The organism is Paenibacillus sp. JJ1683 (genome assembly GCF_053006485.1).
Window position 1 is genome coordinate 634,386 of sequence record NZ_CM129820.1, and the last position, 100,615, is coordinate 735,000.

At 45.7% G+C, this 100,615-nt stretch carries 90 protein-coding genes and 1 pseudogene (1 of these 91 running past the window's edge); 63 read left to right on the forward strand and 28 right to left on the reverse strand.

What is annotated here, in order from left to right:
- Window positions 1–1,072: the 3' portion of an NADH-dependent flavin oxidoreductase gene (locus tag ACUC6J_RS02865; RefSeq protein WP_016819487.1), read on the forward strand. The gene continues 53 nt to the left of window position 1, outside the view; the window shows 1,072 of its 1,125 coding nt (coding positions 54–1,125); its start codon lies beyond the left edge, outside the window; it ends in the stop codon at window positions 1,070–1,072.
- 109 nt (window positions 1,073–1,181) lie between these two features.
- Entirely contained in the window at window positions 1,182–1,769 is a 588-nt protein-coding gene (locus tag ACUC6J_RS02870) for a GNAT family N-acetyltransferase (RefSeq protein WP_447249719.1), read from the forward strand.
- Here the strand turns inward: ACUC6J_RS02870 and ACUC6J_RS02875 are convergent.
- Window positions 1,699–3,351 (reverse strand): response regulator, encoded by a 1,653-nt coding sequence (locus ACUC6J_RS02875; protein ID WP_447249720.1) that lies wholly within the window; start codon window positions 3,349–3,351, stop codon window positions 1,699–1,701. The genes ACUC6J_RS02870 and ACUC6J_RS02875 overlap by 71 nt on opposite strands.
- Before the next feature lie 7 nt (window positions 3,352–3,358).
- Window positions 3,359–5,173 carry a sensor histidine kinase gene (locus ACUC6J_RS02880; RefSeq protein WP_447249721.1) on the reverse strand — a complete coding sequence of 605 codons (1,815 nt, stop codon included), beginning with the start codon at window positions 5,171–5,173 and terminating at the stop codon, window positions 3,359–3,361.
- A 208-nt stretch (window positions 5,174–5,381) separates the two neighbouring features.
- Here ACUC6J_RS02880 and ACUC6J_RS02885 point away from each other — a divergent pair, with 208 nt between their 5' ends.
- Genes ACUC6J_RS02885 through ACUC6J_RS02895 form a run of 3 tightly spaced genes read left to right on the forward strand, consistent with a single transcriptional unit; the run spans window position 5,382 to window position 8,443 of the window.
- Entirely contained in the window at window positions 5,382–6,263 is an 882-nt protein-coding gene (locus tag ACUC6J_RS02885; RefSeq protein WP_025363899.1) for a carbohydrate ABC transporter permease, read from the forward strand.
- A complete protein-coding gene (locus ACUC6J_RS02890) occupies window positions 6,264–7,100 on the forward strand; it encodes a carbohydrate ABC transporter permease (protein WP_016819492.1) in 837 nt (278 codons plus the stop codon).
- Between the two features lie 47 nt (window positions 7,101–7,147).
- Window positions 7,148–8,443: an ABC transporter substrate-binding protein gene (locus ACUC6J_RS02895; RefSeq protein ID WP_447249722.1), complete on the forward strand. Its 1,296-nt coding sequence runs from the start codon at window positions 7,148–7,150 to the stop codon at window positions 8,441–8,443.
- Window positions 8,444–8,526: 83 nt separating this feature from the next.
- Here the strand turns inward: ACUC6J_RS02895 and ACUC6J_RS02900 are convergent, their stop codons facing one another.
- Window positions 8,527–9,066: a dihydrofolate reductase family protein gene (locus ACUC6J_RS02900; protein ID WP_025363900.1), complete on the reverse strand. Its 540-nt coding sequence runs from the start codon at window positions 9,064–9,066 to the stop codon at window positions 8,527–8,529.
- Between the two features lie 103 nt (window positions 9,067–9,169).
- On the opposite strand from ACUC6J_RS02900, the gene ACUC6J_RS02905 reads away from it, so the two are divergent.
- The 9 genes from ACUC6J_RS02905 to ACUC6J_RS02945 all read left to right on the forward strand — a co-directional run bounded on the left by ACUC6J_RS02905 (window position 9,170) and on the right by ACUC6J_RS02945 (window position 19,364).
- Window positions 9,170–10,114, forward strand: a complete 945-nt coding sequence (locus ACUC6J_RS02905) for a helix-turn-helix transcriptional regulator (RefSeq protein WP_039276688.1) — start codon at window positions 9,170–9,172, stop codon at window positions 10,112–10,114.
- A 141-nt stretch (window positions 10,115–10,255) separates the two neighbouring features.
- Window positions 10,256–13,381 (forward strand): DEAD/DEAH box helicase, encoded by a 3,126-nt coding sequence (locus tag ACUC6J_RS02910; protein ID WP_447249723.1) that lies wholly within the window; start codon window positions 10,256–10,258, stop codon window positions 13,379–13,381.
- A 20-nt stretch (window positions 13,382–13,401) separates the two neighbouring features.
- Window positions 13,402–14,127: a hypothetical protein gene (locus ACUC6J_RS02915; RefSeq protein ID WP_017428028.1), complete on the forward strand. Its 726-nt coding sequence runs from the start codon at window positions 13,402–13,404 to the stop codon at window positions 14,125–14,127.
- Window positions 14,128–14,278: 151 nt separating this feature from the next.
- Entirely contained in the window at window positions 14,279–15,184 is a 906-nt protein-coding gene (locus ACUC6J_RS02920; protein WP_107734792.1) for a M15 family metallopeptidase, read from the forward strand.
- Window positions 15,185–15,671: 487 nt separating this feature from the next.
- A complete protein-coding gene (locus tag ACUC6J_RS02925) occupies window positions 15,672–15,830 on the forward strand; it encodes a hypothetical protein (protein ID WP_225164838.1) in 159 nt (52 codons plus the stop codon).
- The gene (locus tag ACUC6J_RS02930) at window positions 15,830–16,168 is read left to right on the forward strand and encodes a hypothetical protein (RefSeq protein WP_430208697.1); all 339 of its coding nucleotides are present in this window, start codon (window positions 15,830–15,832) and stop codon (window positions 16,166–16,168) included. Before ACUC6J_RS02925 ends, ACUC6J_RS02930 begins: the two co-directional genes overlap by 1 nt.
- A 1-nt stretch (window position 16,169) precedes the next feature.
- A complete protein-coding gene (locus tag ACUC6J_RS02935) occupies window positions 16,170–17,603 on the forward strand; it encodes a glutathionylspermidine synthase family protein (protein ID WP_447249724.1) in 1,434 nt (477 codons plus the stop codon).
- A gap of 71 nt (window positions 17,604–17,674) precedes the next feature.
- Window positions 17,675–18,088, forward strand: a complete 414-nt coding sequence (locus ACUC6J_RS02940; RefSeq protein ID WP_031462776.1) for a DUF350 domain-containing protein — start codon at window positions 17,675–17,677, stop codon at window positions 18,086–18,088.
- A gap of 199 nt (window positions 18,089–18,287) precedes the next feature.
- Window positions 18,288–19,364, forward strand: a complete 1,077-nt coding sequence (locus ACUC6J_RS02945) for a Gfo/Idh/MocA family protein (RefSeq protein WP_447249725.1) — start codon at window positions 18,288–18,290, stop codon at window positions 19,362–19,364.
- Between the two features lie 7 nt (window positions 19,365–19,371).
- Here the strand turns inward: ACUC6J_RS02945 and ACUC6J_RS02950 are convergent, their stop codons facing one another.
- Window positions 19,372–20,841 carry an MFS transporter gene (locus ACUC6J_RS02950; RefSeq protein WP_447249726.1) on the reverse strand — a complete coding sequence of 490 codons (1,470 nt, stop codon included), beginning with the start codon at window positions 20,839–20,841 and terminating at the stop codon, window positions 19,372–19,374.
- 166 nt (window positions 20,842–21,007) lie between these two features.
- On the opposite strand from ACUC6J_RS02950, the gene ACUC6J_RS02955 reads away from it, so the two are divergent.
- Window positions 21,008–21,430 (forward strand): MarR family winged helix-turn-helix transcriptional regulator, encoded by a 423-nt coding sequence (locus ACUC6J_RS02955; protein ID WP_017428023.1) that lies wholly within the window; start codon window positions 21,008–21,010, stop codon window positions 21,428–21,430.
- Between the two features lie 156 nt (window positions 21,431–21,586).
- Here the strand turns inward: ACUC6J_RS02955 and ACUC6J_RS02960 are convergent, their stop codons facing one another.
- Window positions 21,587–22,165 carry a TetR/AcrR family transcriptional regulator gene (locus ACUC6J_RS02960; RefSeq protein WP_447249727.1) on the reverse strand — a complete coding sequence of 193 codons (579 nt, stop codon included), beginning with the start codon at window positions 22,163–22,165 and terminating at the stop codon, window positions 21,587–21,589.
- A 190-nt stretch (window positions 22,166–22,355) separates the two neighbouring features.
- On the opposite strand from ACUC6J_RS02960, the gene ACUC6J_RS02965 reads away from it, so the two are divergent.
- Complete coding sequence (locus tag ACUC6J_RS02965) at window positions 22,356–23,579, forward strand: MFS transporter (protein ID WP_038978250.1); 1,224 nt, start codon at window positions 22,356–22,358, stop codon at window positions 23,577–23,579.
- A gap of 14 nt (window positions 23,580–23,593) precedes the next feature.
- Here the strand turns inward: ACUC6J_RS02965 and ACUC6J_RS02970 are convergent, their stop codons facing one another.
- Both ACUC6J_RS02970 and ACUC6J_RS02975 read right to left on the reverse strand, forming a co-directional pair.
- The gene (locus tag ACUC6J_RS02970) at window positions 23,594–24,031 is read right to left on the reverse strand and encodes a DUF3995 domain-containing protein (RefSeq protein ID WP_107734797.1); all 438 of its coding nucleotides are present in this window, start codon (window positions 24,029–24,031) and stop codon (window positions 23,594–23,596) included.
- Window positions 24,032–24,044: 13 nt separating this feature from the next.
- Window positions 24,045–24,599, reverse strand: coding sequence for a TetR/AcrR family transcriptional regulator (locus ACUC6J_RS02975; protein WP_016819511.1), 555 nt, complete (start codon window positions 24,597–24,599; stop codon window positions 24,045–24,047).
- Window positions 24,600–25,147: 548 nt separating this feature from the next.
- On the opposite strand from ACUC6J_RS02975, the gene thrS reads away from it, so the two are divergent.
- Window positions 25,148–27,061 carry a threonine--tRNA ligase gene (thrS, locus tag ACUC6J_RS02980; RefSeq protein WP_016819512.1) on the forward strand — a complete coding sequence of 638 codons (1,914 nt, stop codon included), beginning with the start codon at window positions 25,148–25,150 and terminating at the stop codon, window positions 27,059–27,061.
- Window positions 27,062–27,216: 155 nt separating this feature from the next.
- Here the strand turns inward: thrS and ACUC6J_RS02985 are convergent, their stop codons facing one another.
- Window positions 27,217–28,017, reverse strand: a complete 801-nt coding sequence (locus ACUC6J_RS02985; RefSeq protein WP_016819513.1) for a GTP pyrophosphokinase — start codon at window positions 28,015–28,017, stop codon at window positions 27,217–27,219.
- Between the two features lie 277 nt (window positions 28,018–28,294).
- Between ACUC6J_RS02985 and ACUC6J_RS02990 the strand changes: the two genes are divergently transcribed.
- From ACUC6J_RS02990 to ACUC6J_RS03000, 3 genes are read left to right on the forward strand one after another with little or no spacing between them, the layout of a single operon-like run.
- Window positions 28,295–28,756, forward strand: coding sequence for an S-ribosylhomocysteine lyase (locus ACUC6J_RS02990; protein WP_013369209.1), 462 nt, complete (start codon window positions 28,295–28,297; stop codon window positions 28,754–28,756).
- Between the two features lie 5 nt (window positions 28,757–28,761).
- Window positions 28,762–29,532, forward strand: a complete 771-nt coding sequence (locus ACUC6J_RS02995; protein WP_107734798.1) for an SDR family NAD(P)-dependent oxidoreductase — start codon at window positions 28,762–28,764, stop codon at window positions 29,530–29,532.
- Between the two features lie 29 nt (window positions 29,533–29,561).
- Window positions 29,562–30,443, forward strand: coding sequence for a MetQ/NlpA family ABC transporter substrate-binding protein (locus ACUC6J_RS03000; RefSeq protein ID WP_013369211.1), 882 nt, complete (start codon window positions 29,562–29,564; stop codon window positions 30,441–30,443).
- Window positions 30,444–30,510: 67 nt separating this feature from the next.
- On the opposite strand, the gene ACUC6J_RS03005 is transcribed toward ACUC6J_RS03000, so the two are convergent.
- Window positions 30,511–31,350, reverse strand: a complete 840-nt coding sequence (locus ACUC6J_RS03005; RefSeq protein ID WP_447249728.1) for an AraC family transcriptional regulator — start codon at window positions 31,348–31,350, stop codon at window positions 30,511–30,513.
- A 239-nt stretch (window positions 31,351–31,589) separates the two neighbouring features.
- Here ACUC6J_RS03005 and ACUC6J_RS03010 point away from each other — a divergent pair, with 239 nt between their 5' ends.
- From ACUC6J_RS03010 to ACUC6J_RS03035, 6 genes are all read left to right on the forward strand, one after another.
- Window positions 31,590–33,773, forward strand: coding sequence for an alpha-galactosidase (locus tag ACUC6J_RS03010; protein WP_031462783.1), 2,184 nt, complete (start codon window positions 31,590–31,592; stop codon window positions 33,771–33,773).
- Between the two features lie 131 nt (window positions 33,774–33,904).
- Entirely contained in the window at window positions 33,905–35,686 is a 1,782-nt protein-coding gene (locus tag ACUC6J_RS03015; protein WP_031462784.1) for a sensor histidine kinase, read from the forward strand.
- Window positions 35,683–37,233: a response regulator transcription factor gene (locus tag ACUC6J_RS03020; RefSeq protein WP_447249729.1), complete on the forward strand. Its 1,551-nt coding sequence runs from the start codon at window positions 35,683–35,685 to the stop codon at window positions 37,231–37,233. The genes ACUC6J_RS03015 and ACUC6J_RS03020 overlap by 4 nt, the downstream gene beginning before the upstream one ends.
- A gap of 86 nt (window positions 37,234–37,319) precedes the next feature.
- Entirely contained in the window at window positions 37,320–38,276 is a 957-nt protein-coding gene (locus tag ACUC6J_RS03025; RefSeq protein ID WP_240753513.1) for an ABC transporter permease, read from the forward strand.
- Between the two features lie 14 nt (window positions 38,277–38,290).
- A complete protein-coding gene (locus tag ACUC6J_RS03030) occupies window positions 38,291–39,229 on the forward strand; it encodes a carbohydrate ABC transporter permease (RefSeq protein WP_016819521.1) in 939 nt (312 codons plus the stop codon).
- Between the two features lie 42 nt (window positions 39,230–39,271).
- A complete protein-coding gene (locus tag ACUC6J_RS03035; protein WP_016819522.1) occupies window positions 39,272–40,951 on the forward strand; it encodes an ABC transporter substrate-binding protein in 1,680 nt (559 codons plus the stop codon).
- 229 nt (window positions 40,952–41,180) lie between these two features.
- Here the strand turns inward: ACUC6J_RS03035 and ACUC6J_RS03040 are convergent, their stop codons facing one another.
- Window positions 41,181–43,151 carry a glycosyl hydrolase gene (locus ACUC6J_RS03040; RefSeq protein ID WP_447249730.1) on the reverse strand — a complete coding sequence of 657 codons (1,971 nt, stop codon included), beginning with the start codon at window positions 43,149–43,151 and terminating at the stop codon, window positions 41,181–41,183.
- A 444-nt stretch (window positions 43,152–43,595) separates the two neighbouring features.
- On the opposite strand from ACUC6J_RS03040, the gene ACUC6J_RS03045 reads away from it, so the two are divergent.
- Both ACUC6J_RS03045 and ACUC6J_RS03050 read left to right on the forward strand, forming a co-directional pair.
- Window positions 43,596–44,390 (forward strand): GNAT family N-acetyltransferase, encoded by a 795-nt coding sequence (locus tag ACUC6J_RS03045; protein ID WP_025363919.1) that lies wholly within the window; start codon window positions 43,596–43,598, stop codon window positions 44,388–44,390.
- Window positions 44,391–44,749: 359 nt separating this feature from the next.
- On the forward strand, window positions 44,750–46,084 hold the full coding sequence (locus ACUC6J_RS03050; protein WP_025363920.1) for an SMI1/KNR4 family protein: 1,335 nt from the start codon (window positions 44,750–44,752) through the stop codon (window positions 46,082–46,084).
- Between the two features lie 113 nt (window positions 46,085–46,197).
- Here the strand turns inward: ACUC6J_RS03050 and ACUC6J_RS03055 are convergent, their stop codons facing one another.
- Window positions 46,198–46,959: an SDR family oxidoreductase gene (locus ACUC6J_RS03055; RefSeq protein ID WP_025363921.1), complete on the reverse strand. Its 762-nt coding sequence runs from the start codon at window positions 46,957–46,959 to the stop codon at window positions 46,198–46,200.
- Window positions 46,960–47,170: 211 nt separating this feature from the next.
- Window positions 47,171–49,603: a UvrD-helicase domain-containing protein gene (locus ACUC6J_RS03060; protein WP_447249731.1), complete on the reverse strand. Its 2,433-nt coding sequence runs from the start codon at window positions 49,601–49,603 to the stop codon at window positions 47,171–47,173.
- A 311-nt stretch (window positions 49,604–49,914) separates the two neighbouring features.
- On the opposite strand from ACUC6J_RS03060, the gene ACUC6J_RS03065 reads away from it, so the two are divergent.
- Both ACUC6J_RS03065 and ACUC6J_RS03070 read left to right on the forward strand, forming a co-directional pair.
- Window positions 49,915–50,760: a zinc-ribbon domain-containing protein gene (locus ACUC6J_RS03065; RefSeq protein WP_447249732.1), complete on the forward strand. Its 846-nt coding sequence runs from the start codon at window positions 49,915–49,917 to the stop codon at window positions 50,758–50,760.
- Window positions 50,761–50,825: 65 nt separating this feature from the next.
- Window positions 50,826–51,614: a TrmB family transcriptional regulator gene (locus ACUC6J_RS03070; protein WP_164965269.1), complete on the forward strand. Its 789-nt coding sequence runs from the start codon at window positions 50,826–50,828 to the stop codon at window positions 51,612–51,614.
- A gap of 9 nt (window positions 51,615–51,623) precedes the next feature.
- On the opposite strand, the gene ACUC6J_RS03075 is transcribed toward ACUC6J_RS03070, so the two are convergent.
- Window positions 51,624–52,256: an NUDIX hydrolase gene (locus tag ACUC6J_RS03075; protein WP_016819531.1), complete on the reverse strand. Its 633-nt coding sequence runs from the start codon at window positions 52,254–52,256 to the stop codon at window positions 51,624–51,626.
- Between the two features lie 173 nt (window positions 52,257–52,429).
- On the opposite strand from ACUC6J_RS03075, the gene ACUC6J_RS03080 reads away from it, so the two are divergent.
- Window positions 52,430–52,723: a hypothetical protein gene (locus tag ACUC6J_RS03080; RefSeq protein ID WP_016819532.1), complete on the forward strand. Its 294-nt coding sequence runs from the start codon at window positions 52,430–52,432 to the stop codon at window positions 52,721–52,723.
- Window positions 52,724–52,799: 76 nt separating this feature from the next.
- Window positions 52,800–53,501, forward strand: coding sequence for a histidine phosphatase family protein (locus ACUC6J_RS03085; RefSeq protein ID WP_016819533.1), 702 nt, complete (start codon window positions 52,800–52,802; stop codon window positions 53,499–53,501).
- Between the two features lie 84 nt (window positions 53,502–53,585).
- Here ACUC6J_RS03085 and mscL read toward each other — a convergent pair whose 3' ends face one another.
- Window positions 53,586–54,080 carry a large conductance mechanosensitive channel protein MscL gene (gene mscL, locus ACUC6J_RS03090; RefSeq protein ID WP_447249733.1) on the reverse strand — a complete coding sequence of 165 codons (495 nt, stop codon included), beginning with the start codon at window positions 54,078–54,080 and terminating at the stop codon, window positions 53,586–53,588.
- Between the two features lie 150 nt (window positions 54,081–54,230).
- Between mscL and ACUC6J_RS03095 the strand changes: the two genes are divergently transcribed.
- Both ACUC6J_RS03095 and ACUC6J_RS03100 read left to right on the forward strand, forming a co-directional pair.
- The gene (locus ACUC6J_RS03095; protein WP_016819535.1) at window positions 54,231–54,674 is read left to right on the forward strand and encodes a carboxymuconolactone decarboxylase family protein; all 444 of its coding nucleotides are present in this window, start codon (window positions 54,231–54,233) and stop codon (window positions 54,672–54,674) included.
- A gap of 17 nt (window positions 54,675–54,691) precedes the next feature.
- On the forward strand, window positions 54,692–55,648 hold the full coding sequence (locus ACUC6J_RS03100; RefSeq protein WP_447249734.1) for a sigma-70 family RNA polymerase sigma factor: 957 nt from the start codon (window positions 54,692–54,694) through the stop codon (window positions 55,646–55,648).
- 57 nt (window positions 55,649–55,705) lie between these two features.
- On the opposite strand, the gene ACUC6J_RS03105 is transcribed toward ACUC6J_RS03100, so the two are convergent.
- The 5 genes from ACUC6J_RS03105 to ACUC6J_RS03125 all read right to left on the reverse strand — a co-directional run bounded on the left by ACUC6J_RS03105 (window position 55,706) and on the right by ACUC6J_RS03125 (window position 59,858).
- A complete protein-coding gene (locus ACUC6J_RS03105) occupies window positions 55,706–56,044 on the reverse strand; it encodes a DUF4870 domain-containing protein (RefSeq protein WP_025363928.1) in 339 nt (112 codons plus the stop codon).
- A 141-nt stretch (window positions 56,045–56,185) separates the two neighbouring features.
- Entirely contained in the window at window positions 56,186–56,869 is a 684-nt protein-coding gene (locus ACUC6J_RS03110; protein WP_290403612.1) for an MOSC domain-containing protein, read from the reverse strand.
- Between the two features lie 444 nt (window positions 56,870–57,313).
- Window positions 57,314–57,595: a hypothetical protein gene (locus ACUC6J_RS03115; protein ID WP_016819539.1), complete on the reverse strand. Its 282-nt coding sequence runs from the start codon at window positions 57,593–57,595 to the stop codon at window positions 57,314–57,316.
- A gap of 30 nt (window positions 57,596–57,625) precedes the next feature.
- A complete protein-coding gene (locus ACUC6J_RS03120; protein ID WP_102998364.1) occupies window positions 57,626–58,777 on the reverse strand; it encodes an MGDG synthase family glycosyltransferase in 1,152 nt (383 codons plus the stop codon).
- A 43-nt stretch (window positions 58,778–58,820) separates the two neighbouring features.
- Entirely contained in the window at window positions 58,821–59,858 is a 1,038-nt protein-coding gene (locus ACUC6J_RS03125; RefSeq protein ID WP_447249735.1) for a serine hydrolase domain-containing protein, read from the reverse strand.
- 363 nt (window positions 59,859–60,221) lie between these two features.
- Between ACUC6J_RS03125 and ACUC6J_RS03130 the strand changes: the two genes are divergently transcribed.
- The 3 genes from ACUC6J_RS03130 to ACUC6J_RS03140 all read left to right on the forward strand — a co-directional run bounded on the left by ACUC6J_RS03130 (window position 60,222) and on the right by ACUC6J_RS03140 (window position 61,992).
- Window positions 60,222–60,410, forward strand: coding sequence for a hypothetical protein (locus ACUC6J_RS03130; protein ID WP_007428354.1), 189 nt, complete (start codon window positions 60,222–60,224; stop codon window positions 60,408–60,410).
- 105 nt (window positions 60,411–60,515) lie between these two features.
- The gene (gene map / locus ACUC6J_RS03135) at window positions 60,516–61,298 is read left to right on the forward strand and encodes a type I methionyl aminopeptidase (RefSeq protein ID WP_016819542.1); all 783 of its coding nucleotides are present in this window, start codon (window positions 60,516–60,518) and stop codon (window positions 61,296–61,298) included.
- 184 nt (window positions 61,299–61,482) lie between these two features.
- Window positions 61,483–61,992 (forward strand): GNAT family N-acetyltransferase, encoded by a 510-nt coding sequence (locus tag ACUC6J_RS03140; protein WP_017428004.1) that lies wholly within the window; start codon window positions 61,483–61,485, stop codon window positions 61,990–61,992.
- Here ACUC6J_RS03140 and ACUC6J_RS03145 read toward each other — a convergent pair.
- Both ACUC6J_RS03145 and ACUC6J_RS03150 read right to left on the reverse strand, forming a co-directional pair.
- Window positions 61,984–63,249 carry a DUF438 domain-containing protein gene (locus ACUC6J_RS03145; RefSeq protein WP_447249736.1) on the reverse strand — a complete coding sequence of 422 codons (1,266 nt, stop codon included), beginning with the start codon at window positions 63,247–63,249 and terminating at the stop codon, window positions 61,984–61,986. The genes ACUC6J_RS03140 and ACUC6J_RS03145 overlap by 9 nt on opposite strands.
- A gap of 14 nt (window positions 63,250–63,263) precedes the next feature.
- The gene (locus tag ACUC6J_RS03150; protein WP_017428003.1) at window positions 63,264–63,491 is read right to left on the reverse strand and encodes a DUF1858 domain-containing protein; all 228 of its coding nucleotides are present in this window, start codon (window positions 63,489–63,491) and stop codon (window positions 63,264–63,266) included.
- Between the two features lie 238 nt (window positions 63,492–63,729).
- Here ACUC6J_RS03150 and ACUC6J_RS03155 point away from each other — a divergent pair, with 238 nt between their 5' ends.
- The 5 genes from ACUC6J_RS03155 to ACUC6J_RS03175 are packed head-to-tail and all read left to right on the forward strand — an operon-like array spanning window position 63,730 to window position 68,075.
- Window positions 63,730–64,449 carry a hypothetical protein gene (locus ACUC6J_RS03155; RefSeq protein ID WP_016819546.1) on the forward strand — a complete coding sequence of 240 codons (720 nt, stop codon included), beginning with the start codon at window positions 63,730–63,732 and terminating at the stop codon, window positions 64,447–64,449.
- A 42-nt stretch (window positions 64,450–64,491) separates the two neighbouring features.
- Window positions 64,492–64,893 carry a GntR family transcriptional regulator gene (locus ACUC6J_RS03160; RefSeq protein WP_025363932.1) on the forward strand — a complete coding sequence of 134 codons (402 nt, stop codon included), beginning with the start codon at window positions 64,492–64,494 and terminating at the stop codon, window positions 64,891–64,893.
- A gap of 5 nt (window positions 64,894–64,898) precedes the next feature.
- Window positions 64,899–65,864, forward strand: coding sequence for an ABC transporter ATP-binding protein (locus ACUC6J_RS03165; RefSeq protein ID WP_174821134.1), 966 nt, complete (start codon window positions 64,899–64,901; stop codon window positions 65,862–65,864).
- Window positions 65,861–66,763, forward strand: coding sequence for an ABC transporter ATP-binding protein (locus tag ACUC6J_RS03170; RefSeq protein WP_447249737.1), 903 nt, complete (start codon window positions 65,861–65,863; stop codon window positions 66,761–66,763). The genes ACUC6J_RS03165 and ACUC6J_RS03170 overlap by 4 nt, the downstream gene beginning before the upstream one ends.
- Complete coding sequence (locus ACUC6J_RS03175; protein ID WP_447249738.1) at window positions 66,756–68,075, forward strand: ABC transporter permease; 1,320 nt, start codon at window positions 66,756–66,758, stop codon at window positions 68,073–68,075. The genes ACUC6J_RS03170 and ACUC6J_RS03175 overlap by 8 nt, the downstream gene beginning before the upstream one ends.
- A 222-nt stretch (window positions 68,076–68,297) precedes the next feature.
- Here the strand turns inward: ACUC6J_RS03175 and ACUC6J_RS03180 are convergent, their stop codons facing one another.
- Both ACUC6J_RS03180 and ACUC6J_RS03185 read right to left on the reverse strand, forming a co-directional pair.
- Window positions 68,298–68,879, reverse strand: coding sequence for a TetR/AcrR family transcriptional regulator (locus ACUC6J_RS03180; protein WP_016819551.1), 582 nt, complete (start codon window positions 68,877–68,879; stop codon window positions 68,298–68,300).
- A 93-nt stretch (window positions 68,880–68,972) separates the two neighbouring features.
- Window positions 68,973–69,983: a fumarylacetoacetate hydrolase family protein gene (locus ACUC6J_RS03185; protein WP_025363934.1), complete on the reverse strand. Its 1,011-nt coding sequence runs from the start codon at window positions 69,981–69,983 to the stop codon at window positions 68,973–68,975.
- 165 nt (window positions 69,984–70,148) lie between these two features.
- Here ACUC6J_RS03185 and ACUC6J_RS03190 point away from each other — a divergent pair, with 165 nt between their 5' ends.
- The 3 genes from ACUC6J_RS03190 (at window position 70,149) to ACUC6J_RS03200 (ending at window position 73,181) form a co-directional block, all read left to right on the forward strand.
- Window positions 70,149–71,171 (forward strand): MBL fold metallo-hydrolase, encoded by a 1,023-nt coding sequence (locus tag ACUC6J_RS03190; RefSeq protein WP_025363935.1) that lies wholly within the window; start codon window positions 70,149–70,151, stop codon window positions 71,169–71,171.
- Window positions 71,172–71,334: 163 nt separating this feature from the next.
- Complete coding sequence (locus tag ACUC6J_RS03195; RefSeq protein WP_180361598.1) at window positions 71,335–71,541, forward strand: hypothetical protein; 207 nt, start codon at window positions 71,335–71,337, stop codon at window positions 71,539–71,541.
- An 821-nt stretch (window positions 71,542–72,362) separates the two neighbouring features.
- A complete protein-coding gene (locus ACUC6J_RS03200; protein ID WP_016819554.1) occupies window positions 72,363–73,181 on the forward strand; it encodes an alpha/beta fold hydrolase in 819 nt (272 codons plus the stop codon).
- Between the two features lie 260 nt (window positions 73,182–73,441).
- On the opposite strand, the gene ACUC6J_RS03205 is transcribed toward ACUC6J_RS03200, so the two are convergent.
- Complete coding sequence (locus tag ACUC6J_RS03205; protein ID WP_016819555.1) at window positions 73,442–74,656, reverse strand: ROK family protein; 1,215 nt, start codon at window positions 74,654–74,656, stop codon at window positions 73,442–73,444.
- A gap of 364 nt (window positions 74,657–75,020) precedes the next feature.
- Between ACUC6J_RS03205 and ACUC6J_RS03210 the strand changes: the two genes are divergently transcribed.
- From ACUC6J_RS03210 to ACUC6J_RS03240, 7 genes and pseudogenes are all read left to right on the forward strand, one after another.
- Complete coding sequence (locus tag ACUC6J_RS03210; protein ID WP_090891004.1) at window positions 75,021–75,839, forward strand: purine-nucleoside phosphorylase; 819 nt, start codon at window positions 75,021–75,023, stop codon at window positions 75,837–75,839.
- 37 nt (window positions 75,840–75,876) lie between these two features.
- Entirely contained in the window at window positions 75,877–76,788 is a 912-nt protein-coding gene (locus ACUC6J_RS03215; RefSeq protein WP_016819557.1) for an EamA family transporter, read from the forward strand.
- Window positions 76,789–76,834: 46 nt separating this feature from the next.
- Entirely contained in the window at window positions 76,835–77,296 is a 462-nt protein-coding gene (locus ACUC6J_RS03220) for a nucleoside deaminase (protein ID WP_090891003.1), read from the forward strand.
- A gap of 154 nt (window positions 77,297–77,450) precedes the next feature.
- Window positions 77,451–78,641 (forward strand): phosphopentomutase, encoded by a 1,191-nt coding sequence (deoB, locus tag ACUC6J_RS03225; protein ID WP_045245034.1) that lies wholly within the window; start codon window positions 77,451–77,453, stop codon window positions 78,639–78,641.
- A 328-nt stretch (window positions 78,642–78,969) separates the two neighbouring features.
- Window positions 78,970–80,226: a nucleoside permease gene (locus ACUC6J_RS03230; RefSeq protein WP_039276723.1), complete on the forward strand. Its 1,257-nt coding sequence runs from the start codon at window positions 78,970–78,972 to the stop codon at window positions 80,224–80,226.
- A 409-nt stretch (window positions 80,227–80,635) separates the two neighbouring features.
- The gene (locus ACUC6J_RS03235) at window positions 80,636–81,616 is read left to right on the forward strand and encodes an aldo/keto reductase (protein WP_039276725.1); all 981 of its coding nucleotides are present in this window, start codon (window positions 80,636–80,638) and stop codon (window positions 81,614–81,616) included.
- Window positions 81,617–81,704: 88 nt separating this feature from the next.
- Window positions 81,705–82,233, forward strand: a pseudogene (locus tag ACUC6J_RS03240) (aldo/keto reductase).
- A 39-nt stretch (window positions 82,234–82,272) separates the two neighbouring features.
- Here ACUC6J_RS03240 and ACUC6J_RS03245 read toward each other — a convergent pair.
- Entirely contained in the window at window positions 82,273–82,707 is a 435-nt protein-coding gene (locus ACUC6J_RS03245; RefSeq protein ID WP_016819563.1) for a MerR family transcriptional regulator, read from the reverse strand.
- 253 nt (window positions 82,708–82,960) lie between these two features.
- Between ACUC6J_RS03245 and ACUC6J_RS03250 the strand changes: the two genes are divergently transcribed.
- The 4 genes from ACUC6J_RS03250 to ACUC6J_RS03265 all read left to right on the forward strand — a co-directional run bounded on the left by ACUC6J_RS03250 (window position 82,961) and on the right by ACUC6J_RS03265 (window position 86,812).
- Entirely contained in the window at window positions 82,961–83,971 is a 1,011-nt protein-coding gene (locus ACUC6J_RS03250; RefSeq protein WP_447249739.1) for a quinone oxidoreductase family protein, read from the forward strand.
- Window positions 83,972–84,622: 651 nt separating this feature from the next.
- Entirely contained in the window at window positions 84,623–85,132 is a 510-nt protein-coding gene (locus tag ACUC6J_RS03255) for a hypothetical protein (protein WP_447249740.1), read from the forward strand.
- Window positions 85,133–85,517: 385 nt separating this feature from the next.
- A complete protein-coding gene (locus ACUC6J_RS03260) occupies window positions 85,518–86,252 on the forward strand; it encodes an SDR family NAD(P)-dependent oxidoreductase (protein WP_277510632.1) in 735 nt (244 codons plus the stop codon).
- A 131-nt stretch (window positions 86,253–86,383) separates the two neighbouring features.
- Window positions 86,384–86,812, forward strand: a complete 429-nt coding sequence (locus ACUC6J_RS03265; RefSeq protein WP_017427986.1) for a MarR family winged helix-turn-helix transcriptional regulator — start codon at window positions 86,384–86,386, stop codon at window positions 86,810–86,812.
- Window positions 86,813–86,881: 69 nt separating this feature from the next.
- Here ACUC6J_RS03265 and ACUC6J_RS03270 read toward each other — a convergent pair whose 3' ends face one another.
- Window positions 86,882–87,856, reverse strand: coding sequence for a bile acid:sodium symporter family protein (locus ACUC6J_RS03270; protein WP_016819568.1), 975 nt, complete (start codon window positions 87,854–87,856; stop codon window positions 86,882–86,884).
- Between the two features lie 84 nt (window positions 87,857–87,940).
- On the reverse strand, window positions 87,941–88,822 hold the full coding sequence (locus tag ACUC6J_RS03275) for a helix-turn-helix domain-containing protein (RefSeq protein WP_447249741.1): 882 nt from the start codon (window positions 88,820–88,822) through the stop codon (window positions 87,941–87,943).
- Window positions 88,823–89,071: 249 nt separating this feature from the next.
- On the opposite strand from ACUC6J_RS03275, the gene ACUC6J_RS03280 reads away from it, so the two are divergent.
- Together ACUC6J_RS03280 and ACUC6J_RS03285 are read left to right on the forward strand one after the other, a co-directional pair.
- A complete protein-coding gene (locus ACUC6J_RS03280) occupies window positions 89,072–90,358 on the forward strand; it encodes a cellulase-like family protein (protein WP_447250278.1) in 1,287 nt (428 codons plus the stop codon).
- Between the two features lie 76 nt (window positions 90,359–90,434).
- Entirely contained in the window at window positions 90,435–92,792 is a 2,358-nt protein-coding gene (locus tag ACUC6J_RS03285) for a beta-galactosidase (protein ID WP_447249742.1), read from the forward strand.
- Window positions 92,793–92,909: 117 nt separating this feature from the next.
- On the opposite strand, the gene ACUC6J_RS03290 is transcribed toward ACUC6J_RS03285, so the two are convergent.
- Window positions 92,910–93,893, reverse strand: a complete 984-nt coding sequence (locus ACUC6J_RS03290) for a glycoside hydrolase family 5 protein (protein ID WP_447249743.1) — start codon at window positions 93,891–93,893, stop codon at window positions 92,910–92,912.
- Window positions 93,894–94,388: 495 nt separating this feature from the next.
- On the opposite strand from ACUC6J_RS03290, the gene ACUC6J_RS03295 reads away from it, so the two are divergent.
- The 5 genes from ACUC6J_RS03295 to ACUC6J_RS03315 all read left to right on the forward strand — a co-directional run bounded on the left by ACUC6J_RS03295 (window position 94,389) and on the right by ACUC6J_RS03315 (window position 100,524).
- Window positions 94,389–94,952, forward strand: coding sequence for a 5' nucleotidase, NT5C type (locus ACUC6J_RS03295; RefSeq protein WP_447249744.1), 564 nt, complete (start codon window positions 94,389–94,391; stop codon window positions 94,950–94,952).
- Window positions 94,953–95,078: 126 nt separating this feature from the next.
- A complete protein-coding gene (locus ACUC6J_RS03300) occupies window positions 95,079–95,873 on the forward strand; it encodes a Nif3-like dinuclear metal center hexameric protein (protein ID WP_447249745.1) in 795 nt (264 codons plus the stop codon).
- An 81-nt stretch (window positions 95,874–95,954) separates the two neighbouring features.
- Entirely contained in the window at window positions 95,955–98,297 is a 2,343-nt protein-coding gene (locus ACUC6J_RS03305) for a glycoside hydrolase family 2 TIM barrel-domain containing protein (RefSeq protein ID WP_447249746.1), read from the forward strand.
- Between the two features lie 156 nt (window positions 98,298–98,453).
- On the forward strand, window positions 98,454–99,119 hold the full coding sequence (locus tag ACUC6J_RS03310) for an ArsR/SmtB family transcription factor (RefSeq protein WP_016819577.1): 666 nt from the start codon (window positions 98,454–98,456) through the stop codon (window positions 99,117–99,119).
- A gap of 121 nt (window positions 99,120–99,240) precedes the next feature.
- Window positions 99,241–100,524 (forward strand): MFS transporter, encoded by a 1,284-nt coding sequence (locus ACUC6J_RS03315; RefSeq protein ID WP_447249747.1) that lies wholly within the window; start codon window positions 99,241–99,243, stop codon window positions 100,522–100,524.
- Window positions 100,525–100,615 lie beyond the last annotated feature (91 nt).

Sequence of the window (100,615 nt, forward strand, 5' to 3'; positions counted from 1 at the left end):
TACATTGAAGAACCGCATTACGATGGCTCCTATGACTAACTTTGCTTCCCACGAAAATGGCGAAGTCAGTGACCAGGAACTGGCATACTACCGTGAACGCTCCGGTGGTGTGGGCGCGGTTATTACCGCTTGTGTGTATGTAACTCCAGATGGCAAAGGATTTGTTAATGAGTTTGGTGCGGACAAGGATGAAATGATTCCTAGCCTGCGTCGTCTGGCGGATACGATTCATCAGGAGGGCGCGAAAGCGATTCTGCAAATTTATCATGGTGGCCGCCTGTGCCCACCGGATCAGATTCCAGACGGACAACCGATCAGTGCAAGCGCAGTAGCTGAGGAAAAAGAAGGCGCACCTGTGCCGCGTGAAATGACATCTGACGATATCCACCGCGTCATCCGCGCCTATGGCGAAGCAACTCGCCGCGCGATTGAAGCAGGCTATGATGGTGTAGAGCTTCACGGAGCGAACGGTTACCTGGTGCAGCAATTCTTCTCTCCGCATTCCAACATTCGTACCGATGAATGGGGAGGAAGTCTTGAGAAACGCTTGACCTTTCCGCTGGCAATTGTTCACGAAGTGAAGAAAGTAATCACAGAGCATGCGAAGCGTCCATTTATCTTCGGATACCGCTTGTCTCCTGAGGAAGGACACACGCCAGGCATCACGCTGGATGATACGATGGTGCTTGTAGACCGTCTGGCGGATGAAGGGCTGGATTACCTTCACATTTCCGTAAATCATTTCTTCGGCGGTTCGTTCCGCGACCGTAGTGACGAACGTTCACGTACGGTTCTGATTCATGAGAAGGTTGGGAACCGTGTACCAGTCATGGGAGTGGGTTCCCTGAATACACCAGACGAGGCGCTTGCAGCACTGGAGACAGGTGTACCGCTTGTTTCACTGGGACGTCCGTTGCTGATGGAGCCGCAATGGGTTCAGAAAGTGCAGAACGGCACAGAGGATACCATTCGCACGACATTGTCCAAGCAAGCCCAGCAGGAGCTGGTCATTCCTGACTACTTGTGGGGTGCGCTGACGACTATACCTGGCTGGATGCCTGTTACGGACTAAATTTTGAATAATAATACCCTAGGCTGCTTTTATGCGCCTGGGGTATTTTCTTGTCTCGTGACTGTGAATTACAATTACGTAGGAATAACACAGAGAGAAGGTAATGATAATGTTCCATGAAACGAATAGTGTGATTTCGATGAAGTCCACCCATCCAGGTCTACAGATTCGGCTTTTACAAGTAAAGGATGCAGAACGTTTATTAGAAATTAGACGCCAACATTTTGAGTTTTTCAAACCATTCGAGCCAGAACGACCTGAACATTACTTTACCCTGGAAGAACAGGTGCGTCTGATTTCCAACGGCTTGGAAGCTGCACAAGCTGGACAGGGATATACGTTTGGACTTTTTTTATCGAAAAATGATAAGCTGATCGGCAGAATGGAGCTGTCTGGTGTCGCTAGAGGTCCCTTCCAAAATGCCAATCTGGGCTACTTCGTAGATCCTGCATATCATGGACAAGGCTATGCTACCTCCGCAGTGAAGGATATTGTCCGCTACGCCCTGAATGAGTTGGAATTACACCGTATTCAAGCTGGAGTCATGCCAAGAAATTCGCCTTCCCATCGAGTGATGGAAAAGGCGGGATTTCGCCGCGAGGGGCTGGCTCTCAACTATTTGAAGATTAATGGTGTGTGGGAAGATCATGTGTTATATGCGATAACGGCTGAGGATTTGCAGAATGACGCCTTCTGAATTCGCCAGGCGTAACTCCCTCAAGTTTTTTGAACACCTTGCCAAAGTATTTCTCATCCTGATATCCGACCATACCGGCAATATGGTGAAGGCGCAGCTTGTCATTCAGCAGTAACAGCTTTGCCTTGCTCATCCGGATCTGGCACAAATAATCGGACAGATTAACCCCGTACTCCTGCTTGAATTTACGAGAAATGTATTCCCGGCTGAGGTAAAAGCGGCTCGCTATATCCTGTAGGGAAATATCCTCGTCATAGTGAGCATCCAGATAGCGGGCAATATCACGGATCGTCGGGTTGTTTGGGCTATGGCTTGGCGTAAGTGCCTGACCGGCTGCCAGCAATCGATTTTCGATCTGTTTTTTCCATAAAGGTAGGGAAAGCACCCCACGGTTGTCGACTGGCAGGGCAGGTATGGAGTTGGACTCATCTGTCAGCTCCTCGCCTTCGGCATCTCCAGGTCTGTCATTCAGCCAGCGAGCCAGCATCCAATCCAGCTCTTGATTCCAGCCAGCGAGCTGCTCTGCTGTAACCGAAGGCAGCACGGCTACGGCTGCCACCCAGTCGCCTACCGCTGTAGATACGCGACTGGCATTACAGCTGAGCGCACTAAGCCGTAGTTCCTCTTCCATTTCAGACAACTGGGGAAGACGAACGGTCTGCCGGGCCGGAGAACTCTCATGTATCCAGTCGGTGGCCTGCAACATATCCCGTTTCCAGAGCGCTTGCCGTGCTTCTTGGTAGGCTGTGGCTGCCCCCATCGGAAAGGTTCCGAAAGAACCAACCCCGATGTGCATATAGCAGCGCAGCGCCGTTCTAATCCCTGCGTGAATCTCCTGCAAGAGCACTGGCCAACGAGCCGGCTCGGCCCAATACAGCAGAATAATTTCGTCCGTACGCTCCAGATGACGGAATGCAATTCCGGTTTGAGAAGTACCCAGAAATTCGTTGCAAATGTTAATGAGGGAAAAGCCTAGAAGCGCGCGGCGCGTTTTATATTTGTCCAGTATATCGGCATCCAGTTGAGTGGTACTCATCACTGCTGCATTACAGATCTGAATAGCTGTGGGAAGACGCAGCTCCTCACGTAAGGGAGTGATGGATAGCGCCGTACCGGAAATGAGTTCGGTCAGGAGTTTATCAGCATAGTGCGGCCTCATCCGGTTGACCTCCATAGCCTGCATGGTCTGCCTGTTCCGGTCTTGCTCCGCTGTCCGCCAAGCTTGAGTGGCTTTACTGAGCGCCTCATTGATCTCTACCGGATCTACGGGCTTAAGGATATAGTCCATGCCTCCCCGGCGAATGGCCTGCCGAACCAATTCAAAATCATCATAGCCGCTGACCACCACGACTCTGGTAGCTGGAGAATTGGCTTGAATCCACTCCATCAAGGCTACTCCATCTTTACCAGGCATTCGCATATCTGTGAGTACCACAGGCGGGGAAAGTGCGGTAATAACCTCAATCGCCTGGTCGCCCGATTCAGCCTCAATCACCTCGCTCACACCGTAAGCTTCCCAATGTACAAGCATCCGAATGGCGTGACGTACATGCCTTTCATCATCCACAATTAGGACCTTCATTGACAGATCACTCTCCCTTAAAATGAATTTCTGTATGGGGCTCGGTGCGAATTTCAAGTGTGAAACGAACGCCATGAGGCAGAATATTGTCTACACACAGGGTATTAGAACCATCATCCGAGTGAAGCTGGATACGTAATAGAACATTACGAAGACCAATAGAGTTTTGCTCATCAGTGTCTGATTCTTCATGGGCTTTCAGCGGACGTTGCAGCATATGCTGAAGCTGCTCCAACTCGGTTGGTGGAATCGAAGCGCCGTTATTTTCTACTTCAATCCTCACAATGCCTTCCCGGATTCGGCAGGCTGTAATACGAATCTTACCGGTTCCCAGCCGGGGATCGGCACCGTGTTTAAAGTAGTTTTCCACCAACGGCTGGAGAATCATTTTAGGCACCCGATCATTCAGAACTTGATCATCCCATTGATAGGTGACTTCTAATTGCTCACCGAAGCGTTCCTTTTGCAAATCAAGATATTGTTTTACATGTTCAGCCTCTTCCTTGAGTGTAACAACCGTATGGTTCCGCATGTTATAGCGGAGCATTTTGGCAAGGGAAGAGAGCAGCGAATAGATTCGCGGCACCTCATGCTGTAGAGCCAGTGTTCCAATAGACTGTAGCGTATTATATAAAAAATGAGGATTAATCTGTGCCTGAAGCGCTTTCAATTGGTGTGTCTTGTTTGCCAGTTCCAGCTTGTATTCCTGCAAAATGAGGTTGTTGATGGTATCCATCATCTGTCTAAAACGACGCGAGAGCACTCCAATCTCATCGTTGCTCATGGCTCGGATGTCTACATCCAGCTGACCAGACTGAATCTGGTTTATGTAGCGAGTCAGCCGCTTAATCGGTTCCGTAATTTTTATTGAAATCCATAACGTGGCGACAATAACGAGCAGCAATGCTGCGCCTGTAATGACCGCATTGATCTGGGTCAGTTGGGTAGCTCGCATATAAAGCGTCCGATGAGGGATTTTCTTGACGAGTGTCCAGCCTGACAGGTTGGCATCCAGTTTGCCATATACGTGCAGTGCTGTATCATCTTCAATTACACCGTGCTCGTCTTCTTTAGAAATTCGCTTGAGTAGGCCAGATTCCTTCCAGTGTGTTCCAATGGATGATTCTTTTCCACTATAGATGATCGTTCCGTTCCGATCAATTAAAAACAGCTCCTCTGTATCTGCATCATACAATTGACGGCAAATACTGCGCAGTGCCTCCAGATCAACGTCTATAGCCAGTACCCCAAGCGTTTCTGAAGACGGAATGTTCCGAATCGCCCGGTGGAGTGTAAATACCTGCCGCTCTGTGCTGTGCTCCGCATAGGAAACCGCCGAAAAGCCGTACAAATGCTTTATATGCGAGGGTTGTATGAACAGTCCGGAAGGGCCGTAATGGATAGAACCGGTAAAGGGCTCCAGCCGGAACTCCCGTAAAGGAACCGTGCTGGTAATCAGCGTAGATTGCCCAGCCTCAAACGAATGCAAGTACACCTGGTCAATACCTGAGGAAGCATTCATCATCGTTTGCAGCGTGGTGTAAATCTCGGCAACGGCCCGGTAATCATCTGGAATTTTAGCCAGGTTGCGCAGAAAATGAGGGTCATTATAGACTCCGATCGATGCGCGATTTAATCCCTGTAAATAGTTATCCAGATTCGTAATTCCCTGAAAAATAAGCCGCTCATTTTCTTGGGTGGCCTGCTCCCGTAAGGATTGCTTGGTGAGGATGAAGGTCATGGTCATTGAAAGCAGCAACGGAATGGTGACCGCAATGAGTAGAAACCAGATTAGGCGAGAACGAATGCTATGAAATTTCATGCAGGTAAGCTCCTTTCACAATTCAAGGCAGGCCTGAGGTCAATATTTTCCCCCTTAATGGTTCACGATCTTGCGTGTTCTCCAGAGCACTAATTCGACATAATGAACATGTGAATCGCATATCCATACGGATTCAACGTCCACACTGCTTGCAAGGATGCCGTAGAGGAGCGTTCCAGACACCAAAGAGAACAAAGGGGGGATCGGTTTGAATCGCGCCAAGTCGTCGCAATGGCTCCAGCAATGGATTTTTGTAGGGCCATCGACGTTATTTTTCGTTATCATTATTGTAATCCCTTTCATGCTAGGAATGTACTATTCTTTTACAGAGTGGAATGGGGTAGCCAATCAGGCAAAGTGGGTCGGGCTGGATAATTTCAGTCACATTTTATTAAATGACGACAAATTCGGGACAGCGTTCTGGTTTACCGTCCGTTTTACGGTGATTGGAGTGGTGGCAGCCAATATCTTTGGTTTTCTGCTGGCGTATTTTCTAACCAAGCCGCTAAAAACAAAAAATGTGCTTCGAACTATTTTTTTCATGCCTAATGTGATCGGCGGTCTGTTGCTCGGTTTTATCTGGCAGTTTATTTTCGTCAAGGGATTTGCAGCGATCGGCGAGAGTACGGGGTTATCCTTCTTCAACCTGTCCTGGCTGGGAGATGAGATTACGGCCTTCTGGGGCATTGTGATCGTGTTTATCTGGCAAACAGCCGGATATTTAATGGTGATTTATATCTCTTCCCTGACCAATGTGCCCCGGGATATGCTGGAGGCAGCGGAGATTGACGGAGCGAGCCGGATGCAAATCTTGCGGTCGATTATACTGCCTTTGATCATGCCCGCCATTACGGTATGTCTCTTCCTGGCGATATCATGGTCGTTTAAAATGTTCGATCTCAACCTGTCATTGACGAAGGGTGGTCCTTTTGGTTCAACGGAGTCAGTGGCGCTCAATATATACAATGAAGCGTTTGTCAATAATCGTTATGGGTTGGGAACGGCTAAAGCACTTATTTTCTTTATCATTGTTGCTATCGTTACGAGCCTTCAGGTACGCCTGACAAAAAGCCGGGAGGTGGAATCGTAGATGGAAACAAACAATCGCTACCGCGTTGGAACCTGGGCGACTGAGTTGGTGATGATCCTCGTCGCATTGGTATTCCTCGTCCCGTTTTACTTTTTGTTCGTGAATTCGGTCAAAAGCTTTGGTGACCTGCTCACGGATTCTGCGGCCTGGCCACAAACATTTGTATGGAGCAACTATGCTAGAGCTTGGAGCATTACGCGTTTTCCTGAAGCGTTATGGAACTCATTCGTGGTTACGGTGGTCAGCAATCTGCTGCTCGTACTGATCAGCTCAATGGCTGCTTATCGAATGGTTCGGCATCCAACACGTTACAATCGGGTGCTGTTCAGCCTGTTCGTGGCCGCGATGGTCATTCCTTTTCAATCGGTGATGATCCCTTTGGTCAAGGTTGTAAGTACGCTGGATTTAATGAACAGTATTAGTGGTCTGGTAATCTGTTATCTGGGATTTGGGGCTCCTATGTCCATCTTTCTCTTTCACGGATTCGTCAAAGGTGTGCCAGTCGAGGTGGAAGAAGCAGCTACAGTAGACGGTTGCACGCCTTACGGGGTGTTTTTCCGGATTGTATATCCGTTGATGCTGCCCATGATGGTAACAGTTATTATTTTGAATACACTCTGGATTTGGAATGACTATCTACTGCCTTCTCTCGTGCTGCAAAAGGCTGAATTGCGCACCATTCCGATTGCAACCTATGCCTTTTTCGGACAATATACGAAGCAGTGGGATTTGGCATTACCTGCTCTGGTGCTGGGTATCTTGCCGGTCATCGCGTTCTTTCTGGCCATGCAAAAATATATTATACAAGGGATTATGGCAGGTTCGGTTAAAGGTTGAGTGTTGATTATGGTGCTATGAAACCTAGAATAGAAAGGAACATAAATATGAAAACGCATACTGTTAAAAAGAAAGCCCAAGCACTGATTTTGCTTTTTGCAGCTTTTGCTCTGGTTTTGGCGGGATGTAACAGCAGTGGGGGGCAAAATGCAAGCAATGAGGAAGTTAAGGAGAAAACCATTCACATTTTTCAGTTTAAAGTAGAGATTGCAGAAGCACTAAATCGCATGAAGGGGGAGTATGAAGCGACTCACCCGGGGATTAAGCTCGACATTCAGACCGTAGGTGGGGGTAGTGACTATGGGGCGGCGTTGAAGGCCAAGTTTGCTTCTGGTGAACAGCCGGATATTTTTAATGTCGGCGGATATCGTGAGCTGGATACGTGGATGGAATATTTGGAGGACCTATCCGACCAACCTTGGGTTGGTGATGTGGTCGATGTCGCCAAAGAACCGATGACCAAGGATGGCAAGCTGTACGGTCAGCCAATGAATCTGGAAGGATACGGCTTTATTTATAACAAGGATTTGTTCAAAAAGGCTGGAATCACCGAGCCTCCTAAAACGCTGTCTGAGCTGGAGGCTGCTGCGCAAAAGCTGCAAGCCGCAGGGATTACACCTTTCTCCAATGGATACCAGGAGTTTTGGGTGCTGGGCAATCATTTGCTGAACGTGGCATTTGCTAATCAGCCAGACCCGTCGGGCTTCGTCAAAGGACTGAATGATGGCACAGCCAAAATTCCGGGCAATGCTGTATTCGCCGAGTGGATCAAGCTGCTCGATCTGACGCTCAAGTATGGCAATTCGAAGCCGCTCACGACTGATTACAATACGCAGGTAACGAACTTTGCCACTGGCAAGGCTGCCATGATGCAGCAAGGGAACTGGACTCAGGTCCAAATTGACGGAATTAATCCGAAGCTGAATCTGGGTATTCTGCCTATGCCGATTGGTGAAGATGCAACAGCCGGAGATAAGCTGTTTGTAGGTGTCGCCAATAACTGGGTGGTTAATAAAAATTCGTCTGTCAAAGCTGAGGCCAAAGAGTTCTTAAATTGGATGGTGACATCCGAGCAAGGGAAAAAGTATATCACCAAGGAATTTAAGTTCATTCCAGCGTTCAAGAGCATCAAAGGAGAAGAGGCCGATATGGGCCAACTGGGTGCCGAAGTGGTGAAATACAGTCAGGAAAATAAACTGCTGGGCTGGTTCTTTAGCCGTTATCCTGAAGGAGCGCAGCAAGAATTCGGAAGTCAGATGCAAGCTTATGTGGCAGGTAAATCGGATGCTGGGAAGCTGTTCGAGGATTTCCAGAGAACATGGGATAATTTGAAGACCAAATAATTAAATAAAATACGCAGAAGAGCCTTCGTATGTCAGGGAGATTGCATGATCCTGAACATCCGAAGGCTTTTTTGTTAACATAATTATACATTATAATAAAGCAGTACAATATCCCCGCGGCGTTCTATTTCTTGGAGTTCAAATGTACTTGGCAGTGTTCCTTCTGGAAATAACGGTATTCCTTGTCCAAGCACTTTAGGAATGATCGCAATGATCGCCTTTTCCAGCAGTCCAGCCTGCATGAAGGCCTGAACTAACTGACCTCCACCTACTAGCCATACCAAACCTTCCGATTGTTTTTGCAGACGCGGAACTAGCTCAGACAGATCCTCGTCCGTAAATGTAACATGCGGTGCTTGCTCATGCTTCGCTAATGACCGGGTGAGTATATAACAAGGCTTGCCAGCATAGGGGAAATCATCGGAAAGCTTCAATACCTCTTCATACGTCAGCCTGCCCATCAGTACCGTACCTACAGTGTCGTAAAAGTCGGCATATCCATTGTCGCCACCATCCCCTTTGACATCAAACAGCCAGTCTACCGAGCCATCCGGCAGTGCAATATACCCGTCAAGACTCACGGCAATATACAATACGACTTTGTTGGATTTTATAGCATCCATGGTTCATCACTCCTTTCTATCACCTATGTTACAATCTATTTATGACATACTTTGTCGTAGTAAAATAATCGTTTAAACTTTATTTTTATTAGAGGAGTACCTGATGAACGAACGCAGAATCGCACTTATGAGGATACTGGATTCCCGAAAAAAATATACGGCACGTGAGCTGGCCGAGCGGTTTGGTGTCTCCGTCAGGACGATTCAAAGAGATCTCGACTATTTGCAGCAGACCGGGTTACCCCTGTATACCGAAACCGGACCTCATGGCGGCTATCGGGCACTTCCCAATCGACTTCTTCCTCCCCTTCATCTTGCTCGTGATGAGGCTTTTGGTCTTTTTCTCATGCTGCAGCTGCTGGAAAATATCCCGGACATCCCCTTCGGGTCGGTGCGGGAGCATTTATCCGAGCACTATTATGCCGAGCTTCCTCAGGATGTGCGGGATAGCATTGATCAATTCAAGGACTATATCGCTTTTCGGATGATGCCGACTCACGCAGAGTCACCCTACACCTCGCTCATTTTGGAGGCTGCGTTGAATAAACGCCGGGTGAACATGCTTTACCGCTCCGCTTCTGGGGACAAGTGGACGAAAGTATATCCGGTGGGGCTCTATTTTGATCACGGATATTGGTACATGCCTGCGCAAAGCAGAGATCGGATCATTTTGTACCGCTCAGACAGAGTGATGACAATGTCCATACTGGAAGACACCTTATCCGGCCTTCCCACCCTTAAGGAATGGTTGACTGCGGAGGATTCGCGTACGGGAATTCCGTCCAAAATAAAATTTACACCATTAGGTGCTCGGCTGGCGGAATCAGACCCCCTCTTCCAAAATGTTTCTCATGAGAAATCGCGGGGTCAGGAATGGTACGGACATATCCCGGTCGAAGAGTTTAAATATGTATCCAGACTTCTGTTAAAATACGGGCCGGAGGCCGAGGTTATATATCCGAAAGAGCTGCGTATGCAAGTCAAACGGCTGCTGCAAGACAGCCTGAATCCTTATCTGAAGGATGATGAGGCCGATCAGGAAGGATAAGTCTCTTAATTGTTAATTACATGAATATTTAAGGTTATTAACGTATGACTTTCCAATTATTTTTGTGATAAAGTTTTGAAAAGAGCCCGTTTTCGTATATGATGAAGAGTAATAATTCAAAAGGCTGGACGGGAGACAGATATGAATCAACCGCTTTATGGAATATGGCTCGGAGATGTGTTTTTTTGCTTTTCTGGTGAGACGTCGGAACCACGTATTGATGCGTGGAGCAGTGTGATCCGCAGGCTGACGCTGAAGGGAGACCTTCGGCCGTTTCGGCAGGCTGCGTTGCGTCTTGCCGAGGTGCGGATACCTAACAATGCTCGCGTGGAAACCGCGGGCAGAGGTGGCAAAAGACGTTCCATGCTGGGGCGTACGCTGGAGGGTCTGGCACTGGAACCTCGCGAGACGATGGCTCTGCTGACTCGCATGGACGAGAAGGGCTGTGCGGCTTCGGGCATTACGCTTGGCGAGGAAATGCAATATTGGCAAAAGGCTGCTTATTTTGCGCTAGAGCTGATGCAGCGGGGCGAAATCGTGCCATCACTTACAGAGGCGCGTCCCTCTGGACCGCGACGACGCGGTCCGGATGCGGCGGTAGGGGTGTGGATTCCTCGGCTTCGCGAAGAGGAGGACATCCGCCGCTTTCATGAGCTGGCAGCTGCGATGCCGGCTGTTTGTATGGCAGCTCCGGCCGTTTTTGCGGGCAAGGAGCCAGAAACACGTGAGGATGCAGCTGGAATGGTGCTGTATTCCTTCTTGTGTGCGGTCGTTCATGCAGAAACGACCGCGGTGCTGGCTGCGTCAGATCGTGAGCTGGGACGATATCGGGCAGATTATCGGCGCGGAGGATCACCGCTGGCGGAGCTGTGGTGGAACAGTCTGTTGACGGGTTCGCGTCAGGTTGCGATTCAGGGAACGCCTGCTGAGATGGAGGAGCTGGTTCTTCAGGCGTCCTCTCTTGAGGGAAGCACGATGCCTGTCACCGAACGGGAAGCCAAGGAACCCATTGAAGGGCAATTGCGTCTGTGCCTTCGTTTGGAGCCTTCTTTGGAAGAGAGTATCCAGGAATGGCGCATTACCTTTTGGGCAGAAAGCGATGCAGAGCCCGGATTACGACTGCCTGCTCTGGCATTGTGGGCATATCCTGAACGTGATCTGGTTCGCGGTGAAATTGTGTACCGTCAAGTGCAGGCGCAACTGCTGACGAGACTCGGACAGGCGGCTGAAGCGGCACCTATATTGCAGGAAGCATTAAACCGCCCTTATCCCGAGGGGTTGACCCTGGAGCCTGAGATGTTCTTCCGCTTCCTGACGGAAGCCGTACCTTCTTTACAAAAGAACGGTATTACTGTGCAAATGCCTTCACGCTGGAGCCGGGAGGGGCGAAGACGTGCAGGCTTGCGGCTTAAAATGCGCTCGACAGAGCAGGGGGCCAAGCCAGATGGTGTGATCGCCGATACATCGTCTGTTGGCATTAACCGCATGATTTCGTTTGATGCCGAGGCTGTGCTGGGGGATACGGCCTTGACGATGGAGGAACTGGAAAGCATCGTCGCGGCCAATTTGCCATACGTACGTCTCGGAGGGGAATGGATCGAGGTAGACCCCAAGGAAATTCGTCAGGTGCTGCGCTTTATCAAGCGTGGAGAAAACGGTGAAATGAGCTTGTCCGAATGGATGCATTTGGCTGCGGAAAATGAAAGTGCAGGCGAGGCCTCATGGAAGGGCTTGTCTATCTTTGGCGCGGAATCCGCCGGATTGCTTGCGTCGTTGGCTGAGGGAGGGGTACTCCGTTCCGTAGAGCCGCGTCCTGTGCCGAAGACGCTGCATGGTGCACTACGGCCGTATCAAGAGCGGGGTTTTCAATGGCTGGCTGCGATGCGCGGATTGGGCTTTGGTGTCTGCCTGGCGGACGACATGGGGCTGGGTAAAACGATTCAGGTTATTACCTGTCTGCTCGATGGTGGCATCGGAGCAGAGGATCAGCGTCCGGCGTTAATCATCTGTCCGACGTCCTTGCTTGGCAACTGGCAGCGGGAATTGAAGCGCTTTTCACCGGATTTGTCGCTTTATATTCACCATGGCAACCAGCGACTCCACGGGGAGCAGTTTCAGGAAAATGTACGCGAGTATGATATCGTCCTCACTACCTATCATTTGGCGGGCCGGGACGGCAGCGATTTATCTGCGGTCTACTGGTCTTCCATCGTGTTGGATGAGGCGCAATATATAAAAAATGCACGCACTAAGCAGGCACAAAGCGTCATGAAGTTGTCCGCACCACATCGGATTGCCATGACAGGTACTCCGGTAGAGAATCGCTTGAGCGAACTGTGGTCTATTTTCCAATTCCTGAATCCAGGGTATCTTGGTACAGCGTCTTCATTCCGCCAGCGGTACAGTCTGGCAGGAGAGGAACGGGGGTCCGCGTTGCGTGAGCTTCATCGTCTCGTCTCCCCGTTCATGCTGCGTCGGCTCAAAAGTGATCCGGATATCCGCAAGGATTTGCCAGAGAAGCTGGAGTTGAAGTCCTATTGCGTACTGACACCAGAGCAGGCCGGATTATACCGCGGTGTGGTGGATCAATTGTTGGGAACACTGGATGGACAAGTCGGTATGGCCCGCAAAGGGCTTGTCCTGTCGTCGCTGACCAAGTTGAAGCAAATCTGTGACCATCCGGGTTTAATTATTCCAGGCCGTGCTGACAGCAGTAAAGCCGAAAACTCGGGCAAAATGGAGCGACTGCTGGAATTGGTAGAAACCATTCGCGAGAACGATGAATCGGCGCTGATTTTCACCCAATATGTGTCGATGGGAGAACTACTGGTTTCCCGTTTGGCCAAAATTTTGGGAGAAGAGCCATATTTCCTGCATGGGGGACTGGCGAAAACCAGACGGGACGAAATGGTTCACAACTTCCAGCAGGGAAAAGGACCGAATATATTCGTACTTTCCTTGCGTGCAGGTGGCGTGGGTCTGAACCTGACGCGTGCCAGCCATGTCATTCACTATGATCGCTGGTGGAATCCTGCGGTGGAAAATCAGGCGACAGACCGGGTATTCCGTATTGGTCAAAGTCGCAATGTACAAGTGCACAAGTTGATTTGTCAGGGGACACTGGAGGAAAGAATCGATGAGCTGATCGAGAGCAAAAAGGCACTGTCCGAACAGGTTGTCGGCTCGGGTGAACATTGGCTCACCGAAATGTCTGATGATGAACTGCGTGGTCTGATTGCGTTGCAAAATGATGTATGGATCGAGTGAGCAGAGAAAGGATGAAGGCGATGACGAGACCGCGAGTGAAGCTGGACGTAACTGACGGTCGATGGATCGTGGGATTTGACGGAAATGGGCCGGAAGGTGAATCGACGGGTGTACCTTCCGCACAACCCGTCCAATGGACTGGCCCAGTGCCTGTACTGAACCTGGAAGAGCGAGGGGCATGGCTGGAGCAGCTAAAAGCGGAGCCTTTGGACATCTACCGTCTCCTGAAAGGAGAAGCCTGCCTGTCGCTGGATGAAATTGTTCAACTCGCAGCTGAGACCGCCGTTTCCAGCAGAGAGAATGGAGTGGGTGCAGTCGAAGACGTGAAGGAAGCTCTTCAGGCTGGACTGAAAAACGAGCCCCAACACTGTCCGGCGTTGATCGGAATGACGCCGGAAGAGCTGCTGGAGTACGTGTTTAGTGCTTGGGCTGGAGAGTTATCCCATGTGCAGAGAACCTCCCCCGCGCTTGAGCCTACCTCACGCGCGGAGGGCGGACGCAGCGGATCGGCAGCAATTAGCGAATGGATTGCAGAATCCGCAGCTGAAGGAGCATTGCATCGTCCCGGAGCAGGCTTTCATGCCATTGAAATCCATCTGCCACAGAAACTTGCTTTCAAGAAGGAAACTGATATTACGTCTTTGCTGCCGAGGTTACCCCGTGCTGAAGAAGCATTGAAACTCATACGTGAACGGGTAGCCGAGCGAGCTCGGGCTGCAATCCCGCAAAAACGTCATAATCCGTAACAATTCGGGGATATGCTTCCTTTTTCGAGACTGTTCACCTTCATTGGATAGGATAACAGCTTCGAAGTGTGTCCAAAGTTCAGTTACAATGGGGAAACGGAAAAGTTACTGCAAGTCATGTATCAATTGCAATATTGGAGGAGATACCAGCATGAAACGACATATACAACAGATGCGCACATCTCAGCGATGGACTAAAGCGCTTATTCCGGGGCTGATCCTGCCGGGTCTATTGCTAGCAGCGTGCCAGCAAGGAGGATCAGGTGGACAGGAAAGTGAGCCATTAAAATCGTCTACAGCGGTACAGGAGAATGTACAGCCTTCCACCCAGCCGGATGCGGGGAATGGCAGCGCTAGCGCTGGACAAGCCACCGCGGGTACTGGAAGCGGACAAGCTGACCCTGTAATGGCGTTGCGGAGCCAGAGTGCGCTGCAAGCTACGGTTAAGGAAGAGGATGGAACAGCGGTTGTTACCAATGCGACTTCAGATACAGTCGTTGTGAACAAAAAGCGCAGCTTGCCTGTGGGCTATGTCCCGGATGATCTGGTGGAGCCGCAGGTGCCTTTTTCCTTCGAGGGACCGCATGAGAAGCGGCATTTGCGTAAGGAAGCGGCAGAGGCACTGGAGAAGCTGTTCGACGGTGCGAAAAAGGACGGCATTGAGCTGCGTGCGGTATCGGGATACCGTTCCTATAAGCGTCAGGTGTCTATTTTCAACAACAATGTAAAGACAAAGGGGCAGGAATATGCCTCTAAAGTCAGCGCCGTACCAGGTACGAGTGAGCATCAGACGGGATTGTCCATTGACGTATCCAGCCCCAGCGTAGGCAATGAGCTGGAGCAATCCTTCGGTGCTTCTAAGGAAGGTGAATGGCTGGAACAACATGCACCGGAATACGGATTTATTATTCGTTATATGAAGGGTAAAGAAGATGTGACCGGCTATGTGTACGAGCCTTGGCATATCCGTTATGTGGGAGTAGACATTGCAGAGGATGTAGCCAAGCAGGGGCTGACACTTGAGGAGTATTTCGACGAAAGCAATATCAAACTATAACCGCTACAACCAAGCCGTAATCCTGGGGATTGCGGCTTTTTGTCGTATTTTTCTTCCAAATTGAACCTTTTCAAGGTAGAATCTCGTATAGTGAACGACGACAGATGCTTGGATTTATAGTAAACCTCATGACAGAAGCGTACAGGAAGGGAAGGGAATCATCATTTATTATTCATTAACGTATCGCGAATGGTCAGAAGACACTCAAAAGGAACTGCGCAGCCTGACACGGGAATCCGTATCGGGAGATGAGCTGTTCCTGCGCAAGCTTGTAGACGCTACGCGTCTCCATGACAAACTGTGGGCGCATATCTCGAATGAAAGTGAGGAGCATACGGATCATTCCGTCTATGTAACCGAATTTACGGGGGAACGTGCGAAGCCTTACGGCGCGTCGATCACAGACCTCGTCCTGGCTAGTGAGGGAGGCTACAGCTCCACATTCAGCGCCTTGTACTGGGTATGGCATGAGCCTGCGTTCCGCAGTATGGATCAACGGGAAGGCTCGGTATTTACCTTGGAGCTGGCCCAACGGCTACTGGATCACTATACGGTTTTGGGTGGCAAAACATACGAATTTATATATTCAGTATTGGACCCTCAGCTGAAAAAGGTGCATTTGTTTGTGAAGGAGGTCGATCTGTGATGGAGTATTCTTGGGAAACCATGAAATCCAAGCCCGGCTCTCGTGCACGGATGGCGGCCTTTGCCCTGATGTTGGCTGTCCCAGCCGCTCTGACGGGTTGCGGTGACGATGAGTATTATGACTGCGACGAGCTCCCCGTATCGGAGCAAACGGCCTGTCGGGATTCAGGCAGCAGCGGGTATTATTATGGTGGATCGACCTATTATAGCGGAGGCTCCTCATATCATAGCAGCCGTTCATCTTCCAGTTCTTATCGCAAGAGCTCGTCTTCATCTTCCAGCTCACACAGTGGTTTTGGCAGCAGCGGCTCACACAGCGGCTTTTTTTCTGGGGGTTAAGATGAGCATACGTACGATTCGGCAATTGCCTTATGAACATGACGAGCTTTTTCAGGGTGAAATCAGCCGTATGATTCCGTACCATCGCATGTACGGCAAGTCCTATTGCGTGCCGGCCTTAACGGTGTATCGGGAAAGCGAGCTGGCAGAGCTTCAGGCTGCTTCTGAGGCGGTACATCGTATTTATCGCAAGGTTCAGCAATTCATCCAGCGCTATATGCCGGATGAATACCTGGTGGAGCGGTTGGGAATTCATCCAGGCTTGCTGCGTGCTGCACGTATGGAGGTCGCGCCGGATGGGATCACCCGACAGGACTGGATTGTGGGGGAAGCGGGGATCAAGTGCATTGAGAATAACACCGATACCCCAACCGGGATTCCCGAGGTGGCTTATCTCGAAGGAAAGCTGCTGGAGGTGCTGCATAGTGAGGGAATGTCAAGGGATGACATTGCTCTACATGGACCCTCATCTGGAATGGATGAGGCGATTCAGTCTGCCTTGACGGAGCTCATTCATTTTTATAGCCGTAAGGGTTTGGGGGCAAAGGTACACTTCACTTGCTATGATTGGCATGTTGAGGATCAGACGAATACCAAATATATTATGCGTTTATGTGAACAAGCCGGGTTTGAAGTGGTTTATGCGCCATTGGAAGAGCTGGAAATTATCCCGAACGAAGGATTGTATCACCGGGGAGAGCAGATTCACATCCTCTATCGCCTGTATCCGCTGGAATACCTGATTGATGATCGGGAAGAGGACACGGGGCTTGAGGTGGGGCAGGCGTTAATGGATATGGTGGCAGACGGGAAAATAGGACTAATTAATCCGCCGCAGCATATCATTACCCAGAGCAAAGGGTTCACCGCAACCGTATGGTCACTGTACGAGCGCAATGAGCAGACACCAGCGTTCTGCGGTTTTCGTTTATTTGACGACCGGGAGCTGGAGTTCATACGAACCTACCTGCTACCTACATACTTTGAGCCATCCGTGTTTCTGCAAAATCAAGAGCCTTATGTCGCCAAAGGTATATGGGGACGAGAGGGTAAAGGGACGCATTTGATTGAGCAGCCTGAACCCGAGGAGAGACTGGAAGGCGTCTTGGGAGTGGTTGAAAATGTGAAGGCTGACCAGCCTGATCTGCTTCATCAAGTTGATGCTCCACTAACGCCTGAACAGGAGGAAGCCGCACATATTGCCGCTTATTACGAGGGACAGCCTAAGATTTATCAGCGGCTGTGGCCCATGCAGAGCGCAGAGGTGCAGACCGAGGAAGGGCTATTTCACGGCTACGTGCTGACAGGCATATTCGTGATCGGGGGGCGTTTTGCGGGGGTCCTGCCGCGAATCGGTGAAAAGGTAACAGGGGATATGGCCTATTATTGCGCTGCCGCCGTTGCCAACGAACCTTCTAATCCACCCGCTGTATAAGCTGAATTGCACAATGTACACTATTCGAACAGATCTGTTCCTATTCATAAGTATCATAAGGAGGAAAAAAATTGGACTCTCATATCAGTTTGGGCAACGCATTGGGCAATGTAGGTATCGGCCTGCTTATCTTGTTTGCCATCTTAATCGTAGGTTATTTTGTGTTCAGCTTGCTGACACGTTATAACGATAATAAGGAAATCGCACGCGGAAATGAAGCGGCAGGTATCTACATGGGGGCAAAGCTGCTAGGCCTGTGTATCATCGTGGGAATGGTGTCGTATAGCAGCCATTCATGGCTCGATATGCTGACCTGGTCGGCCGTAGGCATTGTAGTGCTGTGCCTGGTCTATGTGATTTTTGATCTGGTAACGCCGCGTACCAAGGTGTGCGAGGAAATTGCTAAAGGCAATGTGGCTCTGGCACAACTGCTACGCTCAATCATCATCGGGGTATCTTTTGTCGTAGGTACATTTTTGATGTAGTCGAAATGATGTAGTTAATATAGAGAAGAGGTACAAAGAATCTGCAAAACCGGACAACGGAGCTGCAGATTCTTTTTCTTACGGGGAATTGTATTCACTTGGTGGGGACTATTCTACAAAGGTAAGGGTGATACTGCATAGCAAAAAGAAATGTGCTCCAGATATCAAACCAAATTGCAAAGAAGGGAATTCTGAACATATGAGTACCTTTACCTCCCCAATCCTACCCATTCGGGTGGGGATCATCGGCTTGGGCTTGATCGCTGAATATCATATCAGATCATTACACAGCATGTCGGGGGTATCGATTGTGGCCGTTAGTGATGTAAATGCGAACCGCCTTCAAGTCATCGGAGAGCAATTGCAACTGCCTGCTTCCAAGCGGTACTCCCATTATGAAGCGTTGATCCGTGACCCAGGGGTAGATGCGATTCTGTCGCTGACACCCAATGATGTGCATTTTGACATTATTAGGATTGCGCTGGAAGAACACAAAGCTGTACTGGCAGAAAAACCATTGACGCTCACGTGGTCTGAGGCAGGTGAATTGAAAAAGCTGTATACTGCGAATCCAGTGCCTTTGCTGGTTCACTACAAGCATCGCTACGGAGCGGCCTTCCAATATGTCAAGCAACTGCTGGAAGAGCATAAGCTGGGTAAAATCTACAATATTCAATTCCGCTATCTAATGGATTCATTTTCACCGTATCGTCAGCATCCGTATACATGGCGACACAATTTAGCCAAGGCCGGCTCTGGAGTCGTGGGGGATACTGCCTCACATATTATTGATCTGGCCCGTTTTCTGATTGGTGAATTTAAAAGCGTCGCGGCGCTGCTACATATCATTACACCTGAGCGGCCCGATCCGGTCACGGGTCTGCCTGTAAAAGTGGATGTGGAAGATCTCGCCGCCTTTCATGGCATCATTGGCGATAATACCGTGGGTACCTTCATCACTCACAAAAATGCCATCGGCAAACGTCACGATATCGAAGTGGATATCTACGGCGAGCTCGGTACGCTGCACGCTAGTCTCAATAATCCGGAAAGTATTCGCATCGTGCTGCGTGACCTGGAACACCCGGATGCCGAATACGAAAATTGGGCTGTTCCACCAATCTATAATCATACAGCCGATGGCGATTTTGTTAAGCTGGCAAGGGGGGAGTTCGTGGACCGAGCCCCATTGTTCGATGACGGATACAAGAATCAGTGGGTACTTGAGAAAATACTGCAATCCTGGAGAGAGAACGGGCGTTTAGTAGAAGTGTAAGGAGGCCCTATCTCTTATCTTGTTGCGTTCTTGCCCGTTTAGCCCCAATCAGCCTCCAGCCTGTTAACAATGCCGACACAAGACAGATGGAGGCAGACGTCATAAAGACTACATGCATGCCTGACAGAAAAATTTCAGGATGACCCGGAACTAAGCCGGTGACCCGATAACCAGCCTCTTTACTCATAATATAAAAGAGAATGGATGTGGCCAGCGTGATCCCCACAACCATACCGACGTTGCGCACCAGCGAATTAACACTTCCGGCCGAGCCAAGCTGTGTACGGGGTACCTTGGACATTATCAGCGAGTTGTTCGGCGATTGGAATAAACCACTGCCAATACCCAGCATGGCAATCCACAGACCGACGAGCGGGATGGAGCTGCCTGCATGCAGCTGGGCTAATCCAATTTGGGCAACGACCATAACGACCAGCCCGGCGAAAGTGAGCAGTTCAGACCCGATTTTATCGGAAAGTGCACCGCTGAGCGGGGCTACAATAACCATAGAGATGGGGAACAACATCAGCAGAAATCCGGCATAAAAAGGCGACAAGTTCAGCATATTCTGCGCATAGAAAGGCGAAATGATGTTAAAGCAGAAGTTAGCGACAAACACCAGAAAAGCACACAAAATACTGAGCGAAAACAGCGGATTTTTGAATAGTGCGAGCTGTAACAGTGGCTGTGGACGACGCAATTCCAACCGAATGAATACAGCAAAAGCAACTACAGCCACCACCAGCGAAGCAATAATACGTGGGTCTCCATACCCAACCTGCTGTCCCAGCAGCAATCCGACGAACAAGGCGAGAATAAAAATAGCAAACACCAGGCTACCAGGAACGTCAATCTTCTCCTTCACCTTGATCAGATCCTTCGGTAGAAGCTTCCAGCCAAGAAAGACAGCGACCAGGCCTATCGGTACATTCACCCAGAAAATGTATTGCCAGCCCAGCGAGGAGACAATAATACCGCCCAAGCTCGGCCCGGCGATACTGCCCAGAGAAACGAAGGTTCCGATGAGGCCAAGCGCTTTGCCCCGTTCAGTGGACGGGAAGATATCTGTTACGATCCCTTGGCTGTTCGCCATGGTCATGGATGCCCCAATCGCCTGAATGATGCGGGAAATCAGCAATAGGGAGAGTGAAGAGCTAAGACCGCACAATAGGGAGCCGAGAATGAATATGATTGTGCCGATTTTGAATATTTTGATTTTACCGACCATATCCCCTAGCTTGCCGAAAAATAAAATAGCGGTACATATCGCCATTAAATAGGCGGTTGTCACCCATTCAATTTGTGCCACGGGTAAATGTAACGTGCGAGACAACACAGGAAGAGCAATATTAACAATGCTTCCATCCAAAGTGGACATAAACGTAAACAGATTTAAAACAATCAAAATCATCCAACGTTTCTTCTGAACTTCGATATTCTCTTGATAGGTTGCAGCAGTTGTAGCAGTTGAACTCATTATGAACACCTCTTTATCGTTGAAAGCCCTTTTTATTAGTTGCATGCGCAACTAAATGAACGGTTCTAGTGTACAGCAAATTAGTTGCGTGCGCAACAATAGTATTGTAAACTTTGTTTTGGTCCCAGCTGGGGATTGCCATTTTCAAGCCAATGAGGTGTATTTGATGAGGAAAAAACCGATTGGAAAGCTAATTTCCCACCTGTACCGTCGAAATCAAAAAATACTGTCCAAAAAACTGGCTCCTTATGGAATCGGCAGTGGGGGACAACACAGTTTCCTAAAGCTGATTTTGCAGCGGCCGGGCATTACACAGGAGCAGCTGACGAATGAACTTAAATTTGACAAGGCAACCACGACACGCTCTGTAAAACAATTAGAGGAATCAGGCTACATTGAACGTAAAACGGACCCCAATGATCGTCGTTCCCAACTTGTGTCTCCTACGGCCAAGGCGTTAGAATTCGCTCCTGTCTTACAAGGGATATTGGACGAGCTCAATGCCGGTCTTGCCCGCAATTTATCCGAAGAGGAAGAGGACCTTCTAATCGACTTACTGCAAAAGATTAGTACAGATCCTGACGAATAAATAAATCAGGAGTTAGCATAGAGGATCGGCGGGTAAAAGAAAAAGGAAAAAAGAAAAAAGCAGCCATTTTCAGAGAATACTCTGTGGTGGCTGCTTGGTGCAGTCTGAGGGTTTATTGCACGGGAGAACGGTCGCCGCTTATATGGCATTCGCAATTCAGTCCAAGCTAATCCCTTCGAACGCATTCATGACTAATTGTCGTACATAGGCATCGTCTAATGGATAACCAGTCACCAGCAATCGATAAAAAATCGGCCCATAAATGAGATCGATACATAATTCGACATCAAGATGCTCCTTCAATTCCCCGCGCTCTATTCCCCGCTCAATAAGATGCCTGGCCTCAAGTCGCCGAGGATGAAAATATCGGGTTCGGTATGCCTCTGCTAATCCTGAATCAAGTTGCCCTTCACCAATTAACTCCGTAATGATTTTACCTTCTCGACTTATTAAGAACCGCACTAAATTCGTAGCATGAATGAGAATATCGTCCAATACACGGCCTGTATCAGGTACAGGCAATCTTGCCATGGTAGCTGACAGGAAACCATCCATTACTACGGCAGCTTTGTTAGGCCACCATTTATAGATGGTGGCTTTGCTGACTTTCGCTCGCTCAGCAATTTTTTCTACTGTTACCGCTCCAAAGCCTTGTTCCAACAGTAGTTCATAGGAAGCGGTAAGGATAGATTTTTGCGACTCAACATTACGCGGACGTCCTCTTTTACTCTGCACTGGAATGCTCACCTTCTTACATAGATATAAGAAACATAAAAAAAGTAAACTATACGTTCAGTATATCAAATATCAGGCAAGAATAAAAAGTTGAATTTGCCTATTTACAAAACGAAACGTTCAGTATATTATTTGATTATCGAATTAACGAACTATACGTTCAGTATTTAAATTATTGAGGAGGATTATCATGCAAAGAGAACAACAAGCTGTAGAAGGCAACCGTATTTCAAATTGGATGATGTTTCTGTTGGCAGCAGCATGCGGCCTTATTGTTGCCAACCTTTACTATGCTCAAACTCTGGTAGGGCCTATTCATGTGGCGCTGGGTCTTTCTTCCACAACAGCGGGCTTCATTGTCACCTTAACTCAAATCGGTTATGTTGTGGGATTGCTGTTTATCGTACCGATTAGTGACATTATTGAAAATCGACGTCTAATGATCGTATCGCTCATCATTACAGTCTGTGCATTGCTCGTTGCTGCCTTCGCCCCCAATGCCACGTTGTTCCTTACTGCATCCTTGTTCATTGGGGTTGGATCTGTAGTTGCCCAAATACTGGTGCCGTATGCTACCTATTTAGCATCCGAAGAGCAGCGCGGCCGGGTTGTAGGGAATGTTATGAGCGGACTCCTGCTAGGGATTATGTTCGCACGTCCATTGGCAAGCTTCATAACCAGCATCTGGGGATGGCAAGCCGTATTTATTATGTCAGCCATTGTTTTGACGCTGTTGACGATTCTCCTGTCGAAAGCACTTCCGGAGCGCAAGCCTGTGCCTACGGTATCTTACAGTAAACTGATTTTCTCACTAGGTACTCTGTTCAAACAAACGCCTGCATTGCGCCGGCGTGCCCTGTATCAAGCCTGCTTATTTGGCGCCTTCAGCCTGTTTTGGACGGTTGTTCCTCTACGCTTGGCGGATGATTTCGGCATGTCTCAGCAAGGGATTGCACTGTTTGCTTTAGTAGGTGTAGGCGGCGCAATAGCTGCTCCGATTGCCGGGAGATTGGCTGACAAAGGCTGGAGCAAAGTATTAACCGGGCTAGCTATGGTCATTGCCGCCTTGTCCTTTTTGGTCATCTATATTTTTCAAAGTCATTCGACGGTTGCGCTCATACTTCTCTTTATTTCAGCCATTACACTGGATATGGCTGTATCGGGAAATCTTGTGCTTGGACAGCGTGTTATTTACTCCTTGGGAAGTGAAGCGAGAGGGCGTCTGAACGGATTATTCATGTCTATCTTTTTCATAGGTGGAGCGATTGGATCATCATTAGGTGGTTGGTCTTACGCATTAGGTGGTTGGAATTTAAGTGCTCTGATTGGAGTCATCTTGCCTGTGCTGGCTTTACTGTACTTTTTCACTGAGAAAGAAACGAGTGGAGACGTACGAAAGAAACAAAACGGGTAAAGATCATCTTTAGGCTATGCCGTACGCAAAAGCATGATCATTAAAATGGCTGTTCCCAAGAGAAAACAAAGGGGCGAGTAGAGCACGGTGTCCCATTTTGCAAAAACAGTTCCTTTTTTTCTCTTGAAGAACCCAACCCATTTGAAATCTCCTATTGAACGTAAAATAAATAAGCTCGACAACAAGCCTGCACCGTAGGAATAGAAGGAATAGAAGGAATGAAAAAACCGAAATGGTGCAACTCCCCCTAGCTGCAGGACGAACCAAGCGGCTAAAGCTAGTAAAAAGGCAACAATTGATGTCCCTATTTTGGAGGGTTTAAAGAGCAAATCCGTTCCCGTGCTTGGGATCGCTGCCTTAGCGCCTGTTTGTCCGCCGAATACCCAATATACATGCATGCCGCTCAGTATAAATAAAATTCCGCCAACTGCCCATGTAAGTAACTCCAACATCTGACTTCCCTCCTTAATTTGAAATCCACTCTGTCCAAATCATATGAATATGCTGTTGAATGGCTTCTTCACTTAACGTCTCTTGCTTGTGACGCTCATACCAACCCAAGTAGTAATGGTACAATATCCATGATCTCTGAAAGGCTTTTTCTGGCTGCATTCCCTTCTGGATTAAAAGCTCTTTCATAAACTCCATTCTCATCTGTTCAACTTCATCGAGTAAAGCACGGTAACTATCATCCTTCAATGACAGCCTGCGTAGATAAAACAGAAAATCTCCCCGTTTCGTCTTGCCGAACATCTGGGTTAGCACTTCTCGAATCCGCTCATCTGCGGCAGCATGGGTGATGGACGCGGCCATAACCTGTTGCGTCGTCTGTGCCTTCCATGTCTCTACAATCTGTCGAATATAGCTGCTGCGATTGTTAAAATACCAATAAAAACTGCTCTTACTGCACCCTAAAGCAGCGGCCATTTTTTCAACAACAAGTTGATCGATTCCACCCTGCTCAAAACGTTCCATTCCTTTTTGAATCCATTGTTCTTCTGTGACAATAATCTTAGGCATCTCTCGCGCTCTCTTTCTGTACGGTATCGTCTAGATAAAATGATTTTACAATGGTTTTAGTGGTGTGTAAATATAAGCCGATTCGTCTCCACAGCCAGATGATCAATAACGGGCATAAAATTACATAAACGCCCACTTGAAATACCTGTGAATTTGAACTATAATGCTGTAGCATATAGTAATATTCAAGGCATTGACCAAAGACATGATTTCCTTGAAGGGCCGTTCAGAGAGAAAAGCCAAGGCTGAGAGCTTTTCCGGCAACCGCATGTGAAGTTACCCCTTTGTAGCCGTGACGTTGAACGTGTAACTGTTTAAGCTGGCAGTGACATCAGTAAGCGCCCACCGATTTATCCCCGTTAACGGATACCAATGGAGGGCCACGCAGGTCGTGCATGAGCATGTTCCGATGAACATGAATGTACGTACAGCAGCGGGCCGAACTAGGGTGGAACCACGAGCTGAACGCACTCGTCCCTTGAGGGAGAGAGGCGTTTTTTTGCGTTCAATTTTGATATAGCACACAATTTGAAATGGGGGCTTTAATCGTGAGTATTCAAGTGAAATTGCCGGATGGAGCCGTACGCGAGTACGAGCAGGGTGTATCCATCGCCGACGTGGCGGGTTCGATCAGCTCCGGTCTGAAAAAGAATGCAGTAGCAGGTAAAGTGAACGGGAAGGCTGTCGATCTGAACACCGTTTTGGATCAGAACGTTGACCTTGAAATTATTACGCTGGACAGTGCGGACGGCCTGGAAATTTATCGTCACAGTACAGCGCATTTGCTGGCACAGGCGCTCAAACGCATTTACGGTGAGAAAAACGTGAAGCTGGGGATTGGTCCGGTCATCGACAGCGGCTTCTACTATGACATTGATATCGAAAACCCATTGTCCGTTGACGATCTGGCGAAGATCGAAAAGGAAATGACGAAGATCGCGCAGGAAAATCTGCCGATTACACGTCGTGTGGTCAGCCGTGAGGAAGCCACTCGCATTTTTGGTGAACTGGAAGATCCATTGAAGCTGGAACTGATCCGTGATTTGCCGGAAGAAGCGGAAATTACGATTTATGATCAAGGCGAATTTTTTGACCTGTGTCGTGGTCCGCATTTGCCATCAACTGGCCGTATCAAAGCGTTTAAACTGTTAAGTGTAGCGGGTGCATACTGGAGAGGCGATTCCAACAACAAGATGTTGCAACGTATCTACGGAACAGCTTTCCCGAAGAAAGCGCAACTGGATGAGCATCTGCACTTGCTGGAGGAAGCGAAAAAACGCGACCATCGCAAGCTGGGTAAGGAACTGGAACTGTTCATGTTCTCCGAAGAAGCACCTGGCATGCCGTTCTACCTGCCTAAAGGTATGGTTGTCCGTACTGCGCTGGAAGATTACTCCCGTGACATTCAACGTTTGCATGGCTATGAGGAAGTACGTACACCGCTGATGATGAACAACCGTCTGTGGGAACAATCAGGACACTATGACCATTACAAAGAAAACATGTACTTCTCCGAAGTAGACGAAACTACATTTGCTCTGAAACCGATGAACTGCCCGGGGCATATGCTTGTGTTTAAAAATGAACTTCATTCTTATCGCGACCTGCCGATTCGTATATCCGAATTTGGACAAGTGCATCGTCATGAGCTGTCCGGTGCGTTGAACGGTATGATGCGTGTTCGTACATTCTGTCAGGATGATGCGCATATTTTCGTGACACCAGAACAGATTGAAAAAGAGATTACAGACGTAATCAAGCTGATTAACGAAATGTACAGTGTGTTTGGCTTTGAATTCACAGTGGAATTGTCCACTCGTCCAGATGACTTTATGGGTGAGCCAGCGCTGTGGGATCAAGCGGAACAAGCTTTGCAAAACGTGCTGGAACATCTGGGCATGAACTACCGTATAAATGCGGGAGATGGAGCCTTTTATGGTCCGAAAATTGACTTCCACATTCTCGATGCGCTCAAACGCAGCTGGCAGTGCGGAACAATCCAATTGGACTTCCAAATGCCTGAGAAGTTCGACCTCACTTATGTGGGCGAGGACAACCAGAAGCACCGTCCAGTCGTTATTCACCGTGCCATCTACGGTTCGATTGACCGCTTCATGGGCATCCTGACTGAGCATTTTACAGGTGCATTCCCATTGTGGTTGGCTCCTGTTCATGCGAAGCTGTTGCCTGTATCCGAGAACTATATCGAGACTGCCAATGAGGTGCAGGAAGCGTTGCTGAAAGCGGGTCTGCGCGTCGAAGTGGATACTCGGAATGAGAAGCTTGGTTATAAAATCCGTGAAGCGCAATTGGAGAAGGTTCCATACATGTTCGTTATCGGGGAAAATGAAAAAACAACCGGTACTGTAGCTGTGCGTAAACGGGGCGAAGGCGATCTGGGATCATTCAGCATTGCGGACATCGTAGAGAAAATCAGCACAGAGATTCACGAGAAGCAGTAATATTGGATTAAAAAATATATAAAAGAGCCGTCAAAACCATGATCATAGTGGTTTTGACGGCTCTTTATTTATACATCATACATAAGTTCCTAAGCTCCAGCACGAGAGAGGGAACAGCCTCGATTGAATGCTTTAGTTATCCTGTGCCTGTATGCCTAGCACGTCTGCGACCGAGAAGTGGCGTGATCTGCGGGGAGGGAAAGTGCCTTCAAAGCTGACTCCTCGGCTCGTTTGACCGAGGCCTCTTCCACATCCTGTTCCTCGCTAAGCGATAAAATTTCGCCACGCAATTTGAGCATTTTCTGATCCAGTTCGTAGGTTGCACGTGCAGCTTCGGTCAACCCGTTAACCACGTGTTCGGGCACTTTCTTATCAAACTTATAGTACAAAATATGCTCCATACTGGCCCAGAAATCCATAGCCAATGTGCGCAATTGAATTTCGACCTTAATCCAGCGTGTGCCCTCAAACAGGATTAGCGGAATCTCCACAATGACATGTAGGCTCTGATAGCCGTTGGGCTTAGGATGGGCAATATAGTCCTTGACCTCTAGAATCCGAATGTCTTCCCGTGTGCGGAGGTGATCCATCAGACGATAGATATCTTTGACAAAAGCACATACCACGCGCATGCCTGCGATATCATGAATTTCACGCAATATATTGTCCAGGGTGACCTCATGCCCTTTGCGCCGAACCTTTTCCACAATGCTGTGGGGTTCTTTGATCCGGGTTTTAATGTGCTCAATCGGGCTAAAACCATCTATCAGTTTCCATTCCGTCTGGATCAGCTTAATTTTATTCTTTAACTCCTCCAGAGCGAGTTGATAAAGGACGGGAATCTTTCTCCATTCCTCTAGTTGCTTGGCGTCAACACTGTTCTGGTCCAGCTGTAGCTGAAATTCCTGCAAGGGCAAAGGGACAGCATTCAAGTGCTTCCAATCCGGTTCATTCACAGAGCATTCTCCTAAATGAGGCTTACGATGTCCTCGATCTATTTCGTAAAAATGGATTACCGTATATATTGTACACTATGTCAAAACGTACAGGCAAAGGAGAGACGGACAAAGAAATAAGAAATAAAATAATAATTATAGTGGTAAAACCGAGTAATCCGATGTATAATTGCAAAAATGCTGATTTAAAGCATTAAATTTTTTCGAAAATAGCACAAATGTTGAGTAGTCGTTATTAGATCAAAAATATAAATTACAGAAAATGAGGATGAGCAAAATGGCAAAAGTAGAAAGTTTTCAATTAGACCACACGATTGTAAAGGCTCCTTATGTAAGAGCAGCGGGAGTAGAGCATGATGAAAAAGGAAGCACGGTACAAAAGTATGACTTGAGATTTCTGCAACCGAATGAAGACGCACTGCCAACAGCTGCTGTACATACGCTGGAGCATTTATTGGCGACGTATCTGAGAGACGAAATCAAAGGCATTATTGATATTTCTCCTATGGGCTGCAGAACGGGATTCTACTTGATTTTATGGAATGAACACGAGCCTGAGGAAATTGCACTTGCTTTGGAAAAAACGTTGAAAAGAATTCTAGAAACGACAGAAGTCCCGGCTGTTACTGCTTTGGAATGCGGGAACTATAAGGACCATTCTCTTTTCTCCGCTCAGGAATATGTGAAGATTGTGTTGGAGGCTGGCATTAGTCGCGATCCTTTCAAAAGAGTATTTTAAAATCTATGATCTCAATAGACCTATCTCATCAGACAGCAGTAGTGACAGGCGGTAAGTCGGGTATAGGCAAGGGTATTGTAGAGCTTTTCATTCAAAGTGGAGCTAAAGTGATCTCCGCTGATATTTCTTATGAAGAGCCGTATAGAGTGATCAATTCACAGTTGGTTGAAACTCAATTGGACATATCCAAGCCGGATGATATCGAAAGATGGTGCGATCTGCTCATTAGCAAATCAGGAGTTCCTGACATATTGGTGAACTGCGCAGGTACTTCTACGATGGATTATGTCATTGATAGTGAGTTGGCTGATTGGGAGAAAGTATTTTCGATCAATTCAACCGGGCTGTATGTAGCGTCCAAACGGTTTGCCAAGGAAATGGTGGATGCGCGTAAACCGGGGCGAATTATCCAAATTGCTTCACAGGCTGGAAAAAATGGATATCGGGCTATGGGCGGATATTGTGCATCCAAACATGCGGTTCTCGGCTTGACCAAGGTGATGGCCATTGAGCTTGCTCCGCATCAAATTTTGGTGAATGCGGTTTGTCCAGGTATCGTAGAAACGCCGATGAAGCATCGTGAGCGGATTGAAGGGGGCGTCATTCGCGGAATGACCGCCCAGGAGATATATGAAGAAGATTGTTCGCAGGTACCATTGGGGAGAACCGCCGAGGTAGAGGATGTCGCCAATGTGGTGCTGTTTCTGGCAAGTCCGCTCTCCGCATATATGACAGGACAAGCGATTAATGTTACAGGTGGAATGACGATGCACTAGCATACTAGCATGATCTGGGGGAAAACAACATGAAGAAATCGTTCGTTTTACTATTAGGGATTAGTTTATTACTCGTAGCCGCAGGGTGCGGTAATAAAAGTACAGACAGTAATGGCTCCAGCTCCGCTTCCGGTGCGGAAACGCAAAAGGTAGTCATTGGCTCTATGGGGTCTGACGCGCAGATTTGGAAGCATATTGCCCAATCCCAGGCCGCCAAGGATGCCAAGCTGGATATTGAAGTAAAGGAAATTAACGGTGGAATCGAAACGAACAATGCGACTAGACAAGGCGATGTGGACGTGAATGCATTCCAATCGTGGGCATATCTAGTGAGCTATAACAAAGAGAGCAAAGCCGATTTGAAGGCGATAGCCACCACCTATCTGGAGCCGATGGGGATTTATTCGCAAAAGTTCAAAAGTATTGATGAAGTGACCGACGGAGCGTTGGTGGCTTTGGCGGACAATCCGGCGAATACAGCAAGAGGTTTGAAGCTGTTGGAAGCATCCGGTTTGATTAAACTTAAAGCTGACTTTAATGATGCTTTAGGTACAGTCAATGATATTACGAGTAACCCAAAAAACTTGAAATTTGAACTCATCGACGACAAAACTGGTCCACGCGTGATTCAAGATGTAGGCTTGGTGTTGATCGGGAACACGATTGCTTTAGAAGGCGGTCTGAATGTACTGAAGGATTCCTTGTTCCACGAAGAGATCAGTCAGGCAACAAAGAACAATATTAACGTTCTGGTAACTTCATCGGATAAGGCAAACGATAAGGGACTACAAAAATTAGCGGATCTCTATCATAACGAGGATACTCAAAAGTACATTAAGGATGAATTTGGCGGTACCAAAGTAGAGGTTAAAGAACCTGTTTCTTATTTGGAAGGACAAACTGCAAAATAAACATAAAAGAGGTCAGCCAGTTTTCTGGTTGACCTCTTTTATTCGTTAGAGGCTTCTACTGGTAATTTCAGTAGTCGTTTTGCATTTGAGCATGGGTTTCGGCTCGATAATGTTTGGGAGAGAATCCCTTTACCTTTTTAAAAATTTTTGAGAAGAGTAAAGGGTCATTATAGCCGACTGAACGGGAAATATCGCCTATCGAAAGTTCAGCGTTACCCATCATTTCACAAGCTTTGTTGATCCTGTAGCGAATCAGATAGTCCTGAATGCTTGTGTTTACTCGTTGTTTAAATAACGAACATAAATAACTCCGATTGAGTCCGATAAAATTTGCAATATGCTCAATGGTAATTTTCTGAGCATAATTCATTTCGATAAAATCCTTCACTTTTTCAACATAAATTTCCGCCCGACCTTCCTTTTGTCCAGAGAACGTTGCCGGACTGAACTCAATTAGCTCCGATAACATTGAGTAAAGCAGCCCGGCCAATCTGGTTTCCCGAGCTTTATGATACCCACTTGATTCGTTCATTTGCTGCAAATACTGATAAATCAAATGCTCTCCTTCAAAGTAGAGGATTGGGGACATCATCGTCAGGCCTGCCTGCTTGAGGAGTGTTTCTGCCAGTGCCCCGTTAAAACCAAACCAGCAATAAGACCAAGGATTTACTACATCGGCTTGATAATAAGTGATGACTTGCGGGCAGATTAGGAACCATTGTCCTTTCCGTAAGCGATAACTGAACCCACCGACCTCGAAGGTACCCTCCCCGTCCAAAATATAATGGAGCAGATAGTGATCTCTTATAGCAGGTCCAAAAAAGTGACCGGGTATGCATTCCTCTATGCCAAACTGAGTTAGATACAATTCAGAGTGCTGTTTACTACGTGGCAAATACTCAATCACGGTATATCTCCTTATGTAAATTATCAAGCATTATAACATAAATAGTGAGTACCATGCCATGTACTTCATATCTAAAATTAATATATGATTTCTATAGAACCTATTGCTATATCATTAAATCTTATCAAGCTTTACACCATATGGACTTAGTTGATGGCTGTTACAAAAGGGTTGTTCTAAGTGCCATTTTAGGTGTGGATCTCCGATGATTATTATCTAAGAGAGGGGTTATTTTCCCAATGGGTATCATTGTTCAAGAGCAACCGGGGCTGTTTCATTTGCAGTCGTCGGGCATGAGTTATATTATTCAGATTGTCGATGGATTTCCTGTGCATGTATACTGGGGAGACAGGTTGAAGCACCGTGAGCCCATGGCTGATCTATTGCTTCACACTCCCGCGACGGCTGGATTAGATCGGCTGCCGCAAGAATACCCGCAGTATGGGAGTGGAGACTTCCGTACACCGGCGTATCAAGTAGAGCTTGAGGATGGAACACGCATCACGGAGTTAAAGTACGATGGTTACCGGATCATTAAGGGAAAGCCATCTTTACCCGGGCTTCCGGCCGTTTATACCGAGAATGAAGCCGAAGCGGATACGTTGGAACTGGAATTAAAAGATGCCTTTTCAGGTCTTAAAGTGGTTCTTCTTTACACCGTCTTCGCGGATCGAAACGTAATCGCTCGTTCGGCTCGTCTAAGTAATGCGGGGGAACAAAATCTTCGACTCCTCCGCGCGCTAAGTGCCAGTGTCGATTTCGCGGGAAAAAGCGATTTAGAGTTCATGTATCTTTCGGGAGCATGGGCACGGGAAGGGAATATTACCCGCAAACCGATTCTTCAAGGTGAAACCCGAATTGATAGTAAAAGAGGCATGAGCAGCCATCAGCTTAATCCTTTTACTGCATTAGTCACGCAGGAGACCACGGAAAGCCAGGGTGAGGCATTCGGCTTTAGCCTTGTGTACAGCGGAGGCTTTGAGGCGGGAGCAGAATTAGATTCATTTGGCTCTACACGGTTTAGCATTGGCGTAAACTCGTTTGACTTTTCATGGTTACTGAATCCAGGGGAGAGCTTCCAAACGCCAGAAGCCGTTATGGTTTATTCCGGTCAAGGACTGGGAGAAATGTCGCGTACATATCATCGCTTGTATCGGACTCGGCTTTGCCGAGGGACATATAGGGATGAAGAACGCCCTATTCTGGTCAATAACTGGGAAGCTACCTATTTTGACTTCAATGCGGATAAGTTGGTATCGATAGCGAAAGAGGGGGCTGAGCTAGGCATCGAACTCTTTGTCCTGGATGACGGTTGGTTCGGAAAACGGGATTCTGACAATTCGTCTCTCGGTGATTGGTACGAAGATCGCCGGAAGCTGCCAGACGGACTGGCCGATGTCGCGAAACGCATCAATCAATTGGGGCTTAAATTCGGGCTCTGGTTCGAGCCGGAAATGATCTCTCCAGACAGCGAATTGTACCGCAAGCATCCAGACTGGTGTCTTCACGTTCCAGGACGGCGGCGTAGCGAAGCCAGATGGCAGCTGGTGCTGGACTATACTCGCAAGGAAGTGCGCGATTACATCTACGATTCGCTGGCTGCCATTTTCTCCAGTGCTCCAGTCTCTTACGTGAAGTGGGATATGAATCGCTGCCTGACGGAAATTGGTTCCGCTGATCTGCCGCCGGAACGCCAATCCGAGACTGCCCATCGCTATGTTCTTGGATTGTATGAGCTGTTAGAGCGCGTCACCACCGAATTTCCGCATATTCTTTTTGAGAGTTGCTCAAGTGGTGGAGGACGTTTTGATCCAGGCATGCTTTACTACATGCCTCAAGTCTGGACTAGTGATAATACCGATGCGGTGGAACGCCTGAAGATTCAATATGGAACTAGCCTTGTCTATCCTGTAAGCGCCATCGGAGCCCATGTGTCGGCCGTTCCGAACCATCAAGTTGGACGCATAACGCCCCTTGATTTTCGAGGTGATGTCGCCATGTCTGGAAATTTTGGATATGAGCTTGATCTCACGAAATTTACTGATGAGGAAAAAGAGACGGTTAAACGTCAAGTCACAGCATACAAGCAGATTCGTGGCTTAGTACAGAAGGGTGACTTGTATCGCTTAAAGAGTCCGTTTGAACATAACGAGTCGGCTTGGATGTTTGTTTCCGAAGACCAAGAGGATGCCGTCGTCTACTATTTCCAAGTGATGGCTGTCCCGAACGCGCCTTGGCGAGCTCTGCGCCTTGATGGACTAAATCCAGAGCTCGAATATGAAGTTCAGTCAGGAAATAGCGGGCAAAAGTCTATCCATGGGGGGGATAGGCTTATGAAGTTGGGCCTCCCTCTTGTCTACAGACAGAAAGACTATGAAAGTGGATGGTTCAGGCTTCGGGCCATAAGGTCCAGCAAGGCTTAGGGCTTAAAGGATCAGTACAACAGTACAATTGGCGAAAGATAGAAAACAATTGATTGAGTTATGCATGCCCCTTTTTATATGAAAAGGGGCATTTTGCGCGCAGCAGCCGTACTGATCGGGGAGGGCAAGCCATGTTTTTTATACGAATGATGAATGATATGAAACTAAGGAAGAAGATGACGCTTACATTCATTTCGGTAGCTGTTCTTCCCTTGCTGTTATGCGGCCTGTTTCTGACGGGGAAGCTTCGAGAGGCCGTCATTAAGGACGCTTTTATGCAAGTATCCAACAATGTCGAGCGGGTCCAAAATCGTACAGAAGAACTGATTAAAGTACCACTGGACATCTCGTATCGGCTAACCAATGATAACCGGATGAAAATGGTGGCTAGCCAGAAGTATGACAGCTACATTGAAGTCATTCAGGCTTACCGGGAGTATACAGGTATTCGTGACTACCTCCAATTGTACAAAGAGATATCCGGCATCCGAGTCTATGTCTCTAATCCTGGAGCATTGAACAACTGGGAATTTATTCAGCCGGACGAAAGAATCACAACCGCAGATTGGTACAAGGAGGCCATCGCACAGAAAGGATTGGCTGGCTGGAACTTAATCAAGGATGAGAGGGACGATGCCGATTATCTCAGCCTGATTCGTTCATTCGCAGTGAATTCACTAGGGCAAAAAGGAGTATTGGTCATCAATGTTAGTAAGCGCCAATTAAATTCAATCCTGAATCAGGAATCGTTCCCTACCTTGATCGTGGATAACCGGAATCAGATCGTCGCGTCCAATGAAGCAGAGTTGTTCGGAAAGAATCTATCTGAAATTCATGCCGACGAGAATATACTTTTCCAACAGGAAGGAAGTTACAACACACTCATTAACGGAAAAGCGTCAAAAGTGGTGATCGCAAATCTAACGCCACAGAACAGCTGGAATGGACTTCGCATTATTTCCGTTTTTTCCGTTTCCGAGATTACCCGAGATGCTAATCAAGTGATATGGCTCGGTGGAGTCGTGATCACGGCCAGCCTGATATTTGCAGCCTTACTTATCTATGCTTCTGCTTCGCTATTATCCAGAAGGATTCTCCGCTTGAGCAAGCATATGACCCAAGTAGGGGCGGGCTCATGGCAAACCTATCTCCATATCGACGGAAAAGATGAAGTTGGTCTACTATCGAGAGAATTTAACGCGCTCGTCAGTAACGTAAACCATTTGGTCCAGGAGGTTCAAGAAACGAATCGTCAGAAAAGTCTGGTGGAGCAAAGACAAAACGAGATCAAGTTCAAAATGCTGGCAAGCCAGATTAATCCGCATTTTCTCTTCAATTCTTTGGAGTCCATCAGAATGGAAGCCCACATTCGCAAACAGGACGATATCGCCAAAGCAGTATGGCAGTTGAGCGCGTTGTTACGCAGCAGTCTGGAGGCCGGTAACGACAAGATTCCGCTGCGTAAAGAGCTTGAGCGGGTGTGCTGTTATCTTGATCTTCAAAAGTTCCGGTATGAAGAGCGTTTGGAGTATCGCTTAACGATTGATCCGGATTTGGAGGAAATGTTGGTTCCACCTCTGATTATCCAACCATTGGTGGAAAATTCTATTGTACACGGTCTGGATAATCAAGCAGAAGGAGCTGTCATTGAAGTGAAAGTAAAGGAAATCCCAGAAGGGGTCCGAGTTATGGTATGTGACAACGGCGCCGGTTTCACAGGTGATCGTCTCGTCCTTGTACGAGAAGAGCTTGCTGCATCCGTACATGAGCAGGAGGTCCAGCGAATTGGATTGCGAAATGTAAACGATCGTCTTGTCTTATTGTATGGGACCTCTAGTGCCTTAAGCATTGAGAGCGAGCCGGGGAAAGGCACTTGTATTCAGTTTTTCATACCTGGGGGTGAATCCAAATGATTAAGGTAGTTATCGTTGACGATGAGCCGAAGCTTCGTCAAGGCCTTCAAACGCTGATTCCATGGGAGAGTCTTGGGTTTACCGTTACAGCTACGGCAGCCAATGGAAAAGAAGCATTGGAAGTCATCCAGGAAAAGTCCCCCGATGTCGTAATCGTCGATATCCGCATGCCGGTTATGGATGGCTTACAGTTGATTGAGCACTTGAGATCTGACGGTCATCATTTACATTTTATGATCCTCAGTGGATATGCCGACTTCGAGTATGCCAAGCAAGCGATCAAATACGGGGTGTGCGGCTATCTCCTTAAACCGGTGGACATTGGTGAAATGTCGGCCAGTTTAAAACAGATACGCGAGCGGATCGAAGAGGAGCGCCTTCAACGGGAGTGGCGTAAGAAGGAGGTTATAAATCGGGATTTATACCTGCACAGCCTGCTCGTCTCTCAAGATAAGACGGAAGATCCCACCAAGTTGAGAAGTAAGGCAGTAGAAGCAGACTTGTTGTGGACCCACTACGAAGTTGTGGTCGTGTATCCGCGCGTTTCCGAAGTGGACCGTTCCGATGTCGCATACCAGCTTTCAAATGGATTGAAGGCAACGATCGAGGGGCAGATGATGGGGCTTGTCACAGTAATCCCGCCGTATACGGTCCTTTTGCTCAACGAGCCGCTGCGTGGAAGACAACGACGCGAAACTCTGTACAACGAGATTCGTAACGCTGCGGATAAGGTCCGGTTCGCCGCTGCAACCGGAGGGGGAGTAACTGCTCCCGAAGATATTTGCAAATCTTTTTTAAAGGCCCAGGAAGCGGTAAAACGATCCTTTTTCAGCGAGAAGAACCGACTGCTAGATCCGTATCCTTTCTTTTCTCCTTCGCTGGCTTCCCCCGGATTGTCTGTCGATAAAGCTGAAGAAACGATGGAGGAATTCATCTTCCGCCTGTATTACAGTCTGGAAGTAGGAAACCAGAATGTCATACTACCATTGTTGAACGAGGTGGCAGCATTTTTTCTCCAACAGGGGCAAGATGAAAAGTCGATCAAAGAGTCGTTCTTCTTTCTATCCAATGCGATCATTCACAAGCTGACCGCGGGGTTCTGTATCGAGTTGAAAGAGACGGAGGAAGTTTCCCGTTTTTTGAATGGGATATACCAGCATGATCACCTAGATGACCTTTTGGAAGAGACCTACCGTTTCCTGCTAGCTTTGGCGAAAGACTCCGAACCTCGTGGAAAGGAGCAGGAATTCAAAAAAATGATCGACTTTATTCACAAGCATTATGCAGACAACCTGAGGCTGGAAGCGTTAGCCGGACTATTAAACTACAGTACCGCCTATTTGGGCCAGCTCTTTAAGAACAAGACAGGGGAGTACTTTAACACCTATCTGGACAGAGTCCGTATCCACAAGGCAAAGGAGCTACTGGATCAGGGAATGAAAGTTTACGAAGTCGCTGAAAGCGTGGGCTACACAAGCGTCAACTACTTTTATAGCAAATTCAAAAGGTACGAAGGCTGTTCACCGTCGGAATATAGAAATCCATAATTTGTGGATGATTTTTCCCGAAATCCGTTATCTGGGCTCTGACTCTCCTCTGTTTTATGATGGATTTTAAGAGAGGGGATGAGAAAATGAAAGCGGTAACAGAAAATTCGGAAAACGTATACAAAAAACCGAAGAGGAATGCTTGGAAGGTATTTAAAAGCCAAAGGTATCTTTACTACATGTCTATTCCGTTTGTTATTTGGGTCTTCGTCTTTCAGTATTTGCCGCTATGGGGCTGGACAATGGCATTTCAGAAATACAGACCCGGTTTGAGTTTTTTTGAACAGAAGTGGGTGGGCTTGGAGCATTTTCGTACTTTGTTCCAAGATGATCATTTCTACCAAGTACTGCGGAACACGTTGGCTATGAGTCTTATGGGACTGGTCGCTGGTTTTATTGTACCGGTTGTCTTTGCTCTATTGCTCAACGAGGTCCGCATACAAGTGATAAAACGATTTGTTCAGACCGTATCTTATCTGCCACACTTTGTTTCATGGGTGGTTGCTGCAGGCATCGTCACCAAAATGCTTTCAGCGGATGGCGGTGTCGTAAACGATATGCTCATGGGTCTAGGCATCATTGATCAGCCAGTCCAGTTTATGGCCCAAGGTAAATTATTTTGGTGGGTTGTAACTTTCGGAGACATCTGGAAGGAAACGGGTTGGAACGCCATTATTTATCTGGCTGCCATCGCCGGTATTGGTCCTGAATTATACGAGGCTGCGCGGGTGGACGGCGCTAGCCGATTCCAGCAAATGTGGCACATTACGCTGCCGGGAATCCGGCCGACCATTATCATTCTCCTAATTATGTCTATTGGCCATCTGCTCGGTACGGGATTCGAGAAACAATTTCTGCTGGGCAATCACCTGGTCATCGATTACTCTGAAGTACTTGATTTGTATGCGCTTAATTATGGTCTGGCGATGGGACGTTACTCTTTCGGAACGGCCATTAATATTTTCAATTCGGTGATCAGCCTAGTCCTATTGTTTGCGGCTAACGGAATCTTTAAGCGCTATACCAACGAGAGCATTATGTAAGGAGGAGAATGGACATGGAGGCTGTCAAAAGCACTACGCCGGTCGGCGGATTAAACAACAAGCTTCAGGCGAAATCGCCACAAGACCGAATCCTGGGGGTAGTTGTTTATCTTTTCATGATTGTGGTCACCGTTCTGACGATCTACCCGTTCTTAAATGTGCTGGCTATCTCTTTTAACGATTCGGTAGACACAATTAGAGGGGGAATCACCATCTGGCCAAGGCAATTTACGTTGAAGAATTACGATTTGATTTTCACCTATGAGGGGTTAATTACTGGATTCAAGATCTCCTTTCTGCGGACCATCATTGGCACCGTAGCGGGTTTGGTCAGCGGCTCGATGCTTGCCTATACACTTGCCCGAAGTGATTTTCAAGCTAGAAGGTTCATCTCCATCTTTCTTGCCGTCACTATGTATGTTTCCGGGGGATTAATTCCAGGTTTTATCCTGATGAAGGAACTGCATTTAATTGATACATTTGCCGTCTATATTTTACCAGGTCTTGTAAGTGCGTTTAACGTCTTCATTATTCGTTCCTTCATTGACGGTCTGCCTTATGCGTTACAGGAATCAGCCAAGCTGGATGGTGCCAACGATTTCACAATCTACTGGCGCGTTATACTTCCTCTTTGCAAACCGGCATTAGCGACCGTAGCGCTCTTCTTGGCGGTTGGGCAATGGAACTCTTGGTTCGATACTTATCTGTTTAATGGGTCCAATGAATCGTTGACGACCCTGCAATATGAATTGATGAAAATTTTGCAAAGTACGACAACAAGCGCAACCAATTCCCAGGACGCTGCCAATATGGCGGAGCGTATGGCACAGGTATCCCCGGAATCGGTTAAAATGGCAATTACCATCATTGTTACCGTGCCGATTCTTATCGTCTATCCTTTTTTACAAAAATATTTTGTTAAAGGTATGACGCTTGGAGCGGTAAAAAGCTAAAACGAAGCAGCAAACATTCATTATACAGGGAGGGTTCGCTCCATGAAGTCAAGAAAAAACAGAATGATCGTATCTTTCGTAATGTCACTGACTTTAGTGGCTACCCTAGCAGGGTGCAGCGGTAATAATCCGTCTGAGGCTACCAAGGCCGTAACTACAGGTGACATCACGCTTACTTATTTTTCGGAAGACTCCAGCACGAATTGGAATAATATGAAGGATGAAGTCGGCAAGGTCATCGCGGAAAAAACCGGAGTAACTCTAGATGCTGAATTCGCTGTCGGTGACCCGGTCCAAAAGATTTCCTTGATTGCAGCCACAGGAAACTATCCTGATTTAATCGCTGCTAAGGCGGATGTCGGCAAACTTGTCGATGCTGGCGCAATCATTGATTTGACGGATTTGATCGACAAGCATGCACCAAACATCAAAAAAATGCTAGGAGACAAGCTTGTTCGGGCGAAGTACAGTTTAGATGACCAATCCATCTATGTTATTCCGACCTGGTCCGCTGTCGAAGAAGAAAAAATCAAACCCGACGTAGGATTTAAACTCCAGCACCGTGTCGTCAAGGAAGCGGGATTCCCGGACATTCGTACAGTACAGGATTTCGAAAAAGTCATTAAGGACTATATAACCAAGCATCCGACGGACGAAAATGGCAACAAAAATATCGGACTGTCCCTAAATGCCGACGATTGGCATATGTACCAGGTAACCAACTCAGGCTTCCAAACGACCGGGGGACCAGACGACGGCGAATACTACATTGATCAAAAAACACACCAAGCGACTTATCATTTCCGCCGACCGGAAGAAAAGGAATATTTCCGTTGGTTAAATCACATGAATGCCATTGGATTGCTTGATTCGGAAAGCTTCGTGCAGAAGACCGATCAGTTTAAGGCAAAAGTGGCTTCTGGCCGCGTACTGGGTCTGGCCGATCCGGAATGGGACTATGGCGATGGACAAAATGCACTGAAGGCGGAAGGCAAATTCGACCAGACTTACGGTCATTACCCAGTCACCATGAGCAAGGAGTACAAGGATACCAACTTCTGGCTGCCTGGTTTTGATGGGGGATACGGAATTTCGATCTCAAGCAAGTGCAAGGACCCGGTACGCGCTATTAAATTCCTCGATTTTCTGGCATCGGAAGAGGGTCAAGTCCTGAATAACTGGGGAATTGAAGGCAAGCATTACACGGTTAAAGACGGCAAACGGACGATTATTCCGGCTGTACTTGAACGGATGAACAATGACAATGCGGCTTTCCAAAAAGAGTCCGGAATCGGTCTATATTGGAACTTGATGGTCCATTATGGTGATGGCATCAAGGACTCAACTGGCAACTATTTTACTCGTAGTTATCCGGAACTGCTGACGGCGACTTATAACAAGTCGGAGAAGGAAGTTCTGAAGGGCTATAAGATTGAGCACTGGAAGGATCTATTCCCGAAGGAAGATGAATTCCAACCGAGAGCATACGGAGCAGCTTACACGATGTCTCTTCCCAATGACGATCCGGCTGTTATTCTCGGAGCCAAGATGAAGGATATTACATGGAAACGAATTCCGGAAGCTGTCATGACCAAGCCGGAAAACTTCGACAAGGTTTGGGATGCCTATATGGCAGAACTGGAGAAAGCCGGAGTACAAGAAATGGAAGAATCTTTTACCAAGCATATCCAAGACCGAATTAAGCTGTGGTCCACTAACTAACTTGATTCACATAAAAGAACGGGGCCGTTTCCACTTTCCTACCGGAAAGGAGACGGTCCTTTTTCATAATGGTTTGCCATAGACGACTTTTGCTCAAGGCACAAACAAACAGCGGCTACCCCGGATATTTTAGAGGTGGCCGCTGTTTGTTTAAAGTAGACTACTTCGTTACTTCATGACGCTGACGGGACGGTATAGTTACGGATACGGTAATTCTCATAAAAGCGCCTTACTCCGCTTTATTTTTGGATAAAGTAAGCAGGTCTTGAGGAAGCTCATCCCTCGTGATCACGTAATCGCTGTTGAACACTTTTATGAGATGATCCAGGGAGTTATATTGTCCATTGCGGATGAAGTCGCCCGTCCACGTAGTGAAAAAGAGCCAATGCGCTGAATATGTTTGAAGCAATTCGGGATCGCTAATCGGGCCGTTTTCAGACAGACCAACCAGCTTCTTACCCTGCACGAGATTTACCAAACTGTCGTACTTGCCGATACTTGGGCTATAATTAGCCGCCTGGTTGTAGATATCCACACTTACAATATCGACGACATCGTCCCCTGGATACCAGTCGGGACTCTCGGAGTTCCATACCCAGATCAGGTTGTTCAGGTGATGGTAGTGTGTTAGGCGGTCGTACATGATACGGTACAGCTGCTTGGCGGAGTCTGGACCTTGGGCGCCCCACCAGAACCATTTGCCCTCCGCCTCGTGCAGCGGTCTCCACAGCACCGGAACGTGAGCGTCTTGGAGGCGTTTCAACTGAGCAGCAATGGCATCGATATCCCTTAGGATAAGCTGATACTCTTCCGACTCGGGATGACTAAGTGCATATTGAACGTCGAATGTAGTAGCGTCCGTGTAAAACCCGCGCCACCATTCTTTACCGGGAATATCATACAGTCCCTTAGGAGCATTCCAGTGCCATGCGAATGTGACAAGTCCACCTTCTTGGGCCCATTGAATTGCCTTTTCCACCTCAGTTGAGGTGGCGCCATGCTCGATGCGAGAGGGGGAATAATCCATCATGTCCATTGATAACATGGCAGGATACTTTCCAGTTTGGTCTTTAATCCACTGTGCATCCTCCAAAGTGTGCTGACCGGAAAGAATGTGGCTGCCGTAACTATCCACGAGATAACCCATGAGTGCCGTGGTTTCCGCAGTCGCATTCGGGTTTACTGGCTTTTTCTCAATTTGATGCAGTTTCGGGGGGGACACTGCTGATAGCTTGACGTAGTCGATATGATATTGGTCCGAGTCGACATTGAACTGTAAGATATTGTTTCCCGAATTCAGCATCAGTTTACCGCCGGATACCTCTGTGTAGCTTGCTGTTGTCGGCAGTGATATTTCGCTGTTCTGGCCGTTGACCACCAATTGGGTCTTTTTGTCTCCATTGGGGTTACTGTAACCGATTGCGAGATTGTAAAGCCCGCTTGAAGGTGCATTATAGGCAAAGGTTAACGAACCTGTGCTTTTGAAGGCGGCGTAACCGCTACCCGAATAGCCTGTATCAGCAGCTTCGATCTTGACCTCACCAGTAATGACTCCGTCTTCGGCTTCCATTTTGCTAATTGCAGCAGGCAGATTGGCGAATTCAACCTTCACGTATTCGATCCCGTAATATCCCCAGCCTCTTGCAAAAGTAAGCTCGTTTGTGCCGGCATTCAGCATGATCTTGGTTAATATTTTCTCGTTCACTGCCGCACCTTTCGGAGGAGCAGCCAGCGTTATGTTCTCAGACATTGTGCCATTGACCTCGATGCTGGTATCCTTGGAGCCAGTGCCCGCCGGAATGTAGTAGCCGAGGCTCAGTCTATAAAGACCTGCTGTGGGCACGTTCACTTTAAACGTGGCCGTCCCGTCGGACTTGCCGGAATTTGGGTCGTAGTCATAAAAGAAGGATACATAGCCATCGCCTTTATAAAGCGTATCGCCGGTATAGGGGGTATCCCGTTTTTCTACACCGTAACCTTGAAGAATTGCATCTTTGGAGCTGACGACGATAGAAGAGGAATTGTCGTTAGTGGATGAATCTTGACTTGCATTCATCAACGTTCGGTCTTCAACATCGGTGACCAAGTGAGTTGATTCTGCTTTAGCTAAGCTTGGAATTAAACCGAGAGATACCAACAAAAAGGATAAGAGAACAAAACTGAGAATACTGAAAAACCTTTTTTTCCATGGATCTGGCATATGACTCACTCCTTGAATTAGTAGTTGTTACCGCCTTAATTGACCTGCAAAACATATTTTGGAAAACGCTTTCATTAGTGCGTACATATGAAGTACACTTTGAAGTAATCGATGACAGGTGATTAAGGACTAGCTTGCACTTGTAAGCATTTTTTCTTCATTTGTATACGTTTTCAATATTTGGTATTCGTTTTTTGGCACCTCACCTCTCTTTAATTTCATCATAAATTAGAGGTGAGGCAGGAACCATACAATGAATTTCGGAGAAAATCATCCTTAAATTATGGATTTTTATACTCCGGTGGCAAGCAATCTTCATATATTCTTTGAGATGTATAACACAAGATTATTAAGGCTATATGGGGTAAGCGGGAAGGATAGTTTCAATTTGTGGTATCATGCCAATAAGAAGATTACCCACATGGAAATGAAAGGGACTAATACATGATTTCTCATCGACTGCTTACCTACGAAACTATTTATCAATTAACGGACCAGATTCATAGGGATCAACACTTGTTATTCTATAGCTATTTAACTCAACGTAAGGAGCAGGCTAAATTTGTTGGTCAATATGTAGATGACAAGCTGACAGGGGTCTTAGCATACTTTTGTGGGCTCTCCTTCCCTGCGTTTTCTTTCCACTGCATAAACCGAGAGAAACTTAACTTTTCAGCTCTTATTGCTTTTACAGAGGAACTCATTCAACTTAAGAAAAATACCGTTTGTGGTACAATCCTGTGTGATTGTGACCTACAACTTTTTCAGTCTCATGGGCTCATAACGGGTAACCCACAACGTTTCTTAACAATGAAGCATAGGGATCAATCGAAACTGCTCGATTCAAACGTGGCTGAGCTAGTTAAGGAAAATGACATTTCAGATATAGTGGATTTATTGCGAAATGGGGGCATGAAATTTTTTACGAGCAGCGAACTTGAACAATATCCTTTCCTTGGGATCAAGGAATGTGGCCATTTTATTGCCGCAGGCGGCTTCCACTTTTATGATTCTAAGCTTGTGGAGCTCGGGAACATATATACAAGCCCTGCTCACAGGGGGAAAGGACTAGCAAAGCACTTGACGAGCCAACTTACAAAACTGGGTAGAACACTATCATCAGATGTCTATCTGGGAGTAATGGAGGAGAACCAGGCTGCTGTACAACTTTACAAAGGATTAGGATATGAGGTTACGGCTGAGCAAACGATTGTTGATTTTAAACTATCTATTGATTGACGAACGAGGAGGGAGAAGGCCCTGGAACAGAATGATATTAATGTTCATCAACTGGCTGGCGAGATCCGTCAAATTTTACACAAGAGAATGGATAAACTAGGTATAGCATACGGCATCGTTAGCGAATTTAGTTATAATCCTGAGGAGCCACCATCTTGGATTATTAGTATCGAGGATTCTGAAATCGTACTCACCTCGGCCATCTTGTTCCAATATCTGAAACGGCATCAAAATTTGAAGGATGCGTTAACTCATTTTATGCGCGATCACTTTTCATACTTTAATTAAACAGTATCCACTGGATTATATAAAACTTACTTAAAGGTACATATCATATAGTCAACAGGAGGGTACAAAATATGTGGTTTGAGAAGAAAGAAACGCAACTGGATCGAATACAAAACAAACTGAATCAGACTATGAGCAAAGACGCAGACTTCTCGGTGTTTGGAGCATCCTCACATCAATATAAGGTTAATGAGAAACTTACAGCAAAAGAGCTGGCGGACTGGCAAGCCCACAATCAGGTCACACTTCCTGAGCCTTACGCCCAGTTTTTAACGAACGTCGGCAACGGAGGCGCCGGACCCTATTATGGAATTTATCCGATTGAAAAGACAACTTCCTATACCGAGCACCGGGCACTCCTTGCAAAATCCGTTTTGCATCCCGGGATGACCAAAGAGGAATGGAACAACCTGATTGAGCCCCTGACCAAGGATGAGGACATCCCCGACGAGGAATACGATGACGCCCGTAATAAGGTGCTGGGCGGCATGTTGTGCATAGGCACCCAAGGTTGCGAATACGACATATATATCGTACTTGAAGGGAAATACAGGGGGAGAATTGTGTACACCTCCGATTTTCATCCCGATCATCCCTTTTTCTTTGTCTATGAAGACAGCTTTCTGGACTGGTACGAACGCTGGCTGGATGAAATTATTCTGGATTATGATATTGGGTGGTTTGGCAGTCGAATGCCGGGTGATGAGAATGCGCTGATCCAGATTTATCAGAGCGCTCCAAACGAAGAAATCCAAGCAAAAGCGCTTGATGGAATGTTCAAATTTAAAGTAGTTTCTCAGCCAACCCTTGTTTTTTTGAAAAAAATTGCGGAGCAAAGCCCAAAAAATCGAGCCACAGCTGTTCGGCTAATCTGCAAAACTTCTTTTGACACGGGAAGAAAATATCTTCTGGAGCTATTGCAATCAGATGAACATGAGGATTTTCTGCAAGCTTTAATGATTCTGCACGCTTCCAGTAAAACAGTAAATTTAAAGGAATTTATTCCAGCGATTTTGCACAGTCTTGATAGGATTCACGACCCGGAAACGTTGCGTTATGCAGGATATATCCTGGAGGATTACGGTGCGATTACGCTCCAGAACTTTGCACCTTTCTTGTGTGACGCCGATCCGAAAATGCAAACCACTGCCATCTATGCCGCACGCAGTTGCGAAAACAAGCTGGGAAGCTGGCAGATCATTGAACAGATGTTGGTGGGCGACGACCCGCATGTTCTGAAAAACTCAATTTTATATTGGGGCGTTATTCCACATGAGAAGTTGCTGCCTTACTATCAGGCGGTATGGCCGGAATATAAAAGAAATCCGAATTTCAAAGAAAAATTTATCAGTTGTTTGCAAGAACTGCATTTGCCAGATGATTATTTTGACAAGGGCGAATCGTGAGAAATGAGATTTGGAAATGACGATGATAACGTGCTAGTCAATCTACTAGGTAAATCAATAAAAAGCGAATTGAAAAAAGGGCAATCCAGCAAAAGGACAGCCCCATAAGCGAGCTATTTTATTGAATTTTTCGTTGCCTTATACATATTTTCTACGTGTTCGTCTACTTCGTCTCGTGACATGCGTAAGCGAGGCACAGAGGTACCAAATCCGATTTCTATTTTTCCCTCTTCTAATCCTTTGAAAATTCCATCTGCGAAGGCATCTAACGGCTCTCCATGCGTATGCAACCCTGCTCCACCTAAATCTGTATTTACTGCTGGCGGGACAACTTCAATTACCTCTACAGACGTATCAGAAAGCTGGTGTCTTAGGCTGATTGTAAAGGAATGAAGTGCCGCTTTCGTTGCTGAATAAATCGGAGCAATCACAAACGGCGTAAAAGCTAACCCAGAAGTGACGTTAATGATAGTCGCCTCTTCTTTTGTTGCAAAATAGGGAGCGAACAACATGGATAGATGGAAGGGTGCTTCAATGTTAGTGGTGATTTCTTTACTGAAATAATCCCAATTGCTTTTTACATCCGTTTTTAGAACGTTAAAGCGTTGTTGGATACCGGCGTTGTTAACTAACACATTTACTTCTGGATAGTTGGCTGTTACCCAATCCGATAAAGCTATACGCTCGGATTCCATATTCAAATCACTTACATGAGTAATAAGACTAGGCAATTTCTCTTTCGCTTTTTGAAGTACATGTTCACGCCGTCCAGAAACAATGACTTTATTTCCAGCTTTTAAAAATCGTTCTGCAAAGGCAAATCCTATTCCAGTACTTCCACCGGTAATTAGTATTGTATTTCCTGAAAGTTTCATTATATGTTCTCCCCTTTTATTAGTTTTCGTTCTTGTTTCCTGAATGCGCTGTGCCTAAACTGTAACTTTAACTTAGATAAAATTATATATAAAAAAACGGCAGACTAGGATTTTATTCTCATATCCTAGTCTGCCGTTATTTATTTTATTTAGTCTGTCTAAAACTTATTTTCGCAAAGAACAGTTCCATCCGGCTATGTGCACCTCACATTTATCTGGCCGGGATGTTGCGCGTTCCCTCCGTCATCGGGGAGGAGCAAAGCGGACACACCGGCGGCGTGCCTGCACTGGCCCCCGTTGTGCGGCGTCCACCTACTGTGTCGCGCCGCATCCATGCCTTGCAGGCGGCGTCCGTGCATTTCCACACAGGCACATTGACGCGTGGCTCAGTCTGCGACTTAGCCGCCGCCGAAGCCGTACGTGCTGTAGGGGTTGCTGGGGCTAATCCCGGCCTGCTGCTCACACGGGTTGCCGTGTCAGACATTGGCGAACCACCGCCAGCCCGGCTGCCATACCCCGAAGTACCCTTCGGTTGGCCGAAGCTACTGCGGCGCGTTTCTGGCTTGGAGACTTCAGGGGTGACCCCATAGGCTTCAAGCAGAAAACGCGACACGGCGGCAGGCTTGCCGTGATTGGAGGCGGGGGAGGTGATATACAGCAGCTCCTTCGCCCGGGTAACGGCTACGTAAGCGAGGCGACGCTCTTCCTCCAGCGCAGCATCGTTATCCACGGCTGTTGCGGGGGCGGCGCCTGCCCGACGATCCTCTGGCAGCTCGCTGTGTAGAGCTGAGCTGTGCGGCAGGATGCCTTCGCTGGCCCCGATCCAATATACGCAAGGGAACTCTAGTCCCTTGGCTCGGTGGATCGTCATGAGCCGAACAGCATCGCTGTCTTCCTCTCTGCGCAGAGATTCCATCTGGCGGTGGCGCTCGGAAAGCTCGTCCGCAAAGTTGACGAATGCCTCTACCGTGTCAAAGCGCTTGGCTGCCGTTTCGAGCTCCTCCAGACTTTCTTGCATCGTTTCCTTATAATGTGTCCATGCGCCTGTATCTCCGCTTTCCAAATATTTGTCATAAAAGACGCGCCGCATTTCTTGAATAGCATAGGCAGGCTTCATGGTAGTGAGACTGCGAATCAATCGAATGCGTTCTTTCACCTGTTCACGCTGAAAATCACGTAGTCGATCCCAACGGCTGAGGTGGATTAGCGGGTATTTTTTAGCCTGCTGCTTCTCTTCACGCATAATCCATTCCATTCCGGCCTCACGAGAGACATACAGCGGTCCAAGGGTGCTTGGAATAGATTCCATTCGCCGGGGATTCAGCGACAAACGCAAGTGATCCATTAAGGGACGAATCAGAGATTGATCGTAAAATACGGCTCCCGCTCCGTACTGAATAAATGGGACATCCCGCATAATCAATTGCTCAAAAATAGATCGGCTTCCGCTGGCTGTCCGGTGCAAAATAGCGATATCCCGGTAGCGAAGCCGACCTTCCTCTACCTGCCCGAGTAGATGAGTAACAATATGTCCCGCCTCTTCCTCAGGCCCGGATGGGGTGGCAAACTGTGGCGGCAAGCCCTCACGCCCAGCAGCCGCAAGACGTTTGGAACGTCGATGAACATTTTTAGCGACGATGTTGGAACCCAGCCCCAAAATGCGCGCATCACTACGGTAATTAATATCAAGGGTGATGACCTTTGCATCTTTATAGACCTTGTCAAATTCCAGAATGGATTCCTGGCGGGCTCCGTTAAAGGTATAGATCGTCTGGTCATCATCTCCGACGACCATCAGATTGCGATGCCTCGCAGCCAATCGCTGCACCATTTCGTATTGTAGGGCATTCGTATCCTGGAATTCATCGACCATGATATAGGAAAAACGCCGTTGAAGCGGCTGAAGCACATCCGGGTCACGCAGGAGAACAGAGGCACGCAGCAGAATATCGTCAAAATCCATCTTATTGCGTTCCTGTTTCCACGCTTCATAGGCGAGCATGGCACGCTTGGCATCCGCTTCCTCGCGCATGGTTTCCGGCAACTCGTCTGCGCTACGACCTTCCGCTTTCCAGGCGGAGAGTGCGGACAGCAGGCTTTCCGGCTGGAAAGCCTCACTCAGTCCAAGCTGGCGTAGCATCATTTTCATAACGGTATGTTGGGCCTGCGTTTCACCGAACACTTCGTCTTGCACGCCGCGATGACGCAGCATCGCCAAAGCGAATGAGTGGAAGGTACGCGCCTGTACTGCGCGTGCAGCGGCAGGTCGCACACCGGGTAATCCCGCGATGCGCAGCTTCATTTCGGCAGCTGCTTTGCTGGTGAAGGTCACCAGCAGGATGGAAGATGCAGGGACATCCCGCATCGCCATAAGGTAGCCTGCACGGGCTGCCAGCACCGTGGTTTTGCCGCAGCCAGCCCCTGCCAGGGTGAGAAGGGGGCCTTTACCATGGCGTACAGCCTGAATCTGCGGGCGGTTCAGATGAATGCCCGCATTCTCTATAGCACGAAAATAGGCCGCGTCTTGGTCGGTGTCGGGTACCAGCGTTATACTGGTATCCATAGAAGCTCGACGTGCCTGAGGGCTCGTCGTTGAATAAGGAACCCCGATGGGTCGGGGGTAAAATGCAGGATTTGGGTTCATGATCCTGAAACCCCTTTCGTTCTTAAAATCTTCCATTTTCACAAATGGGGGTAGTTTTTGGTATGATAGAGTTCTAGTCAGCTTTAGATGATGATAAGAACAAGGCGATGGACTAAAATGATGCTGAATTCATGCGGATCTATAGCTGGAGCGTCAGAACGTTAATAGGTTGACGCCAATGCCTATAGCCTTCAAACAGGCAATATGACCGCATTCCATTATACAGGAGTTCGAGGCTTGCCAACAGAAAAAAACTTTGGGATATACGGACGGTACAGTGAAATCCGGCTGGATATGGGGAGGAAATAACGATGAAGCTGATTCAACGTATAAAGGAAGGCGCTAATCGCGCAACAGAAAAGGCGCAGCATGCTGTCGAGATTAGTAAGATCAATTCGCAAATTACAACAATTCAGCAGGAAATGGATGTACACTTTTTACGAATGGGTCAAATCTTTTACGAAGGTTACCGGGCATCCGATATGTCAGTGGCTGAAACCGAGATGACACAGTTGTCTACTGCTTGTGATGAGCTTCAGGATGAAATTGATGAGCTGCGTAGTAGAATTGCAGAATTGAAAAATGCCCATTTATGTACCTGTGGTGCAGTTGTGCCGCTGGATGCGAACTTTTGCCCCAAATGCGGGCGCAAGCTGAATGAAGGGCAGGCTGCCTCCAAGCAAGTAGCGGCCGTGCGGGAAGAGGTGCCGACAGACGCCTATTCGTTTGATCTGCGCAAGTCAGAGGCAGTGAAGGATGCTGCGCCTGCTTACACGGAGTATGCAGTAGATGAAGTCATCGATCGGCATGAACAGGATGAGCGGTATGAAACGCATGATCCAACGGAATTAGACCGCAATTACACAGTGTCTGATTTTACTCCGGAAGAAAAAGCTGCATTTGATGAAGAGTGGGAGCGTCGTCGTCAGGAAGAACTGGAGAAAGAACACCAGCGTCTTGAAGAACTGGAACGTGAGCGGGAGCGTCAAGAGGAGCTGGATGAGCGCATTCGATATTGGAAGGCCAACAATTCCGGGACCGAGAAGCCGGCAACACCGTCTACGCAAATACGCGAAAATGTAAAATGTCAAATCTGCACAGCGGAACTACCCAAAGGCTCCAAATGGTGCCCGCGCTGTGGAGCTGAACAGATTTGACGCAGCCGAACAGGCTGCCGCAGGACACAGACATAACGCCGGGCAGCATAGGGGGAACAGAACATATGGAGCGTTTGCTGCAACATCTGCGGAATCTGGGTTTTACGGAGATGGAAGCCAAGGTGATGGTCGAGCTTTCGAGACAAAATGCAGCGTCCGGCTATGAAGTGGCTAAGCGTTTGGGGGCATCGCGCTCCAACGTGTACGCAGCTTTGCAGCGTTTGGCCGGACAGGGATATCTCAGAGCGAGTGCAGGAGAACCTGTACGCTACAGCATGCTGCCGCCGGGTGAGCTGACCCGGATGATTGAAGGGCAGATGCGGGAATCCCTGCTGGCGGTGGAGAAGGAGATGCCACGAACAGAACCAGCCAAGCCGACCTTTTATAATGTGGAAGGTGACCGGAAGGTGCTGGAAAGCCTGACACGCGAGCTGGAACGGGCTAAGCATGAGATTGTGCTGGATTTGTGGCGTGAGGAAGTCGAACTGCTGCGGGAAGAGTTGAAAAAAGCCGAGAGTCGGGGTGTGCGACTCCTATGGTCCTGCGACAACGGAGAAAGCATGTTGGGGCCGTGGCTACCGCGTGCATCTGGTACAAACGGCCAGGAACCGTCAGGGCGCAAGTTTTCCTTTGTTATTGACCGGCGTTGGTGCATGCTGGGAATGCGGGGAGAGAATTGCCCGACACAGGCGCTTATTACCGAGCATCCGGTGATGACAGGTTTGCTGCTTGATCATTTTGCCCAGGATCTTATTTTGTATGAGCTGGAGCATGATATGGGCAGCGAGCTGTCGACCCGATATGGCTGGCGGTATGAAGGCATTGTCGGCAAATATATGTCAGCCGGAGAATAGGGTTAAGGATTACTGGGAGGGAAGTTCCATCAGAGCCCGGCATACAGATGTAATATAGCCCGCTTGATGAGGAACAAATTGATCCGGTGTAATCAGGCGGCGAGTTTTTTCCGGGTTCGGCCCCGACGTAATACCTTGGGCTTCGATAAATGGAATATGGCCTTCAAACAGGGCCAGTGCTTGCTCAAGGTCTGCTTCGTACAGTCCAGCTACTTCTTCCTGCTGGAGACAATAGGCTTCCAGGGGCTGGTTGGACAGCAGTCCAAACACCGAGCTGATCTCCCGATCCCAAAAAGAGGTGCCCTGTGCGGTACCTTTACTTTCATACCGAACGGTCATCAGCGGTGTTAAGGAGGTAAAGGGAACATGAATGCCCAGTTCTTCCTCCAGCTCGCGAGCTGCCTGGGACATATCTTCGCCTGAGGTCAAATGCCCTGCTGCTGTAATATCGTAGCATCCGGGGAAGGTGTCCTTTGTATCCTGACGCTGTTGGAATAACAAGCGGCGGCCTGTCGAAGTGTCTCGTGCCAGCCAGCAGTGAAAGGTATGGTGCCAGTATCCCTTGGCATGTGCTTCCTGTCGAGAGGCTGTGCCAAGGGGGTTGTCTTCATCGTCATAGATATCCAGAAGCTCGCTAGTCATCGTGGTTCCTCCTATAATCAGCAGAAAATCAAAGTCTTACTTTACAGTATAACGTGTTTTCCACCCTGACGATATGATGGTCGATGTGGAATGTGGAGTAGCTTTTGGGGTATGCTGGAAACATGGAGATTTGCGCCATAACATAGGTTTATGATTGAAAGGAGCGATTTTACATGGAATGTATTGTACATTTCCGAGTGATGCATCCAGAGGAGCCCAAAGAACTGCGCGGGCTGATTATGCTGGAAAGCGGAGGCAAGCCGGGGATTGACCAAATAACAGATATGTTCAAAAATATGGGCTATGATGTGCGTCCAGACAACCCGGAGGAATTGATTTTTAAACCAGTCGATGCCAGAGCGAACTATACATATATCCGGGTTATTGAGCTGGATACGGGTGAGGAAGTTTACCAAGAAGACAGAGATTTGCGCGCGATTTTGGAAAATTTGTTGAATAAACATTAATTAAAGATCAGGAGAGCTAACCAATGGAATGAGGTCAAGCGATCCTGTCGCCATTCTTAGGAACGGAGAACCAATGATGAGATTGTATATTATCCGACATGCAGACCCTGATTACCCTAACAACACTATCACGCCGGAGGGACATTTGGAAGCCAAGGCACTGGCCAAACGACTGTCCAGTCACGGATTGGACCGTATTTACGTCTCTCCGTTAGGGCGGGCTTTGGACACAATGCGCTACACCACCGACTCTCTCGGTATGACTTATGAAGTGGAGGACTGGACGCAGGAACTGGCTTTAAAGCTGGAGGATACTCCATACGGTCGTCTTTCCCATTGGGATTTGCCTGGTGAAGTGATTCGTTCCGGGTCGCCTCTGCCGACTCATGACTCTTGGAAGGAAATTTCCTATTATCAGGGGACGCAAAGTCCCGAAACCTTCGAGCGACTGAAGGTTCATTCTGATGAATTCCTGAAGCGGCAAGGCTTTGAGCGGGTGGAGGGCAGGTACCGAATTTTGAAGCATACCGAAGACAGGGTAGCCGTATTTTGTCATGGTGGCTTCGGGCTGACCTGGCTTGCACATCTGTTGGAACTACCTTTGGCTTTGGTCTGGTCCGGTTTTTGGATGCCGCCTAGCTCTGTAACCACCATCTTGTTTGATGAACGCTCCAAGGAATGGGCAGTTCCCCGTTGCATTGGCTTCGGTGATGTCTCCCATTTGTACGCAGAAGGTTTGCCAGTCAGACCTCGGGGTATTATTACCAACTTCAATTAATGGGATTTCTATACGATGCCAAAACGGCTTAAGACGAACCACCGTCTTAAGCCGTTTGTTGTATTCATAGGAGTGTAGGTTGAGTCAGCGTGATTCAACGAATCCCTCTAGCTTGGATGTGCAATGTGCACAGCGGGTAGCAGCTATAGGAATTTCGGACAGGCAATGTGGGCATTCCTTGATCGTTTTTTCCTGAGGAGGTTTTTCTTCCTCTTTGCGCTTCAGAATGTTAATCCCTTTGACCAGCATGAACACACAGAAGGCCACGATGAGGAAGTCCAGCAGGACATTAATAAACTGACCATAGGCAAGGACCGCAATTCCTGCTTCCTTGGCTTGTGCTAGGGTTTTGCGTGTACCGTCAGCATTTAGAGGATCGGCAGCTTGTAAAGCTACATATAAGTCTGGAAAATTCATGCCGCCCAGAAGTTTACCAATCGGAGGCATAATAATATCGTTCACCACAGAAGTGACAATCTTGCCAAACGCTCCACCAATGATAACGCCGACCGCGAGGTCAATCACGTTACCCCGTACAGCGAATTCTTTAAATTCTTTAATAAAACCTTTTCCGCTCATGTGATGTACACCTTCTTTACATAAAATCATTTATTTATAATACATGCTATGCCTACTGAGGGCAATTCCAAATTGATGTATTGCACTTTGTCACAAAACCACATGTTCATTTGTCTTCTATATGTAAACCAATAATGGAGGCGATATATCGTGAGTTTAAGATTTAATCACAGAGCAGTGAGTCCTAGTACATTCAAGGCAATGATGGAGATGGAAAAATATATTTCCGGCCGTTTTACAGACAAAGTATTGTACGAACTATTGAAAATTAGAGTATCCCAAATCAATGGCTGTTCCTATTGCCTTGATATGCATGCAAAGGATTTGCTAAAACTAGGCGATTATGCTGACCATATTTTGCAGCTTGCTTTATGGCGGGAGGTTCCTTTGTTCACGGAAAAAGAACGTGCTATGCTTGAATTAGCCGAAGCGGTCACTCATATCTCAGAGCAAGGGGTACCTACAGACTTGTATAATCGGGTCAGAGAACATTTTACAGAGGAAGAGTACGTAGATTTGATTACCGCAATTAATGTGATCAACAGCTGGAACCGGATTGCCATAGCGACCGGAATGTATCCAGGCAGTCTTTAATGAATGGGGGCTATGTTTTGTCTGGCAAAGAATACGGAATTGAACAAGAATCGGTGGATGTAAGTCTGGAGGAGCTGTATCAGAAATATCGCAAATATTCTTTTGCCATTGCTTATCGCATGCTTGGAACGGTGACGGATGCCGAGGATGTCGTTCAAGACTGCTTTGTCGAGCTGGAGCATAAGCCCCTGAATGACATACAGAACCCCAGAGCCTATGTAGCCAAAATGACGATGAATCGGTGCTTGAATCTGCTGAATTCTGCGCGCAAGCAAAGAGAGACGTATGTAGGACAGTGGCTGCCGGAGCCGCTGGGTGAGAGCGCGGATCTTCCTGCCGATTGGTTAGAACGTAAAGATATGATATCTTACGCATTTCTGGTTCTGCTGGAGCAACTAAAGCCGATAGAGCGGGCTGTTTTTGTGCTGAGAGAAGCTTTTCAGTATGATTATAAAGATATTGCGGAATTACTGGGCAAGTCCGAGAGCAATTGTCGTCAGTTGTTCAGTCGCTCCCGCCGTATTCTATCTTCCGGAGAATCTGCTCCTGAAGCTCCAAACAGTCCTAGTATAAATAACTCTTCCCGGGTAAAACTGCTGGAACGTTTTACAACTGCTTTTCTCGCCTACGATGTGACTGCTATGCTGGAACTACTGGCTGAACAACCTGTATTCGTGTCAGATGGTGGAGGTAATGTGCATACGGTGATGAGACCGATGGTTGTACGCAAAGGCGTTCTCGCACTGTTGACCTCTCGTCGGGTATTAACCGTTTTACGAGAAAGAGATGTGGTCCACACGGTCATCAATGGTGAGGTTCAGCTGGCATTTCTGAAAGACGGTGAAGTGAGAGAAACCTTGTGTCTCAGACTGGCACCGAACGGGGAGCATATTCAGAATTTTTATTTAATGGTTAATCCAGATAAGCTGAGACACATTCATATAATGACAGAAGAAGTAAGCGTAAAAGAATGAACTGCCCAAACGGAAAAACCTTGAATCCTTGTTTAGGATCAAGGTTTTTTTGCTGTTTTATAACTGCCGGGCTTGATGAAGAGCCAGATCGCCTATCCAGGGAAGCTTGAGCCACTTTCCTTGTCCCGCACGAATTAACAAGATAATCCACAAGGCAAGGCTTGCCAGCGTTAGCAGGGAAGCGAGCAAAGGACCGAGTAGCGGAATGAATCCGACTAGCACATGCCCGATCATGAGGGCTACAAAAAGAAGTATGGATTGCAGTGCGTGAAATAATACGAACCGGCTTTTCTTTTCCAGCATGACAAAGGCCAGCGCTCCAATAAATGCGAACAAATAGCACAGGACAGCTGCTATATTTTCATCCAGTCCTGTGGAAGACTTATAGACTGACATGTCAGGCATATCCTCCTTTATAAATGATTCAAGCTAAGTCTCCGTACTATACAAGCTATGAGGACAGGATTGAAGGATATGCCCGATCTCAGTAAAAAAATTCACTCTACACAAAACATACTAACTCATTGAACCACTTCCTTACGAATTGCCTGATAGTCTTTCCCGAGAATCCGTTTCTGTTCCCGCCAAACGTTTTAGTAACGTATTTCTCCAGTTTACGGACAATTCTTCCACTTCGAGAATTTGTTTAATACCCTCGATATGATCCTTCTCTTGATGCATAATTCGATTGGCGAATGAAACCGTAATTGCTTTCGGATGGCGATGAAGGAGGGATAGTCCGTCGGCTTTAGAGACAACTCCCTCTTCCAGAACGCGGAAGTAGAATCCCGTGTAGCCTGTTTGCTGTACCTTCAGGGGCATGTCGGGTACGCCGTACTTGAGGGACAACTTGTAGCAAGGCTGTCTCGGCTGGCTAACTTGAACGATAGCTTTGCCAAGCTTAAAGACGTCTCCAATGCAAACGTCGGATTCTAGCAAACCCTTTATCGTTAAATTTTCACCGAATGCGCCGTAATCGAGCGGACTCCGCAATTCATTTTCCCAGAACGGGTAGTGCTCGTAGGGATAGACGCATACAGCTTTCTCGTGCCCTCCGTGATGAACTAGATCGCCCTGCCCATCCCCTTCGAAGTTTAGATAAGATAAATACAGATATTCATCTGTGGCCGACTTGAATATCCCCGTAGAAACATCCTTCTGATTAAACCGGATCTGCTTGGGCATGCCGACATTAAGAGAAAGGATTTTAATAGATGCCATTCGGATCACCTCTACTCCAAATTTTGGTCAACGAGTTTCGCTAGATGCTTCTATATTCACGTTCCTGCATTCCTGTTCCGCTTTCATCACGTCCATGATGACACCGCCTTTTTACATTTCGGTAATTTCTCTTGTGACTCTGTTCGTCCCCATTTCCATTTTACACTTCTCCATGTGCTATTTGCGAATTAGAGAATGTGTATAAAAATACGAAAAAGGCTGAACGAAAAAGATTCGTTCAGCCTTTTAAACGGTTATACACATGTTTTGCACATGTTGTACGCACTTTATCCACCGCATAATAGTGTTTATCCACAAAAACAACGTGGTTTATACACAACTTGTGCACAAACTGTAGACAATATTACAATAATTCATAGTTTGCGCACAGTTTGTCCACAAACTATCAACATATTGGTAGTAATTGTGGATATACTTCCGTAATTATCGGTCACCAGTTTTTAAATGACGGCGCGGGTGTGTGATTTTACCCATTTTATTCTTGTCATCCTCTTTGGGGATAAGTCGTTCATCGGTACGTCCTTCGTGATGGTTCTCAAAGGCATATTCGGTCATTTTCCACTCAGAAGTACCCAAAACAACATCAGCGGGAAAGTGCTGGCCTCTGTGCAAATGCTGCTCATGTCCATCCTCATCCACATAAATACCATCCACTTCTACCTTTTCACCCGTTAGTGGGAGTAAATCCTTTCCTTTGTGTTCCATTGGTATCCCCTCCGTCTGGCTTATTCTTCGTTAATTTGTCCGGACGGAGGTTCTTTTATCCACAAGCTGCTGTAAAATATCCTCGGCAATCTGGTCTGCGGGATGAGGTTTGCGAAGTAACTCAATCGCCTGCTTCATTTCCTTAGCAAGAGAGGGAGTGGAGATCAGATCCAGACAATGTTGAATCAGTTCCTCCGTTGTGCGAGCAATGCGGGCAGCTCCTTTTTGCTGCAGATACAGAGCATTATTTAGTTCCTGACCGGGTACGGGTTTGAACACCAGGATAGGCAAACCCGATGCGATGCTTTCCGAGAGTGTGATACCGCCGGGCTTTGTAATCACCAGACTGCTTGCTCGCATAAGTGCTGGAACGTAGTCCACAAATCCGTAGGTGTAGATGTCGGGGTGGTCTGCATACAGCGCATCCAATTCTGCTTTCAGCTGCTGATTGCGTCCGCAGACGATCAGCAGTCGAAGCTGCGGCAGCTGGCTTAAATGATGACAGATATCCAGTATGCCGGATAACACACCATACGCACCTGCCATAATGAGCAGCGTAGTCGTCTCAGCCTGTAACGGTGGGATTACCTGTTGCTGATCAGGGGGTTCGTTGACAGATAGGCTATAAAAAGAAGCGTGAATCGGAATTCCAGTCGCGGTAATACGTTCGATAGGTATTCCCCGCTGTGCGGCCTCCTGCTGCAGATCTTCAGTGGCTACATAGTAGCGGTCAATATCGGGATGCAACCAGCGCCCATGCAGGTCAAAGTCTGTAACCACGTTGACAATAGGCAAATTCATTCCCATTTTGCGGCGTAACGCCGGGAGAGCGAGCTGCGGGAACGTATGGATCACGAGGTCCGGCAACTCCTTTTTCAGTGTGAGAGCAAGTTGACGCATTCCGAATGAATGCAACACATGGCCAAAGGCTGATTTAGCCTGCATACCGCGCGTGATGTTATAGACCCAGCCGTAAAGTTGTGGAATGGTTTTGAAACTTTGCATATATACAAATTTGGTCAGCCCATTCAACCATGGATGAGATTCAGCCATCAGGTCGAGTAGTTGTACCTCGCAGTGTCCGAGTCTTCGCAGACTATCCATGATTGCCCGAGCGGCCTGCACATGGCCTTCCCCGTAGCTGGCGTATAAAATTAGAATTTTCGGTGCTGAGACTTTCATGATTGTTTAGCCCCCTATATTCAATAAGCACATGTAGCTCATTTTAGGAACGTTCCAAGTTGAGGGAGGATACGGCTGGCAAGACGAAACGCTCTAGCAGTGTTCGTGGGTTTTTCCAACGGCTCACCTTGCTGTCTGCTGTAAATACCACGACTGCATTCGCTTCCGGTATCAGATATATTTGCTGTCCTCCATGTCCGTGTGCACACGCATAGTCAATGCCGTGGAGTCGTCCAGTCCACCATTGGAATCCGTAATCTCCGAATTCTGGATAGCCTTCAATCTGTCGCTGCGTCGCCTGATGCAGCCAATCGGCTGGAATCAATTCTCTTCCATTCCAGATGCCTTGATGAAGGCAGCAATCGCCGAATTTAGCCATGTCTCGCGACGTCAGATACAGTCCGATATGGCCCATGGTGTAACCCTCTGGATCTTGTGCCCAACCACTTCTCCCGAAACCTAACGGTTCGAATAAATGCTGGAGAGCGTACGTATAGGCGTCCATGCCACAGCAACGGGTCAGGAGCACGGACAGCAGATGTGAATCAACACTGCGATATTGGAATACCCCGATTTGATCCTCCTGTACAGGTAAGCGAAGGGCAAAGGACGGCCAGCTCTTGCTGCGATGAAAACGGTGGATAAAGGCTTCGCCGAGCTTTTTGCCCGTCTGCCAATACAAGCCTGACGTCATAGTCAACAAATGACAAATCGTAATCCGCTCTAGCAGTGTTTCCTTCCGCCGGGACAAATACTCAGGCAACAGCTTATGCACAGCCGTATCTGGTCCGGGCATATCCCCACGTGCCATAGCCATGCCGACGAGCGTGGAAGTGAAGCTTTTGGTCGCGGAACGCAAATCGTTCAGAGCGCTTGCTTCATGACCGTTGTAATAGCGCTCCCAGATCAGCTTGCCGTGGCGAAGCAGGAGAAAGCTGTGCATTTTCGGAAATTTAGCTCGGATTTCATGATCTGCCTGATCAAGTAGGGAGGCATCGATGCCTTCCTCTTCACAAGTTCCGAGGTTCAGCGCAGACAGACGGGCAACAGGTGCAGTGAACAGTGGAGCATAACGGCTCATCCCTTTCCCCCCTTTTTATGTTTATTTATTTTACCCCAAACACATACGCTCCAAAAGCCGATAAATAAGGTATACCTCTATGCAGCAGCTAATTGAGAACTCCAAATGCTATGAAGCGTAAAAGATAGGTAAAATCAATGTAAATTTACTGGAAAGCTGAAAGCTGTATCTGAATATGGTATAATGGGGTAGTGATTCAGCCAATAGAAAATCGGTTAATAATAGTGTCAGGTACATGCCTCGCGTAAGGCATTCCCGACCTAAGCTGCACTAGACATACTACTTCACTGCATAAGGACATCAATACTTTTCGGCATTCTCTTCAACGGAGCACTTATTTTCAACGTTTTGGGAGGGAGTTACATGGCAACGAAAGGTCACAATGAAGTTAAGGAAAGTCTGCGGGAAATGACTCGAATTTTCCGGCCTAAGGATCCCAAAAAATTTGTAAAGGAATATGTGCGAAAATACCGGATAACAGGAGGGTATGAGGAAGAGTTGACCATGGTGGTGGAAAACGAACTCGGCCGCATCAATTCTTCAGTATCTTAAAGGGTTCGCTTACCCGAACAACTAGAAACACGACTTTTATAAACCGTCTTTCCCTAGAGGAGACGGTTTTTTTGTGTCCGTCCTGCATACAATGGGATAGGTTTAGTGAATTTGTATGCTCAAAGGAGGCGGATTCCAATAGAAATAGCGATACGAACACCGGAGGAAATCGGCTACATCAGGGAGGCCGGGCGTATTTTGGCAGATTGCCATCGTGCGCTGGAAAGTCGTATTCTTCCGGGAATCACAACGCTTGAAATCGATGCTTGGGTGGAGCAATTTCTATGCAAGCGTGGAGCTACGCCTGAACAAAAGGGCTACAAGGGGTTCCCTTATGCGACCTGCGCTTCGGTCAATGAGGTGGTATGTCACGGCTTTCCCTCGGAGCGGGTGCTTCATGATGGGGATATTGTAACCATCGACATGGTGGTTAACAAGGACGGATGGCTTGCTGACCGGGGATGGACCTACGCAGTGGGTGACATCAGTCGTCCGGTAGCAAGGCTGTTGCGGCAGACCCATAAGGCGCTGATGCGCGGCATCGAGGTTGCCCGCCCCGGCCGGACATTAGGGGATATTGGGCATGCGGTCGAAAAAGCGGCAGGCTGGCGACGGTACGGTAACGTCAAATCTCTGATCGGGCATGGGATTGGCCGCCAAATACATGAACCGCCGGACGTTCTCCACTACGGTCGTGCTAGAACGGGATTGCCACTGCGCGAAGGGATGGTGATTACCATTGAGCCGGTATTTACCCTCGGACCCGAAGGCGCGGTGCTCTGGGGGGATGATGGTTGGACCATCAGCACAGCAGACGGCAGTTGGGGCGCTCAATATGAGCACACCATTGCGATTACAAAGAACGGTCCTTATATTTTGACCTCATAAAAGAGTATTGTGCCATAGGGAGTCCAATGTGCGGGTTGTGTGCATAAGACTCTCTTGGTAAGTTTTTTTAGGATGGCATATCCGCTTCACCAAACAATGAGCTACTTGTTATAGATCATAGATCGCGATTCGGATCGTCGGTATAATAGGAGGCATAATATTGGAAACTAGGAGTGGAACCCACATGATGATTAGGGAAGCGATGATATCAGATGCCGAAGACATCGCCAAGGTGCACGTAGACTGCTGGAGAACGACATACAAAGATATCATGCCTGCCGAGGTTCTGGAACGGCTCTCCTATGAGCAAAGAACAGAATTGTGGAATGCGAATCTATCTACTGAAGACGGTCATCTCGTATATGTGGCTGAAAATGAGAAGGGGGAAATGATCGGATTTGTGAGTGGAGGTCCAGAAAAGTCAGGGGAATATCCCCCGTACGGGGGAGAGATAACGGCTCTTTATGTTTTGAGTGAATACCATAGTTTAGGGCTCGGCAAGAGACTATTTCTGCGGTTGCTTCAACACTTTAATAGTATGGATATTCACTCTGTCATGGTGTGGGTGCTGGCAGATAATCCAGCGTGTACTTTTTACGAAAAGCTAGGGGCCAAGCCTGTAGTTGAACAGCATATTATTAATATGGGCGGCAAAAACCTGAACATGGTGGCTTATGGCTGGCTGCTATTCTGATAGAATACGCTTTTGTCCTTCCAAGGCGCGAATAGGCGCGATATTTTGCGTGAATTCCAGTGTTCCCAAATAGCGTCCTTCGGAATCACGAACGGCAAAATAACGGATGTAGACAAATTTGTCCTTGATTGGAATCCAAAAATCTTCAACATCCTTGCGTCCGGCCTTAAAATCTTCCAGCAGTTTCTCAACGACATGCACGCTTTGCGGCGGATGGCAATTTTGCACGGTACGACCAATGACGGCCTTAGTACGGGCAAAGATACGTTCTTTACCGTGAGAGAAATAGCGAACAACATCATTTTCATCGATAAAGGTCAGATCCACAGGCAGGTGATTCAACAGTAGCTCCAATTGTTGTACGGATACAATCCCTGTCTCGAATCGTATGAACCCTTGCGGAGTACCAGAAGTGGAAGTGTCTTCTGTTTGCTCAAGGGCTTCTACAGGTTCCTCTGCCCGTTCAGGTATCCATTCACGCTCAGGAGCGGTCAGGCAGAACCCGATTTCCTCGCTTTCCCGGGCTATTTTCAGCCATTCATCCTCGGTCAGCTTACTGAGTGCCATCGGCAGCAAAATATTCTCTTCCTTGAATATCATTTCATTCACTTCACTCATGATATGAGCAAGCGCCTTCCCAATCTGATCACGATCTCCGTTATATTCGGAAAGCAGCTTCTTCGCATCCTTGATTGCGGCGCGAATGCCGTCGTCCACCCCCCACATCACTTTGGTTGGACCAAAGATTCCATAGCGTTCTAGATAAGGAAATACTAGATTTTCTTTGCGGCTATAGTGTTTGTCGACATCCATCAGCAGACTTAAATCTTCAAGCAGCTTGTAAATAACCTTGGGGCTGTCGTCCTTTTGAAACTGCTCTGCATGGAGGGCCAGCTTAAAGTTGACCAGACGTTCGATCTCACGATTTTCCAGCTTGAAGGTGTGAACAGGATGTCCTGGTTGTTCCTCCGGTCCCGAAGGACGATGAATATCCTCAATAGAGCCCTTGAATATCGATGTATGAACGGAACAGAGACGTTGGACTTCCGACACCGGAATTCCCTCTTCGGTCATCAAGGCATGCTCCATCGCTGAAATTTCCGCCACGCTTACCCCACCAACAGCCTCTGTAAAACGCGCTTTAACTTCCTCCACGCTTTTCCCGGCATGTAGTTCTTTAATAATTTCCTTCAATGTTCGCTGACGCTCCGTTAATTCCTGTGCTGTATGTTCACGGTTGTTAATTAGCTCGCTCATGATCGTTAACCCCTTTATTTTTGAATGGTAAAACCATGTTGCATAAATGTCTGCTGCACAGTTTCCATACTTATTTTCTTCAACGCAATTCCCTTGGACAGTGTCATAAAACGTCCTGCGGTTTGGAGCATGCCGGGCTTGGCAATATCGTGAAAACCCAGTTCTACCATAATGTCCTTCACTTCAGGATAACGATTAACAAGGTTAAATATGGACTCATCCCAATGCAGTATTTTATCCATTTGTTCATCCCCTCAATTGAGAACGTTTTTCATTTACAGAGTAGCATAGGTCCAAACGAGCTATTGTGATTGTACGCACAATATTGTTCAGGTAGTTGACAACGGTAAATCTTGGTTTATATACTGTGTATAAAGATATATACAGTAATAACACTGAATACGGTGGTAACACCTTTGAAATGAAGAGCGAACGAAGTTGTTATTACACAAGCAGTGCAGAAGGGATCAGGATAAGAAAATGACAATCATGAAGCAGGCATGGATGATTACCCGTCAGGATTTTCGCAAGAATCCATATGCAGGACTATGGACGTTGCTGTTTATTGCGTATTTGGGATTTACCATGAGTTTTGCGGTAAGTGTGCAATGGGGTGAGCATGCAGCCTTGAGTCCAGTAGCTGATTTCATCATGCTGACGTTGATTCCGTTTTTAGGGTTCATTTATAACCGTCGAGCGTTCAAATATTTACAGGAAGATTCTTATACGCACATGCTAGCCTTTTTCCGCACCTTGCCTATACCGATGAAAGCGGTAATTATGAGTCGAATTCAACAGGCGGTGTTGGCGTTTGTTGCGAATAGTGTGATATTTTTTGCTCTTTTGTTTACATTGTCAGGTACGCTTCGGATATATGCCAGCACAGGATTCTTTGTATCGTTTGCTCTGACCTGGATAGGCTACGGAATGCTCATTCAAGCCATTTATATTCACTTGGAATTTTTGAAAAGAGGAAAAGAGTACTTCTGGCTATCTATTGTGATCATGCTAATGTGCGGGATGGTTACGATTATAGCTCGAGTATGTGGGGCCAACCTGGTATCGATAACGGCTTCTTATAGTAAGGAATGGTTGCTGTTGTCCCCGGTGATGTGGGGAGCATTGTTAGCAGGAGTTCTGGCTATGTCAGTGTCCTATCGGGTGACACAGCGTAAGCTCATGAAACGGAACTTAACTTAGTAGTATGTGTACAAAAATAACAAAAAAAGGGGGGGAAAGCAGGTGAATATTCCAGTGCAAATTGATGAGAATAGCGCGGAACCGCTGTATGCGCAGATTGAAAAGCAGCTTCGTTCACTCATTGTAACCGGACAGATTGCAGCGGGAACGCTGCTTCCCTCCATTCGTGAGTTTGCGGGGACGCTCCGTTGCAGTGTAATCACCGTCCGGCGAGTCTATCAGGATTTGGAGAACGAAGGCTTGCTTCGTACCCGGCAAGGAACGGGCACCTTCGTCGCTCTGGTCGAGGATGATATGCGCTCAGGTTACCGTCTTAAAGCGGTGACTGAGGCATTGGAAACGGCGATTGCCACAGGCATCGCTGTACAGATGAAAGAGCGGGAGTTATTGGAGCTTTTTGCAGAAATGGTGAAAAGAAGGTATGAAGTCCAGGTGAGGGAGTGACAGCCGTGAATAATCATGTGGGAGTTCCTACGGAAATACAGATGAAAGCACCAATTATTGAGATGAGCCAGGTCTATAAAACCCGGGGTGACCGGAAAATTGGACCGATTAATTTAACGGTTGAACCAGGATATGTGGTCGCTTTGGCTGGACATAACGGATCAGGGAAAAGCACATTGATTCATTTGCTGACTCAGCTTGTTCATCCGGATTCCGGTGAGATTCGTTGGTTCGGTCAAGCATACCCCGACGGCATGCCGGCAGATACACGACAATGGGTTGGGTATATACCGGAGCAGCCGGTTCGCGAGGAGGATCGACTAACTGCAGAAGCAGCAGCGGCTTTTAGAGCATTGTGGTATCCCGGCTGGGATGAAACACGTTTTCAGCGTCTAATGGACCGCTTTCAGGTTCCAGCACATACGAAATTATCGAGTATGTCCAAGGGACAGCGCCGGAAATTCGAACTGGCTGCTGCCTTGGCGCCGCACCCCCGTGTGTTGCTACTGGATGAGCCTTCATCGGGTCTAGACCCTTTTGCCTGGAAGATCATGCTGGAGGAACTGCGGGATTGTATGAAGAACGGTAAAACGACGATCATTATTGCTACCCATATCATGGACGAGATCAAGCGTTTGGCGGATTATATTGTCTTGATGCACGATGGCAGGCTGCTTGGCAAGCTGGAAAAAGACCATCTGCTCGAAAATGGCAAAGAAATGTGGTTTGAAGGTACACCAGAGGAGGCATCGGAGCTTCCGGGAGTTGTAGAGACGGAGAGTGATGGGAATTTACAGCGAATTATAACGCTGGCAGCTGGAGAGACCAGTGCCATATTGGAACAAGCGGGTATTCGCCCCATCCGTGTGCGCCGTCTGGAGCTGGATGATATTTTAGTACATTGGTCTGCGGGACAACTATCGGCGGATACAGAGACATTCATGAAGAAGGAAGGGGTAAAGCAATCATGAGCATGCTGCAATTGGAAAAGGTCGTGAAGCAATATGGGAATCATACGGCGGTAAACGGAATATCCCTGAATGTGAACGGTGGCGAGATTTACGGACTGCTGGGAGGCAATGGAGCAGGCAAAACGACAACGATGCGCATGGTGCTCGGCCTGATTTACCCTGACGGGGGAAGCATTCAATATGAAGGCAAGCCCTACAGCAAGGAGCTTCAGCGGACAATGGGCTATTTGCCCGAGGAGCGTGGACTGTACCCCAAGGTGAAGGTGAGCGAGCAGATTAATTACTTGGGCAGGCTGCGGGGAATGTCGGCCAAGGAGGCAGACAAAAGTCTACGCTACTGGCTAGAGCGCTTTGGAGTGCCGGAATATTACGACAAGCGGATTGAGGAGCTATCCAAGGGAAATCAGCAAAAAATGGGCTTTATTGCCGCGGTCGTGCATCGCCCGAAGCTGCTCATTTTGGATGAGGCCTTCAGTGGGCTGGACCCGGTGAACGTCGAATTGCTCAAGGATACGGTGAAGGAACTGCGGGATGAGGGTGCTGCGATTTTATTTTCAACCCACCGTATGGAGCATGTAGAGGAACTGTGCCGACATATTACGATTTTGCACCGCTCGAATACCGTAGTGCAGGGAAGTGTGCAAGAGATTAAGGGCCGTTACCCACGTGAAAAAGTTCGCCTCATCACTACAGGTGAAGTGAACGGACTGGAACAGCTGCCGGGCGTACGCCGTGTAGAGAATATGGATCGTGGCTGGATGCTGCATATTGAGCAGCCGGATGCGGCGAAGTTAATTTTGCAAACAGCGTTGGGACAAACGGATGTGGAGCATTTTGAGATCAAGGAACCTACGCTCAACGAAATTTTTATAAGAGAGGTGGGAGATTCCCATGAATAGACTGGGTACGGTGATCGGGTTTACGTTTCGTCAGAAGGCGAGGACCAAATCCTTTATCATTACGACACTGGTATTGGCCTTGCTCATTACGCTGGGCATGAATCTGCCGTATTTGATTTCTTTGTTTAAAGGAGAAGGGGCCGGAGGTTCCGGCACAACTGCAGCCGCACATCAACGCTTGGGTCTGATTGCCGGGAACCAGACAGAAGTGGCAAATCAGCTGGAGCGATTTACTAAGGAGCAGTCCAATCCGGCAGCCATCTGGGTACGTTATGACAGCGTACAAGCGCCGGCAATGCAGCAAGCCTTGAACAACGGAAAGCTGCAAGGTTACGTGCAGTTCACGGAGCCTGCCGCCAAGGGAGACACGTTTCCTAAAGTGGAATACGTCTCTGTAGAAAAAGAGCCATCTCCGGCTGTCATTACATTGGTGCAAACGGGACTTCAGGAAGCAAAGGTCAAGGCTATTATGGGCGACAAGTCGCTGACCAGCGACCAAATCCGTGAAATTAGTACACCTGTATTGGTGGATAGGAGGGAAGTAGACAGTCCGTCTGAGGCAGGGGGAGCTGCGGGGAAAGAGGAAAAAGCGACCTCCATGATTAACTATGGTTTGGTCTATGTATTGATGATTTTATTCTTCACCTCTTCCATGATGACGGGGAATATGATCGCCGCAGAGGTAACATCGGAAAAAAGCTCACGGATCATGGAGATTCTCATCACAAGCGTGTCGCCGTTGACCCAAATGTTTGGGAAGATTATTGGTATCTTCCTGGTAGGTCTGCTGCAAATTGTTGTTTTTGCAGCCGTTGTGTGTGCCAATCTTATGCTGCCGCATAATAATGTCATTCTTAGCTCGGCCGGGCTGGATTTGTCTCAACTGAATATTGCGGTGCTCGGCTATGGTCTCATATTTTACATTCTCGGCTACTTTCTGTACGCGGTATTGTTCGCCGCGGTGGGCTCCATTGTTAGCCGTACCGAAGAGTTGGGGCAGGCAATCATGCCGATTACCGTGCTGTCACTCGCAGCCTTTTACATCGGGATCTTCAATATTGCCGCACCTGATACGATTTTCATTAAGGTGGCCGGATACATTCCGTTCTTTTCTCCGACCGTCATGCTGCTACGCATCGGACTGGAACGGGCGAGTCTGCTGGAAATTTGGCTGTCACTAGCCATTCTAGTTGCTTCTATCCTATTATTTGGCTGGCTGGCCGCCAAGATCTACCGTACGGGTGTCTTAATGTATGGCAAACGACCTTCGTTCAAAGAGCTAAGAAAAGCGATGAAGGCTTACAAGATTTAATAAATTTAGGTGTAGGAGAACATTGTGAGTAACCATTATAGTTGAGACAAATGTAATTAATAAATGAGACTTTTTTGAATATATGTTTGAGACAAAGTGGGGGCCTTGATTCATCAGAAGTACCGATGGATCAAGGCTTTTCTACTTTATATGGTGATGATTAATAATTGGTGATGTTTTGAGAGGAGAAGTTAGATTTATCATTAAATAAATCAATAAAGCTTATGACTGAGACAAGATTCCTTTAACAAACAATGAGACACTGTGCTTGTAGAACTCTTCCTCGGTGACGAGTTGGGACTGATATTGCCGGTGAATCAGCTCGCTCATCTGAAATCCGTAGCACATCGAGAGGAAAGTCATGGCGGCAAGACGCTCATCCTGTCTGGCTATAACTTTTTTCTTCTGCAGGCGTTCAAAATATTCAACCAGCAAGGAGTGCAGCTTCACCGGCGGATCGGCCAGCACTCTGTCCAATTCGGGAAGCATTCCTTTGTCACGGATGCCAATCAAAATGATGTCCGCATTTCTATGGAAAAACAAGCGGTACTGCTGACTTACATTCAGCAGATCTACTTCCGGATTATCGGTCGCATCCTCTTTTAACAGCTTCTCAAATTGCGGGATATCCGAATGTCTTTCAATGATGGCTTCCAATATGCCTTGCTTGCTTCCAAATTGCCGGAAAATCGTAGATTCATTGACCTTAGCTTCCGTTGCAATGGCTTTGGTGCTTACTCCCCGATAGCCCTTCTTTTTGATGAGCCGTGTCGCGGCTTCAATGATTCTGTCTGAAGTTTGCATTGCATTTCTCCTTTTACATATGTTAAACCTATTCTACTACAAGATTTTGTATATGCAGCAGGGTCGGGGTTCATCATTTTCATAAACGTTTATTTAAGGCAAATCGCTTCTTTTTTCCCAGCGGCTTGGTTCAGTAATCTTGACATGATCAGGCACCAATTGCGTGAGCGAGCCTAATTTATCAAATGTAATCTGGATTCGGTCAGAGGGCAACAGCCATTGTTCGGTCTCGATTGCGCAGCAATCCGGTATCGTCCCCATTCCTATAATCGTGCCCGGGAGCGGCGTGAAAACTTTGAGAATCTCCTCCATCACTTTTGCAGGGTGTACAGAATACTCGGATGTGCTTCCCTTCCAGTGCAGTCTCTCCCCGATCCGTACATCCACATCCAGTGCCAGCGGGTTGCCGATTTCATCCGGCGTAGCCAGAAATGGTCCTATTCCTTTGCTGCGATCAAAATCTTTGCAGCGCGTCGGTCCAGTCAGCGCCAGGAAATCAGGCCACTGCACATCGCGAACAGTACTGTCGTTAAAAATAACATAACCTGCAATGCAGTTCCCCTTCCCTGTAACAAAGGCCAGCTCCGGCTCGATATCCAGGTAGGAAGAGTACGAAGGCCAATGTATCGTATCCCCATCGCCAATTAATGCGTTATGGTTACACTTGTAATAACTGAAAATTACTTTATTCGGATCTCGCTGGAATTTTTCAGCAATTTTTCGTTTAAGTTCTTCTCTTTCCGGTCCTGTGTATTCTCTTTGCAGCAGATTTACGCCAGCATTTCTCAGATGTCTTGGCGTCAGCCCGAAATCGATAAGCGCAGCCGGATGTGGAACCGGCGGCAGCAATTTTACCGCTGCAATCGGGCAGACTTCATTTTCATTGAATTGATGCGACAGTTCGACAGCATATTGCATCAATTCCTTAGCGGCATCATAACTTGCCGGCAAATAATGAAGATAGCTGTCCATACTTTCAAGACTGTCAACGAATGTTCCCTGCTTTTTCATGATTGCGGCAAAAGACACGACAAATTTCTCGTTAATTACAAGCCCAAATAAAGGTTCCTGAGATGTCTTGGTTTGAAAGGTTACTAGCTTCATGTTGCAGCGCCACCATCCATGTTGTTTGATGTTGTTCTGTTACTATCATATTGCATAACATAAATGCATGCAAGTGCTTGCTTGCATTTATGTTTTCGATTCTCTATATTAAAGACATAATCAGTGTGCTTTACCCCAAAAACATATACGCAAAGGAGAATTTCCATGAAGTATGGACGTATTATCCAAAAACCTCGCGTTAAATTTTTTGAAGTCGCAAATGGCGTCTTTGCCGGTATTTCGCCGTATCGCGGCATCAGTTGGGCCAATGCCGGGTTCATCAACAAGGGCGGAGGGCTGGTGTATGACACGTTCTTCGATTTGTTCCATGCGCGGGAAATGCGGGAGGCTTTTAAGGAAGTAAGCAACGGCGGCTCTCCCGCATATGTGGTGAATTCGCACTATAACAGTGACCATGCCTGGGGAAACAAAGTGTTTGAAGATGCTTGCATTATTATGCACAAGGAAGCGTCCAGAGAGCGTCTCACCGAAAATATCGCCTGGATGGATAGCGTCATCAGAAGAGGAAAGAATTCTCCGGAATCGACTTCGGGCGAACGGTTTTTTGCAGCGGAATTTGAAGGATTCGACCTGGAAGGCGTAGAATGGGTGCTCCCGAATATTGAGATAAAGGACGATATCAACATCCGTCTTGGCGATATGGAAATTATGATTTACAACGTAGCTCCGGCCCACTCTGACAGTGACTTGCTGCTGTGGATGCCAAAAGAAAAGGTGCTGTTCGCCGGCGATGTCGTGTTTAACGGTTGTACGGCATACAGCGAAGAGGGAACCCTCAATTGGGTTAAAGTGCTTGATCGCATTATTGATGAAATTAAACCCGAAATCGTTGTTCCAGGACATGGCGCCATCTGCGGCCTGGACTTCGTGAAGGAGCAAAGAGACTACCTCCTGAACCTGATTAGCGAGTTTAACAAGCATTACAATGACGAAATTGATACCTTGTCCCTGACCAAGCAAATTGATATTTCCCGCTTCCTTCATTGGATTCAGCCAGAACGGTTGTATGTTACAGTGGATATCCTATTGAAAAGCAAACGAGGGTTACCACCCCTTCCAATTTGGAACGAGGTGCCTGCTAAGCTGGAAGACATGAAAGCTTTTTTGGCCGGAAAATATGGCGATCAGATCAAGCCATGGGACCCTATGAGTGTTTGGCAAGAATAGCAAGTTGAAGCTAGCGTACGAAAAACAAAAAACGGCCTTGTCGCAAACGATGCGAACAGCGGCCGTTTTTTTTATTGTTCCACGGAATTAAAATCGGCGTTTAGAACCGATTATAAAGAAATGGAGATGGACTTATGACTAACTTAACTTTCGCAGCTCAATCATGGGAGAAAAAACAGAGAGTGGTAAGGCAAGGCAGTGTCTGAGCTTGGAAGTTTTCCACCCATTCGGATACGGGTCCCGGATTCGCCGCAGTACACACCGCAGCAGCCGAAGAGTTAAGGAGCAGTTTATAGAAGGACTTCGTGGTGTAGTGGAACGGATGAAACGTACTGAAATCACCTTGCGTCAGGCACCCGGATTTGAATAAAATCCTTCATCCCGGTTTCGATGCATTTAATGCTACAGAGTGGTTTTTACTAGTTAAAATGCAATACAGCATCATCTATTGCAGCTAGGGCGTTTGTAACATTTTTTAGAAAATAACGATGTATAAATTGCCAAGTAGAAGTGATGTAACAATGTTAAATGTAAATAAACAGCAGCAACGTCGCGGCTGGAATGGCGTTGTATCTGCTTTGAATGTTCTATATGTTGGGTTCGCGCAGCTCTGTCATGGCAAAGCCCCGCCCGAAGTGATTCTTCTAAATTCATATTTTTTACAAGAAAGCAATTCTAAAACCACGATAACATTGTCCCGCTGAAAGTCGCTATTTTAAGTTGAAATTAAACATTGAAAAAGCTTGTCGCTGGCAAGCTTTTTTTGATGTCTTTGAGCTAATAAAGATAATATGAAACCTATACAAGGTGGATGTATACTTATGCATTACAGTAATGAGGATATTCTCATTAATTATGATTTTTATGGCTTACATGAGTTGGATAGCGATAATTTTCTCACTAATTATGACACCGCACATTGTGAGTAACCATTATAGTTGAGACAAAGTAGGGACCTTGATTCGTCAGAAGCACTGATGAATCAAGGTCTTCCTACTTTATATGGTGATGAATAATAAAACAGCAATTTAGTTTAACCCCAGAAACAATTATGGCGAACAAGTGTTCTTTACATATATTATGTATGAGTATATAATCAAAACGAAACGGAGATCTGGTGTGCTAGATAAAGCAATGTAGATTTTTCTTTAGTATAAGCACATTATAAATATATCAATTGGAGGAGTCTGTATGCCATATTGTAAAGTCAAGAATGCCAATATATATTACGAGGAAATTGGTACAGGCAAACCGATTATAATGATCCATGGTTTTACACCAGACCATCGGTTAATGAGTGGGTGTATGGAACCGATATTTGAAGATATCCCCGGTTGGCGTCGTATCTATCTTGATTTGCCTGGAATGGGACAAACAATGGATTACGATCAAATATGTAATTCAAATGATATGCTAGAAGCAGTTATAAATTTTATTGAAACTCTTGTCCCAAACCAAGATTATCTCATAGCAGGCGAATCATACGGTGGTTATATTACAAGAGGAATAATTAATAGACATAAAGATCGTATTGGTGGAGCTGCACTGATTTGTCCATTAATTGTTCCTGAACACAAAAGAAGAATACTTCCCGAGCATTTTGTTGTTCATCGTGATCGCGAGTTTATGGGCACCTTAAGTGAAGAGCAAATAAGTGATTTTAGCGCAAATCAAGTCGTTCTCGATGAATATAATTGGAAGAGGTATTCAGAAGAGATCGTTGCAGGTTGTAAGATCGCTGACTACGATTTTCTTAGCAAGATTCAAAGAAACTATGGATTTTCCACCAATATAGATGAATTAGTATTCGATAAACCAACAGTATTTACTCTTGGACGACAAGATGCAGTCGTTGGTTACATAGACGCTTTTAAAATTTTAGACAATTATCCTAGAGCAACCTTTGCCGTTCTAGATCGAGCAGGCCATAATCTTCAAATTGAACAGGCTCTATTATTTGAGTCACTTATTCGTGAGTGGCTTGAAAGAGTAACAGAGTTTGGATTTTAGTTGTATATGAATCCATTGAACTAACGGGCAGGGAATTAATCTGTACTTATTCAGAAAGCTCTGAAGCGTAAGCTACCGATCTTGGAGCTGGAATCGTTCGAATCTCAACTGAACATCTACTGAAGAATAAAGGCTGTGCCGTCGTACGTAAATAAATAGTCACTTCAAAAAGATGAGTCGCTTGGCTCGTCTTTTTTTGTTTTGAATGATTCAAGTTCTCATCTCAGGCGTGGATAAGAACTTGAATCGATGACTAAATGCTAAACAGGTACCTCTTCAGTGAAATAATCCAACACCATACAACCAGCTCCTTGAGCCACAATATTGTAGGCTTCAGTGGACTTAATGATTTGAACATGACTATCAGGATAAAATTTTAGTCGATCTTGTGCTGTTTTAGCTGCTACCTCAAAAAAACGCGGTTTTGGTACTAAAGTTCCTCCGAAAATCACGATCTCAGGACGTAACAGAAAAATCAGATTACTGAGACCCACACCAAAATAATAAGCTGCATCCTCAACAACTTCTAAACAGAGCGCATCGTTTTGCTCTAAAGCATATAAAATGTGGTGTAAATTGATCTCTTCGAAATCGTTAACTTCGGTCGTAAGCATTGAAGGCTTGCCACGCTTCATGAGCCTAACCATTTCGTCACGAATAGCAGGCAAACTACTGTATGCTTGGAGACACCCATATGAGCCACAAGAACAACGTCGACCATGAATATCAATGATGATGTGCCCAAAGGTATCATCCATATCTCTTTTTCTGCTAACCAATCTGCCTTGAAAAATAGTACCGCATCGAATTCCAATATCACTGGATACAAAGACTAAATTATCTGTTTCTTTCCAAAAGTTCATACGATATTCAGCTAGCGCAGCCAAGTTGGTCCCATTCTCCAGAAATACAGGAGTGTTGGTTTTATGTTTTAAATATTCAATTATATTTATATCCCATCCACCTGCAGGAAAAAGTTGGGGATGTGAAATGACTCCCATTGCCGGATCAAACGAATCGAGAACCCCAATGCCGATGCCCAACAATTTCTCCCTAGGAACGTTATGTTCAGCCAGTAAATCCTCAACGCACTTTGCTACATAATTTAATGTGTACTCTCCAGTACATTCGGTGGTCATCTTTAATTTTTTGACGCCTATAATATTTAGCTTTAAATCAAGCAGCAAGACAGTTGTGTATAAGCTTGTAATCTCAACCCCAATCAAGTTGTAAGCATCCGGTTTGATCACATAGGCCAGAGGTTTACGTCCACCACTTGATTTTCCAATCCCACTATCATAGATAAGATCTTCTGCAACAAGTTCGTCAAGTAAACGCCCACATGTTACATGCTTAAAACCAGTGTGCTCAGCTAACGTGTTAATGGTTACAGGACCTAATTTACGAACTAAGCTATATAACAGTTTTAAGTTTTTCGCTTTGGGTGATGATAACTCTTCAAATTTATTTAACATATAACTTCCCCTTGATCTTTAATACAAGATGTTGTTTTCAGACATAAATATATAGTTACAATTATTATCGGGCTTTTTTGATGATATATCTACTCTGATTATTAAATCTGTACAATTTTGGATGTTTTAGATACACGTTGAGCTAATGAAGAAAACATGAATTAACTTTTGATAATTAGTATAAAAAGAACTGGAGATAATGACGAATTATTTAACATTTAGTTAGTCTTTTTATATAAATGATAAATAGTTATTTACAAAAGGTAGTTAAGCTATTACACTAATCAATGAAAGCTGTTGGAGCAGCAATTTGAAGTGATTGATACAGATAGCTTACAGCAAACTATTTTAGGAGGAATTAAATATGCATAAAATGCAAGATATTTTGGAAACCAGAGACTTTATCATGAGTAAAACATCATATCGTCCGACGATCGGAATGATTTTGGGGTCCGGATTAGGGACACTGGCTGACGAAATTGAAAACCCTTTCACAATACCTTACAGCGAAATTCCTCACTTTGCAAAATCTGAAGCGGTAGGTCATGCCAACGAATTGGTCATTGGCGAATTAAAGGGGAAAACTGTAGTCGCAATGAAAGGACGTTTTCATTACTATGAAGGCTTTTCTTTGGATGAAGTGACTTTTCCGGTGCGTTTGATGAAGGCCCTGGGTGTAGAAAACTTGCTCATCACCAATGCTTGTGGCGCCGTTAATAAAGACTTTAAACCGGGTGAGTTAATGTTGATTACGGATCACCTCAATTTGGTAGGTACGAATCCATTGATTGGACCGAATAATAACGATCTGGGTACTCGTTTTCCTGATCTTTCTCAAGTGTACAATGCTGAATTGCGACAAATTGCTACGGAAGTTGCAAAAGCACAAAATACAACTTTACGCGAAGGCGTATATTCCTGGTGGAGTGGTCCAGCTTATGAAACCCCAGCTGAAATTCGCATGATTCGTACATTAGGCGCAGATGCTGTTGGAATGTCAACCGTACCAGAAGCCATCGTAGCTGTTCACGCGAATATGAAGGTTCTTGGAATCTCCTGTTTAACCAACATGGCTTGTGGAATTCTAGATCAGCCTCTAAGTCATGACGAAGTAATTGAGGTAGCTGCCTTGGTAAGAGAGAATTTCATTGCTTTAGTTAAGGGAATTGTAGAGAAGGTTTAGTAATTATATAAAATCCGATGAAGAAAAAGGCGAGGTTATGAAAGGGTATATATATGTCATATTAGGTGCAATTTGTTATGGTTTATTATCGACTTTTGTGAAATTAGCCTATAAAGATGGTTATATCGTGAATGATGTTGTTGGAATACAGCTCCTCTTAGGATCGATATTATTATGGGGCGGAGTGCTGGTTACTAAAGGCACGAAGAGTACAAAACAGAAGAAGTTTGTAACGCCAGGTAAAAGGGAAATAATATTATTAGTTACCGTAGGGGCTACAACGGGGCTTACAGGAATGTTTTATTATCTTTCACTTCAATATATTTCAGCTTCTTTGGCAATTGTACTCCTTTTTCAGTTTACATGGATCGGTGTGTTGCTAGAGGCAATTTTCAATAGAAGAATTCCTGAAAAAGGAAAGTTACTATCCATCATTCCTTTACTTATCGGAACGATAAGCGCAACTAATATTTATTCAACTGGAATTTCAGCCGTTCATTGGCTTGGCTTTTTGTATGGTCTGCTTGCAGCATTATCTTATTCTATTTTTATGATCGTTAGTGGTAGGGTCGCCGTTCAAGCAAATCCGATGATGAAGACAGCTTTCATGACTACCGGAGGCCTCATCGTTTGTTCGATCATTTTACCTCCAACGTTTTTAACAGACGGAAAGCTTTTATTACAACTGGCTGTACAATACGGGTTTGTTTTAGCTTTTGTCGGTCCCTTCCTCTCCACACTGCTTTTCTCTAAAGGTGTTCCGTTAGTGGGATCAGGAATAGCATCAATATTAGGTGCAATGGAGCTTCCAACAGCCTTATTAATGTCTGTCTTTGTCCTGAATGAGCACATTGGTGTTCCGCAATATGTAGGGATCGTTCTTATCTTAATTGGAATATCATTACCAAAATTACTGAAAAAAAGTAAAAAGGACATCTTAACCATTTGAAACGTCCTTAGATGGATAATAATCATAGATTAGGGAGGCATATAGAATGAAGAACAAAGATGAACTCTTTATGAAAAAGGCAATTGAGGTTGCTCTACAATCCCGAAATGAAGGAAATGAGCCCTTTGGTGCAATTTTGGTCAAAGGGGAAGAAGTCGTAATGGTTGGGGAAAATAAAATTAATACGTTTTGTGATCCAACGCATCATGCAGAAATCGGTTTAATCCGGAAATTTTGTTCTGAAAACAATGTATTTGATTTGAGCGAATACACTTTGTATACAAGTTGTGAACCTTGTGTAATGTGTTCTGGCGCCATGGTGTGGTCTAATCTGGGCAAAATAGTATACAGCGTATCACATGATCAGTTAGCTGAAATCGCCGGGAGCAACATCATGATTGCTTGCAACGAAGTGTTTGAGAAAAGCCCTCAAAAACCTGAACTGGTTGAACAAGTACTCAACGAAGAAGGTTTAAAAGTATTTGATGGATACAAATTTTCTCATTAAATAACTTTTTAAAAATATGAGAATCTATGAATTCATTGGGCAACTTCACTGGATAGTGAAGCTGTCCTCTTTTATGTATCGTTTTACTGCTTGAAATCTAAAAAATAATGCTTCAGATAAAACAAAGGTGCGTGTTGAGAGGAGAGATTGATATATGAATAAACGATTTCAACGAATTCATTTAATTGTCCTAGATTCAGTCGGTATTGGAGAAGCACCGGATGCTGCGGCTTTTGGAGATGAGGGGGCTGATACGTTGGGGCATATCGCAGAAAAAATGAATGGACTGTATATGCCTAACATGGCTGCACTTGGATTGTCCAACATTAAAGAAATTCAAGGAATACCGAAAGCTAATCACCCAGCGGCTTTTTGGACCAAAATGCAGGAAGCCTCTAACGGGAAGGATACGATGACAGGGCATTGGGAGATCATGGGGTTACGTATAGATGTCCCCTTTCAAGTGTTCCCGAATGGTTTCCCTGCCGCTTTGATTGAAGAACTTGAAATAAAATCAGGGAGAAAAATCATCGGAAATAAACCTGCCAGCGGCACTGAAATATTAGATGAGCTTGGGGAGGAGCATATGAAAACGGGGGCTTTGATTGTGTATACATCAGCGGATTCCGTTCTGCAAATTGCTGCTCACGAAGAGATTGTACCATTGGATGAATTATATCGTATTTGTGAGATTGCGCGTGAAATGACTAAAAACAATGATTATATGGTTGGCCGAGTCATAGCTAGGCCGTTTGTAGGAGAGCCGGGACAGTTTAAACGAACGGCTAACCGGCATGACTATGCACTGAAACCTTTTTCCCGGACGGTCATGAATGAATTAAAGGATGCTGATCTGGATGTAATCGCTGTAGGGAAAATTTCAGATATTTATGATGGGGAAGGCGTTACTGAGGCGATCCGAACGGTATCCAACATGGATGGAATGGACAAGTTTATTCAAGTTGCACAAAAGGATTTTACGGGCTTGTCTTTTTTAAACCTGGTTGACTTTGATGCCCTTTTTGGTCACCGCCGAGATCCGCAAGGGTATGGCAATGCACTGGAGGAATTTGATGCTCGGTTGCCAGAACTGTTAGAAAAGCTTACCGAGAAGGATTTGCTTATATTGACTGCGGACCATGGAAATGACCCGGTTCATCACGGAACCAATCATACACGTGAATATGTGCCGCTACTCATCTACTCCAAAGCGTTTTCGGAAGGCCGAGAGCTGCCTCTTCGCAAAACGTTTGCAGACATTGGAGCATCCGTTGCTGACAACTTTAGGGTCAAATTGCCAGACCACGGTACCAGTTTTATGCATGAATTAATGATAAAAAGATAAACGTTGTAGCGTGCTAATCCAGCACTTGGATTAAACGAATTAAACCAAATAACTTCCGCTTCTACAGGGGTCATTTGGTGTGGAAAAAAACAAACTTTTATTATTTTATGTAAAAAGAATAAAATGAATATGTATATTATAAGTATTTTATTATGAATAATTCATTACTTTTTATAAAATATATATTTAGTTCTTTACTTTAATGACTTTACCTATTACACTATGAATAACAAAATGTAAGCCTTTCCAAGTGTGTCCGATAGAAGAATCGACGGAAGAGTAGTAACACAACAACTTGAATATTCAAGCTCAAAAGGGGACAGGAAAAATGGCAATGAAAACACGGCTTAGAATAATGAATTTCTTTCAGTTTTTCATTTGGGGATCATGGCTTGTTACGCTAGGCTCGTATATGATCAATACATTACATTTTACGGGCGCACAAGTTGGAATTGTTTATAGCTCAAAAGGATTAGCCGCGATCATCATGCCTAGTCTTGCAGGCATTATTGCGGATCGTTGGATTAAAGCCAATAGATTATATGGAATATTCCATGTTCTAGGTGCGATTTCTTTATTTATAGCAGCACACATTTCAGATCCAATGACTATGTTTTGGGTGATATTTTTCAATTCGTTGGTTTACATGCCAACAAGTGCTTTGACAAATGTTATATCATACGTTGCGCTTGAGAAAGCGGGATTGGATACAGTAAAGGATTTCCCACCAATTCGCGTTTTTGGAACAATCGGGTTCATTATTGCCATGTGGGTAGTTAGTCTTAGCGGATTTGAGTTAAGCAACATTCAGTTATATATAGCCGCGAGTATCTCGCTCTTGCTAGCCCTATACTCACTTACGCTGCCTGATTGCCCAACCTCTAACGAGAAGAGAGAAAAGTCATGGATTAGTCTTTTAGGCTTGGATGCGTTTGTACTGTTCAAACAGAAAAGAATGGTTATATTCTTTCTTTTCTCAACACTTCTAGGTGTTGCCTTGCAAATAACCAATACATTTGGTAATCCGTTTTTGCATGATTTTGGACTGAATCCTGAATTTAAAGATAGCCTGGTCGTACAGTATCCATCTATTTTATTATCAGTATCACAGATTGCTGAGGTGTGTTTTATCCTTGCCATCCCATTCTTTTTACGTAACTTTGGAATTAAAAAGGTTATGCTCATTAGTATGGTGGCTTGGACATTACGTTTTTTATTTTTCGCATATGGTAACCCATCTGGTGTGGGATTCACTTTCCTTCTGTTATCCATGATTGTGTACGGCTGTGCATTTGATTTCTTTAACGTCTCTGGAGCCATTTTTGTAGAGAAAGAAGTCGATCCTCGTATTCGCGCAAGTGCGCAAGGCTTATTTTTAGCCATGGTTGATGGAATCGGAGCATATGTAGGCGCCATTGCAAGTGGAAAGGTTGTAGATTATTTCACAGTGGATGGTGTGAAAGATTGGCAGAGTATCTGGTTGATTTTTGGGGCATACACACTTGTACTTGCAATTGTTTTTGCCGTAAGCTTCAAATATAAACATGATCCAAATGCTATGAAAGATGTATCTACAAGCCATTGAAATCAAGAATAAGAGAAGGTTAATGTTTTTCTGCATTGCTGTTTATGATTTTAGCTCTTTATTTCATATTTAAAGGAAGCAAAAGATCGAATGAAGTGAAATTGGCTTCACATCAGGGCAAGATATTTATACAACAATAAAAGAAAAGCTTGGTGAGATGGCGAGCCTTTATCTGTTATGAACAGTGAGGGGCTCGCCATCTGTATAAAAGCACACCGTATGTTCAAACATATTAAGCCGTTGGGTTGCATCAAGCCATTGTATACATATAAGTCCTGCTGACAAAAATTTTAAAGAAACTGACTCAAATGTATTGACTTCGAGTTACACGAAGATGGTAGGCTACTACTTATAAACAACATACTACACTCATTAAAACACCATTTTATTGTAAAGTGAGGTCAATTCAATGGAATTTGTGAAGCTTGGAAATACCGGTTTGGATGTATCACGGCTTTGTCTCGGCTGTATGGGGTTTGGCGATGCGAAACGTTGGATTCATCAATGGGTACTTGATGAAGAGAGTAGTCGCCCGGTTATTAAAAAAGCGCTTGAGCTTGGCATCAATTTTTTTGATACGGCTAATGTATACTCTCTTGGAACAAGCGAAGAAATTTTGGGACGCGCGCTCAAGGATTATGCCAGCCGGGATGAAATTGTAATCGCAACGAAAGTTCATGGACGTATGCATCAAGGACCTAATGGCGCCGGTCTTTCTCGCAAGGCCATCATGAGCGAGATCGATAAAAGTCTGAAACGGCTAGGTACTGATTATGTAGACCTGTATCAAATTCACCGTTGGGATCACAATACGCCTATTGAGGAAACGATGGAAGCCTTGCACGATGTAGTGAAGGCAGGAAAGGCCAGATACATTGGGGCATCCGCTATGTATGCTTGGCAATTTCAGAAGGCATTGCATGTTGCCGAGAAAAATGGATGGACTCGGTTTGTATCCATGCAGAATCACTTGAATCTCATTTACCGTGAAGAGGAGAGAGAAATGCTTCCATTGTGCAGGGAAGAAAAAATCGGTGTAATTCCATACAGCCCGCTTGCATCGGGAAGATTGACCCGTGATCCGGAGGAAACAACCTATCGATCTGAAACCGATGATATTCAAAAATCAAAATATGATGCAACAGCAAATGCCGACCGATGGATTGTGGAGAGGGTTGCAAACATTGCAGAAAAACATGGTGTTCCCCGCGTACAAATTGCACTTGCCTGGTTGTTGCAAAAAGCACCGGTAACTGCTCCTATTATCGGTGCTACAAAAATATCTCATCTTAAAGAGGCTGTAGCTGCACTTACTGTGAAATTAACAACGGAAGAAGTAGCATTCCTGGAAGAGCCGTATGTGCCGCACTCTATTGTTGGTTTTAATTAACTGACATAGGTTGAAAATTGCTGTTTTGGCATAGCAAAATTTAAATACCTGATAGAAATGATGAAAAACTACTTTCCGGGAGGTTTATATGCAAAAAGTAATACTGAACAATGGTGTTGAAATGCCTATCATTGGTTTTGGGGTATATCAGATTAACGATGCGAATGAATGCGAACAAAGCGTTTATGACGCTCTTATGGCAGGCTATCGTCTAATCGATACCGCTGCGGCTTATCAAAACGAAGAAGCAGTTGGCAGAGCTATCTAAAGGTGCCACACTTATGAAGGAATACAATGTACAGATTGAGTCTTGGGGGCCTTTTGCAGAAGGCAGAAATAATATGTTCCATAATGGAGTGTTGGTGTCACTGGCTGAAAAGTATCAAAAATCCGTGGCTCAGGTGATTTTACGCTGGTTAACACAAAGAGAAGTCGTCGTAATTCCAAAGTCCGTCCATAAAGAAAGAATTATTGAAAACTTCAATATCTTTGACTTTGATTTAAGCATAGAGGATATGGAGACAATTGCTGCACTAGATATGAAACAAAGCAGCTTCTTCTCACACAATGATCCGGAAATCGCAAAAGCGCTTGGCACGACCCGATTTGAGATTTGATGCTATCATTCTATTACAAAAAGTCGACGCAGAAATCTCCTAACAAGTCTTCAATGGGCAGGATGTGATCGGCGTTTCTTTTGACCAATAGGCAGGATTGGTATCATCCGGGATCACTTGATTTATAATGTCACGGTAGTGCTCTTCTTTGTTGGTAATAAATTCTGCCATAAATTTTACTTCTTCTAATTGAGCTAGAACCGCTTCTTTTTGCTTGCGTATTATTTCATAACGTTCCTCAATGGTTGCATCGCCTTCCAAACATAGGTCTACATATTTTTTGATGTCTTCGACGGACATACCACACTTTTTTAAGTTTTTTGCACCTGTAAGCCAGTGTATGGAATCGTCATTAAAAATACGGTTATTGTTTTTATCACGCTGTAAACCTGGAACTAATCCTTTATCTGTATAGAAGCGAATGGTGTGTACAGTTAAGTCAAGTAGTTCTGCAACTTCTTTCACAGTATACATGCTACCCCTCCCCAATTTCATGTTGAATGAAGCTATTTAAATTATTATTTCCTTCGTGTTACTCGAAGGTGATGGTTTAAATAATACTTTAAGCTTCGATAATTGTAAATTCCGAATACAGAACAAAACTTTTTAACATTGTTGACTTCGTGTTACTCGAAGGTTGTATGATTTTAATTGTTTGGGGCTAAGATGATTTGATATTTAAAAACGAATGACAAAAGCCGAGGGTAAAAGGGATGAGTAAAATTATATGAAAGCAATGATGTTAAGAGAATTTGGCGGACTCAACCAACTGAAGCTGGAAGATGTAGAAACGCCTGTACCTGGTTCGAAAGAGGTTGTCGTGCGATTAAAAGCAGCAGCTCTTAATCGCCGGGATTTGCTAGTCATACAAGGCCGATATCCGGGGACTAAGGTACCTGCTATTCCCGGCTCTGACGGCGCAGGGGAAATTGTTGCGGTTGGAGATGAGGTTTACGATGTCTCAATTGGTGATGAAGTGATCATCAATCCAGGTTTGAACTGGGGCAACGATATGAACAAAAAAAGGGCTGAATTCACAATTCTCGGCGTTCCTACTAACGGAACGTATGCCCAATATGTAAAGGTACCAGCGGAAAGTGTCTATTCAAAGCCGTCCCATTTATCTTGGGAAGCAGCAGCAGCGCTCCCGCTCGCCGGTTTGACCGCCTACCGTGCTCTCGTGACGAAAGGCAAGGTAAAGAAAGGCGAAACCGTTCTGATCCCCGGCGTTGGTGGAGGTGTAGCTACCTATCTCGTTCAGTTTGCAGCCGCACTCGGAGCTGAGGTTTACGTGACATCCAGCAAAGAAGAAAAGATCGAAAAAGCAAAAACATTGGGTGCAACCGGAGGTGTCAACTACACAGCAGATGATTGGGTGGAGAAATTGGAGAAACTAACTGGCGGCATTGATCTATCCGTCGACAGTATTGGCGGCGAGGTGTTCAATAAACTGCTGTCACTTGGCAAAATCGGAAGTCGAATCGTCAGCTTTGGGGCGACGAGAGGTCCGATTCCGAATCTGCTTCTACCCAATATGTATGTGAAAGAAATCTCGGTGTTAGGCTCAACGATGGGAAGCCAGCAAGATTTTGCTGATATGGTCAAACTCATAGAAGAACACAAGATTGATCCTGTTTTGGACGAGATTTATCCGCTGGAGGAAGTGACCGAGGCACTGTTCAGAATGGAAAAGGGAGAAAATTTCGGGAAAATCGTTTTGACCATTCCACAAGATTAACGAGAGCATGGAGTCACCAATTGCTGAAGAATAAGGGCTATGACGTCGTACGTAAATAAGCAGTCACTTCCAAAGATGAGTCGATAGGCTCGTCTTTTTTGTTTGATGATTCAAGTTCTCATCTCAGGCGTGGAGAAGAAATAATCCAACACCATACAACCGGCTCCTTGAGCCACAATATTTTAAGCTTCAGTGGACTTAATGATTTGAACATGACTATCAGGATAACATTGTAATCGATCCCGTGCTGTTTTAGCTGCTACCTCAAAAAAACGCGGTTTTGGTACTATAATAAGCCGCGTCCTCAACGACTCCTAAACAAAGCACATGTTTTGCTCTAAAAAAGAGTATGGCCGTATAGGGAAAGTCCTTTTCTTTTATGAAAGACCTGGATGAGACTAAGCGGAATTGTGTTCAATAAATAAAAAACTCTGCCAATGAGAGTGTAGAAACGACGTGGGGGGAAATACGTAACTTTCCTAATCTAGTAGTGGAAACAATCGAGTCTGTAGACGCTTTTGTTAAGGGGGATGCAGTTGTTTTAGTTAATCGACAAACAAACGAGATATTGACTTTCTTAAATAAAAAAGGAGATCGTTTATCAAGTAAGTTAAAATCAGAATTAGATTTGACTAGAGAGTGAGGACGACTATGAATAACTATATAATATCGTTTACAAAAAAGTTTGATTATTTTTTCGAGCAAAAAGAAATCTCAAATATTATCTATTTACATGATGAGGATGATAATGAGAGATTAGACCATGTCCTTTTCCTTGAGAAAGGTGATGGTAATGTTATAGGCTTATATATAAGAGGCATGAATCCGTTAATCTCAGTGAATAGAATTTACGATTTGGATGATTTTAATTTATTTGCAAGTTATGAAGGATTGATTGAATCTAAAGAAAATATTAAACTCAGAGTAGAATATATAGGTTTGTTTTTTAGTACTCAATACAACGAATTATTGGGTTTCTATTTGGCGAATAACGATGTATCTAGTTCTATATTTATATTATTTTCACAAGATGAAATTTATGTGGAAAAGGATTGTAGTAAATATGAGGCTAGTAGGGCGCTTGAGAAAAGGTTTTCGACTGAAGGTTTTATAACATACGAAAAAAAATGTGAGACTGACTGGAAAAAAACAAACCTCTAATCGGAAAAAATTAAGTATATAAGCCTAAGCTTCGCTCTACTCAGAAATAATATTTTAGATTCCTAATATTGGACAGTGTTTTAAAATCAAAATAATATAATTGAAAAGATCACTGAAGACAAGAATATAAACACATAAAAAAAGCTGTCGAGAAAGTTTCTCGATACTCTGAGCACCGGAGAAATCTCCGGTGCTTTTTATTATTCGAGAGCGATAATATTACTCCTTTCTACATAGCAACTAACCATATGGCTGGGATAAAGCAGCAGTTGTATGTTGAGTATAAAAGGAATATAATTTAGATATCTAATATTTAGATATCTAAATAAAATGTCTAAATATATAAATTTTGAGTAAATTGATAATGATAAAAGGAGATATCAACATGAATAGACTGGCAGGTAAAATTGCTATAATCACAGGCGGAGGATCAGGGATAGGAGAACGGATGGTCGACCTCTTCAGTGAGGAGGGAGCTGTAGTTATTGCTGCAGACATCAATGTTCAAGCTCTTGAACGGGCTAGTAATAAAACGAATGTGTACGGAATGAAACTGGATGTTTCTTCTGACGAGGATTGGAAGGCTCTTTCCGCAGAAGTGAACAATAAATTCGGTAAAATTGACATTTTGGTTAACAATGCAGGAATAACTTCTGAGAAAGGATATCAGGATATCGACCTAAATGACTGGCATAAATTAATGTCGATTAACGGGTATGGACCGTTTGCAGGTATTAAGCATGTAGCCCCGTATATGGCTGCCCAAAAGAGCGGCGCTATTATTAATATTTCTTCTTACACCGCTCAAATCGGTCAGGGATTTAATCATTATTCCGCTTCAAAAGGTGCTGTACGTGCTTTGTCGAAGGCTGCGGCAACAACGTTCGGCCGGTTTGGGGTCCGTGTAAATACGCTTTTTCCGGGCATTATTGAGACACCAATGACTGAAGCCCTTAGCACATCTAAAGAAATGCTTACCCACTTAATTCAAGCGACTCCATTGCAGCGACTTGGTCGACCTGATGATGTAGCTAACGCTGCTTTGTTTTTGGCTTCTGACGAGTCTTCATACATTACGGGATCGGAGCTTGTTATTGATGGCGGTTTTTCTGCCCAATAAAATTAGAATTCACTTTACTGGGAAATGGATTATGCCTGACCTTCTTTCAGTAAAGAATGACTTTTATACAAGCCCCCTATACAATATAGGGGGCTATTACTTCATTTGAGAAAGCAGGTTAAAGAGTATTAATGAAAGAACAAAATATTTTTACGCTGATTCATGCTATGGACCAGGTTACCAATAACCTATTAATTAAGTGGAATAAAATGTTTAATGAGAATCTAGGGGTATCACATATCCTTATTCTTTCGTACTTAAATAATTACGGAAAGTGCCGCCCTTCTGATCTGGCCAGGTTATTGGGGCTAACTCCTCCGACATTAACCCATCTATCTGGAAAGCTTGTAAAAAAGGAGTTGGCTGTACGAGTGGCGGATGAGGAGGACCGGCGGATTGTGTACCTGCAAATAACTGACGCTGGTGTCGGAATGCTAAATAAAGCGCAGGAAGACGGACGACAGCTTAGAAGAGAACTATTTGAAAACCTAACTGAAGAAGAAAGAGAGGCCTTGTTGTCTGTTTATGAGAAACTAAATAAGGTCATGAGTGAGGATTGATACAGGTAATCATAAAAAAGCCGCCATGTTGGCGGCTTCTTTTTATTAATAATTGTAACCGCTCCGACTTTAGGAAGCAGAGAGCGTACTGCGCTTATTCTTAGCGTTGGCGCGGTCGCGGCGGCTCAGCAGAAATCCGACCAGAGATGCTGTGGATTGCTGAAAAATCATTCCGAGTACAACGGGCAGTGCTACGGGAGCCGGGAAGTAGGTGATGGCTAGCACAGCCCCCGCGCTAATATTGCGCATGCCGCCGTTGAAGACCAGCGCCGTTCGGTCTGCATTATTCCACCGCATCAGCCATGATATGAGGTAACCAATCGCATATCCAGTGGAGGCAAGGATAATGATGGAGAGACATACTCCGACAAGCTTGAGATTAAAGTCAACCAGGTAAGGTGCGATGACAGATCCGTTAATCATGACGACCAGAGCCATAGCTAGCTTGGAGAACGGGCCCAGCCGAGGCCCCCACACCTGCTTAATCTTTCCTTTGGTCCATTCGTTCAGCACCATGCCAATTAATGAAGGAACGACAATCATCCAGAACAGGCTTTGCATCATTGCCCAGGTGTCGAGCTGGACATTCGCTCCGATCAGCAGGGACATAATGCCGGGCACAGCGAACGGGGCCAAAATTGTATCGATTAGAATGATCGCCAATGTAAGGGCTGTATTGCCTTTGTAGATATTAACCCAGACGAAGCTGGAAATGCCAGTAGGGATAGCTGCACCAAGAATCAGTCCAGTAATCGTATAAGGATCGTCACTGAAAGCCAGATGCCCAAGCATCATGGCGAGCAGCGGCATGGCTAGGTGAAGAATAAACAGACAGGCGATCAGCGGACCCGGATGCTTGATTACATGGATAAAATCCTTGAACCCCATGCTGATGCTGCCCGCGAAGGTCATGAAGGCAAATAGCCAGGGAGAAAGCTCGGTATATTGGGACAACGGCGTACCGATCAGGACGCCGATTAGAATGCTGATGGGTGTGATTAGCGGCATAGCTGAATTGAGTCTACGATTCAACGTTAGGAGCATACAAAACTTCCTTTTTTGTACTTAAGTATAGACCTTGCCCCTTGATCCGTAAATGATCCGTGTAGGGGGAAGATCATCTATGGATCAGCCCTTTAAATTATTTCGGTACGCCAGAGGAGAGCAGCCCATTATTTTTTTGAATAGCCTGGAGAAGTAATAAGGGTCCCTAAAACCGAGTTGTATGCTAATTTCTTTAATAGAAGCATTCGTTAAATCCAAAAGCTGACTGGCTCTTTGAATTTTCATTCTTAAATAGTAATCGACAGGGGAATACCCGGTTGATTGCTTGAATATTAGGTTTAAATGCTGCTTGGATACCTGAACATGCTGGCTAAGCTCATCAAGCGAAACGGTGGATTCCAATTGTTCGCCCATATAACGTATGGCCTTATCGACATGGCTCTGGTACGTGCTGTCTTCCTTGCGAGCTGCAACGGATACAACAAAACTCAGCAGATAGCGGATGGTTTGCGATACTTGAACTAAATGTATCATGGAGTATGATTTGTTCAGTAAAAGGTCGTAACACTGATGAAATAGCTCCAGCAGTTTGATTTCATCACTGGCAGCCAGCGAAATATACATTTTAAACGGCTCAAACAAATCCATAAAATCATCCATTTGATCCCCTTTAAGATGAAACCAGTAAATTGTCCATGGATCTTCATCGTCAGCCCCATAAGCATGCGGCATGTCCCTAGGAATGTACGCAAATCTTCGCTCTTTCAGGACAATGGTTAGGTTATCCTTGGTTTGTATCCAGCCTTTTCCGCTCGCACAGTAAATGAATATATGAGAGTCGCAGCCATTTGTTCTTTCACGAAAATGATGACGGGCATGGCTAAAGCGGCCTATATCCGTAATATATAAATCTTTCGTAAACGGATTCATTTTTAATTTTTTCAGCATATAGGGAGGAAGGGCATATACCTTTTTACGTTCAAAATCATCGGCTTTTTTAGTCATAATCTATTTATCTCCCAGCCGTAGGCGGCTCTAATGATGAAATACGTATATAGTCCATCATAAACAGTGGATTGTCAATTGTCTGTGATACCGCTTACTTGTAAGCTTTGATATAAGAGCGATTATGAGGGAGTGATGAATTGAAAATGAAGGTAACCGGTCAAAGTGAACAGGCTGTAGAAGGGCTGCGGAAGGCTTGTAGATTAAGGAGCATTGAACCCTATGGACTGGAGCTGGGAAGGAAATCACATGAGTAATCTGATGAGAAATGTACCGCGTAAATTGACGATCACGATGTGGGACTTCTCTTGGTATACCATGACACAGGAGGGGGAGCCCTACAGCGACCTGGCAGCTCGTTTTCAGGAAGCGGTCGAAAGAGGATACAATACGATCCGAATATGCGCTATGCCCTTTATGTTGTTTACGGTGGATGGCAAACGCCCAGGTCCATTGGAGTTTGCGAGTCTTGGAAAAGTGGGCCAGCGTACGCGCTGGTATAACTGTCGCGGCGGTGCAGTGCTGGATGGGCATGCTCATTTGCTCGAACTGTTTAGACAGGCAAAGGCTCATAATTGTTACATTATATTATCCTCTTGGGAATATCAGCAGAGTCCGACCTTCCTGGCCCATGCTGAGCTTAGAGATGAATTAGCTGCGATCCCACCTAAGGAAAGATTCATGACGATTGCAAAATCAATGGATCAGTTGATTCGTTTTGTTACAGCAGCAGGCTATAGGGATCAGATTATCTATACAGAGTTACATAACGAAGTGGAGTTTGGGCAGTTAAACGCTGTCGGAACGTCTGAAGGCATAGCGGAAACAAACATACCAGCGCTTATTGAAGCAATGCAGCCCTACGTAGAAGAAGCGATTGAATATCTTCGCCAAAGCCATCCAGATATTATGATGACAGCCAGCTATACGTTAAATGAAGCCTACCCCAAAGCTTACGTCGCGCGCAATATGCAGGTGGCCCATTTTCATCTTTATATTAAAGGGGTGCTGAATGAGCTGATGGAAACGGCGGGGCTTGATGATGAGTTGGCGCCATTCCCCAATCCATTTGTCCAATCTCTATTGAGGGAAGATGCTCCTCCATTTGCAGAGTGGGACCTGCCCCCAGAGCAGAAATGGCGGATGGAGGGCAATCCCGTTGGGATGAGGCTTATTTATTTACACGACTGGGTAGATCCGGATCAATGGGATTTATTTTTGTACGATCGGTACGGAGATCATAAAATGGCCATGTTGCAGAAGGCCGACTCCCGATTGGAGGAGATTCATGAGTGGACCCGTCGTTCCGGTATTCCAATTGTCATAGGAGAAGGATATGTAGGCTATACGCCCCTGCATGCCCAATTTGAAGAAGGCCCGGTTGGTAAATATATAGCCGAATATGTGTTGCGAAAAGGAATGGCACTGGGGTTCTGGGGAATGACCCTCTGCTCCAACTGTGCTCCGCATCATCCGTTCTGGAATGATATAGCCTGGCAGCGCAAGTGGAACCAATTTATCCTAAATTCAGATTAGAGGTTCCTCCTAGACAATCTATTGTCTCTGAGATAGCTGGTGTCATTCAATATGAACGATTGAGGGGAGTGAACTCATGAGAAACTATCGAATTACGGTCCAAGATGATCATAAGCATATTGTGAAAGGCCAACTCAGACTTGGCGGCATCAATCCAAAGGGAGAACAAATCGGCTTCACCAACTATTTTATGGAGAAGGATGGAGAGCCTTTTTTCGGGATTTGTGGTGAATTCCATTATGCACGCTATGATGAACGCTATTGGGAAGACGAAATTATTAAAATAAAAATGGGTGGCGTCAATATTATTGCGACTTATGTTTTTTGGAATTTACATGAAGAAGTCGAAGGTATTTTTAATTGGAGTGCGAACAAAAACCTCCGCTATTTTATTGAGTTATGTGGCAAACATCAGCTCTATGTCATTATCCGAATCGGACCCTTCAATCATGGCGAAATCCGAAACGGCGGTATACCGGATTGGCTATTTGGCCGCCCATTTGAGGTTCGTTCTAATGATGAGGGATATTTGTTTTATACGAGAAGAATGTATAACGAAATCGGTATTCAGGTTCAAGGGTTGTTATATAAGGAGGGGGGGCCGATCATCGGCACCCAAATCGAAAACGAGCATCATCATTCCTCTGCTCAGTGGGGATTGACTGTAGGAATTAATGATATGTGGTTAAACTCTGGGAGTGACGGTAATTCACATATGTTAAAACTTAAAGAAATAGCTCTGGAAGCGGGGATTGATACTCCGATCTATACGTGTACAGGATGGGGAGGAGCGACAACGCCTGTTCCTGATATGCTGCCCTTATGGGGCGGATATGCCTACTGGCCGTGGATCTATTATGAAGAGGAACGGTTGAAGGGGAAGGATGAGCATCCTGCGACACCGGAATACATTTTCCGAGACAAGCATAATAACAAGATTCCGAAAAGCTACAATTTTGAGCCCCTATACGCCCCGGAAGACTATCCGTACGCTTGCTGCGAAATGGGTGGCGGTATGGTTCAGTTTTATAAATACCGGTTTGCCTTTCCCTATCGCAGTGTTCCAGCGATGACTGTCATGAAGGTTGCAGAAGGCTGTAACCTGATCGGATACTATATGTATCATGGGGGTTCCAATCCGCGAGGTAAGGTTAACCCGTTCACAAACGATATGGCTACACCTAAAATATCCTATGATTTCAATGCCATGATTGGAGAATTCGGTCAAATAAGGGAGTCATACCGAAGAACAAAGCTACAGCATTATTTTCTTTCAACGTTTCAAAAGCAATTCTCTCTGACGAAGACTATTTTGCCAGAGGACACGTCCCCAATGGACCCATATGATGTGGATACCTTACGATATGCGATTCGCTCCAGTGCCGGGGCGGGGTACCTGTTTCTAAATAATTTTCAGGACCATGTTGAAAATTACGACCTGTGCAATTTCAATGTAAGCATTGAGCTGCCTGAGGAAACGATTGTAATCCCTAGTCAAGGTGAACTGACATTAGGACGGGATAGCTTCGCTATTTTGCCTTTTAACCTCAATTTGGATGGAATAAAGCTCAAATATGCAACAGCCCAGCTGATAACAAGGATAGAAGAGGATGGAGAAATATATTATTTTTTCTTTGTACCAGACGGGATGAAAGGAACGTATGCATTGGAATCAAAAGATATCATCCGTGCCACAATCGACAAAGGTTTGATAGAACAATTGGATGGGAATACGATCATTCAGGTTGCTGAAGAAGAAGAGAGTGTCATTCGCCTGGTATCTGAAAGTGGCCAAAAAGTCGCCATCTATACGATGACTGATGAACAAAGCTTGGAGTTTTGGAAGGTCAACCTGCAAGGTCGGGACAGGGTTATCTTTACAAGTGCCAATTTACTTGTATCTGGAGCAGAGATAAGACTGGAATCAACAGATCAGGAGACTGTAACACTCAGTGTATTCCCGGATTTTGACGACTCAATCACATCCATATCCGGTGGAGAGTTGCTTGCAACAACAGAAAGTGAATTATTTACAACGTATCAGTTAAGAGTTCCAAAGAAAGAAATACACTTCCATCTGAAAAGGGTGAATAATGATAAATTCGTCCTTGATTTTGAAAAAAATGCCCTTGATGGGATCAAAGAGGCTCTGCTGCGTATCAATTATACGGGAGATATCGGTTATGCATTTATTGATGGCGAACTCATTCACGATAATTTCTGCAACCATACGACCTGGGAAATAGGTTTAAAATCATTTGAACATCGGCTCATCGAGCGAGGGATGTACGTATATGTTTCTCCAATTCGAAAGGGCAGGGTTGTAAACAGCAATACAACCATGGCTGGCTGGAAAGAGACAACGGAGGAACGAATCGCGAACATTGGCGCGGTCAGCATAGTGCCTGTGTATGAAATCAAAATCACTGTATAACCCAGAAAGTGTAAGATCAAAGACGCTCAGCGAGTACTTTTAATACGAAGTATAAAAATGTAATAGCTCATGGTGGTTCAACCATGAGTCTATTACATTTATTTTCCTATATTGCTATTAGTAGATACCGGCTTTTTTCGATGTTTCTTTGATACCGTTGGTTCCTTCTACCACAGTGCGGCCCCAATCGGTCAGATTGCCGTTAGGTCCTGTTACAAGATCAAGATAAGAAAGGTTGGAGCTATTACCGTACCAGGACCAAGCTAACCAGCCTATGCCTTTGGATTGGCCGTATCTCATGATTTCTGTCTCGTCGACGTCTGCACCCTGGTGGTAACCGCCAAATTCACCAATAATCAGAGGGAGTCCTTGATTCAGAACGTTATCAATATTGGTTCGAACTGTTTGAACATCTTTACCAGCGAACTCATACATATGGATGGAGAATACCGTATTCTTCAAAGAATCAGCTGCAAATACAGACTTACCGAAGTCATTGATAGATTGAGGATATTGCCCCCAACCAGCACAATCGACGATGAGCGTATTTTTGATACCTGCGTTTCTCAGCTTGGGAATCGCTTGCTTATACCCATCTGCCCAGCCGCCTCCATTCCAAGAGCCATACCATTCGTTCGCAATGTTCACGATAACCCGATCTTCTTTGCCGATCAGGGCATCTTTTATGCTAATCCAGTAATTCACAGCCGCATCCAAAGACGCATAGTCGTCTTTACCCGTAGCGTCATGAACCTCAAGTACAGGAATCATTTTATAACTTGTGACTAGGGAGATAATATTTTTTACGGAATTTATGTCATCCTTGGTGTATTGTGTTCCGTTAGAAAGGACAATCCGAACGGTATTAGCACCTGTCTTGGCAATGGCTGGGATGGCAGTATAAAGATCGTTTTTGTACCAAGTGTGAGCATGATTGACGCCTCTCATAACGAACGGCTTGCCTGTAGAGTCATACAATTTGGTACCGCTTACATAAAAATCTGAAGCAGCTTGCGCCTTGGAGAAGAATCCCCCCAAACCAATCATGATAAGCAGACCAGCGAGTCCAGACAATAATGCTTTTCTTAACAATGTTTTCACTTTTATTCCTCCCTAAATATATTATTCAACTTCCTGCTATATAGAGGTGGAGTAGGGGGGCAAGTATGTAATAGCAGTAAGCTAAACACATTATGAAGCGCTTTCATTTTTGTTATTAGTTATTTTTCGTTATTCTACCATTTGTGTTTTTGTTATTCAATTGATTTTTTTAATTTATTTTTGTTTTCAGATCATATCTGTATAGGTTTCTTATTGAAGTGTGATTTATAAAGGTTTTATTATAACTTTTCTCTCTATTATGATATGTTTACTTGATTTTTCTGTAGGATAAGTTAGCTAAAAATAATAAAATAAAACCTAACTATTTTGATGATTGATTTGTTGGATATAAACCAACCTAACGATATGTTTGGTTAGCTATCAGGAGTTATGTGAGGAACCGATAGTATAGCTTCATGCCAAGCTTCACCCCGGTATTAAATTATTGTATGATATTCTCGTAATACTTTTACCAGAATGGATAGGGGCAAGATGATGAGAAAACCAATCATAGCAGTCGATATGGACGATACGATCTGTCATCTCGTCAAACGGGCTATATACCATAACAATAGTGAATTTCCCACTCATCCGCTTCGTTATGAAGAAATGTTAGATTGGAACACCGATCATCTACGTCATCCCCAAAGCACACATGATGTATTTTATGGACGACCGGGTTTGTTTGAGGAACTTGAGCTATATGACGAGTATGTCGTAGAAGAAATGGAGAAGCTTTGCAATGCTTTTGATGTCATTATTGTGACAGCGGCAGAACCAAAAACCGTCGTGGAGAAATGGAATTGGCTTCAAATGCATATGCCATTCATTCCGATTGAGAACTTTTTCCCATGTAAACGAAAGAATCTGATTAACTATGATCTCCTGATTGATGATGGTCCTCATAATTTAGTGCCTGCACTGCAGGAGGGGAAGCAAGTGCTTTGTATTCCTCATCCATGGAATATGAGGGCAAGAGAGCAATATGAGTTTCCGGTTATGGCATCTTGGCAAGGAGCAAAAGAACGAATCGACTCCATTTTGGGAGTTCTGAAATAAGAAAATAGATGCATTCGTAAAATAGCCAGCTCACTTGGAGCTGGCTATTTTGCTAGACATAATAGACCCCATAATAGAATAAAATGGTACAATTGATACATATTCTTCATGCGGAGGGATGCATGTATGATCATGACTATGGGGCAGATGGTGATTCATCTGACAAAGGGAATAGACATACCCAATACGACCGTAGATCTGCTTAACCCAGAGCTTAGGGATACTGAGATTCAAGGAATTGTAACCGCTTTCTGTGCGTCGCAATATGTGATAGAACAAGCTATTTCGCTTGGCGCGAATTTTATCATTACACATGAAGGTCTGTATTATAGCCATCACGGGATGCAGGAATGTTTGCTTCATGATCCCGTATATTTGCACAAATCTCGCCTGGTCGCTGATTCAGGCGTAGGTATTTATCGCTTTCATGACACCATACATCGTTATCAACCGGATGGAGTCATGGTTGGACTTCTCCAGGCGCTTAACTGGCACCGCTACGTTGTGAAGCAGCAGCCCTCTTCTGCCATTTTGGCTATTCCGGCTATGGAAGTTAAGGAGATCGCTGAATATATGAAAGCCAAACTTCAGATTCGTTATGTACGAGTAGCCGGCGAGGTATCCATGCCATGTGAACGAGTGGGAATCTTAGTCGGATATAGGGGAGGTGGTGAACTAGCTATCCCATTATTTCTACATGAAAATGTGGACCTGATCATTGCTGGTGAAGGGCCCGAATGGGAAACACCAGAATATGTGAAAGACGCTGTCTATCAAGGTCAAAATAAGGCACTTATCATGCTGGGACATGCTGAAAGTGAAGCACCTGGTATGAAGTATCTTGCTGAAACACTTTCCGTCCAATTTCCAACGCTCCCCGTCTACTTTGTTGAGGATCGCCCCGTGTTTGAAATATTGTAAGAGAGAACATACCTATGCTGATGATCATCCCGCACTGTTGTTTATATCCGTTCATCTACTTTATGAAATGGAGGCAAGATAATGGGAAGCAGAGTGATTATGCCGTTCAGAACGGACTGGAAATTTTTAGAAGGCAATTACACAGGCGCTGAGAAGACAGACTATAACGATGGGCATTGGCAGGACCTTCATATCCCTCATGATTGGAGTATTGAAAAGTCCTTTGATCCACATATGCTGTATGGCGGCAATCAAGCTTATTTGCCCAGGTGGTCTGTTGGGTGGTACAGAAAGCATTTTAATGTGAAGCCCTCCTCTCCAAAACAGCGCGTATACATACAATTCGATGGCATTCACAGTAATAGTGAGGTTTGGCTCAATGGGCATTTTGTGGGCAAGCGGCCCTATGGGTATGTTAGCTTTCAATATGATTTGACTCCATATATTCGGTGGGACGAGGATAACGTAATTGCGGTCAAAGTGGACAATACGCTTCTTCCGCCTGACAGATGGTATTCGGGGGCCGGTATTTATCGTAATGTGTGGCTGATTTATACGGATTATCTTCACGTAACCGAATGGGGAACTACTATTACCACACCTGAAATTTCGCCAGATGAAGCCAAGGTGAGTGCCAGAATTAAGATCAGCAATCACCATGAGCATGCCGTAGAGTGTACGATTAAGACTGAAATACTGGATTCACAGGGACAACTAAAAGGAAAAATTGAAAACCGAGTAGCTCTTGCGGGCTTTGAAACAGAGGAAATTGAGCAGAGAACGAGAGTTATAGAACCAGAATTATGGTCACCGGACAACCCGGTGCTCTATGAAGCCCAAACGACGATCTATTGCGACAATACTGAGGTGGATCGTTATCGTATCCCTTTTGGCATAAGAGAAGTGATCCTCGAATCTCAAAAAGGATTATTGCTAAATGGAAGCAGCTTGAAGCTGAAGGGAGTGTGCATTCACCATGATTTAGGCTGTCTAGGGGCTGCTTACCATGATACGGCCATGAAGAGAAGGCTGGAGAAGCTGAAGGAAATGGGCTGCAACTCAATCCGTTTTGCGCATAATCCTATGGCGCCCGAATTATTAGACTTATGTGACCATATGGGTTTCTTGGTGGTGGATGAGGCTTTTGACAAATGGAAATCTCTTTCCTATGAGCATGTATATGATGAATGGTGGGCAAAGGATCTGGAGGCCATGCTTGTTAGAGACAGAAATCATCCTAGTGTTTTTATGTGGAGCGTTGGTAATGAAGTGGAGAACCAAGGTCAACCGTCCATGCTAAACATGTTGGAGCAGCTCGTTGCCTTTTGCCATGAAAAGGATCCAACCCGGCCTGTTACCTGCGCGCTTGAGCCGCATAATACACCGATCAGCTTGCGTGATGGTTCGATTGAGGCCAAGGTGGAGCATACCAAGCTACTGGCCCAACGAGTGGATGTACTGGGGCTGAACTATCAGGAGCAGTGGTACGAGCACTATAGAGCGGCCATGCCGGATACGCTTATCCTTGGAACAGAGACGTTCCCATATTATCGGGGGAAAGATAACCGGGTTAAAGGTTATTTGCCCCTGAATCCCTGGTTTGATGTCGCTAATCATGATTATGTGATTGGTCAATTTGTTTGGAGTGGAATCGACTATTTGGGAGAAACAAGCTACCCCTCCAAAGGGTGGTCCTCCGGCCTGATTGACACGTGTGGGTTTCGCAAACCTGTATCTTATCTCCAGCAAAGTCTTTGGTCTGATCAGCCAGTTGTGCACATAGCCGTATTTAATGAGCATATGAAATCGGAGTATAATCCGACATGGACAATGCACTGGAAATCGCCAGCTATGGAAGATCATTGGACATTTCCTGAATACGCAGGAAAACTGATACGGTTGGTTATCTTTACCAACTGCGAGAGCGTAGAATTGATCGTGAACGAGGAATCATACGGTGAGAGAAAGTTGGCTGATTACCCTAATCATTTAATCCTATGGGAGCTCCCCTATACACCAGGCAAAATTCGGGCTATAGGCCGCAATGGGAATCAGCAGGTTTGTGAACATGAACTGACTACCGCCGAGCTTCCTTATGCTCTAAAAATGGAGGCTGATCGGGCGACTCTACCTGCTGATGGGCATGAGATATCTCATGTGGAAGTAACCGTTATCGATCAACACGGGATCGTTGTACCTAACCGGGATTTTGATTTGAGCTTTGAGCTGCATGGTGATGGCCGCATCCTTGGAATAGACAATGGGGATCTCACCAGTGATGAACCTTTCAAGGGAAAAGGAAGACGAACACACAGAGGAAGGTGTCTTGTAATAGTACAATCCGGGGATGTAGCTGGTGAACTGTTGCTACAAGCCTCAGCAGATGGGGAATTACAGGGAGAAATCAGCTTGAAAGTGGAATAAAGGAGAAAATGAATTTTTGCCAGCTCTTGCAGCTGGCTTTTTTTGCGTGAAAACTGAATATATTTCAGAATTGACATAAAAAAAAGGAAGATTTATAATTTCGTTATTAATATTAAAGTAATTAATTGAATAGTTTAGTGAATGGGGTGTTTAATAGTGAACGAACGAGATTTCAAAGATGGGCTTTTCACCGAATACGCACGGATCGGAAAATGCTTGTCCAGCCCGAAAAGGTTGGAAATTCTTGATATTCTCATACAAGGACCCAAATCAGTTGAAGTTCTATCTAAAATGACTTCGATGTCCGTTGCCAATGTTTCTCAGCATCTACAAACTCTATATCAGGCTAAGTTGGTTCAATCCAAAAAGCAAGGAAACTTTGTCTATTATGAACTTTCTGACTCATCTGTTTTGCACTTTTTAAATTCATTGTATGACCTGTCTGAAAAGCAGTTAATAGAAGTTCAACACATTAAAGAGCAATTTTTGGGTCAATTCTCAGATGTTGAAGGAGTCACAATGGAAGAATTGGCAATGCGGATGGAAAAAGGGGAGGTCACACTTCTTGATGTACGGCCGCGAGATGAATATGAAACTGCTCATATACCGGGAGCTGTTTCCGTTCCAATTGAAGAATTAGCGGAGCAGTTATCTCTGTTGCCAGCCGACTCGAAGATTGTGGCTTATTGCAGAGGCCCGTATTGCTTAATGGCGGTTAGGGCTATTGAATTGTTGCAAGCTCATGGCTTCAAAGCTAGACACTTGGATAAGAGTGTTCACGATTGGAACGACTTTATTCTTAACGAAGTGACAGGATCATGAAGCTTGGAATGTTTTTCGTTCTGCAAATGTAGCTTGTCGAGTGGACCGATAAGACCGTCGCTTTTTGATGGAAAAAATAGATAACTGTTCTGTAGGGAATCAGGGGAGGATGTTAGCCTTAATGAATTTGACGAATGCTTCGCAGAAGAAGCAAGCGCTTATCAATTCCTATGTGGAATCTTCAGATAAGCAAAGAAAACTGTATCGTCGTACGCTTATCACCGTTATTTTCTCTCAAATTTTTGGAGGAGCTGGACTGGCTGCCGGAGTAACCGTTGGTGCGTTGTTGGCGCAGGATATGCTGGGTACGGATAAGTTCACGGGGATTCCTACAGCACTATTTACACTTGGATCAGCGGTTGCAGCACTTCTCGTCGGTCGGTTTTCCCAAAGATTCGGCCGACGAATGGGATTGGGACTTGGTTTTATCGCAGGGGGAGTTGGGGCGGTTGGTGTCGTTGTAGCAGCTCTTATGGACAGTATTACCCTGCTTTTAATCTCCCTTCTTGTTTATGGATCGGGAACGGCTACAAACTTGCAGGCTCGTTATGCCGGTACAGATCTCGCAAATTCAAAGCAGAGAGCAACAGCTGCGAGTATGGCTATGGTCTTTACAACGATCGGAGCGGTAGCCGGTCCCAACTTAGTTAACGTTACGGGAGAGTTTGCGTTATCCATTGGAGTTCCCAGTTTAGCGGGACCTTTTCTTTTAGCGGCTGTAGCCTATACATTAGCAGGCATAATATTATTGCTACTTCTTCATCCAGATCCTTTATTGGTAGCCAAAGCAGTTGCGAATCAGACAGCACCAGGAAGCCAGTCGAATTCTGATCCTGAGGCTACTCGTGATGGCAGAAAAGGAATTACTCTTGGCGCTTTAATCATGATAATAACTCAAATTGTCATGGTTGCGATTATGACGATGACTCCCGTACATATGAAGCACCATGGACATGGACTCGGCGAAGTAGGAATAGTCATCGGTTTTCATATTGGCGCTATGTATCTTCCGTCCCTGGTTACGGGTATTCTTGTCGATAAGATTGGTCGTATAGCGATGGCGATGGCTTCAGCTGTAACGCTACTTCTCGCTGGCGTAGTAGCTGCGCTGGCTTCCACTGATTCAATGGTTATGCTTATTGTGGCGCTTTCTCTTTTAGGGATAGGGTGGAATTTTGGACTGATTAGCGGAACCGCTTTGATTGTAGATTCGACAACAACATCTAATCAAGCTAAGGTACAGGGATCGGTGGACGTACTTATTGCTTTGGCAGGAGCTTCGGGAGGAGCACTGTCCGGGATGATTGTAGCAAATTCAAGCTATTCCATACTTTCTTATGCGGGAGGAATTCTGGCACTGGCGTTACTTCCTATCATGTTATGGATGCGTCCAAAGAGAGCATAGACTAGCAAAAAACGACCATTTAGTCGTTTTTTTGTGTTTATCTAACTGTCAGGGGGAAGGAGCTTGCATGAAAATCGAATAGAGAAAGTCC

Bases quoted from the DNA above. Each gene is read 5' to 3' on its own strand.
- ACUC6J_RS03235 (WP_039276725.1), top strand. From the start codon at position 80,636: ATGGAATTTGTGAAGCTTGGAAATACCGGTTTGGATGTATCACGGCTT.
- ACUC6J_RS03015 (WP_031462784.1), top strand. From the start codon at position 33,905: ATGTTTTTTATACGAATGATGAATGATATGAAACTAAGGAAGAAGATG.
- ACUC6J_RS03025 (WP_240753513.1), top strand. From the start codon at position 37,320: ATGAAAGCGGTAACAGAAAATTCGGAAAACGTATACAAAAAACCGAAG.
- ACUC6J_RS02995 (WP_107734798.1), top strand. From the start codon at position 28,762: ATGATCTCAATAGACCTATCTCATCAGACAGCAGTAGTGACAGGCGGT.
- ACUC6J_RS02870 (WP_447249719.1), top strand. From the start codon at position 1,182: ATGTTCCATGAAACGAATAGTGTGATTTCGATGAAGTCCACCCATCCA.
- ACUC6J_RS03305 (WP_447249746.1), top strand. From the start codon at position 95,955: ATGGGAAGCAGAGTGATTATGCCGTTCAGAACGGACTGGAAATTTTTA.
- ACUC6J_RS03230 (WP_039276723.1), top strand. From the start codon at position 78,970: ATGGCAATGAAAACACGGCTTAGAATAATGAATTTCTTTCAGTTTTTC.
- ACUC6J_RS03010 (WP_031462783.1), top strand. From the start codon at position 31,590: ATGGGTATCATTGTTCAAGAGCAACCGGGGCTGTTTCATTTGCAGTCG.
- ACUC6J_RS02945 (WP_447249725.1), top strand. From the start codon at position 18,288: ATGAGTACCTTTACCTCCCCAATCCTACCCATTCGGGTGGGGATCATC.
- ACUC6J_RS03125 (WP_447249735.1), bottom strand. From the start codon at position 59,858: ATGAGCCGTTATGCTCCACTGTTCACTGCACCTGTTGCCCGTCTGTCT.
- ACUC6J_RS03220 (WP_090891003.1), top strand. From the start codon at position 76,835: ATGAAGAACAAAGATGAACTCTTTATGAAAAAGGCAATTGAGGTTGCT.
- ACUC6J_RS03170 (WP_447249737.1), top strand. From the start codon at position 65,861: ATGAGCATGCTGCAATTGGAAAAGGTCGTGAAGCAATATGGGAATCAT.
- ACUC6J_RS03070 (WP_164965269.1), top strand. From the start codon at position 50,826: ATGGAGCGTTTGCTGCAACATCTGCGGAATCTGGGTTTTACGGAGATG.
- ACUC6J_RS03035 (WP_016819522.1), top strand. From the start codon at position 39,272: ATGAAGTCAAGAAAAAACAGAATGATCGTATCTTTCGTAATGTCACTG.
- ACUC6J_RS02900 (WP_025363900.1), bottom strand. From the start codon at position 9,066: ATGGATGCTATAAAATCCAACAAAGTCGTATTGTATATTGCCGTGAGT.
- ACUC6J_RS03275 (WP_447249741.1), bottom strand. From the start codon at position 88,822: ATGACTAAAAAAGCCGATGATTTTGAACGTAAAAAGGTATATGCCCTT.
- ACUC6J_RS03215 (WP_016819557.1), top strand. From the start codon at position 75,877: ATGAAAGGGTATATATATGTCATATTAGGTGCAATTTGTTATGGTTTA.
- ACUC6J_RS03065 (WP_447249732.1), top strand. From the start codon at position 49,915: ATGAAGCTGATTCAACGTATAAAGGAAGGCGCTAATCGCGCAACAGAA.
- ACUC6J_RS02925 (WP_225164838.1), top strand. From the start codon at position 15,672: ATGGATCAACGGGAAGGCTCGGTATTTACCTTGGAGCTGGCCCAACGG.
- ACUC6J_RS03280 (WP_447250278.1), top strand. From the start codon at position 89,072: ATGAGTAATCTGATGAGAAATGTACCGCGTAAATTGACGATCACGATG.
- ACUC6J_RS03075 (WP_016819531.1), bottom strand. From the start codon at position 52,256: ATGACTAGCGAGCTTCTGGATATCTATGACGATGAAGACAACCCCCTT.
- ACUC6J_RS03060 (WP_447249731.1), bottom strand. From the start codon at position 49,603: ATGAACCCAAATCCTGCATTTTACCCCCGACCCATCGGGGTTCCTTAT.
- ACUC6J_RS03185 (WP_025363934.1), bottom strand. From the start codon at position 69,983: ATGAAGCTAGTAACCTTTCAAACCAAGACATCTCAGGAACCTTTATTT.
- ACUC6J_RS03050 (WP_025363920.1), top strand. From the start codon at position 44,750: ATGTGGTTTGAGAAGAAAGAAACGCAACTGGATCGAATACAAAACAAA.
- ACUC6J_RS02975 (WP_016819511.1), bottom strand. From the start codon at position 24,599: ATGCCTAAGATTATTGTCACAGAAGAACAATGGATTCAAAAAGGAATG.
- ACUC6J_RS02935 (WP_447249724.1), top strand. From the start codon at position 16,170: ATGAGCATACGTACGATTCGGCAATTGCCTTATGAACATGACGAGCTT.
- ACUC6J_RS03265 (WP_017427986.1), top strand. From the start codon at position 86,384: ATGAAAGAACAAAATATTTTTACGCTGATTCATGCTATGGACCAGGTT.
- ACUC6J_RS03040 (WP_447249730.1), bottom strand. From the start codon at position 43,151: ATGCCAGATCCATGGAAAAAAAGGTTTTTCAGTATTCTCAGTTTTGTT.
- ACUC6J_RS03120 (WP_102998364.1), bottom strand. From the start codon at position 58,777: ATGAAAGTCTCAGCACCGAAAATTCTAATTTTATACGCCAGCTACGGG.
- ACUC6J_RS03180 (WP_016819551.1), bottom strand. From the start codon at position 68,879: ATGCAAACTTCAGACAGAATCATTGAAGCCGCGACACGGCTCATCAAA.
- ACUC6J_RS03260 (WP_277510632.1), top strand. From the start codon at position 85,518: ATGAATAGACTGGCAGGTAAAATTGCTATAATCACAGGCGGAGGATCA.
- ACUC6J_RS03285 (WP_447249742.1), top strand. From the start codon at position 90,435: ATGAGAAACTATCGAATTACGGTCCAAGATGATCATAAGCATATTGTG.
- ACUC6J_RS03175 (WP_447249738.1), top strand. From the start codon at position 66,756: ATGAATAGACTGGGTACGGTGATCGGGTTTACGTTTCGTCAGAAGGCG.
- ACUC6J_RS03085 (WP_016819533.1), top strand. From the start codon at position 52,800: ATGAGATTGTATATTATCCGACATGCAGACCCTGATTACCCTAACAAC.
- ACUC6J_RS03020 (WP_447249729.1), top strand. From the start codon at position 35,683: ATGATTAAGGTAGTTATCGTTGACGATGAGCCGAAGCTTCGTCAAGGC.
- ACUC6J_RS02930 (WP_430208697.1), top strand. From the start codon at position 15,830: ATGGAGTATTCTTGGGAAACCATGAAATCCAAGCCCGGCTCTCGTGCA.
- ACUC6J_RS03000 (WP_013369211.1), top strand. From the start codon at position 29,562: ATGAAGAAATCGTTCGTTTTACTATTAGGGATTAGTTTATTACTCGTA.
- ACUC6J_RS03105 (WP_025363928.1), bottom strand. From the start codon at position 56,044: ATGTCAGTCTATAAGTCTTCCACAGGACTGGATGAAAATATAGCAGCT.
- ACUC6J_RS02970 (WP_107734797.1), bottom strand. From the start codon at position 24,031: ATGTTGGAGTTACTTACATGGGCAGTTGGCGGAATTTTATTTATACTG.
- ACUC6J_RS03130 (WP_007428354.1), top strand. From the start codon at position 60,222: ATGGCAACGAAAGGTCACAATGAAGTTAAGGAAAGTCTGCGGGAAATG.
- ACUC6J_RS03295 (WP_447249744.1), top strand. From the start codon at position 94,389: ATGAGAAAACCAATCATAGCAGTCGATATGGACGATACGATCTGTCAT.
- ACUC6J_RS02880 (WP_447249721.1), bottom strand. From the start codon at position 5,173: ATGAAATTTCATAGCATTCGTTCTCGCCTAATCTGGTTTCTACTCATT.
- ACUC6J_RS02990 (WP_013369209.1), top strand. From the start codon at position 28,295: ATGGCAAAAGTAGAAAGTTTTCAATTAGACCACACGATTGTAAAGGCT.
- ACUC6J_RS03195 (WP_180361598.1), top strand. From the start codon at position 71,335: ATGGGAGAAAAAACAGAGAGTGGTAAGGCAAGGCAGTGTCTGAGCTTG.
- ACUC6J_RS02890 (WP_016819492.1), top strand. From the start codon at position 6,264: ATGGAAACAAACAATCGCTACCGCGTTGGAACCTGGGCGACTGAGTTG.
- ACUC6J_RS03140 (WP_017428004.1), top strand. From the start codon at position 61,483: ATGATGATTAGGGAAGCGATGATATCAGATGCCGAAGACATCGCCAAG.
- ACUC6J_RS03030 (WP_016819521.1), top strand. From the start codon at position 38,291: ATGGAGGCTGTCAAAAGCACTACGCCGGTCGGCGGATTAAACAACAAG.
- ACUC6J_RS03300 (WP_447249745.1), top strand. From the start codon at position 95,079: ATGATCATGACTATGGGGCAGATGGTGATTCATCTGACAAAGGGAATA.
- ACUC6J_RS03205 (WP_016819555.1), bottom strand. From the start codon at position 74,656: ATGTTAAATAAATTTGAAGAGTTATCATCACCCAAAGCGAAAAACTTA.
- ACUC6J_RS02875 (WP_447249720.1), bottom strand. From the start codon at position 3,351: ATGAAGGTCCTAATTGTGGATGATGAAAGGCATGTACGTCACGCCATT.
- mscL (WP_447249733.1), bottom strand. From the start codon at position 54,080: ATGAGCGGAAAAGGTTTTATTAAAGAATTTAAAGAATTCGCTGTACGG.
- ACUC6J_RS03210 (WP_090891004.1), top strand. From the start codon at position 75,021: ATGCATAAAATGCAAGATATTTTGGAAACCAGAGACTTTATCATGAGT.
- ACUC6J_RS03270 (WP_016819568.1), bottom strand. From the start codon at position 87,856: ATGCTCCTAACGTTGAATCGTAGACTCAATTCAGCTATGCCGCTAATC.
- ACUC6J_RS02965 (WP_038978250.1), top strand. From the start codon at position 22,356: ATGCAAAGAGAACAACAAGCTGTAGAAGGCAACCGTATTTCAAATTGG.
- ACUC6J_RS03145 (WP_447249736.1), bottom strand. From the start codon at position 63,249: ATGAGCGAGCTAATTAACAACCGTGAACATACAGCACAGGAATTAACG.
- ACUC6J_RS02905 (WP_039276688.1), top strand. From the start codon at position 9,170: ATGAACGAACGCAGAATCGCACTTATGAGGATACTGGATTCCCGAAAA.
- ACUC6J_RS02910 (WP_447249723.1), top strand. From the start codon at position 10,256: ATGAATCAACCGCTTTATGGAATATGGCTCGGAGATGTGTTTTTTTGC.
- ACUC6J_RS02915 (WP_017428028.1), top strand. From the start codon at position 13,402: ATGACGAGACCGCGAGTGAAGCTGGACGTAACTGACGGTCGATGGATC.
- ACUC6J_RS03110 (WP_290403612.1), bottom strand. From the start codon at position 56,869: ATGGCATCTATTAAAATCCTTTCTCTTAATGTCGGCATGCCCAAGCAG.
- ACUC6J_RS02895 (WP_447249722.1), top strand. From the start codon at position 7,148: ATGAAAACGCATACTGTTAAAAAGAAAGCCCAAGCACTGATTTTGCTT.
- ACUC6J_RS02920 (WP_107734792.1), top strand. From the start codon at position 14,279: ATGAAACGACATATACAACAGATGCGCACATCTCAGCGATGGACTAAA.
- ACUC6J_RS02955 (WP_017428023.1), top strand. From the start codon at position 21,008: ATGAGGAAAAAACCGATTGGAAAGCTAATTTCCCACCTGTACCGTCGA.
- ACUC6J_RS03245 (WP_016819563.1), bottom strand. From the start codon at position 82,707: ATGTATACTGTGAAAGAAGTTGCAGAACTACTTGACTTAACTGTACAC.
- ACUC6J_RS03190 (WP_025363935.1), top strand. From the start codon at position 70,149: ATGAAGTATGGACGTATTATCCAAAAACCTCGCGTTAAATTTTTTGAA.
- ACUC6J_RS03200 (WP_016819554.1), top strand. From the start codon at position 72,363: ATGCCATATTGTAAAGTCAAGAATGCCAATATATATTACGAGGAAATT.
- ACUC6J_RS03155 (WP_016819546.1), top strand. From the start codon at position 63,730: ATGACAATCATGAAGCAGGCATGGATGATTACCCGTCAGGATTTTCGC.
- ACUC6J_RS03250 (WP_447249739.1), top strand. From the start codon at position 82,961: ATGAAAGCAATGATGTTAAGAGAATTTGGCGGACTCAACCAACTGAAG.
- ACUC6J_RS02950 (WP_447249726.1), bottom strand. From the start codon at position 20,841: ATGAGTTCAACTGCTACAACTGCTGCAACCTATCAAGAGAATATCGAA.
- ACUC6J_RS03080 (WP_016819532.1), top strand. From the start codon at position 52,430: ATGGAATGTATTGTACATTTCCGAGTGATGCATCCAGAGGAGCCCAAA.
- deoB (WP_045245034.1), top strand. From the start codon at position 77,451: ATGAATAAACGATTTCAACGAATTCATTTAATTGTCCTAGATTCAGTC.
- ACUC6J_RS03255 (WP_447249740.1), top strand. From the start codon at position 84,623: ATGAATAACTATATAATATCGTTTACAAAAAAGTTTGATTATTTTTTC.
- ACUC6J_RS03115 (WP_016819539.1), bottom strand. From the start codon at position 57,595: ATGGAACACAAAGGAAAGGATTTACTCCCACTAACGGGTGAAAAGGTA.
- ACUC6J_RS03055 (WP_025363921.1), bottom strand. From the start codon at position 46,959: ATGAAACTTTCAGGAAATACAATACTAATTACCGGTGGAAGTACTGGA.
- ACUC6J_RS03150 (WP_017428003.1), bottom strand. From the start codon at position 63,491: ATGGATAAAATACTGCATTGGGATGAGTCCATATTTAACCTTGTTAAT.
- ACUC6J_RS03315 (WP_447249747.1), top strand. From the start codon at position 99,241: ATGAATTTGACGAATGCTTCGCAGAAGAAGCAAGCGCTTATCAATTCC.
- ACUC6J_RS03045 (WP_025363919.1), top strand. From the start codon at position 43,596: ATGATTTCTCATCGACTGCTTACCTACGAAACTATTTATCAATTAACG.